This is a genomic window from Streptomyces sp. NPDC002577 (assembly GCF_053594815.1).
In genome coordinates this window covers 282492-397834 of sequence record NZ_JBSFWK010000004.1, presented here as the reverse complement: position 1 = coordinate 397834, position 115343 = coordinate 282492, and the positions used below count along the sequence as shown (strand labels likewise).

Genomic DNA, 115343 nt, shown 5'->3' with positions numbered 1-115343 from the left:
GCGAGGCGGTGAACGCGCGGTTCGGTCTTACTTGTCGGAGATGAGCAGGTCGGCCGGCTTGGGGGCGTTGTCCTTGGTGAGCAGTCCGTACTTCAACAGGCGGTCGATCGCCGTCTGCACCGAGGCCTCGGAGACCGGGACTTCGCCGAACTTCGCGTACCTGGCCTTCTTCAGCAGCGCCTTGTCGGCCTTGATGTAGGTCCCTGCGATCTCCGCCCGCTTCGCCGGGTCTGCGTTGACCGCCTTGTTGGCCTTGATGATCGCCGCCTGAAACGCCTTGACGGTGCGGGGGTTCTGCTGCGCGAACTGCTGCGTGGTGACATAGGCATAGGCCATGTCGCCGCCGGCGGGGGTGTATCCGCTCAGCAGCTTGATGCTCTTGTCGCCGAGTGCTGCCGTTCCGGCAGGCTCAGCCGTGGTGACCACATCGACATTGCCCGCCTTGAGCGCCGACAGTGTGTTGGGCACCTCGACGAACTTGATTTTCGACGAGTCGCCGCCGGCCTCGTCCACCGCGGCTCGGATGTCGACCCAGATCTGGCTGTTGATCTGCGGGACGCCGAACGTCGCGTGCTCGATGTCCTTGATCGACTTGATCTTGCTGTCGGCCCGCACCCAGAAGTTGCCCGTTCCCATCCCGTCCGTGGGCGCGGTGCCTATCGCACCGGGCGCCACGATCACCAGCGGGACTCCCTTCGCCTTGGCGACGGTCGGTACCGTCATGTCCATCAGGGCGAACTGGGCCTTGCCCCCCATCAGCTGCGGCATGGCCTCGGCCGGTGTCGCCACCGTCGCCAGCCTGGCTTTGAGGCCCTCGGCCTTGAAGACGTTGTCGTGCATGGCCGTGTGGGCGCCCAGTGCGTTGAAGCTGGGGAACGTGACCACGCTGATGTCGGAAGTCCCCGCGGAGCCGCCGGCACTGCCTGCTGCGGCATCCGATCCGGAGGAGGAGCCGCAGGCGCCGGTCAGGACGACCGAGGCACAGGCCGCTACGGTCAGCATGGTCCGCCGGGAAATACCCGAAGTGTTCATCGTGTGCGTCCTTGCCCGGGCCTGTGGGACCCGCTCTCGTAGCTTCAGGACGACGACGGGCCGGCGAACCGGCACATCGTCGTGCGTTCCATCAGCGTCACCGCTGGTAGGGCAGCATGTGGCGCGGGACACAAGGTGGCATGGGGTTGTCGTCTGTTGAGGGGTCGCCTCACCATGTGGAATACCGGGGCCACGAACCTTGCACGTTCCGCAGAGTGGGAACGTCGTCCCACGAGGCTGACCCGCTGGGTGTCCTCTCGCCCTCGTGGATAGTCCTCCGCTTCGATGACGAAGCCGAGCGAACGGAGTCCCGATGCCCACTTCCTCGGTTCAGCAGCCCACTCCCGCCGCAGGTCGCGGTCCTTCCCCGCAGAGCCCGGAGTCGCAGGCCGGGTCACGGCACATGACCTCCGTGAGCAAGGCACTCCAGCTGCTCGCCGCCTTCCGCCAGGCCCGCCCCACCCTGGGGGTGACCGAGCTCGCGCGACGCGCGGACATACCGAAGTCGACCGCTTTCCGGCTGCTGGCAGACCTTGAGAACGCCGGCTTCGTCCAGCGCTCGGGTACGCAGTACCGGCTCGGACTCCCCCTTTTCGAGCTGGGCAGCCGTGTCGGCTTCTGCCGGCCGAACGGGCTTCGTGACGTCGCCATGCCGCATCTCAGCGAACTTCGCGTGGAGACGCGGCTGACAGCCCATCTCGCCGTCCTGGAGGGCAGCGAGATCGTCTTCGTCGACAAGGTGCAGGGAGCGAGCCCACTGCACGCCCTCACCATCCCCGGCGCCCGCCACCCTGCCTCGTGCTGCGGTCTCGGAAAGGCCATGCTCGCCTTCACCAGCCCCGCGGCGGTGCGGGGAATCATCGAGGACGGCCTGCCACGGCGTACCCCTCACTCGATCACCGAGCCGGGCCGCTTCCTCCGGGAACTCCAGCAGATCCGTGCAGCAGGGATCGCCCAGGACCACGAGGAGTCGGCACTCGGTCTCGCATGCATCTCCGCACCGGTCGTCATCCACGGACGGGTCGTGGCCGCCGTGTCGTTGTCGGGTCCGACCGGGGAGGTGGGCGGCCGGCGGCTCGCGGTACGTGTCCGCCAAGCCGCCGGACGCATCTCCGAGCAGTACGCCGCAGCCCTCGAGGGTGTTCCGGCCCACGAGCGTGCCTCCTGAGTCCCGAGCACGCCCCGACCTGCCGGCCGAGGGCCGCGCCCACCTGGACACCGGCCCGCGGCAGCCCGCCGTACCGGGCGAAGGCGCAGGGGCGATCAGAGCTTGGTACCGGCCGGGACAGGAAGGCCGAAAAGGTTCAGGCCGTATGCCGCGTAGATCGGCTCGGCCACGTTCGCCGCATGGCCCAGGCCCATGTGGCAGTCGCGCCAGAAACGCTGGATCGCGCTGTCGAGGCGCATCGCCGTTCCGCCCGCACTGGCCACTACCGTGTCGACGGCGTCGACCGCGCGCCGGACCGCGCGCACCTGGTTGCGCCGCACCTCCGCGCGAACCTCGAGGTCGACCGTCCGGTTCGTCTGCACCAACTCCCACAGGCGTTCGATGTCGCTGAGAAAGTGCACCCGGCTGGCCTGGAGGTCCGCGGCGGCAGCACCGAGGGTCGCGAGCTGGTACGGGTCCTGCGCCGCACGGTTGCCGGTCCGCGTCAGGCGGTTCCGGCTGTACGCGATGAAACCGGCGAGTGCTCCCTCGGCCGCGGCGAGGGTGGCGCCGCAGATGGCGCCGTTGAACATCATGTGGAACGGCATCCGGTACAGCGGCACGTCGCCGCGGCCCGCCTGCTCGGCTGCCGCGCCGCTCGAGAGGTCCACAGGATTGATCACCCGGTGGGACGGGACGAACGCATCCTTGATCACGACGTCCTTGCTGCCGGTCCCCTTCAGCCCCACGACCTGCCACGAGTCGTCGATGATCTGATAGTCGGAGCGCGGAAGGATGAAATGCCGATTGGCGTCCGGCCCCGCGACCTCGCCGTCCTGATCGGTGATCATCCCGCCGAGAACGACCCAGTCGCACGCATCCGTGCCCGAGGAGAAGGACCACCGTCCGCTGAATACGTAGCCGCCCTCGACCGGGCGGGCCCGTCCGAACGGGGCGTAGGGCGAAGCCACCCAGGTGTCCGGGTCCGCCCCCCAGATCTCCTGCTGAACCTCCCGGCTGCCGACGGCCAGCTCGAAAGAGTGGATGCCGACCACCCCGGCGACCCAGCCTGCCGAGGCCGAGCGGGAACCGATGCTCAGAACCGCCTTGAAGAAGTCGACCGGTGAAGACTCGAGCCCGCCGAAGTCCTTCGGCTGGAGCATCCGCACGACACCCGCCTCACGGATCTTCTTGGCCGTCTCGTCGGGCATCCGGCCCAGTTCGTCGGCCTCCTCGGCTTGCGCCTCGAAGTATTCGGCCAGTTCCTCGACCCGCTCCAGCACGGTGCTCACGGTCGTTCCTCCTTGCCTGGAAATTTCTCGAAATCAGTTGTTGGCGACGAAGTCCGCCACGATCCGGTTGAACTCGTCGGCGTGCTCGAGCTGCGCCCAATGTCCACAGCGGTTGAAGAGAACGAGGCGGGAGTCCGGGATCAGGCTCACCAGCTTGAGCGCGTGCTCGTAGTGCACGACCCGGTCGTCGCGGCCGTGGAAGATCAGCGCCGGGGCGCTGATGGAGGCCAGCTCGGCGTCGGTCGCCACGCCCCTGCGCGGCTTGCCGAGCCCCGCGACGAAGTTGTCCAGGTGGTCCTGACGGGCCCTGGCGGTGGCCGACCGCTGGTCGACCAGCTCGTCGGTCGCGAACTCGCGGTCGAAGGTCATGATGTCGACGAGCTTGCGCATCATCTCCTGGGACGGATCGCGGTACGCCTGGTGCAGGATCTTCAGCCCCTCGGTGGGCCCGTCGCCTGCGCTGAACAGCTTGGCCCCGCCGGATCCGGAGCCCATGGTGATGAGGTGCGAGACCCGGTCGGGGTGGGTCGCGGCGAACTTCAGCGAGGTCGCCCCACCCATGGAGTTCCCGACGACGGCGGCCTTCTCCAAGCCGAGCGCGTCCAGAAGGCGCACGGCGGCGGTGACGTGGTCGCGGTCCTCGTAGGAGACCGGCGAGGACTTGCCCCAGCCGGGCATGTCCGCGGCGATGACGTGGAACTCCTTGCTGAGGTAGGCCATGTTCGGCCCGAAGTTGCTCCACCCCGTGGCCCCAGGGCCACTGCCGTGCAGCATCAGGATCGGATGCCCCTGACCCGCCTCGTTGTAGTGAATCGCGCCGCTCGCGGTGTCGACCGTGCGGCTCGTGCTCTCCTCGGTCAGTGCGAGTGTCGTGATGCTCATCAGTGATGTCCTCCAGAGTCCTCGGTGCGCGTTCGCCGGCGATTCCCGGGCAACCGGGGTTCTGGGGACTGAGCGTTCAGGACGTCGTTCACTTGATCAAGTGTCGGGTGCCGTCTCGTGGAACACGCTCTTCGAATCAGTCGGCGGCGGTGACGGAGAATCGGCACCATAAGCCCCACCAGAGCGGCCCTGCTCAGCCCCATGACGGCGCCGCATGTGTCCGTCATGGGGCTGGATGCCGTGGAAAAGTCCGGGATACGGCGGCACGATGCGGACACGCACTTCGGGCGTAGCCTGTCCAAATTCGTGAACTTGCTCCACGCCGGCAGGCGTTGACACGACCCGCATCTTCGATCAGTTGACGCTTGTTCAGCGGGTCCGGGGTTCCAGTCCCTGGTCCCGTATGCGGGATCTGCATCGATAGGGAAATCAGCTAGATGATCACGTCCAACGGGGCGTAATACCGTGAGGCCCGGAGGGCTTCGGCGCCGCAGCACCCGCAGCGGGCTACCAGGCCTCGGGCAGGCCCCACCGCCGGTCAGTAGGGCACCGTGTCGCACCAGGTCTGCGCCCAGGCGGAGGCGCCGTACTTGTTGGCCGCTCGTACCGTGACGCAGATCTTGTCGCCGGAGTAGGGGCCCGTGATCGTGTAACTGGTGTTGCCGGTGGAGTAGATGGTGTCGACGTTCTTCTTGGTGTACTGGCTGCCCTCGTTGGTGTAGTGGATGTCATAGCGGGTCGCCCGGGAGATCGACGACCAGCTCACCGTGAGGGGCATGGAGCACGCGCCGAAGCAGGAATTGTTGTACACGACCTTGTAGCTCGTCATGGCAGGCGGCGGAGAGCCGGTGGACGAGCCGCCGGAACTGGAAGAGTCTGCGCCGTCCGAACCCGAGGAGCCGGACGACCTGGAAGACCCCGTGTTGCTTGACCCATTGCGGGTGCCGCTGCCGTCACTGGATGAGCTGTCACCGTCTGATGTCCCCGAACTCCCGTCGCCGGCCGCCTGGGCGCTCTGCTCACCGCCCTTCTTGCCTCCGCCGGAGGGCGAACTGCTCGCCGTGCCGGCCGTGCTGGGCGAGCTGCTGCCGGCGGGAGTCCCACTCGCGCTGCTCCCGGGCGGCAGGGCGTTCGCCCCGGCCCCGCCGTCGTCTTTGACCCAGGGCTGGAGCAGGGCGAATGTGCCGCCACCGACGGTGAGCACGAGGACGATCGGCAGCGCGATGATCGTGCGGCGCCGACGGGGCTTGGGTTCGGGCTCCCGACGCGTCACGCCGTCGGTTCCAGGCGCGGCGCCGTCAGGGACGGCCTCGGGGGACCCGGGCTGCGGCCGCAGCCCGACGGTCGCCCGGTCCGTGGGACCCTCGCGCAGCGGCACCGCGTCGGCGTCGAGCAGCCGTGCCGACCGCTGCGCGATGTGCGCGACGACCTCGGCGGGCAGCCAGGATCCCTTGGTGACCGCCGGCCGGACCCGCTCGGGGTCGGCCAGGAGGGCGTCGACATCCGGCCGTTGATCGGGGTTCTTGTTCAGGCACCGCTCGATGAACGCCCGCAGAGCCGGATGCTCGACACCTGCCAGGTCCGGCTCGTCGTGCGCGATCTGGAACATGACGGCGTGCTGATTGCTCGCGCCCTGCCCGAAGGGCAGCCGCCCCGTCGCCGCGTACGTGAGCACGCACCCGACGGTGAACACATCGCTCCTGGCCCCGGCCTTCTCCCCCCTGATCTGCTCCGGCGACATGAACCCGGGCGACCCGATGACCATCCCCGTACTGGTGAGCAGCGACTCGACGGAGGTCTCCAGGGCACGTGCGATACCGAAGTCGATGATGCGGGTGCCGTCCACGGTCAGCATGACGTTCGACGGCTTCAGGTCACGGTGCACGATCCCGGCGTCGTGGATGTCCTTCAGGGCACGCAGCAGCCCGTCCGCCAGGGCGTGCACGGCCTCGACACCCAGCGGTCCGTGCTGCCGCACCACTTGCTCGAGCGAAAGTCCGGGAACGTACCCAGTGGCGACCCAGGGCAGCTCGGCGTCCGGATCGGCGTCGAGCACGGGCGCTGTGTACCGCTCGCCGACCCTCCTCGCCGCGTCGATCTCCCGCCGGAACCGCGCCCGGAACTGCTGATCGGCGACGTGCTCCTCGTGCACGACCTTCACCGCAACGGTGCGCCCGCTCTCCGACCGTGCGAGGAACACCCGCCCCATACCGCCGGCCCCGAGCCGCCCGAGCAGCCGATACGGCCCGATACGGTCCGGGTCGAAAGCAGTGAGCGGCTTGACGCCGTCGTCGATGTGCCCACCCCGGTCGTCCTGCCCATCCCTATTGGCACTGCTCATGGTGATGTGCTCCCCCTGACCTTCCGCCTGCCACCCGCTGCCAGCTCATCGCTACAACCCGAAGGAGAATAGGTGCAGTTGACGAGCCCGGTGAAGGAGGGCACGTGTGGTGGGTGCGAGACGGTTCTGTGCTGTTGAGTAGGTTACGCGGCTGTGACACGCAGCCGGGCGTATCGAAGTTCCGCAGCGTCGAGACCGCGCCGAAGGCGGCGGCCTGGGCCACTCAACCTCTACGAAGCCCTCGGCGTCACTGTCCGCTACGCATACGCAACGAGGGCCGCGACCGTCAGGTCGAGGCCCTCGCAATTCTTGTCTCTGTATCGACAAGCATTGTGTCCGAGGGGGGACTTGAACCCCCACGCCCGATAAAGGGCACTAGCACCTCAAGCTAGCGCGTCTGCCATTCCGCCACCCGGACCAGGTGTCTGTCGTTCGCGTGGTGTTCCCCGCGGCGACATGGACAACAATACCAAGGTTTCGGAGTGCCTTTCACCTGCGTATCGGTGCGGTGAGCTCGGGATACGTCCGCCAGGGGCCGCACCCCCGGCGGCCTCACGGTGAGTGAGGAGACGGTCACGAATTCGCGCCGCCATGGCTGTGACGGCCGCATCACGCGGTCACAGCCACGGCGGCGTCAGGCGATCACGACACCAGGTGATGGTCCGGTCACGGCATCAAGTGATAGTCCGGGAAGTTCCCCGGCAGCCTCTCTCCGTCCGGCCCCTGTGTCACGGCACGCACCAACAGCTCACCGCCGACGAAGGCACCCCGCCAGGACGCGCCGAAGCCGCCGAACAGCTCCTCGCGGTCGCCGCGCGAGCGCGGCTTGCCCTCGCCGACCTTGAACGCTCGGATCTGGGGTGCCAGACGCTCGTACGTCGCCGGGTCGTCGGTCGACAGGGTGGCGACCAGCGCGCCGTTCGACGCGTTCATCGCCGCCAGCAGCTCGGCCTCCGTGTCGACCAGGACGATGGTGTCGACCGGGCCGAAGGGCTCCGCGTGGTGCAGCGGGGAGGACGGGGGCGGGCCGAGCAGGGTCACCGGCGGGACGTACGCGGAGGTGTCCTGGCCGGGCAGGAAGTGCCCGTCGGCAATCGAGCCGCGGTGCAGCGGCACTGCCCCGCGGTCGATGGCCTCGGTGACCTGGTCGGTCAGCTCCTTCGCCTTCGCGGCGTTGATCAGCGGCCCGAAGTCCAGCTCGGGGAACGGGTCGTCGGGGTGCTCCACGGCGAGCGGGTGGCCGATGCGGACGGTGCGGACGGACGGCAGGTACGCGGCGAGGAACTCGTCGAACAGGCTCCGCTGCACGACGAAGCGCGGATACGCCGTACAGCGCTGCTTGCCGTAGTCGAAGAGCTTCGGGACGACTGCCGACAGCTTGTCCCAGTCGGTGTAGTTCCAGATGCCCCAGGTGTTGAGCCCTTCCTGTTCGAGGATGTGCCGCTTGCCGAGGTCGGCGACGGCCGTGGCCACCGCGGCGCCGGTGTCGCGCCCGCCGACGAAGGAGACGCAGCCGATCTCCGGAGCGCGCACCAGCGCTTCGGAGAGCTCGCCTCCGCTGCCGCTCACAAGGGTGACGGGAATCCCTTCGCGTGCGGCGAGCGCGCAGGCCAGGGTGAGGCAGGAGACGCCGCCGTCGGTCGGGGTCTTGGCGATGACCGCGTTGCCCGCCAGTGCCTGTACCAGCATTGCGTGAACGAGCACGGACATCGGGTAGTTCCAGCTCGCGATGTTGGAGACCGGGCCGTCCAGCGGCGCCCGGCCTTCGAGCATCGGTTCGATACCGTCGACGTACCAGCGGACGCCGTCGATCGCACGGTCGACGTCGGCCTGCGCGAGCCGCCACGGCTTGCCGATCTCCCAGACGAGGAGCAGGGCGAGCAGTTCGCGGTGCTGGGCGAGGGCGTCGAGGGTGGCGGCGACGCGGGCGCGCCGCTCGGCGGGCGCGATGTGCCGCCAGGCCCGGTGCTGGTCCAGGGATGCCCGCACGGCCTCCCCGGCCGTCCGGGCGTCGAGGCGCGGCGGGCCCGCGATGGGGCTCCCGTCGACGGGGCTGGTGGCGGGCAGCGCCCGGCCGTCCGCCTGCCAGGCGGCGCCCCAGAGGTTGAGGACACGGTCGCCCCGGAAGGCCTCGGGGGCAACAGCCAGGCAGCGCTGCCAGGCGTCGTCCCAGGATGTTCCGGACTTGAGGGTGAGGGTGTCGGGGGTGAGGGTGGGTGCCATTCGGTTTCTCCGCTCACGGTGCACAGTCGGGGCGGTGGCATGGCTCGTACGGGCGATCTCCTGCGGATCCCGCGCACATATGTACGTATAGGGGACGGTAGCGAGGTGACGTGGACCCTGATAGAGGCCACGCCATAACTATGAGTGACATCACGCTCACTTTTCGGTTCCGGCTCAGCGTCCGGTCTCGACCGGATCAGCGCTCGGTGTCGAGTCGCGCAAGGACCAGCCGCGCCGTCTCGGTCGGCGTACTGCCCACTGCGACACCCGCCGCCTCCAGCGCCTCCTTCTTCGCCTGCGCGGTGCCGGAGGAACCCGAGACGATCGCTCCCGCGTGCCCCATCGTCTTGCCTTCGGGTGCGGTGAATCCGGCGATGTACGCGACGACCGGCTTGGTGACGTGCTCGCGTACGTACGCGGCCGCCCGCTCTTCCGCGTCGCCGCCGATCTCGCCGATCAGCACGATGAGATCGGTGTCGGGATCGTCCTGGAACGCGGCCAGGCAGTCGATGTGCGTGGTGCCGATGACGGGGTCTCCGCCGATGCCGACGCACGTGGAGAAGCCGATGTCGCGGAGCTCGTACATCAGCTGGTAGGTGAGCGTCCCGGACTTGGACACCAGTCCGATCCGGCCGGGTTTGGTGATGTCGGCGGGGATGATGCCCGCGTTGGACTGCCCGGGAGTGATCAGGCCGGGACAGTTGGGTCCGATGATGCGCGTTCCACGCGCGCGTGCGTACGCGTGGAAGGCCACGGCGTCGTGGACGGGGATGCCCTCGGTGATGACGACGGCGAGTCCGATACCGGCGTCGGCGGCCTCGGTGACGGCCGCCTTGGCGAACGCGGGCGGCACGAAGACGACGGTGACGTCGGCGCCGGTCGCCTCGATCCCTTCGCGTACCGATCCGAAGACGGGGACGGCCCGGTCGTCGAACTCGACGGTGCGGCCGGCCTTGCGCGGGTTGACCCCGCCGACGATGTTCGTGCCGGCCTGGAGCATCCGGCGGGTGTGCTTCATGCCCTCGGCGCCGGTCATGCCCTGGACGAGGACCTTGCTCTCCTGGGTGAGGTAGATGGCCATGTCTCGTCTCCTTCAGCTGCCCGAGATGCTTGCGGTGCCTGCAGTCCTTGCGGTGCCTGCAGTGGCGTTGGCGAGGCCGGCGGCGCGGCGTGCGGCACCGTCCATGGTGGTGGCCTGCTGGACGAGCGGATGGGCGCGCCCGTCGAGGATGGCGCGTCCGCGGACGGCGTTGTTGCCGTCGAGGCGTACGACCAGAGGCTTCGTCAGATGCACGCTGTCGAGGGCCTGGACGATGCCGTCGGCGACCGCGTCGCAGGCGGTGATGCCGCCGAAGACGTTGACGAACACCGACTTCACGGCCGGGTCGGAAAGGATCACGGACAGTCCGTCGGCCATGACCTGCGCCGAAGCGCCGCCGCCGATGTCGAGGAAGTTCGCGGGCCGTGCGCCGCAGCCGGCGACGACGTCGAGGGTCGACATGACGAGGCCCGCGCCGTTGCCGATGATGCCGACCTCCCCGTCGAGCTTGACGTAGTTGAGGCCCTTGGCGGCGGCCGCGGCCTCGAGCGGGTCCTCGTCGTGTGCCGCTTCCTGTGTGCCCCATCGCGACCGGCGGAAGCGGGCGTTGTCGTCGAGGGTGACCTTGCCGTCCAGGGCCAGGATCTGCCCTTGTGCGGTTCGTACGAGGGGGTTGACCTCGACGAGGAGTGCGTCCTCGCGGGTCAGCACCTGCCAGAGCCTGACCAGGACGTCCACCGCCTGCGGGGGCAGTCCCGCGGCTTCGGCGATCTGTGCGGCCTTCGCCGTCGTCACGCCCTCGGCCGGATCGATCGGGATGCGCGCCACTGCCTCGGGCCGCGTTGCCGCGACCTCCTCGATCTCCATGCCGCCCTCGGCGGAGGCGATCGCGAGGAAGCCTCCGGCCGCGCGGTCGAGTACGTACGAGACGTAGAACTCGCTGTCGATGTCGACCGGTTGAGCCAGCATCACCTTGTGCACGGTATGGCCCTTGATGTCCATGCCGAGCATCTGGCGTACCGTCAGTTCGGCGGCGGCCGGGTCGGTTGCGAGCTTCACACCGCCGGCCTTGCCTCGGCCGCCCGTCTTCACCTGGGCCTTGACGACGACGCGGCCGCCGAGGCGGCGTGCGCTCTCGCGTGCCCCTTTGGGCGAGTCCGTGACTTCGGCCTTCGGCACCAAGATGCCGTATTCCTCGAAGAGTTCCCTTGCCTGGTGCTCGTACAGGTCCATCTCGGCTCCTGACTGCCGTGGCCTTTCGGGGAGCAGAACCTGCTGCTCGTATGGCCCTCGACGGGTGTTCGGCTGGTCTTCGGCTGGTCCTCGGCTGGTCCTCGGCTGGTCCTCGAAAAGTGCCGCACGCCCCCTGGACACCACCCACCGGATGCGGGATAACAAGCTTCATACAGTATTCGTCGACTGTATGCAATCTACCGCGACGGCAGTGGGGAGCAGCGCATCCGTGCTCCCGAATCCCCTACGAAGGGACAGGACTTCGCCATGCCCGACGACAACAGCCAGGACCTCATCTCCGGTGGGCATCTGGTCGCCAAGGCACTCAAGGCAGAGGGAGTGGAGGTCATTTACACGCTCTGCGGCGGCCACATCATCGACATCTACGACGGCTGCGTGGACGAAGGCATAGAGGTCGTCGACGTACGTCACGAGCAGGTGGCCGCCCATGCCGCCGACGGTTACGCGCGCATCACCGGGAAGCCCGGCTGTGCCGTCGTCACCGCCGGGCCCGGCACGACGGACGCCGTCACCGGTGTCGCCAACGCCTTCCGCGCGGAGTCCCCCATGCTGCTGATCGGCGGCCAAGGAGCGCACACCCAGCACAAGATGGGGTCGCTGCAGGACCTCCCGCACGTCGACATGATGACGCCCATCACCAAGTTCGCCGCGACCGTGCCGGACACGGCGCGCGCGGCCGACATGGTGTCGATGGCCTTCCGTGAGTGCTACCACGGTGCTCCCGGCCCGTCCTTCCTGGAGATCCCGCGCGATGTGCTCGACGCGAAGGTGCCCCGGGAGAAGGCCCGGGTCCCCAAGGCCGGGCAGTACCGGGCCTCGACCCGCTCGGCCGGCGACCCCGAGGCCGTCGAGAAGCTCGCCGATCTGCTGGTGCACGCCGAGAAGCCGGCGATCCTGCTGGGCAGTCAGGTCTGGACGACCCGCGGGACAGAGGCCGCCATCGAGCTGGTGCGGACCCTCAACATCCCCGCCTATATGAACGGCGCCGGGCGCGGCACCCTGCCGCCGGGCGACCCGCACCACTTCCAGCTGTCACGCCGGTACGCCTTCGCAGGCGCCGACGTCATCGTCATCGTCGGTACCCCCTTCGACTTCCGCATGGGCTACGGCAAGCGGCTCTCCGCGGACGCGACGGTCGTGCAGATCGACCTCGACTACCGGACCGTCGGCAAGAACCGCGACATCGACCTCGGGATCGTGGGCGACGCCGGGCTGATCCTGAAGTCCGTGACGGAGGCCGCGTCCGGCCGCATCAACGGGGGCGCGTCCAAGCGCAAGGAGTGGCTGGACGAGCTGCGGGCCGCCGAGCAGACCGCCCTCGAGAAGCGCCTGCCGAGCCTGAGGTCCGATGCGTCGCCCATCCACCCGTACCGCCTGGTCAGCGAGATCAACGACTTCCTCACCGAGGACTCGATCTACATCGGCGACGGCGGTGACATCGTCACGTTCTCCGGGCAGGTCGTGCAGCCCAAGTCGCCGGGCCACTGGATGGACCCGGGTCCGCTCGGCACCCTCGGCGTCGGTGTCCCGTTCGTCCTCGCGGCCAAGCAGGCGCGGCCCGACAAGGAGGTCGTGGCGCTCTTCGGCGACGGCGCCTTCTCGCTCACCGGCTGGGACTTCGAGACCCTCGTCCGCTACAACCTCCCCTTCGTCGGGATCGTCGGCAACAACTCCTCGATGAACCAGATCCGTTACGGCCAGAAGGCCAAGTACGGCGAGGAGCGCGAGCGCGTCGGCAACACGCTCGGCGACGTCCACTACGACAAGTTCGCCCAGATGCTCGGCGGTTACGGCGAAGAGGTCCGCGACCCCGCCGACATCGGCCCTGCGCTGCGGCGGGCCCGCGAGTCCGGCAAGCCCTCCCTGATCAACGTGTGGGTCGACCCGGACGCGTACGCCCCCGGAACCATGAACCAGACCATGTACAAGTGAGGGGCCTTGCCATGACAGAAGCCGTGACAGAGAAGGCGACCGAGCCCGCCAGGGCTCTCGACGGCATTCGCGTCCTCGACATGACGCACGTCCAGTCCGGGCCCTCGGCCACGCAGCTCCTTGCCTGGCTCGGCGCGGACGTCGTCAAGTTGGAGGCGCCGACCGGCGACATCACGCGCAAGCAGCTGCGCGATCTGCCGGACGTCGACTCGCTCTACTTCACGATGCTCAACTGCAACAAGCGGAGCATCACCCTCAACACCAAGACCGAGCGCGGCAAGGAGATCCTCACCGAGCTGATCCGGCGCTCGGACGTCATGGTCGAGAACTTCGGCCCGGGTGCCGTGGACCGCATGGGGTTCACCTGGGACCGCATCCAGGAGATCAATCCGCGAATCGTCTATGCCTCCATCAAGGGGTTCGGTGACGGCCCGTACACCAACTTCAAGGCGTACGAGGTCGTCGCTCAGGCCATGGGCGGCTCCATGTCGACCACGGGCTTCGAGGACGGGCCGCCGCTCGCGACGGGCGCGCAGATCGGCGACTCGGGCACCGGCATCCACGCCGTGGCCGCGATCCTCGCCGCCCTGTACCAGCGGGTGGGCACGGGGCGCGGGCAGCGCGTGAACGTGGCCATGCAGCATGCGGTGCTGAATCTGTGCCGGGTGAAGCTGCGGGACCAGCAGCGCCTGGCGCACGGGCCGCTGGCTGAATATCCCAACGAGGACTTCGGCGACGAAGTTCCCCGGTCGGGAAACGCGTCCGGCGGCGGCCAGCCGGGCTGGGCGGTCAAGTGCGCGCCGGGTGGTCCGAACGACTACGTGTACGTCATCGTGCAGCCCGTCGGCTGGAAGCCGATCACCGAGCTCATCGGGCGCCCGGAACTCGGGGACGACCCGGAGTGGGCGACGCCGGAGGCGCGGCTGCCCAAGCTGAACAAGATGTTCCAGCTCATCGAGGAGTGGTCGGCCACGCTCCCCAAGTGGGAGGTGCTGGAGAAGCTCAACGCGCACAACATCCCGTGCGGCCCGATCCTGTCCACCAAGGAGATCATCGAGGATGCGTCGCTGGCCGCGAACGAGATGGTCGTCGAGGTCAGCCACCCGGAGCGCGGCAGCTTCACCACCGTCGGCTCTCCGCTCAAGCTCTCCGACTCGCCCGTCGAGGTGGTCAGTTCGCCGCTGCTCGGCGAGCACAACGAAGAGGTCTACATCGGCGAGCTCGGCCTCGGCGACGAGGAGCTGCGCCTGCTCAAGTCGAACGGGGTGATCTGATTGATGGCCGAAGACCGCGTGCTGCGGGTGCGGACGCTCCTCGACGCCGTCCGCGCCGAGGGCCGTACGGCGCTGACCGCGCCCGAGGGCAAGGTGATCGCGGACGCGTACGGGATCGCCGTGCCGGGCGAGGCGCTGGCGACGGACGTCGACGAGGCCGTGGCGTTCGCAGCCCGCTTCGACGGTCCGGTCGTCCTGAAGATCGTCTCGCCGGACATCCTGCACAAGACCGACGCGGGTGGCGTGATCGTCGGTGTGCAGGGCGCGGCGGACGTGCGGGCCGCGTTCTGCAAAATCATCGAGAACGCGCGCGCGTACGCGCCAGCGGCCCGTATCGAGGGTGTGCAGGTGCAGGAGCTGCTGCCGCAGGGCCAGGAGGTCATCGTCGGCGCGGTGACCGATCCGACGTTCGGGAAGGTCGTCGCGTTCGGGCTCGGCGGCGTCCTGGTCGAGGTCCTCAAGGACGTCACGTTCCGGCTCGCGCCGGTCGACGCCGACGAGGCCGTGTCCATGCTGGACTCGATCCGGGCCGCGGAGATCCTCCGCGGTGTGCGCGGCGGGCAGCCCGTCGACCGGTGGGCGATCGCCGAGCAGATCCGCCGCGTATCCCAGCTGGTCACCGACTTCCCGGAGATCGCCGAGGTCGACCTCAACCCGGTGATCGCCACGCCGGAGGGCGCGGTCGCCGCGGACATCCGCGTCATCCTCTCCGAGGGGGAGGTCAAGCAGCGGCGCACCTACACGCGCGCGGAGATGCTCACTTCGATGCGCCGGCTGATGCAGCCCCGCTCGGTCGCCGTGATCGGCGCCTCCAACGAGCAGGGAAAGATCGGCAATTCGGTGATGCGCAACCTCATCGACGGCGGCTTCTCCGGAGAGATCCACCCGGTGAACCCCAAGTCCGATGACATCTTGGGCCGCAAGGCGTACAAGAGTGTCACGGACGTCCCGGGTGAGGTGGATGTGGCGGTCTTCGCGATCCCCGCCAAGTTCGTGGCCGCCGCTCTGGAGGAGGTGGGGCGCAAGGGGATCCCGAATGCCGTGCTGATCCCGTCCGGCTTCGCGGAGACCGGGGAGCACGAGCTGCAGGCCGAGATCGTCGCGATCGGCGAGCGGTACGGCGTGCGACTCCTCGGGCCGAACATCTACGGCTACTACTCGACGTGGCAGGACCTGTGCGCCACGTTCTGCACGCCGTACGACGTCAAGGGCGGGGTGGCGCTGACCTCGCAGTCCGGCGGCATCGGAATGGCCATCCTCGGCTTCGCGCGGGCCACCAAGACGGGTGTGTCGGCGATCGTGGGGCTCGGCAACAAGTCGGACCTCGACGAGGACGACCTGCTCACCTGGTTCGGCGAGGACCCCAACACCCAGTGCATCGCCATGCACCTGGAGGACCTCAAGGACGGCCGCGCCTTCGTGGAGGCCGCCCGCGCGACTGTCCCGAAGAAGCCGGTCGTGGTCCTCAAGGCGGGCCGCACCGCGGCGGGCGCCAAGGCCGCCGGCTCCCACACGGGTGCACTCGCGGGCGACGACGCCGTGTACGACGACATCCTCCGGCAGGCCGGTGTGATCAGGGCGCCCGGCCTCAACGAGATGCTGGAGTACGCGCGTGCGCTGCCGGTGCTGCCGACGCCCAAGGGCGACAACGTCGTGATCATCACGGGCGCGGGCGGCTCGGGCGTGCTGCTGTCCGACGCGGTGACCGACAACGGGCTGAAGCTGATGGAGATCCCGTCCGACCTGGACGAGGCCTTCCGGAAGTTCATCCCGCCCTTCGGCGCCGCGGGCAACCCGGTGGACATCACGGGTGGCGAGCCCCCGTCGACGTACGAGGCGACGATCAGGCTCGGTCTGGAGGACCCGCGGATCCACTCGCTGATCCTGGGCTACTGGCACACCATCGTCACGCCGCCGATGGTCTTCGCGGAGCTCACCGCGCGCGTAATGGCCGAGTTCCGGGAGCGCGGCATCGAGAAGCCGGTCGTGGCGTCGCTCGCGGGTGATGTCGAGGTCGAGGAGGCGTGCGCGTATCTCTTCGAGCGGGGCGTCGTGGCCTACCCGTACACGACGGAGAAGCCGGTGGCCGTGCTCGGCGCCAAGTATCGGTGGGCGCGGGCGGCGGGACGACTGTGACGCGCGGCCGGGCGGTGGGGCTGTCGGGGGGCGGTAGATGAGGTGAACGAGGCAGGGGCCGGCCGGCGGTGCGCGCCGGCCGGCCCCGGGACCCGTGCGCACACGAAAGGCATTGGACAGGGGGCGCTGGCCAGATCTTTCGACGCAAGGGGTGCATACGACATGACAACCACCGACCTCTCGGTGTCCGTCCCCTACAGGGAGGTGACGGACCGCAACGGCCGCGTGTACCGGATCGGCGAGACCGACGTCGACATCATGGGCCGTACACGCAAATGGATGGTCATCCTGCCTTGGGTGGGCATGATGGGCATCAGTTCCGCCGAGTACGCGTTCACGTCGGCGGAGGACACGCTCCACGAGGCGCATCTGTGGAGCAGCGGGCACATCTTCTGGCTGATGGGCGTCTGGGTGTTCTTCCAGGCGGCCGTGGCCTTCCCCGCGGGGCAGTTGCGCGAGAGCGGACGGCTGCCCGCCCGGACGGCGATGCTGCTCGGCGCGCTGGGCACCCTGCTCGGCTATGTGGCACTCGCATATTCGCCGCACGTCATCGTCGCCTATCTCGGCTTCGGCATGTGCAGCGGCATCGGCGCCGGCCTCGTCTACGCGACCTGCGTGAACATGGTCGGCAAGTGGTATCCCGAGCGCAAGGGCGGCAAGACGGGCTTCGTCAACGGCGGTTTCGCGTACGGGTCCGTGCCGTTCGTCTTTCTCTTCACCTCGTACATGGACCTGAGCAACTACCAGGTCGTGCTGACCACCGTCGGCATCGGGCTGTGCATCGTGGTGGCCACGGCCGGCTGGTTCTTCAAGGACCCGCCGAAGAACTGGTGGCCCTCGCACGTCGATCCGCTCAGGGTGACCGACGACCCGAAGATCCGGCGGGCGCTGGAGAAGAACCCGCCGGCGGTCAAGCAGTACACACCCAGGGAGGCCGCCCGCACACCCGTGCTCTGGATGATGTGGTTCTGTCTGCTCTGCACGGCCGGAATCAACATCTTCGGTATCGCGTTCCAGGTGCCCTTCGGCAAGGACATGGGTTTCGCGGGCGGGATCGTGGCCACGGCCATGTCCCTGAAGGCCATCGTCAACGGCACGGGGCGGGGCGTCATCGGCTGGATCTCCGACCGGTACGGACGCCGCAACACGCTCATCATCGTCTGTATCGTGCTGGGCTCCGCCCAGTTCGGCGTGCTGGTCTCGGGCTCCATGGGCAGCATGCCGTTCTTCCTGATCTGCTCCATGATCTCGGGGTTCGGCGGCGGCGCCATCTTCCCGCTGTTCGCCGCAATGACCGCCGACTACTTCGGAGAGAACAACAACGCCACCAACTACGGCATGGTCTACAGCTCGAAGCTGATCTCCGGCCTGCTCGGCTCGGGCATGGGCGCCGTGGTCGTCGGCGCCTGGGACTACGAGGGCGCGTTCGTCATCGCAGGCTCCATCGGTCTCGCCTCGGCCGTCCTCGCGCTGTTCCTGAAGGCACCCGGCAGGCCGCGCGCCCGGCGCATCGCACCCAACCCGCACCCGATCGGCGAGGAGATGGCGTGACATGACGGCAGACCCCGTCACATCGAACGGCGTATCGGCGCGCACCGACGGCACGAACCGGTCGTACCGTGAAGTGACCGACCCTCGCGGCCGCGTCTACCGCATCGGCGAGACGGACCGGGACATCCTCGGCCACTCGCGCAAGTTCATGGTGTATCTGCCGTGGATCGCCATGATGGCCATCAGCGTGTTCGAGTACGCGTACGGCTCGGCCGAGGACACCCTGTCCCACGCACACGGCTGGACGCAGAGCAACACCTTCTGGATCCTCAGCGTCTGGGTCTTCTTCCAGGCCGGCATCGCCTTCCCCGCGGGTTGGCTGCGGGAGAAGGGCATCCTGACGGCCCGCCAGGCCATGTACGTCGGTTCCGGCATGTGCGTCGTCGGCTTCCTCGCCCTGTCGCACCTGAGCAACGTCCTCCTGGCGATCCTGGGATTCGGCGTCATCGGCGGTATCGGTTCCGGCCTGGTCTACGCGACCTGCATCAACATGGTCGGCAAGTGGTTCCCCGAGCGCCGCGGCGCCAAGACCGGCTTCGTCAACGGCGGATTCGCCTACGGCTCGCTGCCGTTCATCTTCATCTTCAACTACGCGTTCGACACCGCGAACTACCACCGGGTGCTGGACCTGATCGGCTGCTACGTGATGACCGTCGTGCTGTCCTGCGCGTTCTTCTTCAAGGATCCACCGAAGAACTGGTGGCCGGCGGACATCGACCCGCTGACGCACGCCGGCAACAGCAAGAGCTCCGCCGGTCTCGCCAAGAACCCTCCCGCGGTGAAGCAGTACACGCCCAAGGAGGCCATCAGAAGCGGCGTGCTCCCCCTGATGTGGATCACTCTCGTCATGACCGCGGGTGTGTCGATCTTCGGTATCTCCTTCCAGGTCGACTTCGCCAAGGAGGTGGGATTCGGTCCGCTGGTGGCGGCGTCGTCGATGGGCATCATGGCGGTCATCAACGGCATCGGCCGGGCCGTGGTGGGCTGGCTGTCCGATCTGTGGGGCCGCAAGCTGACCCTGGTGTTCGTCATCGTGGTCCTGGGACTCGCCCAGTTCGGCGTGATCTGGGCGGGGGACGTCAGGAACGAATGGCTGTTCCTGTTCTTCGCGTTCCTCTCCGGATTCGGCGGCGGCGCCTTCTACCCGATGTTCGCGGCCCTGACCCCGGACTACTTCGGGGAGAACTACAACTCCACCAACTACGGCCTGGTGTACAGCGGCAAACTGATCAGCGGCCTCTTCGGCGGCGGGCTCGGCTCGATGGTGGTCGCGGCCTGGGGCTACAACGGGGCGTACGCGCTGGCCGGCGGGGTCTCGATGGTGGCCGCGGCGATCGCCCTGCTTCTGAGGCAGCCGGGGCGCAGCACGGGAGCCACCCGGACTCCGCAGGCACAACCGGCGGGCTGAGAGGGCCCGTTCGGCACACGGCGACAGATCAGGCGGCCCTCCCCACGCAGCATCGTGGGGAGGGCCGCCTGATCTGTTTCCGGACCAGCGATGCTCGGCTAGCCGCGCTGCTTGCGCAGGCCCGCGAGGTTGTCATAACCGATCTTCGCGTGCCGCAACGACTGCCCCAGGTCGGTGGAGCTCGGGGCGTTGTCCTGCTCGACCATCGGGTTGTGGTAGTTCCTGGCGCCGACGCGCGAGAAGAACGTGGTGTAGTCGATGACGCCGGTACCGAACGGGACCATGTCGTAGCCCATCCCGTTCGTGGTGTTGACGGTGCCGTCCTTGGCGTGGAAAAGCGGGTAGCGCTTGTTGTTGCGGGCGACGAGCCCCGCCGGATCGAAGACGTTCTCCTGCGCCGAGCCGTCGTGGGCCGTGTAGGTGTGGAACTTGTACTGGGCGACGTGCGCCCAGAAGATGTCCATCTCCAGCCAGACGACCTGCGGATCGGTCATCTGGAGGAAGTACTCGAGCTTGCGGATTCCGGAGCTGCGGGTCGGACGGCCCTGGTCGTCCAGCGGGCCTCCGTCGATCAGGAAGCCGTAGGCCGCGTCGTGGTTGTGGGTGTACAGCTTGATGCCCTCGCGGCGGGCGATCTCCCCGAGCGCGTTCCACTTGTCGGCGGCCACGTCCCAGTCGGCCCGGTAGGCGCTGCCTGTGGGGTCGCCGCCGGTGCCCATGTGCGCCATGCCGAGGATGTTGGCGATTTCCAGGTGCTTCTTGAAGGTGTCCAGGTCGGATGTGGTGAGCGGCCAGGAGGGCGGAATGAAGCCGTGGTTGCCCTGCGCCCTGAGACCGTACTCGTCGAGCCAGGAGCGCAGCAGCTTCGCGCCCTCGACCGACTCCAGGCCGGCACCGCCCGGGGCGTTGGCGTGCTGGTTGTATCCAGCGAACTCCACCTGGCGGTAGCCGTATCGCGCGAGCTCCTTGAAGACCTCCCGGAAGCCGGAGGGCAGGTCGGTGGAGAGTGGGTCGCGGCCCGTCGCATCACGGACGGTGTAGAGGATGATTCCGCGCTTGTCGGCGGGCACGAGGACGTCTCCGCCCCGGTCGTCGCCTCTTCCCTGGTCCTGAGTGTCCTGAGCCAGGGCTGGTGCGGCGCCGAAGACGGGCGCGGCTATCGCCGCGGTCGCGGCGGCGGTGCAGGTGCTCAGGAAGCGGCGGCGGCTGACGCCGAGAGCGCGACGCAGGGCGTCGCCGGTTCCGGATTCATCGTTGAACGCGGTCACGGTCACTCTCTTTCGAGTCGGTGTGCGGGTCGGTGTTCGGGGCGGTGTGCGGGTTCGTGTTCGGGTCGGTGCTCGGGTCGAACGGATGCTGATCGCTCTGCCGGCCTTCCGCGTGCCGGACGCGTTGTCAGTGGCGCGTGTTTCACTTTCTGCAGTTGCTCAGTTGCTCGTCATACGAGGCCGGCCAAGGCGAGCAGCAGGGATTTCACATCGGTGGCCGCGATGCGGCCGCCGAAGGCGCGGGGGGTGGAGCACATGATGAGCGGACCTTCGTCGTCGCTCGCGGGGAGGCGGCCGTGGCTGCCTCGAATAGGTGAGGGGTCCAGGGGCACGACCGCCATGCGGTAGCGCATGCCGAGTTTCTTGCGGGCCAGCGCTCCGGCCGCCTTGACCCTGACGTAGGGGTCGAGGGGGTCCATGAAGAGCTCGGCGGGGTCGTAGCCGGGTTTGCGGTGGATCTCGACGAGCTGCGCGAAGTCGGGGGCGCGGTCGTCGTCGAGCCAGTAGTAGTACGTGAACCAGGCGTCCGGCTCGGCGACGGCGACCAGCTCGCCTGCGCGGGGATGGTCGAGGTGGTGTGCCTTCTTGCCCTCGTCGTCGAGGAGCCGGTCGATGCCGGGCAAGTCCTGGAGTGCTGCGCGGGTGGCGTCGAGGTCCTCGGGCCGGCGGACGTATACGTGGGCGAGCTGGTGGTCCGCGACGGCGAAGGCACGCGAGGCCATCGGGTCGAGGTATTCCATGCCGTCCTGGGTGTGTACTTCCAGGAGGCCCGCCCGGCGCAGGGCGCGGTTGATGTCGACGGGGCGGCTGACGCGGGTGATGCCGTACTCGGAGAGGGCTACGACGGTGCGGCCCTGGGCGCGCGCGTCGTCGAGGAGGGGGGCGAGAGCCTGGTCGAGATCGGCGGCGGCCTGGTGTGAGCGGGGATCGTCGGGGCCGTGGCGCTGCAGGTCGTAGTCGAGGTGGGGGAGGTAGCACAGGGTCAGGTCGGGGCGACGGGTGCTGGTGATGTGCCGGGTGGCGTCGATGATCCACTGGCTGGAGACGAGGTCGGCGCCCGGTCCCCAGAAGTGGAAGAGCGGGAAGGTGCCGAATTTCTCGGTGAGTTCGTCGTGCAGGGCCGGGGGCCGGGTGTAGCAGTCGGGTTCCTTGCGGCCGTCTGCGTAGTAGACAGGACGGGGGGTGACGGTGATGTCGGTGTCTGCGCCCATGGCGTACCACCAGCAGATATTGGCGACCGTGTAGCCGGGGTGGGCGCGGCGGGCGGCGTCCCACACTTTGTCTCCGGCGACGAGACCGTTGTGCTGGCGCCACAGCAGTACGTCGCCGAGTTCGCGGAAGTACCACCCGTTGCCGACGATGCCGTGTTCGGCAGGTGTGGTGCCGGTGAGAAAGGTCGACTGGGCCGTGCAGGTGACGGCGGGCAGGACGGTGTCGAGCGCGGCCTGGGAGCCGGCCCGGCCCAGCGCCCTGAGGCGGGGCATGTGCTCGAGGAGGCGAGGGGTGAGACCCACGACGTCGAGGACGAGGAGAGGAGTCGGGCTGGGGCGTTGTTGCCGGGCGTCGGAACCGAGGGGGTGCGTCACGGGAGTTCCTTCAGGCCGAGGTCCGTCAGGAGGTCGCGGGCGAGGGTGAGTTCGGCGGCGATGCCGTCGGCGAGCTGGGCCCGGGTGTGTGGGCGCAGCTCGGGCGGGAGGGTCGCCCAGGTGTAGGTCTCGACTTCGAGGTGGCTGGTCAGTGGGTGCGGGCCGCCGACCAGCCGGGCCAGCGTGTCCTGGAGCACGGGAAGAGTGGAGGTGAGTGGCGCGGCGGGGGCCGCGTGCAGGGGAACGTGGAAGTGGGCGCGCCACGGGGTCTGTTCGGGCAGCCCATCACCGGCGAGGGCCTCGCCGAGGTCGTCGGTGCCGTGCAGTGCGGCGGGGGTGCGGGCGCGGGTCTGGTGGAGGAAGCGGGGTTCGGCGAAGGCGGTGAGGGCTTGCCGTACGTCGGGGAGATGGGGGTGTTCGGCGTGGAGTGCGGCGGAGAGCTGGGATTTGACGATGGGTATGCGGGCTGCTCCGAGCTCGTCCAGCGCAGTGTGCGGGTCTTCGAAGGAGGTGGCGAGATGGCAGGTGTCGACGCAGACACCGATGCGGTCGTGGCCGACCGCGGTGAGGGGCGCGATCGCGTCACCCGTGGTCTCGACGATGCACCCGGGCTCGGGCTCGAGGCCGATGCGGATGGAGCGGCCGGTGAGCTCCTCGAGGGCGTCGAGTCGTTCGGCGAGGGTGCGGAGTGCAGCGTGCGCGGTCTCGGCACGGTGTGTGTCATATGCGGTGCGCCAGGCGATCGGCAGCGTGGAGATGCTGCCCTCGGTGACGTCGTCGGGCAGCAGCTGGGCGAGCAGGCGCGCCAGGTCCGTGGTGTGGCCGAGGCGCTCGGGGTCGGCCCAGTCCGGCTTGTAGACGCGGTACTTGACCTCCGCGGCACCGAATCCTTCATATGGGAAACCGTTGAGGGTGACCACTTCCAGGCCGCGCCGGTCGAGTTCGGTGCGCAGCCCGCGCAGCGCCGCCGGGTCGGTGACCAGAGCCCGGGCGGCGTCCCTGGCAAGCCACAGGCCGATGCCGAGCCGGTCGCGGCCGAGACGCTTGCGGACGGGTTCGCAGTGGTCGCGCAGTTGGGCGAGGACGCCGTGGAGCGTCTCGGCGGGGTGGACGTTGGTGCAGTAGGCAAGGTGGACGGTGGAGCCGTCGGGATGCCGGAACCGCATGGCTCACGCCTCCGTCTTCGGGGTGCCGCGCAGGACGGAGTTGCCTTCGTGGGTGGCGCCGGGGTGCGGGACATCGAGGGTGAGGCGGCCGCTGAGCCCGTAGAAGGCCACGGGGTTGCGCCACAGCACCTGGTCGACTTGGTCCTCGCCGAACCCGGCCTTGAGCAGGGCGTCGCCCACCTTGCGGGTCTTGAGGGGGTCGCTTCTTCCCCAGTCCGCCGCGGAGTTGACGAGTACCTTCTCGGGCCCGTACCGCTCCAGGACCGCGACCATCCGCTCCTCGTCCATCTTGGTGTCGGGATAGACGGAGAAGCCGAGCCAGCAGCCGGCGTCCTTGGCCTCCTTGACGGTGGTCTCGTTGAGGTGGTCGATGAGCACCCGCTCGGGCGGCAGGGCGGACTCGCGGACGACGTCGAGGGTGCGGCGCAGCCCGGCGAGCTTGTCGCGGTGCGGTGTGTGGACGAGGGCCGGCAGCTCGTGGTCGGCGGCGAGCTGGAGCTGGGCGGCGAGTGCGGTGTCCTCGGCGGGCGTCATGGAGTCATAGCCGATCTCACCGACGGCGACCACGTTGTCCTTGACGAGATACCGGGGCAGCACGTCGAGGACGGGCGTGCAGCGAGGGTCGTTCGCCTCCTTGGGGTTGAGGGCGAGGGTGCAGTGGTGGGCGATGCCGTACTGGGCGGCGCGGAAGGGTTCCCAGCCGAGGAGGGAGTCGAAGTAGTCGACGAAGGAGGCCGGCGAGGTGCGGGGCTGGCCCAGCCAGAAGGAGGGCTCGACGACGGCGCGTACGCCCGCCGCGTACATGGCCTCGTAGTCGTCGGTGGTCCGTGACGTCATATGGATGTGGGGGTCGAAGATGCGCATCAGGACTCCTCGCCGGTCGAAGCTGTGGACGGGGCCGAGGGGGCGGTCGAAAGGGCTGAGTGCAAGCGGCCGGCCAGTGACAGGACGCGGTGCAGGTCCTCGGGTAAGGGGCGGCCGGCGGCGGTTCGTTCGTCCGCGTAGTCGTGGAGCATGCGAGCCAGTTCGGCATCGGCTCGGGCGCGCTCCGCCAGGCCGGCCACCGCGTCCACGGAGACACCGGTGAACAGGCACTTGAGGACGGCGTGCCGCCAGTTGTGGGCGTCCAGGTGCTCGGCGGCATACGGGCCCACGGCGGCGGCGACCAGGCGCGTGTCGTTGGTGCGCAGGGCGTCCTCGACGAGCGGCAGGGCCTGGGGGCCGGCGACGAGGTGGGGCAGTGCGTGCAGGACGGCGCGGCGTTCGGCGGCGGCGCCCTGGGCGTAGATGCGGTGGAGAGTGGCAAGGCCGGCACCTGCGGCATGCAGGAGGAGAAGGCGGACGGCGTCGGCGTACTCGGGGCCGCAGCGCCGCCCTGCCTCGGCGAAGCGCAACTCCCACTCGGGGACACCGCCTTGGGGAGCATCGTCATGGTGGGTGGCGGCCTCGGCGAGTGCCTGGTCGAGCCAGGCCCGGGCGCCGCCGTCGAGCGTGGCGTCGAGCCGGGTGTGGAGTGGGTGGGCCGAGTGGGCGGGGTGGTGCGTCACGGCTGGCTCCCTTCCAGTGCGGCCTCGCCGGCCCGCGCGACCGGGGCAGTCCCTGCTGGGCCGGGGCAGGCGCGGCGCAGGAAGTGGAGTGACTCCTCGGCGAGGCGTGGGCCTGCGTGGGAGTGGCGGGGCAGTTCGACGACGGTCAGTCCCTGGTAGCCGGTGGCGGCGAGGGCTTCGAGTACGGGCGGGAAGTCGATCTCCCCGTCCCCGAACGGGAGGTGTTCATGAACGCCGCGGCGCATGTCCTCGATCTGGACGTGCCGCAGCCAGGGTGCGGCGGCCCGGATGCACTCGGCCGGTGGGTCCGGTTCCAGGCATTGGCAGTGGCCGATGTCGAGGGTGAGGCCGAGGGCGTCGGGACTGCCGAGTGCCTGCCGCAGGCGGTGGAAGTCGGCGAGTGTGGCGACGAGGTGGCCGGGCTCGGGTTCGACGGCGAGCGGTATCCCCGCGGCGGTGGCGGCGTCCAGTACGGGGCGGAACGCCTCGGTGAGCCGTTGCCAGGCGAGGTCGTCCGGCGTGTCCGCGGGTGGGACGCCGCTGAAGCAGTGCACCGCGTGCGCACCGAGGTCGGCGGCGATCCGGACGGCGAGTATCAGCAGGCGGGTGCGTGCGGCACGACCGGCCGGGTCCGGGTCGAGGAGGGAGGGGCCGTGCTTGCGGCGCGGGTCGAGCACATACCGGGCGCCGGTTTCGATCGTCACGCCCAGCCCGTGCCGGTCCAGACGGCGCGCCACCTCCTGGGTGCGCGCGGCCAGGCCGGGGGCGAGCGGGTCCAGGTGCATGTGGTCGAGGGTCAGCCCGACACCGTCGTATCCGAGGTCGGCGAGCAGAGCGAGGGCGTCGGCGAGCCGCAGGTCGGTGAGGCCGTTGGTGCCGTAGCCGAAGCGGAGAGTGGTTGGGCTCATGTCACGCTCACCTTCCGTGCGAACGCCCGGGCGGCCGGGGCCAAGGCGGCGGTCAGCAGGGCGCCGCGGAGTCCGCCGCGCCGTGCGGCGAGCGCTGCCTGGAGCGGGATCATGGCTCGGATGCCGCTTCCGACGGCCCGTTGTGTGAGCGGCGGAGACGGGTTGAGGGCGGCGTGGAGAAGGGGGCGGGTGGCGGTTGCGGCATAGGCCGCGCCCAGGGCGCTCTGGAGGGCGGTCGCGCTTCTCGGGGCGGTGCGAGCGGTGCTGCGACCGGCTGTCCACGCCAGCAGCAGCGTCGTCGCCAGCGCCCCGAGCGGTGCCGAGGAGGAACCGCCCTGTGCCTCATGGCGGGACACGGCCGTCACCGCGAGGGTGTGTGCGCCGAGGACCATCGCCGAGGGCAGGGCTGCGCGCCATCGGCCGTCAGGAACGCCGCGGTCTCCTCGGTCACGCGGTCGCAGTGGCGGTACCGTCGCCGCCGCACCCAGGGCCAGGTCCAGGCCCCGGGCCGCCGCCATGGCCGCCGGGCCTGCGGCCGTTCGCTTCAGCCACAGGTCGTAGGCCCAGACCGTGGTGGCCAGCGTCCCGGCGACCGCCAGTGCGGGCCGTCCGGCGCGCGCGGCCAGGGCCAGGCCGGCGACGGTGAGGCCGCCCGCCGCCGCCAGCGCCGCGCCGGGGCTGATGCGGCCGGACGGCAGCGGGCGGTGCGGGCGCTCCACGGCGTCCTCGGCGCGGTCGGCCCAGTCGTTGAGGGCCATGCCCGCCTCGTACAGACACAGGGAGGAACCGATGGCGAGAAGCGTGCGGCGATCGGGCCGGGCGCCGGCCGCGGCGGCGCCGGCGAGGGCGTCGCCCGGCACCGTGAACAGTGCCGGCACACGGAGGAGTTCCGCCCAGGCCAGGGCGACGGCAGCGGGTTGCGGGCTCATCGCGCTCCCCGCAGCCGTCCGGCGAACTCCACCAGCGCCGAGTACTGCTCCGCGAGTGCCGACGGCGAGCCCGGGTCCGGATCCTTGAAGTAGAAACCGAGCTCCGGCAGGGCCCCGGACAGGCCTGTCTCGTGGGCGCGGGCGGTCAGGCGGGCCAGGTCGAGTACGAGGGGTGCCGCGAGGGCGGAGTCGCAGCCCTGCCAGGTGGTCTGGAGCACCATCCGGGAGCCGAGAAAGCCGTCGAAGGCGATGTGGTCCCAGGCGGTCTTCCAGTCGCCGAGGGCCGGTACGTCGTCGATGTGCACCTCGCCTTCGGGGGCGGAGCCGAGGGTGTCGGTGAGGACGCGTTCCTTGCCGGCGTTCTTCGCGGCGGCCGCACCGGGGTCGGCCAGAGCCGCGCCGTCACCGCCGCCCAGCAGATTGGTCCCCGACCAGGCACGTACGGCCAGCGCACGCTGAGCGAACATCGGTCCCAGTACCGACCGCAGCAGCGTCTGCCCTGTCTTGCCGTCGCGTCCCGCGTACGGCAGGCCGGAGCAGGAGGCCGCCGCGCGCAGTGAGGGGTGGTGCAGGCCCGTCGAGGGGGTGAAGTTGACGTACGGACAGCCCGCCTGCAGTGACGCCGCCGCGTACAGGGAGCTGGCGGGCAGACCGGCGCCGGACCCGGTGGCCACCGGCTCCGTCGACGCGACGTTCACCACGACGGCGCGGGCCAGACCGCCCCGGCGTACGAAATCCTGTATGTCGGCTGCGAAGGACTCGACGAGTTCCTCGTCGGAGCGGGTGTCGCCGGGCAGTGGTCCGCCGGTGCGGATCTCCCGGTCGGCCGCGGCCAGTTCGCCGTGCACCGCCGAGGGCAGCCCGTGCGGCAGGACTCCCCCGGCGACCAGCGCCTCGGCGCGCTTGGGCAGAGGGCAGTCCGCGGTGTCGTGCCCGCCGAAGACCAGGGACGTGAGCGGCGGCAGGCCGCAGTCGGCGAAGGGCGCCGTCTCGGTCACCATGCCGGTGGCCGGGTGCAGACCGGCGGCAACGGCGGCACATCCCGCGACGACTGTGGTGGCCACCGAACCGCGCGCTCCGACGAGCCACACGCCGGTACGCGGTCGGGGAGCGGAAGGTTCGGCGGGCATGGACAGCCTCCTTGACGACAAGGACGGGGGCAGTGAGGAGAGAGGCGACACAGGCGGCACAGGTGACCGACCGGCGCAGTGAGGAGAAGTGACGGCGGGCGGAGGTCCGGCGTCCCCCGCCCGCCGCCGTCTAGTCGCCCGTCACGGGCAGTCGACGGAGCTCGTTGCCTGCGCCGAGCTCCTTGATCCGGATGTCGCGGAACGAGACCTGGTCGTCGGCACCGTGGTTCTGGATACCGATGTGACCGTCCTCGAGGCTCCGCGCCGGATCGGTGTTGGTGAAGTCGTTGATCTTCACCCCGTTGAGCCAGACGCGCAGCCGCTCGCCCTGGACGCGGATCTCGTAGGTGTTCCACTCCCCCGGCGGGTTCAGGGCGCGATCCCGCTTCTTGAGGTCGGCGGACTGGAAGCCGTAGACCGAGCCCGTCGTCTTCTCGGGCACGTCGGTGGCGTCGATCTGGATCTCGTAGCCGTTGTTCACGGCCGACCAGGGGTCGTCCGAGGCCGGGAAGCCCACGAAGATCCCCGAGTTGTCGTCCCCGGACGTCTTCCAGTCGAGCTTGAGCGAGTACGACCCGAACTCCCCGGCCGCGTACCAGAGCATGCCCATGCCCCCGGAGGAGGTGAGCGTGCCGTCGTTCAGCTCGAACGATCCGGGTCCCGCCTGCTTCCAGCCGTCCAGGGACGTCTGCGTACCGTCGAAGAGCGGCGTGTGGCCGTTCTCGGGGCGGCAGTCGGCCTGGGCGGAGCCGGTGGCCCAGCGGATGCCGCCGAGCAGGTGCTGCCGGAAGGCGGGATCGGCGTAGGACTCCTTGGTGTGGCCGCCCCCGGTGTAGAAGGCGCGGCCGCCCTCGTAGTCCTGGCACCAGGCGATCGGATGGTCGCCGGCCATCGTGCCGCCGGTGTACGACGACTCGTCGAGCGATGCCAGGACGTGGGCCCGTTCCCGTGGATTGGAGCGGTAGTTGTACCACTCGTCCGTACGGTCCCAGGCCGCCGCCAGATGCGATGTCGCGGGGTGTGCCCGGTCCTCCACATCCACGGTCGCGGGCTGGATCGCGGGGTGCGACTGGAAGTACGCGCCCGCGAGGCCGCCGTAGAAGGGCCAGTCGTACTCGGTGTCCGCGGCGGCGTGGACGCCCACATAGCCGCCGCCGCGCCGGATGTAGTCCTCGAAGGCGGACTGCTGGGCGTCGTCGAGGACGTCCCCGGTCGTCGAGAGGAAGACGACGGCGTCGTACTTCCGCAGGTTCGACGATGCGAACGCCGTGGCGTCCTCGGTGGCGTCCACCGCGAAGCCGTTCGCCGCCCCCAGGTCCCGGACGGCGCCGATGCCGTCGGGGATGGAGTCGTGACGGAAACCGGCGGTCTTGGAGAACACCAGTACCTTCTTGACCGGCACGGTCTTGTCCGTGGTCACGTCCGGCCTCTCCGGGGCCGCGTCCTTCGAGACGGCCGGCCCGGACAGTGCGCCGACGAGCAGGGCGGCACCCGCAGCCGCGGTCACCAGTCGAGTTCGTGCACGCATGTCAGGCCTCCCCTCATTCCGTCGTGAAGGTGAAGTCGTCCACCTCGTACAGGGCATCGCCGCTGCCGCCCTTGAAGACGAGGTAGAGCGCGGTGGTGCCGGCCGGAGCGCCCTTCAGCGCCGCGGTGACGTCCTGGTAGTCCTCCCAGCCGCCGGTGGCCGGGACGGCAGCGGTGCCGAGCAGCTTGCCCTTCACCGAGCCCGCGCGGAGCTCGAGGGTGCCGCCTGCGCCGGCGGAGGCGACCCGTGCGCTGATCTTGGTTGCGTTGGACAGAACGTACGGCTGGAAGGCGATCCAGTCGCCGTTGCTGATGTCTCCGACGGTCTTGGCACCGTGGGCGGTGGTCCGGTTCTGGACCGTGATGCCCTCGGAGGTGCCGAAGTGCTCGGCCTGGCGGTGCCTGGGCTGGAGGACGTTCTGGTCGTGGCCGGTCAGCGCGGCCTGACCGCCGCCACCGCCGTCGGTGTACTCGGCGTCGATGACACCGAAGATGTTGGCGTCCTCGTCATGGCCGCCGTCGGCGCTGGTCTGGAGGGTGCCGGTGCAGCCGTTCGCCGAGGTCAGCGGGTGTCCGTGGCTGTCGTGCCCGAGGATGAAGGAGACCTTCACCTTGGCGCAGTCGATGGTGCCGTCCTCAGGGTCGGTGACCTTCACCTTGAACGGTATGGCGTCACCGAAGCTGAACAGCTGCCCGTCGCCCGGCAGTTCAAGGGTCACCTTCGGGGCCGTGTTGCCGACCACGATCTGCACACTCGCACTGCCGGTGCGTCCGCTCGGGTCCTCGGCCGTCAGCGTCGCCGTGTAGGTGCCGTTCTTCTTGTACGTGTGGGAGGGGTTCGCGGCGGTGGATGCGGCGGAGCCGTCGCCGAAGTCCCAGCTGTAGGTGAGCGTGTCACCGTCGGCGTCGGTCGTGCCGCTGGAGGAGAAGCGGACCTTCAGCGAGGCCTGCCCCGAGGTGCGGTCGGCGGCGGCCTGCGGGGTCGGCGAGTGCCCGTCGGTGGCGTTCTCGATGCGGTACAGGGCCGAGTTCTCGTCACCGCCGAACCAGGAGACGCCGTAGTCCAGGACGTAGAGGGCCCCGTCGGGCCCGAAGGCCATGTCCATCACCTGGGTGCCGGACCACGGGACGTCGTCGATGGACTGCACGGTGCCGTCGGCGTCCGACGAGATGCGCTTGATCCAGCGGCGGCCGAACTCCCCGGCGAAGAAGTCGCCGTCGTACGCCTCGGGGAACTTGACCGGCGAGTCGAGCGTTGCGTCGTAGTGGTAGACGGGTCCGCCCATGGGGGACTCGGAGCCGTCGCCGAACTCGGGCACGGAGGGACCGTTGTAGGGGATCCAGGCGGGCTGGGCCGGGGGCAGGTCGGTGAGGCCGGTGTTGTGCGGGGAGGTGTTCTTGGGGGCATCGCAGTCGAAGGCGTCACCGGACGTCTTGGTGGCGAAGTCGTAGTCGATGTACGCGTCGTTGTCGCCGGTGCAGTAGGGCCAGCCGAAGTTGCCGGGCCCCGTGACCCGGGCGAACTCGACCTGCCCGGCCGGGCCGCGCGCCGGGTCGGCGGCTCCCGCGTCGGGTCCGTAGTCGCCGACGTACAGGATGCCGGTGGCCTTGTCCACGCTGAAGCGGAACGGGTTGCGGAAGCCCATCGCGTAGATCTCGGGCCGCGTCTTGTCCGTGCCGGGCGCGAAGAGGTTGCCGTCGGGGATGGAGTACGAGCCGTCGGCGTTCACCTTGATCCGGAGGATCTTGCCGCGCAGGTCGTTGGTGTTGCCGGCGCTGCGCTGGGCGTCGAAGGCCGGGTTGCGGTCCGCGCGCTCGTCGATGGGCGTGTAGCCGTCCGACTGGAAGGGGTTGGAGTCGTCGCCGGTCGACAGGTACAGGTTGCCGGCCGCGTCGAAGTCGATGTCGCCGCCGACGTGGCAGCAGATGCCGCGAGTGGCCGGGACGTCGAGGATCTTCGTCTCGCTGGCGGTGTCGAGCGTCCCGTCGGTGTTCAGCACGAAGCGGGAGAGCCGGTTGACTCCGTCGAACTTGGCGAAGTCGGCGGCGGTGCCGGTCTCGGGGGCGTCGCCCGCCGGGGTGTCCAGCGGCGGCGCGTAGTAGAGGTAGACGAAGCGGTTGTCGGCGAAGTCCGGGTCGATGCCTACGCCCTGCAGGCCCTCCTCGTCGTGCGAGTACACGTCGAGTTTGCCGGCGAGGCGGGTGTTGCCCGCGGCGTCGGTGATGCGGAGCTCGCCGTCGCGTGAGGTGTGCAGGACCGAGCGGTCCGGGAGCACCGCGAGGGACATGGGCTCGCCCACCTCGGGCTCGCCCCTGGCGAGGGTGACCTGCTGGAAGTCCTCTGCGGCTGCGGCCGCCGAAGCGGTCGTCGACGCGTTCGCCCCGGGGTCGGCGGCGCCCGCCGGCGGTGCGGCGAGGGCGAGTGAGGCGCCGGCGAGGAGCGAGCCGGTGAGGAGTGCGAGTGCCTTGCGGAATCTCAGACGATTGCGGTTTCCGGATGTCCTGAGCACGAAGTGCCTCCATGAAGGGGCCGGTCGTACGTGACGGGTGCGGGATGCCGGGGTGCGCCGTCACCCCGGAGCGATGTGTGTGGCGGATCCGCGTCGCGAACGCGTACGCAGCCAGGTGCGCATGCACGCCTGCCGACAGCCAGTCTGTTGTGTACAACTCAGGCGTCTGTCTCAGGGACGTTAGCCACCTTTGCCCGTGACCGAAACCCCTTGGACACGAGTGGAGTTGCACTTTTTCCTGCAGAAGGACAAACCAGTTTCGGGGCAGGCCGGATGGCCCCGGCGCGGCACATCGCGCGCCGGGGACAGAGAGCCTTTCAGGACCTACCGGCTCTGGTCGCCGCTCCCGAACGCCGCGTCGAAGGACGCGGTCGGCGGCTCGAAGTCGTAGGCCTTCAGGCGCTGCAGGGCCTCGGGTGCACCCTGCAGACGGTCCATGCCCGCGTCCTCCCACTCCACGGAGACGGGCCCCTCGTACCCGATGGAGCGCAGCATCCGGAAGACGTCCTCCCAGGGGACGTCGCCGTGGCCGGCCGACACGAAGTCCCAGCCGCGCCGCGGGTCGCCCCAGGGCAGATGCGAGCCGAGGCGCCCGTTGCGGCCGTCCAGCCGCTTGCGGGCCTCCTTGCAGTCGACGTGGTAGACGCGGTCGCGGAAGTCCCACAGGAAGCCCACGGGGTCCAGGTCCTGCCAGACGAAATGGCTCGGGTCGAAGTTGAGGCCGAACGCCGGGCGCCGGTCGACGGCTTCGAGGGCGCGCTGCGTGGTCCAGTAGTCGTACGCGATCTCGCTGGGATGCACCTCGTGCGCGAACCGCACGCCCTCCGCGTCGAAGACGTCCAGAATCGGGTTCCAGCGCTCGGCGAAGTCCTCGTAGCCGCGCTCGATCATCCGCTCGGGGGCGGGCGGGAACATGGCGACCAGATGCCAGATCGCCGACCCGGTGAAGCCGATGACGGTGTCGACTCCGAACGCGGCCGCGGCTCGTGCCGTGTCGGCCATCTCCGCCGCCGCCCGCCGCCGTACGCCCTCGGCCTCGCCGTGGCCCCAGATGCGCGCGGGCAGGATCGCCTGGTGCCGCTCGTCGATGATCGCATCGCACACGGCCTGGCCGACGAGGTGGTTGGAGACGGCCCAGCACTTGAGGCCGTACTTGTCGAGGAGTTGCCGCCTGGATTTCACGTACGCCGGGTCGGTGAGCGCTTTGTCGACCTCGAAGTGGTCTCCCCAGCAGGCGAGTTCGAGGCCGTCATAGCCGAAGTCGCGGGCGAGCCGGCAGACCTCCTCGAGCGGCAGGTCGGCCCACTGGCCGGTGAACAGTGTGAAGTCGCGGGGCATGAAGGGGCCTCCTAGACCGATGAAGCAGACGAAGCCGGGGGAGCTGGAGCAGCGGACCCGGAATCCGTGGCCGTTGCCGTTGCCGTTGCCGTTGCCGTTGCCGCCGGCAGGACGGGCGTGTACACCGCGTTCTTCGCCGCGCTCTCCTCCACCGCCGCCAGCACACGCTGCACCCGCAGCCCGTCGGCGAAGGAAGGTTGCGGCGCGACGCCCGTGGCGATGGCGGTCACCAGGTCGCGGGCCTGGTGGACGAAGGAGTGCTCGTAGCCGAGTCCGTGGCCCGGCGGCCACCAGGCCTCCAGATACGGATGGTCGGGCTCGGTGACGAGGATGCGGCGGAATCCCGCGCTCACACCCGGCTCGGTGTGGTCGTGGAAGGACAGTTCGTTGAGCCGCTCCAGGTCGAAGGCGAGCGAGCCGCGTTCACCGTTGAGTTCCAGACGCAGTGCGTTCTTGCGGCCGGAGGCGAACCGGGTGGCTTCGAAGGAGGCGAGCGCCCCCGAGGCGAAGCGGCCGGTGAACAGCGCCGCGTCGTCGACCGTCACAGCCCCGAGTCCGCCACCGCCGCTGCCGCCCGCCGCGCTGAGCCCCGAGGACGCCCCGGCCGGCAGCGGCCGCTCCCGAACGAAGGTCTCGGTGAGCGCCGACACCCCGACGAGGGGCTCCCCCGCCAGATGCTGCGCCAGGTCGACGATGTGCGCGCCCAGATCGCCGAGCGCCCCCGATCCCGCGAGTTCCCGCTGCAGCCGCCAGGTGAGCGGGAAGCCCGGATCGACCAGCCAGTCCTGCAGATACGTGACGCGCACGTGCCGCAGCGCGCCCAGTCGGCCCTCGGCGACCATCTTCCGGGCCAGCGCGGTCGCCGGCAGGCGCCGGTAGTTGAAGCCCACCATGGCGACCTGGCCGCGGGCCCACGCCTGCTCGGCGGCCTCGGCCATGGCCTCGGCCTCCTCGACGGTGTTGGCCAGCGGTTTCTCGCACAGCACGTGCTTTCCCGCCGCCAGCGCGGCGATGGCGATCTCCGCATGGCTGTCGCCAGGTGTGCAGATGTCGACGAGATCGACGTCGTCTCGGGCTATCAGGTCGCGCCAGTCGGTCTCGGCGGCCGCCCAGCCGAGCCGGTCGGCCGCGGACCGAACAGCGTCCCTGTCACGCCCGCAGACCGCGGCCAGCTCAGGCCGGCACGGCAGGTCGAAGACGCGCCCGACGGTGCGCCAGCCCTGGGAGTGGGCGGCGCCCATGAACGCGTATCCGACCATGCCCACGCCGAGTCGCTTCTCAGGCTGCTCCGGCTGTCCCATACGGATTTCCTCCTCGTGGTCGACGCTCTGTGGGGGCAGGCGTGCGCATCACTTGAAGCCGGTGGGCATGTACTGGTCGACGTTGTCCTTGTCGACGACGGCCGAGTAGAGGGTGAGGGACGCCGGGATCTCGAACTCGGCCAGGCCCGAAACGCCCTTGGACTGCCCGAGCGCGCGCGCCAGATCGATCGCCGAGGCGGCCATGGTCGGCGGATACAGCACGGTGGCCTTGAGCACGCTGTTGTCGGCCTCGATCGCCTGGAAGGCGGAGAGCGCGCCCGCGCCGCCCACCATCAGGAAGTCGTCGCGGCCCGCCTGCTCGATGGCGCGCAGGGCGCCGACCCCCTGGTCGTCGTCGTGGTTCCACAGGGCGTCGAACTTCGACTGGGCCTGCAGCAACTGCGCCATCTTGGCCTGGCCCGACTCGACGGTGAACTCGGCGGCCTGGCGGGCGACCTTCCTGATGTTCGGGTAGTTCTTCAGCGCGTCGTCGAAGCCCTGGGTGCGCTGCTTGGTCAGCTCCAGGTTGTCGAGTCCGGCGAGCTCCACGACGCGGGCGTTCTTCTTGTCCTTGAGCTTCTCGCCGATGTAGTGCCCGGCGTTCAGGCCCATGCCGTAGTTGTCGCCGCCGATCCAGCAGCGGTACGCCTGCGGGGTGTTGAAGATCCGGTCGAGGTTGACGACGGGGATGCCCGCGCGCATGGCCTTCAGGCCCACCTGTGTGAGGGCCTTGCCGTCTGCCGGGAGGACCACCAGGACGTCGACCTTCTTGTTGATCAGCGTCTCGATCTGGCCGATCTGGGCCGCGGTGTCGTTGGAGCCCTCGGTGATCTCGAGGGTGACGTCCTCGTACTTCTCGGCCCGCTTCTTGGCGTTGTCGTTGATCGCGTTCAGCCAGCCGTGGTCGGCCTGCGGGCCCGCGAAGCCGATGGTGACCTCCTTGCCGGGCTTGTCGTCCGCGACCGGCTGGTCGTTCGCGGCGGACGCCCCGTCTTTGGCGGAGTCTTTGGGTTCGTTGCTGGTGCAGGCGGTGAGGAAGGCACCGGCGGATACGGCGGCGGTGCCGAACAGCAGTCCTCTGCGACTGGTGAGCTCTGGCATGACGGTGATCCCTTTCCTCAGGTCGTGCTCGCGGTACGGCGCTGGACCAGCACGGCGGCGACGATGATCGCGCCCTTGGCGATCTGCTGGACGTCGCTCTGCAGGTTGTTGAGGGCGAAGATGTTGGTGATCGTGGTGAAGATCAGGACGCCGAGGACGGAGCCGGTGATGGTGCCCCGGCCGCCGCTGAGCAGGGTGCCCCCGATGATCGCGGCGGCGATGGCGTCGAGCTCGTAGAGGTTTCCGTTGGTGTTCTGGCCCGAGCCGGACAGGATGATCAGCAGGAACGCCGCGATACCGCAGCACAGCCCGGACAGCAGATAGAGGTAGAGGCGCTGGCGCCGCACGTCGATGCCGGCCAGCCGCGCCGCCTCCGCGTTCCCGCCGACGGCGACGGTGCGCCGGCCGAAGGTGGTGCGGTTCAGCACCAGCCAGCCGACGACGGTGACGGCCGCGAAGACGAGGACCAGCGGCGGAACACCGAGGACGTACGCGTCGCGCTCCCCGAGACCGAGGATCCCGTCGACGGTGACGACCTGTGTCCTGCCATCGGTGATCTGCAGGGCGAGGCCGCGGGCGGAGGCCAGCATGGCGAGCGTCGCGATGAACGGCACCATGCCGCCGTACGCGATGAGCAGCCCGTTCACCAGCCCGCAGCCGACGCCGACGAGCACCGAGGTGAGGAGGATGCCCCCGAAGCCGTACTCCTGGGTGGCGAGCGTCGTGGCCCACACGGAGGCGAGCGCGACGATCGCGCCCACGGACAGGTCGATGCCGCCGGAGGTGATGACGAAGGTCATGCCGACCGTGACGACACCGATGACGGACGACTGGGTGAGGACGAGCTGGAGGTTCCTGGTGTCCAGGAACTCGTCGGGTTTGGTGATGCCGCCGACGACGATGAGCGCGGCCAGCACGCCGAGCAGCGACAGGGTGCGGATGTCGGCACGCGCCCATATGGCACGGAGCGAGCTCGCGCCGTCCGCCGGGGCGGACGTGTGGGCAGGGGTGGAATCGGACCGGGGACGTGCGTCCGGCTGACCCTGCTGCGCCGGAGAGGCGGGCTGCGTCATGACGTCGGACTCCCTTCCGCGGTCACGGGATGTGCGGGGGTCACCGGGCTCACGGAGCTTCCTTCCATCACGAGGTCGAGTACGCGGTGTTCGTCGAGCTCCCGGGCGGGCGCCGTGTGCACGACGCGGCCCTCGCGGAGCACCAGCACACGGTCGGCGAGCCCGAGCACCTCGGGTACTTCGCTGGAGACGAGGAGGACGGCGAGGCCGTCGTCGGCGAGGCGGCGGATGACGGCGTACAGCTCGGCGCGCGCGCCGACGTCGACGCCCCGCGTGGGCTCGTCGAGCAGCAGGACGCGGCAGCCTCGCAGCAGCCAGCGGGCCAGTACGGCCTTCTGCTGGTTGCCGCCGGACAGCGTGCGCACGGGAACCGACGGGTTGTCGGGGCGCAGCGACAGCTCCCGTGTGGCCTGCCGCGCCGCGGCGCGTTCGGCGGACCTGTCCAGCCAACCGCCGCGCGAGAAGCGGGACATGGAGGAGACCGACACGTTGCGGGTGACGGACTCGAGCATCAGCAGGGCCTGGGCCTTGCGCTCCTCGGGGGCGAGCCCGAGTCCGGCGCGCACGGCGGCGCGCACGCTCCCCGGCTTGAGCGGCTTCCCGTCCACCAGCACCCGGCCCGCACTCGCCCTGCGCGCTCCGTAGATCGTCTCCAGGATCTCGGAGCGGCCGGAGCCGACGAGTCCCGCGAGGCCGACGATCTCACCGGGGTGCAGCTCGAGGTCGAGGGGCGCGAACTCGCTGTCGCGGGCCAGGCCTTCGACGGTCAGTACGGGTGCGGGAGCTTGCTCCGCGGTGACGGCCGGCCGGTCCGGGAAGACGTACTCGACGTTGCGGCCGGTCATCATCGCGACGACCTCCCGCGTCGGGGTGGTCTTGGCGGGCAGTCCGACCGCGACGGCCCGGCCGTCCTTGAGGACGGTGACACGGTCGCCGATCGTGCGGATCTCCTCCAGACGGTGGGAGATGTAGACGACGGCGACTCCGTCGGCGGTCAGATCGCGGACGATACGGAAGAGGTTGGCGACCTCGTCGGGGTCCAGGGCGGCCGACGGCTCGTCCATGACGATGAGCCGTACGTCGTGGGAGAGCGCCCGCGCCATCGAGACGATCTGCTGCTGGGCGGCCGAGAGGTCCCCGACGAGCCGGGCCGGGTCGATCTCCGGATGGCCGAGCCGCTTGAGGAGCGCTGCGGCCCGGGCGCGCGCCTCCCGTCCTCGTACGACGAATCCGGCCGTGGTCGGCTCGTGGCCGAGGAAGACGTTCTCGGCCACCGACAGGCCCTCCACCAGGTCGAGTTCCTGGTAGATGGTGGCGATACCGAGGCGCATGGCCGCGATGGGCGAGCGGAGGACGACGTGTTCGGAGCGCCAGGTGATCTCGCCGTCGTCGGGCTGGTGGGCGCCGGCGAGCACCTTGATGAGCGTGGATTTCCCGGCGCCGTTCTGGCCGAGCAGGCAGTGGACCTCGCCGGCCTGGACCTCCAGGTCGACGCCGTCGAGGGCGCGGACGCCCGGGAAGGACTTGGTGATGCCGGACATGGTGAGCAGCGGTGGTTCTGGTGCCATGACAGGTCCCCTCGGCGGGTGCGGCCGGTGAGCGGGTGCGATTCAGGGCGTGTACTGATATGTCGGCTAGCACAGAGCAGAGCTCTGTACTTGTGCTGCCGGTGCCACCACCAGCACTCAGGGTGCTGGTGGTGGTGTTGCGGCTTTGGTGAGGTTGCGTGTGTACGGCTCTGGCGAGGTGGCGTATGTGCTTACCGGTCGCCGGTACGGCTACCGGTCAGGCGGGCGAGAACAAGTGGTCGCTGATGAGCCGGGCCGCGCCGGTGACACCGGCCGCGGGCCCCAACTCGCCCAGGACGATGGGCAGATTGCCGGTCGCAAGGGGCAGCGACTGGCGGTAGACCTGGGTGCGGATGGCGGCGAGCAGCGTGTGGCCGAGCCCGGTCACGCCGCCGCCGATCACCACCAGGCCGGGGTTGAAGAAGCTGACGAGTGAGGCGATGACCTGGCCGGTGCGGTTGCCGCCCTCGCGGATGAGGTCGAGTGCGGTGGCGTCACCCGCGGCGGCCGCGGCGGCGACGTCCGCGGCGGTGAGCCGCCCGGCCGCCTCGAAGCGGGTCGCGAGCTCGGGCGACCGTCCCTGCTGGGCGGCCTCCTCGGCGTCGCGGGCGAGGGCCGCGCCGCTGAAGTGCGCTTCCAGGCAGCCCCGGTTCCCGCAGGCGCAGGGCCGCCCGTCCGGTTCGACCTGGATATGGCCGATGTCGCCGGCGCTGCCCGTCGTACCACGGTGGACCTCGCCGCCGACGACGATGCCGCAGCCGATGCCCGTACCGATCTTGATGCAGAGGAAGTCGCCGACCGAGCGGGCCACTCCCGCGTGCTGCTCCCCCATCGCCATGAGGTTCACGTCGTTGTCGACGAGGACGGGGCAGCCGAGTTCCTGGCTGAGGGCCTCCCGTACGGGAAAGCCGTCCCAGCCGGGCATGATCGGCGGCGCGACCGGCACGCCCTCGGGGAAGCGGACCGGTCCGGGAACGCCGATGCCCGCTCCGTCGAAGCCTTCGGCGAGCCCGGAGGCCTTCAACTTCGCGGCCATGGACAGCACTTGCTCGAAAACGGCGACCGGTCCCTCGCGTACGTCCATGGGCTGGTTGATGTGCCCGAGCACCTCCAGCTCCGCGTTGGTCACGGCGACGTCGATCGACGTGGCGCCGATGTCCACGCCGAGGAAGCGCAGCGCGGGTGCGAGACGGATGTTGTGAGAGCGGCGGCCGCCGCGCGAGGCGGCCAGCCCGTCGGCGACGACGAGACCGGTCTCGAGGAGCCGGTCCACCTCGACCGCGAGCTTGGAGCGGGACAGATCGATCTGATCGCCCAGCTGAGCCCGCGAGTTGGGGCCGCCGTCGCGCAACAGCCGCAGCAGTCGCGCCTGATGTGCGTTCGCGGGCCGAGCCGTCATACGTCTCACGTGCCCCTCCCCGCCTGATCGGCCTGTCTGCGTCTGGCTTTCGAGGGGAACGTAGCAGTGGTTGCCGGGAGGGGGAAGAAGTTGAGCAGGAATCGCCCCTGACTTTCTCCTGCTTCAGGACAAAGCCCTGACCGGGCCGGCTCTACCGTGCCGGGCTCAGGACTTCTCGCGCGCGTGATACGTCTTGCGCGTGTGCTCCGTATGGGCGCGCATGACCTCCGTGGCGCGCTGTTCGTCGCGGGCCGAGATCGCCGCGATCAGGTCGCGATGCTCGATCCAGGACTGCTTGCCGCGCTGCCGGGCGACCGGTGTGTAGTACCAGCGGACGCGCCGGTCGACCTGGCCGGCGAGTTCGGCCAGGACGACGTTGCCCGCCAGCTCCATGACCTTGGCGTGGAAGGCGGCGTTGGTCGCCACCACGAGGTCCACGTCGCCGTCATCGACCGCCTGCTCGCCCGTGGCGCAGAGCTCTTCCAACGCGGTGATCCCCGCGGTGCCCGCGTTGGCGGCGGCCAGCCGCGCGGCCTCGGCCTCGAGCAGCGTGCGCACCGTCAGCAGCTGGTCCGCCTCGTCTTCGGTGGGCTCGTGCACGAATGCGCCCTGTGCGGGACGCAGATCGACCCAGCCCTCGGTGTTGAGGCGCTGCAGTGCCTCGCGCACCGGCTGCCGCGAGACGCCGAGATGCCCGGCCAGCTCGCTCTCGACGAGGTGCTGGCCGGGCTGCAGGGCGCGGGTCGTGATGAGTTCGAGCAGTGCCTCGTAGACCCGGTCCCGCAGAGGGCCCGGACGTTCGAGCCTGGGCACCGCTCCCTGCGGCAGTCCTGTGGACAACATCGCGGTCCCCCTCCTGGGCGGCAGACGAGCCGGTATCAGTCGGCTCCGGACGAGCCGGTATCAAGTGACTCCGGACGAGCCGGTATCAATTGGCTTTCGTCTACAGTCTACTGAGCACAATGGCCAGTGCCAGAGCCAGTTGGACACGTCACACCGCGCTCAGGCCGCCCCGCCCGGGCGGCTCGCCTGCCGCCTCACGGACAGCGGACGACCTGCCCGGCGTACGACAGATTGCCGCCGAAGCCGAAGAGCAGCACGGGGTCGCCGGTGCCGATCTCGCCGCGCTCCACCAGCTTGGACAGGGCGAGCGGAATGCTCGCCGCCGACGTGTTGCCGGAGTCGACGACGTCGCGGGCGACGACCGCGTTCACGGCGCCCAGCTTCTGGGCGAGCGGCTCGATGATCCTCAGGTTCGCCTGGTGCAGCACGACCCCGGCCAGGTCCTCGGGCGTGATCCCCGCACGCTCGCACGCCTTCCGGGCGATGGGCGGGAGCTGCGTGGTGGCCCACCTGTAGACGCTCTGCCCCTCCTGGGCGAAGCGCGGCGGGGTGCCCTCGATGCGTACGGCGTTGCCCATGCCGGGCACGGAGCCCCACAGCACCGGCCCGATGCCGGGCGCCGCATCCGCGGCGTCCGGTGCGCTCGCCTCGACGACGGCGGCCCCCGCGCCGTCGCCGACGAGGACGCAGGTGGTGCGGTCGGTCCAGTCGGTCACGGCGGACATCTTGTCCGCGCCGATGACGAGTGCGCGCTCCGACGCCCCGGCCCGTACGGCGTGGTCGGCCGTGGCGAGCGCGTGCGTGAAGCCCGCGCAGACGACGTTGACGTCCATGGCGGCCGGGGACGGCATGCCGAGGCGTGCCGCGACCCGCGCGGCCATGTTCGGGGAGCGGTTCTCGGCCGTGGAGGTGGCGACGAGCACCAGGTCGATGTCGCCGGGCACCAGGCCCGCGGCGGCCAGGGCCTTGGCACCGGCGTGCGCGGCCAGTTCGTCGACGGGCTCGTCGGGACCGGCGATATGGCGGGTGCGGATGCCCACCCGGGACTTGATCCACTCGTCGCTCGTGTCGACCATGCCCGCCAGGTCCTCGTTGGTGAGCACCTTGTCGGGCTGGTAGTGGCCGACGGCGGCGATGCGTGAGCCGTTCATGGGCGAGCCCCCTCATGAAGGAGATACGGGACTCACCAGTCTGGTAAGCGACTCACGGGTACGAGGTGACGTAAAGCGACAGGATTGGGGCGCCCCACTTGTCGGTTTCCCTCATGCCGTACAGCCACATGCCGTACGGCGCGGGGCGCCCTTCCTCGGATCGGCGGAGGCCGGAGCCTCAGCCGGTGAACAGCTGCGTCGCCTTCTGCACCAGCTCGTAGACCCCGTAGGCGAGCGGCAGGCCCACCCACAGCCAGGCGAAGGCGATCAGTCCGCGGCGGCTCGGACCAGTCGGGCTAGGCGGACTGCTGGTCCCGGACGGTGTCGTCATCGGCGGCCTCCCTCGGGGCGGGAATGTGGTGGCGCGGGTGGACGGGGCGTACGAGCTCGTTGGCGACGAAGCCGACCACGAGCAGGCCGATCATGATGGTCAGCGACAGGCCGTAGAGGCCGGAGCCGTGCTTGCCGGCCTCCTTCTGGCTGTCGGCGACCCAGTTGACGATCAGCGGGCCGAGGACGCCGGCGGTGGACCAGGCGGTGAGCAGCCGGCCGTGGATGGCGCCCACCTGGTACGTCCCGAAGAGGTCCTTCAGATAGGCGGGGACCGTGGCGAAGCCGCCGCCGTAGAAGGAGAGGATGACCAGCGCGCAGACGATGAACAGGGGCTTGGAGGAGTCGCCGAACCGCGCGATCAGCAGGTACATCAGGGCGCCCACGCCCAGGTACAGCCGGTAGATGTTCTTGCGGCCGATGAGGTCCGAGGTGGAGGACCAGCCGATGCGCCCGGCCATGTTGGCAGCCGACAGCAGCGCCACGAATCCGGCCGCCGCCGAGACCGACACCGGCGTGTCCGTGTCCGCGAAGAAGTCGGTGATCATGGGCGCGGCCTTCTCGAGGATGCCGATACCCGCGGTCACGTTCATGCACAGCACGACCCACAGGCACCAGAACTGCGGGGTGCGCACGGCGCTGCGCGCCGAGACCTGGACGCCCTCGATCGGGGACGGTCCGGACGGGGTGGGCCGCGAGTCCGGGCGCGGCACGCGCACGAGCAGCACGCCCAGGGACATGAAGACGGCGTACGTCAGGCCGTGCACGAGGAAGGCGAGCGCGATGCCGGACGAGTCCGCACCGAAGGACTCGAGCATCTGCGCCGACCAAGGCGAGGCGATGAGGGCGCCGCCACCGAAGCCCATGATGGCGATGCCGGTGGCCATGCCGGGCCGGTCCGGGAACCACTTGATCAGCGTGGAGACCGGCGAGATGTAGCCGATGCCGAGGCCTATGCCGCCGACGAAACCGTAGCCGAGAACGATCAGCCAGTACTGCTCGGTGGCGGCGCCGAGCGCGGCGAGCAGGAAGCCGGAAGAGAAGCAGCACAGCGCGACGGTCATCGCCCAGCGCGGCCCGTTGCGCTCCACGAGCGTGCCGCCGAACGCGGCGGACAGGCCCAGCATGACGATGCCGAGCTGGAACGGCAGGGCGCTCTGGGTGCCGCTGAGGCCGAGCGCGGACTCCAGTGGGGGTTTGAAGACGCTCCAGGCGTACGCCTGGCCGATGGAGAGGTGGACCGACAGGGCGGCCGGCGGAACGAGCCAGCGGCTCCAGCCGGTTGGGGCGAGGGGTGGACTCATGATCCCGAACGATATGAAGGCATACGGGACTTGGGAAGCAGTTCGGAAACACGAACCCGTCGACGGTATGCAATGCCTCGCCCAAAGAGCCGTCACAGCCGCTGCGCGAACCCTTGCTGCCCCAAGTTCCATACTGTAGACAATATTTCGTCGACACCGACTGACTGTTCCTCGCTTTCCCTCCGGTTTCCCTCGACCGAACGGAGCGCCCCACAGTGAAAGTCGCAGTTCTCGGCGCCGGTGCGATCGGTGCCTACGTCGGGGCCGCGCTGCATCGCGCAGGCGCCGACGTCCATCTCGTCGCCCGCGGACCGCATCTCGCGGCCATGAGGCAGCACGGAGTGCAGGTGCTCAGCCCGCGCGGCGACTTCACCGCGCGCGCCCACGCCACCGACGACCCGGCCGAGATCGGCCCGGTCGACTTCGTCTTCCTGGGGCTCAAGGCCAACTCGTACGCGGCGTGCGGGCCGCTGGTCGAGCCGCTGCTGCACCAGGACACGGCCGTGATCGCGGCCCAGAACGGCATCCCGTGGTGGTACTTCCACCGGCACGGCGGCCCGCACGACGGGCAGCGCATCGAGAGCGTGGACCCCGACGGCGCGGTCAGTGCGGTGCTCGCGCCCGAACGGGCCGTCGGCTGCGTCGTGTACGCGGCGACCGAACTCGAAGCCCCCGGAGTCGTTCGCCACTTGGAGGGCACCCGGTTCTCCGTCGGCGAGCCCGACCGCTCGGTGTCCGCGCGCTGCCTGGCCTTCAGCGAGGCGATGCAGAGGGGCGGCCTCAAATGCCCGGTCGAGCCCGACGTGCGGGGCGACATCTGGGTCAAGCTGCTCGGCAACATCTCCTTCAACCCGATCAGCGCGCTCGCCCGCGCCACCATGCGCCAGATGTGCCTGCACGGCGGCACCCGCCGGGTCATCGAGATCATGATGGCCGAGACGCTCGCGGTCGCCGAGGCCCTGGGCTGCCGGCCGGGCGTCTCCATCGAGCGGCGCCTTGCGGGCGCGGAGCGCGTCGGCGACCACCGCACCTCCACTCTCCAGGACCTGGAGCGCGGCAAACCGCTCGAACTCGACGTGCTGCTCGCGGCCGTCGTGGAGCTGGCGCAGATCACCGATGTGCCCGTGCCGACGCTCCGAACCGTCCACGCCATCTCGGACCTGCTGGCCGACCGCATGAGGAGCGCGGCATGAGCGACAGGGCACCCAAGAAGAGGAACCGCACGCCCAAGACGTACACCCGTCTCACCCACCCCCTCGTCCGCGACTCCCGGGACGAGCCGTTCCGCCGCGCCACCTGGGACGAGGCGCTGACCCGCGCCGCCGACGGACTGCGGGCCGCGCAGGGCGCCTTCGGGATGTTCTCGTGCGCCCGCGCGACCAACGAGATGAACTACGTGGCGCAGAAGTTCGCGCGGGTCGTGATGGGCACGAACAACGTCGACTCCTGCAACCGCACGTGCCACGCGCCGAGCGTCGCCGGGCTCTCGGCCGCGTTCGGCTCGGGCGGCGGCACGTCGTCGTACGAGGAGATCGAGCACACCGATCTGATCGTGATGTGGGGCTCCAACGCCCGCTTCGCGCACCCGATCTTCTTCCAGCACGTGCTGAAGGGCATCAGGAACGGCGCCCGGATGTACGCGGTCGATCCGCGGCGGACGAGCACCGCCGAGTGGGCGGAGAGCTGGCTCGGCCTGAACGTCGGCACGGACATCCCGATGGCGCACGCGATCGGCCGCGAGATCATCCACGCCGGCCTCGCGAACCACGCGTTCATCGAGCGGGCGACGACGGGGTTCGAGGAGTACAAGCAGCTCGTCGAACCATGGACGCTGTCGCTCGCAGAGAAGGTGACGGGCGTACCGGCGGCCGCGATACGGGAGCTGGCGCACGCGTACGCCCGGGCCGAGCGGGCCCAGCTGTGCTGGACGCTGGGCATCACGGAGCACCACAACGGCACCGACAACGTCCGGGCGCTCATCAACCTGTCGCTGCTCACGGGGCACGTGGGCCGGTACGGCTCGGGGCTGCAGCCGCTGCGCGGGCAGAACAACGTGCAGGGCGGCGGCGACATGGGCGCGATCCCCAACCGCCTGCCCGGTTTCCAGGACATCCTCGACGCGGACGTCCGGCTGAAGTTCGCATCGGCGTGGGACACCGTGATCCAGCCGCACTACGGACTGAACCTGACGGAGATGTTCGAGGCCATGGAGGAGGGCTCGCTCAGGGCCGTCTACTGCATCGGCGAGAACCCTGCGCAGTCGGAGGCGGACAGCGAGCAGGCGGTGCGGCGGCTGAGTGCGCTGGACTTCCTCGTCGTGCAGGACATCTTCCTGACGAAGACGGCGGAGCTGGCCCATGTCGTCCTCCCGGCCACCGCGGGCTGGGCCGAGACGGACGGCACGACGACCAACAGCGAGCGCCGTGTACAGCGCGTTCGCAAGGCGATCGACCCGCCCGGCGAGGCCCGCGAGGACATCGACATCATCTGCGACCTCGCCGCGCGGCTCGGCCACGACTGGAAGTACGCGGACGCGGAGTCGGTCTGGAACGAGCTGCGGTCGGTGTCCCCGGACCACTACGGCATGACGTACGAGCGGCTGGAGGAGCACCAGGGCATCCAGTGGCCGTGCCCCGACACGGACCGGCTCGAACCGACCTACCTGCACAGCCGGTTGTGGGACCCCGACCCCGCGCGGCGCGGCCCGCTCGCACCCTTCGGGCTGGTCCAGCACGACCCGCCGGTGGACCTCACCGACGAGGAGTTCCCGATCCGCCTGACGACCGGGCGGCGCCTCGACTCGTACAACACCGGTGTGCAGAGCGGCGGTTTCGCCTCTCCGCTGCGGCGCGGCGAGTACGTGGAGCTGTGCCCGGAGGACGCGGAGCGGTACGGGGTCGTGGTGGGCGAGGAGGTCCGGGTGTCGTCGCGGCGGGGGTCCGTCGTGGCGCCCGTGTGGGTCGACACCGGGCTGCGTCCCGGGCTCGCCTTCATGACCATGCACTTTCCCGACGAGGTGGACACCAATCAGCTGACGATCGAGGCCAACTGCCCGATCGCGGGCACGGCGGAGTTCAAGGCGTCGGCGATCCGCATCGAGAAGCTGGCCGAGAAGTCACTTGAGACGTCACCCGTCACAGCCGTGAGGAGCTGAGACAGGCATGGATCTGCACTTCGGCGACAGCAAGCCGACCGATGAGGAGCGGGCCGCGGTCGACGCGCTGCTCGGCCCGCCCGAGTCGGCGTGGGAGGGCGCCGACGACCGCACCGACGCCGACCTGAGGTGGGCGCGCGGGGGCCGCGAGGCGCGGGAGCGGCGCGATCTGCTGTTGCCGGGGCTGCACGCGGTCAACGACCGCGTGGGGTGGATCAGTGAGGGCGCCCTCGACTATCTGTGCCGACGGCTCACGGTGCCGCCGGCGGAGGCGTACGGGGTCGCCACGTTCTACTCGATGTTCTCGGTGCGTCCGCGGCCGGCAACTGTGCTGCACGTGTGTACGGATCTGGCGTGTGCGGCCGCGGGGGCGGCGGAGGTGTGCGCCGGGGTCGAAGCGCGGTTGGGGGTGGGCAGCGGGGTCTCGGTGGAGCGGAGCCCGTGTCTGGGGTTGTGTGAGCGGGCGCCGGCGGCGTTGGTGGTGCGGGCGGGGGCGCCTGCGAAAGATTCAGCCCCTCCGGCGTTTGAGGAGCGGGGGTCCGGGGGCCCCGGCGCGGTCTGGGGCGGAGCCCCGGTTTCGGGAAGGGGCGGGGTGGGGGAATCCTCCTATGCGACCGCCGTCGTCGCCCCGGCCACCGTAGGCGCCACCGTGACCGCGGCCACCACCCCGGACGCCGCCCCCACCGAACCCCCCGCCGCCATGGCCGTCCCCCAGGCCGGCCAAAACGGCCTGGTCCTCCTCCGCCGCACAGGCGTAGTAGACCCCACCTCGCTGGACGACTACCGCGCCCACGGCGGCTACGAGGCGCTACGCCGAGCCTTCGCCATCGGCCCGGCAGGCGTGATCCGCGAAGTCACCGACGCGGGCCTCGTAGGCCGAGGCGGCGCCGCCTTCCCCACCGGCGTCAAGTGGAGGGCCACCGCCTCCCAGCCCGACCACCCCCACTACCTCGTCTGCAACGCCGACGAATCAGAGCCCGGCACCTTCAAGGACCGGGTGATCATGGAGGGCGACCCGTACGCCCTCATCGAGGCCATGACGATCGCGGGATACGCGGTAGGCGCACACAAGGGCTACCTGTACCTGCGCGGCGAGTACCCGCGCGCCCTGCGCAGGCTGACCCACGCCATCACGCAGGCACGCGCGCGTGGCCTCCTCGGCGACGACGTGCTCGGCCAGGGCTACGCCTTCGACATCGAGATCCGCCGCGGCGCGGGCGCGTACATCTGCGGTGAGGAAACGGCCCTGTTCAACTCGATCGAGGGCTACCGGGGAGAGCCCCGCTCGAAGCCCCCGTTCCCCGTCGAGAAGGGCCTGTTCGGCAAGCCGACGGCCGCGAACAACGTGGAGACGCTGGTGAACGTCCTGCCGATCCTCACGTTGGGCGCCCAGGCGTACGCCGCGATCGGCACGGAGAAGTCGACGGGCCCCAAGCTGTTCTGCGTCTCGGGGAGCGTCGCCCGCCCCGGCATCTACGAGCTGCCGTTCGGCGCCACGCTCGGCGACCTCCTCGACCTCGCGGGCAAGCCGGACAACCTCCGGGCGGTACTGCTGGGCGGCGCCGCGGGCGGCTTCGTACGCCCCGACGAGCTGGACATCCCGCTCACGTTCGAAGGGACCCGCGAGGCCGGTACGACGCTCGGCTCCGGAGTCGTCCTGGCACTGGACGACACCGTGCCGCTCCCGCGCATCCTCCTCCGCATCGCCGAGTTCTTCCGCGACGAGTCGTGCGGCCAGTGCGTGCCGTGCCGGGTGGGCACCGTCCGCCAGGAGGAGGCGCTGCACCGGATCACGGAGCGCACCGGTACCGCGGCGGCCGACGACATCGCGCTGCTGCGCGAGGTGGGCCGCGCCATGCGGGACGCCTCGATCTGCGGTCTCGGCCAGACCGCCTGGAACGCCGTGGAGTCGGCGATCGACCGCCTGGGAGCGTACGAATGACCGCCGCGGAATCCGCCATCGGCCGCCTTGGGGCCCGCACGCCCGGGGGCCTGCACATGACGACCACCGACTGCCTGGGGGCGTACACATGACCGCCATACCACTGGGCCCGCCGCGCCGCCTTGTCGAGTTCACGCTGGACGGGCAGGAGGCCAGGGTCCCCGAGGGCTCGACGATCCTCGACGCGTGCCGGGCGGCGGGCAAGGACATTCCGACCCTCTGCCAGGGCGACACGCTCACCCCGAAGAACGCGTGCCGCGTGTGCGTGGTCGAGGTGGAGGGCGCCCGCACCCTCGCCCCGGCCTGCTCGCGCAAGGCCGAGCCGGGCATGGAGGTGCGCACCGACACCGAACGCGCCCGCCACAGCCGCAAGATCGTCCTCGAACTCCTCGCCTCCTCGGTCGACTTGTCGACCACACCGAAGGTCGCCGGGTGGATCAAGGAGTACGAGGCGAAGCCGGACCGCTTCGGCCCGGACGCGGCACGCCTCAACGAGGAACCGAAGATCGACAACGATCTGTACGTGCGCGACTACGACAAGTGCATCCTCTGCTACAAGTGCGTCGACGCCTGCGGCGACCAGTGGCAGAACACCTTCGCGATCTCCGTCGCGGGCCGCGGCTTCGACGCCCGTATCGCCGTGGAGAACGACGCGCCGCTGACCGACTCGGCGTGTGTGTACTGCGGCAACTGCATCGAGGTGTGCCCCACGGGAGCCCTGTCGTTCAAGTCGGAGTTCGACATGCGGGCAGCAGGTACCTGGGACGAGTCGGCCCAGACCGAGACGACGACCGTCTGCGCGTACTGCGGAGTGGGCTGCAACCTCACGTTGCACGTGCAGGACAATGAGATCGTGAAGGTAACGTCGCCGCACGACAACCCGGTGACCCACGGCAACCTCTGTATCAAGGGCCGCTTCGGCTACCAGCACGTGCAGAACCGGGACTGATCGAGACATGGGGCTTGAGACATGGGACGCGTCACCGAACGACGGCGGGTGATACGGATCCGGGACGGGGCCGTGAGCACCCGCCCGGACACACTCGTCGCCGAGGAACCCCTCGAGATCCGGCTGAACGGCAAGCCCCTCGCCATCACCATGCGCACCCCGGGCGACGACTTCGCGCTCGCGGCGGGCTTCCTGGTGAGCGAGGGGGTGCTGGGCACGGCGGCCGAGCTGCAGAACATCGTCTACTGCGCGGGGGCCACGGCGGACGGCTCGAACACGTACAACGTGGTCGACGTGAAGCTGGCGCCGGGCGTGCCCGTCCCGGACATCACCCTTGAACGCAACGTCTACACCACCTCCTCGTGCGGCCTGTGCGGCAAGGCCAGCCTGGACGCGGTGCGGACCACCGCCCGCTGGCCCATCGACGACACAGGCGACGGCAGCGCTCCCCCGGTCCGGCTCGAACCCGAGCTGCTCGCGAGCCTCCCCGACCGGCTGCGCGCCGCTCAGCGGGTCTTCGACCGGACCGGGGGCCTGCACGCGGCGGCACTGTTCACGGAGGACGGGGAGCTGCTCGACATACGCGAGGACGTGGGCCGCCACAACGCGGTCGACAAGCTGGTCGGGCGCGCCCTGCAGAACGACGGCCTGCCCCTGTCCCGCACGATCCTGCTGGTCTCCGGCCGGGCCTCGTTCGAGCTCGCCCAGAAGGCCGTGATGGCCGGCATCCCGGTCCTGGCCGCGGTCTCCGCCCCGTCCTCGCTCGCCGTCGACCTCGCCGCCGAGACGGGCCTGACCCTGGTCGGCTTCCTGCGGGGCGCCTCCATGAACGTGTACGCGGGTGAGCACCGCATCGCCCTGCGGGCCGCGGCCGCCCAGGGCTGACCGGCTCCCCGCTGCACGGCGGCGGGGCCCCGGCCGACGGGGAGCGCCCCCTGCGCCGGCCGGGCCCTGCCTCACCGGCGCCGAGCCACGTGACGGCGCTCGCCTTGAAAGGGCCCGTTTACGGCGGTCCAGTGTCCGGGTCGACGACAGTCAGCGGCAGGAGGCCGACCTCGCCGTAGTGCCGCAAGGCGTGGATGGACAGGCCACTGAGAAGCGCGAGGCTGCCGATACTCAGAAGGTTGTCGTTGCTCGCTCGAACAGCGTCGGGTTTCGGGTTGCCCGAGAGTCAACCGCCGCCGGTCGCCCGCGCCCGCGAAAGGGCCCGACCGGTCCGCCCGCCGGGAAGTGTCACCGTCCCGGGTCTGCCATCCGGCTCACGACGACTCGCGCACCACAAGCTGCGTAGGCAGAACAACGTGCTGACGCGGCGCTTCGGAATCGCTGATCTCTTCCAGGAGGAGGTGGGCGATGGTGCTGCCGATCTCCTCGACGGGCTGGCGCACGCTGGTGAGGGGCGGATTGCTGTGGCGGGCGATGATGGAGTCGTCGAAGCCGACCACGGCCACGTCGTCCGGGATGCCGCGTCCGGCCCGGCGCAGTTCCAGCATGGCGCCGACGGCCATGACGTCGGACGCCACGAACACGGCGTCGAGGTCCGGGGCCTGTTCGAGAAGTGAACGCATGGCGATCCCGCCTCCCTCCTCGGTGAAGTCGCCCGTGGCCACGAGCTCATCCCCGGCCGGACGACCCGCTTCCGTAAGGGCCTCGCGCCAGCCCTGAAGCCTGCTGCGAGCCACGTCCATGTCCAGCGGCCCGGCGATCGTGGCCACCTTCGAGCGTCCGCCTGACAGCAGGTGCCGCACGGCTGCAGCAGCCCCGCCCGTGTTGTCCGAGTGGACGTGGGTCAGCGACTCGCTGGGGCCCCGGCGACCGGCCAGCACGGTGGGCAGGCCCAGGTCCTCGAGGAGCCCCGGCAGGGGATCGTGCTCGTGCACGGACACCAGGAGCACACCGTCCACGCGGCGCTCCGCGACCGATTCGGTGAGCTGGTCGCGTTCCTGCTGGTCACGGACGAGCACGAGCTGCAGCTGCGTCCTGGTCTCGGCGAGCGCGGCGCTGACACCGCGGATGACCGCCGAGAAGTACGGTTCCGAGCCGAGGCGGCTCTCCGACTCGGGTATGACCAGGGCCACCGAGTTGGTCTTGCTCGTCACGAGGCCTCGGGCCACGGAGTTGGGTACGTACTGGAGCTCGGCGATGGCGGCCAGTACCGCGGCCCTGGCCTTCTCGCTGACGAGTTCGGAGCCGTTGATGACTCGTGAAACGGTGGTCCGACCGACCCCGGCTCGCGCGGCCACGGTCTTGATCGTCGGCCGCTGCCTTCCCCCCATGGCTCCTCCCTCGCCGCCGTGCCGTGGGGACGGCGTTCAGCTGGGCATTGTGCCAGACGGGGTGGCGGGGATCCGTCACCTTGGCGGCGATGCTCAGCCTACATCTCCTGAAAGAAAGTCAGTTCACCTCCTTGACACAGGTGTTGGGGGCGACGACGCTTCGGGAAACTTGGTGGGTACGTTCCCATCCACGATTGGGAACGTACCCAGTAGACAAATCGGGCCGCTGAGCGGGCCGTACGGCTGGTAGTTCCGGCGCGTCGACGCCGCCGCTAGGAGGACGGAATGAGCAGGCTCCGCAAGCAGTTACGTACAAGAATCGTTGGGGCAGTCTCGGCTGTGACGGTCCTGGGCATGGTCGTGGGCTGCGGTGGGGGCAGCGACACGGGGACCGGCGGGGGCCGGAAGGACGGCAAGGTCACCATCACCATGGGGCTCTTCGGCGTCATGGGCTTCAAGGAGACCGGCCTCCTCGAGAAATACATGAAGCTGCACCCGGACGTCGTCATCAAGGCGGACGTCGCCGGTGACGAGCAGACCTACTACACCGCCCTGCAGACGCACCTGGCCGCCGGCAGTGGTCTGAAGGACATCCAGGGCATAGAGATCGGCCGTGCCAAGGAACTGGTCGACACGCAGAAGGACAAGTTCGTCGACTTCTCGGACGTCGCCGGAACCGACCACTTCCTACCCTGGAAGCTCAGCCAGGTCACCGCACCGGACAAGAAGGTGATCGGGCTCGGCACGGACATCGGCCCGATGGCGGTCTGCTACCGCAAGGACTTCTTCGAGGAGGCAGGACTGCCCACCGACCGCGGCGAGGTCGCGAAGCTCTGGGAGGACGGCTGGTCGCAGTACGTCGAGGCGGGCAAGCGCTTCAAGAAGAACACGAAGAGCAAGGTCGCCTTCATGGACAGCTCCAGCGGCCTGTTCAACGCCATGATCTACGGCAGTTCGGAGCAGTTCTACGACAAGAGCGGCGAGCTCGTCTACGCGAAGAACCCGGTGGTGAAGGATGCCTGGGGCCTGGCGTCCGATGCGGCCACGTCCGGGCTGACCGCCAAGCTCCGGCAGTTCCAGCCCGGTTGGGACCCCGGCCTCGCCAACAGCACGTTCGCCAGCACGGTGTGCCCCGCCTGGATGCTCGGCCACATCAGCGAGAAGGCCGGGCCGAAGAACAAGGGCAAGTGGGACGTGGCCAAAGCACCACAGGGCGCCAACTGGGGCGGATCGTTCCTCGGCGTCATGGAGCAGAGTCCGGTCAAGAAGGAGGCGAAGGAACTCGTCGCCTGGCTCACGGCTCCCGAGCAGCAGGCCTACATCTTCGAGAAGATCGGCAACTTCCCGTCGTCCGAGGCCGCGTTGAAGATGCCCGAAGTTGCCGACGCGAAGTCCGACTACTTCAGCGGGGCGCCCATCGGCGAGATTTTCGGCGATGCGGCCAAGGAGATCCCCGACGAGCAGGTGCTCGGCCGCAAGGACGGCACCATCAAGGACATCTTCTCGCAGGGACTGACGCTGATCGAGGCGCAGAACAAGAGCCCGGAAGAGGCCTGGAAGACCTCTGACGAACGCATCAAGAAGGCTGCCGGCTGAGCGTTCCGCCCCTTCGCCGCAGGCGCCCGGCGACGCGCATCCCGCGTGGCCGCCGGGCCCTCGGCCCCACCCGCTTCGAAGGAAGGATGCCTTCCGGTGGCCACCTCCACCTCGACGCCCCAGGGCGGTGCCCTCGGTACCGCTCCCCCGGCCGGGAACCGCGCGAGCGGGGACCGCCAGGGTCGGCGGAACCTGCTGCACCGCCTCGACCTGCGTGGCGCGCCGTACGCGTTCGTCGCCCCGTTCTTCGTGGTCTTCGCAGCCTTCAGTTTCTACCCGCTGATCTACACGTCCTGGATCTCGCTCCATCACGTCGAAATGTCGTCGATGAACCTGATGGAGTGGGTCGCCTTCGACAACTACACGGCCCTGTGGCACGACGACCGTTTCTGGAACGCGCTGGCCAACACCGTCACCATCGGTGTGATCTCAACCGTTCCGCAGCTGATGATGGCCCTGGGCCTGGCCCATCTGCTCAACTACAAGCTGCGTGGTTCGACGTTCTTCCGCGTCGCGGCCCTGACTCCGTACGCGACGTCGGTCGGGGCCGCCGCCCTCGTGTTCACGATGCTCTTCGAGCGCGACTTCGGCATGATCAACTGGCTGCTGAGCCTGGTCGGCGTGGACCACGTCGACTGGGAGAACAACAAGTGGGCCGCGCAGACGGCGATCTCCACCATCGTGATCTGGCGCTGGACCGGCTACAACGCCCTGCTGTACCTCGCGGCCATGCAGGCCGTGCCGCGGGACCGCTACGAGGCGGCCGCCATCGACGGCGCCTCCCGTTGGCAGCAGTTCCTCAAGGTCACCGTGCCGGGTATCCGCTCGACCATCGTCTTCACCATCGTGCTGTCGACGATCGGCGCAACACAGCTCTTCGGTGAGCCGCTGATCTTCGGCCAGGGTCCCAACGGCATCACGGGCGGCGCGGACAACCAGTACCAGACGCTGGGTCTGCTGCTGTACGAGGAGGGCTGGAAGAACTACCAGATGGGACGGGCCGCCACCGTCGCCTGGGCCATGTTCCTGCTGCTCATCCTCGTCTTCGTCGTCCAGCAAGTCCTCAAGCGCGTCCTGTCGCGCAGGTCCTGACCAGGAGCCCTCCATGACCACTGACAGCATCCGGGTCCGGACGGCGGACGCACACCTCGGCACCGCCCCCGACGGCACGCCGTCCGGCCGACGCCTCCCACGTCTGTCACTGCGCCAGCGGGCCGGCCGCCAGCACCACGCGGGGCCCGTCACCTACGTGCTGCTCGGCCTGGCCGCGCTGTTCTCCCTCTTCCCGCTCTACTGGACGATGGTGGCGGCGTCGAGCGACAACACACGCGTGACGCAGACGCCCCCGCCCTTCCTGCCCGGCCCACATCTGTTCGAGAACCTGGGCAAGGCCTGGCAGGACGCAGCACTCGGCAAGGCCATGGTCAACAGCCTCATCGTGGCCGGGGTCATCGCCCTGTCCACCGTGCTGTTCGCCACGCTGGCCGGGTTCGCCTTCGCCAAGCTGCGCTTCAAGGGGCGCAACATCCTGCTGATGCTGGTGATCGGGACGATGATGATCCCGCCCCAACTCGGTGTCGTTCCGTTGTTCATGATGATGGCGGAGCTGGGGTGGGGGCAGAAGCTGCCCGCCGTCATCTTCCCCACACTCGTCAGCGCGGTCGGCGTGTTCTTCATGCGGCAGTACCTCTCCGAAGCCCTGCCCGACGAACTGGTCGAGGCGGGGCGCGTGGACGGCGCGCACTCGCTGCGCATCTTCTGGAGCATCGTGCTGCCCGTGGCGCGGCCGGCCATGGCCGTACTGTTCATGATCACGTTCGTGCACGCGTGGAACGACTTCTTCTGGCCGTTCATCGTGCTGGACATGAGCAACCCGACGGTCCCCGTCGCCCTCACGCAGCTCAGCGCGGGCTACGTTCGCGACCAGTCGCTGATCATGGCCGGTGCCCTGCTCGGCACCTTGCCCCTCCTCGCCATGTTCGTCGTCTTCGGGCGGCAGATCGTCGGCGGGATCATGCAGGGCGCGGTCAAGGGCTGAGCCCGTCCGAATCGCCGCGGACGCCCTCCGATCCACGCGTCTCGCCTCCCTAACACTCCACCTCAACCGGAAGGACCTCCGTGACCACCGAAACCCGACGTGCCGCGCCCGCCCCGCGGAACGCCGCCGCCCGTACGTTTCCCCTGGGGTTCACCTGGGGTACGGCGACCGCCGCGTACCAGATCGAGGGTGCCGCCGCCGAGGACGGCCGCACCCCCTCCATCTGGGACACCTACTCCCACACTCCGGGCAGGGTTCGCAACGGAGACACCGGCGACGTGGCCTGCAACCACTACCACCGCTGGCGCGAGGACGTCCGGATCATGGCCGACCTCGGCGTGAGCGCCTACCGCTTCTCGCTGTCCTGGTCGCGCGTGCAGCCGACCGGCCGCGGCCCCGCGGTCCAAAAGGGCCTCGACTTCTACCGTCGGCTGACCGACGCCCTGCTCGAGAAGGGCATCCAGCCGGTGGTCACCCTCTACCACTGGGACCTGCCACAGGAGTTGGAGGACGCAGGCGGCTGGCCGGAGCGGGTCACCGCCGACCGGTTCGCCGAGTACGCCTCCCTGGCCGCGCGGGCGCTCGGGGACAGGGTCAGGACCTGGACGACCCTCAACGAGCCCTGGTGCAGCGCCTTCCTCGGATACGCGTCGGGCGTGCACGCACCCGGACGCACCGATCCGGTGGCGGCTCTGCGTGCGGCGCACCATCTCAACCTCGCGCATGGCAAGGCGGTTCAGGCGCTGCGCGCGGAGCTCCCCGCCACCGCACAGACGTCTATCACCCTCAATCTCCACCACGTCCGCTCCCTCATCGACGGCGCGGAGGACAAGGAGGCGGCCCGCCGCATCGACGCGCTGGGCAACCGGATCTTCACCGGTCCGCAGCTGGAAGGCCGTTACCCGGAGGACCTCCTGCAGGACACCGCCCGCCTCACCGACTGGTCCTTCGTGCACGACGGAGACACCGCCCAGATCCACCAGCCGCTGGACTTCCTGGGCGTCAACTACTACACACCCACCCTCGTGTCGGCCGCGACCGGCGAGGGCAGCCACGGTGCCGACGGCCACGGGCGCAGCGACCACAGCCCCTGGCCCGGCGCCGACGACGTGGCCTTCCACCGCCCGCCGGGTGACACGACGACGATGGGCTGGGCGGTGGACCCCAGTGGTCTGTACGACCTGCTGCTGCGGCTGAAGGCCGACTTCCCCGCACTCCCGCTGATGATCACCGAGAACGGCGCGGCCTTCGACGACTACGTCGACCCGACGGGTCGCGTCGTCGACCCGGACCGTATCGCGTATCTGCGGGGCCACCTCACGGCCGTGCACCGGGCGATCGAGGCGGGCGTCGACGTCCGCGGCTACTTCCTGTGGTCCCTGCTGGACAATTTCGAGTGGGGCTACGGCTACAGCAAGCGGTTCGGCGCCGTCTACGTCGACTACCCGACCGGGAAGCGCATTCCCAAGGCAAGCGCCAAGTGGTACGCCGACGTGGCCCGCTCGGGAAGGCTGGAGGCCGCGGACGACGACGCCCGGTGACGGGGTTCCGGGCCGCCTACCGGGCGGACGCTCCCGTCAGCTGCGGCGCCCGGATGGCCTGAGGCGGCCGGGCAGCGGGCCCCAGACGACGACTGCACCCGCGTAGCAGGCGTGAACGGGGCGGTTGGTCCATGACCGCCGCCCCGAGGTCCTCCGAGGGCCGCCTCCGCATCAGCGCCGCACGCCCCGGCGCACCGAGTGCGCGGCAGACTCGGCACCTGCCTGCGATCCGGCCCGCTCGGCGCTTGGTTCGCGGCGTGTGTGCTGCCGCGGCCCCGGTGGGCGAGGCGCACCCCTTACGCAGGGGACGTCCCGGTTACGCGGGCGGCACCCCGGGTTCGGCGTACGGCGTCCCAGACACTCCGTACCCCCACCCTTCAGCGATCTCCACGAGCCGCTCCGGCAACCCGGAGCAGTCCGTCGCAGTCCGGGCCTCCTGAATCCGCCCGGACCGGATCTTCTCGCTCCAGTCGCCGATGTGCGGCCGGAAGTCGCCGTGGTCCTTCGAGCCGTAGTCGAGCATCGCCTGCTCCCACTCGATCCCGAGGTAGGTACATATGCGGCGGGTCTCCCGCTCGGGGTCGGCGGTGAGGTCCTCGTACGCGACCGTGACGCCGTCGAGCGCCTCCTGCGCCTCCTCCAGGCGCTCGGCGTACTGCAACACCTCGGCGTGGATCGCGTCCCGGTCGGGGTCCTGGCGGCGGGCGGTCAGCGACTCCACGACGGCTGCCGGATGGCGGACCAGAAAGATGTAGCGGGCCTGAGGCCAGGCACGGAGAAGCCGGGGCCACATGAGGGTGTTGGCCGGGGTCTTGTCGACGATGAGGTCCTTGCCGCTGCGCTCGAGCGCGTGGCCCAGCACACGATCCCAGAGCATGTGCTCCAACTCCTCGCGGTCCAGACCCAGTTCGCGCATGGCGGTGACCGTGAAGTCGCGGTCCTGGCGGACGTGGAGGGTGCGCAGGTGCATCTCGTGCGGCGCCCGGATCCGAGAGTGGCTGTTGAGCAGGACCCGCAGCAGCGTGGAGCCGGACCGGACGGAGGAGAGCAGGAACACCGGGGACTCGACGAGGCGGCGCGCGCGTTCCACCGGCGGACCGTCGGGACCGGAATCAGGCTGGGCGGGAATCCCGTCGAGAGGCTGCTCCTGCGCCGGCCTGGGAGCCGGCGGCTTGCCGGCCGGCGGCTTGAGCGCCTCGCCGAGCAGTCTGCCTCTGCGCCGCAGCCCCTTGCGTACGGCGTCCCAACGGGGGTCCTGCACGATGGTGCCACCTTTCCCTGATCGTGATCCTTCGGCCCCTGGCCCACTGCAGCCTCAGCCGTCCCCCCGTCTGGGACACCTCATTGGGTCGAAGAGAATTCCTGGTTAATCACAGGCAAATCGGAGACGGCGCATCGTGCACACAGTCAGCAGGGCCCAGGGCCCGCCGCGTGCATTGGCAATTCCCCTGACGCACGGTTCTTGTGGGCCCGAAGGGCCCCAAGTAGCTTTTATAGGGCGCACGTTGGACGTGGGATGTCCAGATGTCCGAATGACGTGAAGGGCAGGTCGCTCCATGCCGTCATATGTCCGTGCACGCCCCAGAACCTCCACATCCCCCACAGCGAGCAGAACCCCCAGAACACTGAGAGCGCGCAGACCGCTCCGTGCCCTCGTCACCGCCCTGGCGGCCCTGACCCTCGCCGCGCTTCCCGCACCGGGATACGCGCAGGCCGGCTCGGCGGATGCGGTGCCCCAGACCACGGGGAGCTTCGAGCAGCAGGTGCTCTTCAAAGCCTCACAGGACCCCGGCTACGCGTGTTTCCGGATACCCGCCATCGTGAAGACGACGAAGGGAACCCTGGTCGCCTTCGCCGAGGGCCGGGTCAACGACTGCAGCGACGCCGGCGACATCGACCTCGTGGTCAAGCGCTCCACCGACGGCGGCCGCACCTGGGGCCCGTTACAGGTGGTCAACGAGGGCGCGGGCGACACCCACGGCAATCCGGCGCCCATCGTGGACCGCAAAACCGGCCGGATCGTCCTCGCCGAGACGTACAACACGGGCCGCACGGACGGCCACAACTGCTCCGTGCCCTGCGACCGCACGCCGCACATGCAGTACAGCGACGACGACGGCCTCACGTGGTCGGCACCGCGCGACCTGAGCGACGAGATCCTGCCGGCCGACTGGAACTCCTGGTACGCGACCGGACCGGTGCACGGCATCCAGCTGACCCACGGCAAGCACGCGGGCCGTCTGGTCTTCGGCGTCAACGCCGAGACGTGGAACGGCAGCCGTGTCACCGCCAACCACGCCGCCCTCATGGCCAGCGACGACGGCGGCGACCACTGGAGGATCGGCGCGAAGGACACATGGCCGATCGCCGACGACGGCACGTTCAGGCAGAAGCCCTCCGAGATGACGCTCACCGAGCGAGCGGACGGCACGATCTACGTCAGCGGCCGCGAACAGGACGGCACCGACCTCGGCCACCGCACGCACGCTGTCAGCCGCGACGGCGGCGACAGCTTCGCCACGCCGCTCCGCGACATCCCCGACCTCTACACCCCGCAGGTGCAGGGCTCGACGCTGCGGCTCGGCGACCGGATGCTGCTCGCCTGCCCCGGCGACCCGGACCGCCGCCGGACCATGATGATCCGCTCCTCCTACGACGGCGGCCGCACCTGGGACAGCGTCGACCGCGGCACGGTCGTGACCACCGACTGGTCCGGCTACTCGGACATGGTGCGGATCGACGACAGCACAGTGGGCCTGATGTACGAGGGCGGAGCGGTCGACGCGCGCGACGAGATCCGCTTCGCCCGGTTCACCGAGGACTGGCTGCAGCCTCGCCGCGGACCCGACCCGACCACCGCCGACCTGGCACCGGGCGCGCACCGCGCAGCCGTGCTCGGAGGCGCGGAAGAGACGCAGGGCCGGTTCGGCGGCGCGATCAGCTTCGACGGCACGGACGACGCCGTACGACTCCCCTACCGCGACAGCCTTCCGCTCGGCGCCAGGGACTTCACCGCGTCCCTGTGGTTCCGCTACACCGCCACCGGCGGCGAGCAGCCGCTGCTGTGGATGGGCGGGGTCGGCACGACGCAGCCGCAGGTGTGGCTGCGCGGTGAGCCCGCGTCCAACCGCATCACCGGCCTGATCACCACGCGCGATGGCGCCGCGGCCCCGACGTCCGCGTCCGTGCGCACCACAGGCGCGTACAACGACGGCCAGTGGCACCATCTGGCGCTGCGCCGCGGCGGAGGGCAGCTGACTCTGTTCATCGACGGTACGCAGATCAGCACCGCGGACATACCGGGCTCCGTCAGCCGCAACTCCCCCTTCGGCGTGCACATCGGCCAGAAGCTCGACAGCCGGGCGTACTTCACCGGGGCGATCGACGACGTACGCGTCTACGACCGGGCGTTGAGCGACGCGGAGCTGGACGGGCTGGGCACTGCCGACTCCCCGATCAGCCAGGAATCCCAGGACACGGTCCTGTGGCTGCCCATGGACAGGATCAGCGGCGATCACTGACGATCGGAGGCGATCGCTGACGATCGGAGGCGATCGCTGACGATCAGAGGCGACCCCTGACGTCCGGACGTCAGCCGGAACGTGTCGCCGTACCGGCCGCGGTTCGTCGAGCCGCGGCCGGCGGCGGAGTCGTGGTGGGTGCCGCCTCCGGGTCCCTGGCGCGGCGGCCCGCGATCACGGCGCAGACCATGAGCTGCATCTGGTGGAAGAGCATCAGCGGCAGCACGGCCAGCGAGGCGTGCGCGCCGAACAGCACGCTCGCCATGGGAAGCCCGGAGGCGAGGGACTTCTTGGAGCCGGCGAACTGGATCGCGATCCGGTCGGCCCGGTCGAAGCCCAGCCGCTTGCTGCCGTACCAGGTGAGCGCGAGCATCACCGCGAGCAGCACGGCTTCCACACCGAGCAGCGCGGCGAGCCTGAGCGGGGTCACCTGGTGCCAGATGCCCTGCACCATGCCCTCGCTGAAGGCCGTGTAGACGACGAGCAGGATCGAGGCACGGTCCACCTTGCCGAGGACCTTCTTGTGCCGCGCGACGAAACCTCCGATCCACGGGCGCAGGAGCTGCCCGGCCAGGAACGGCACCAGCAGCTGCAGCACGATGTTCACCAGCGAGTCCGCCGAGAACCCGCCGCCCGTGCTGCCGAGGAGCACTGCCGCGAGCAGCGGCGTCAGGACGATTCCGGCGAGCGAGGAGAAGGACCCCGCGCAGATCGCGGCAGGCACGTTGCCGCGCGCGACCGAGGTGAAGGCGATCGACGACTGGACCGTCGACGGGACGAGCGTGAGAAAGAGGAAGCCGCTGTAGAGGGCGGGCGTCAGCACATACGGGACGAGCCCCCTGGCCGCGACTCCGAGCACCGGGAAGACGACGAACGTGCAGGCCAGGATCGTGAGGTGGAGCCGCCAGTGGCGCAGTCCGTCGAGCGCCTCGCGGGTGGACAACCGCACGCCGTAGAGGAAGAACAGCAGCGCCACGGCGGCCGCGGAGGCGCCCGATGCGACATCGGCGGCGGTGCCCCGCGCGGGGAGGAGAGCGGCGACGGCCACCGTCCCGAGCAACGCCAGGATGTACGGGTCGATCGGCAGCCGGCTCGGCCACTGCAGGCGTTTCACGGTGCTCCATGTTCCTCGGGGTGCGGGACGTGCCCTCTCCATCATCCTCTTGATCAGCGTGATCGGGAATCCGCTATACCGCTCTGACCGTCATCACGAATCGCGATGAGCCCGCGCTAGGCTGGGCCCTGTGTACGACCCGTCCCAGCTGCGTACGTTCCTGGCGGTGGCGCAGACGTTGAGCTTCACACAGGCCGCCCGCCGGCTCGGGCTGCGCCAGTCCACGGTGAGCCAGCACGTGCGGCGGCTCGAGGACGCCACGGGCCGGCAGTTGTTCAGCCGGGACACCCACTCCGTGGAGCTGACCGAGGACGGCGAGGCGATGCTCGGTTTCGCGCGCCGCATCCTGGAGGTCCACGAGCAGGCGTCGGCGTTCTTCACCGGCACTCGGCTGCGCGGCCGGCTGCGCTTCGGCGCCTCCGAGGACTTCGTCCTCACCCGGCTCCCGGAGATCCTGGAGTCCTTCCGCCACGACCATCCGGAAGTCGATCTGGAACTGACGGTCGAGCTGTCCGGCACGCTGCACGAGCAGCTCGCCGCCGGAAAACTCGACCTCGTGCTCGCCAAGCGGCGCCCGGAGGACCCCCGCGGCGAGACCGTCCGGCACGACAAACTCGTATGGATCGGGTCGGAACGGCTGCGCCTCGACCCGGACCGGCCGGTGCCGCTCATCGTGTACCCGCCACCGGGCATCACCCGCGCCCTGGCTCTGGAGGCGCTGGAGCGGCAGGGCCGCGCCTGGCGCGTCGTCTGCACGAGCGGCAGCCTCAACGGCCTGATCGCGGCGGCCCGCGCCGGTCTCGGCGTGATGGCCCACTCGCGGGGCCTGATCCCGCCGGGGCTGGTCCGCGTCCCGGACCGGGCGGGCCTGCCGGAGCTCGGCGAGGTCGACTTCGTCCTGGTCCACGGCCGGCGCCGGGCATCCGCGCACGCCGCGGCGGACGCGCTGGCGGCGGCGATCCTGACGGGCGGCGACCGGCTGAGCGGAGGCAGACGCTAGAGGCGGACGCCTGAGGCGGCACCGCGGCACCGTGCGGGGCACTTCAGGAACCGCCCACGCGCGTAGCAAGTCTGTACAGATTCAGTGGAGATTACGGCGCCGAAACTTACTGATCCGTAAGTATTCTGTCCCGACCCTTCCCCTTGTGGTCGCATTTTGACGCCTGACCAGTGCATATGCCGGGCCCGGGGGAAGCCGAACCCTCTCCCGCCGCGGCGCCGTGTGAGGTACCGTCACCGCGCTGTGCGGAGCATTACAAGGAGCACCATTGCGCGAGTTCACCACCCCTCCGTTGGCGCTGCCGCCGGCGGTGGGCGGCCTGGCCGACGCCGTGTTCGACCATGCCGTCGAGGACCCGCTGCGCATCGCCCTGGGCCGCAAGGGAGATGACGGGCAGTGGCGCGACGTGACCTCCGCCGAGTTCCGCGACGAGGTCCTCGCGCTCGCCAAGGGACTGCTGGCACAGGGCGTGCGGTTCGGGGACCGCGTCGCGATCATGTCCCGTACGCGCTACGAGTGGACGCTCTTCGACTTCGCACTGTGGACGATCGGTGCCCAGGTCGTGCCCGTCTATCCCACGTCCTCCGCCGAGCAGGTCTTCTGGATGATGCACGACGCCCAGGTGACCGCCGCCATGGTCGAGCACGAGGACCACGCCATGACGATCGGCTCGGTCATAGACCGGCTGCCGCAGCTGCGGCGCCTGTGGCAGCTCGACGAGGACGCGGTGCAGGAGCTGTACGAGGCGGGCGCGCACATCGACGACGACGTGGTGCACCGGCACCGGGCGGCGGTCACCCCGGAGTCCACCGCGACGATCATCTACACCTCGGGCACCACCGGCCGCCCCAAGGGCTGTGTGATCACCCACGGCAACTTCATGTTCGAGGCGGACACGGTGATCGAGCGCTTCGAGCCGGTGTTCCACTCCAAGCGCGGTGATGAGGCGGTCACTCTGCTGTTCCTGCCGCTCGCGCATGTCTTCGGCCGCATGGTGGAGGTCGCGGCGATCCGCGGGCGGGTCAAGCTCGGGCATCAGCCGCAGCTCAACGCGGCCGCTCTGCTGCCCGATCTGGCCGCGTTCAGGCCCACGTTCATCCTGGCCGTGCCGTACATCTTCGAGAAGGTCTTCAACGCGGCCCGGCGCAAGGCCGAGAAGGACGGCAGAGCGGGGGCGTTCGACAAGGCGGTCGACGTCGCCGTGCGGTACGCGGACGCCGTGGAGGCCAAGGCCTTCGGCACCGGCTCGGGCCCGTCCGCGGCCCTGCGCATGCAGCACCAGCTCTTCGACAAGCTCGTCTACTCCAAGGTGCGCGACGCGATGGGCGGCCGGGTGCGGCACGCGATGTCCGGCGGCTCGGGGATGGACCGGCGCCTCGGACTGTTCTTCGCGGGCGCAGGCGTGCTCATCTACGAGGGGTACGGGCTGACGGAGTCCACGGCGGCCGCGACCGCCAACCCGCCCGAGCGCACCCGCTACGGCACGGTCGGACTGCCCATTCCGGGAACGACCGTGCACATCGCGGACGACGGCGAGGTATGGCTGTACGGCGGCCAGATCTTCCAGGCCTATCTGAACGACCCGAAGGCCACCGACGCGACCCTGCACGACGGGTGGCTGGCCACCGGCGACCTGGGCGCGCTCGACGAGGACGGCTACCTCACGATCACCGGCCGCAAGAAGGAGATCCTGGTGACCTCCGGCGGCAAGAGCGTGTCGCCGGCCGTCCTGGAGGAGCGCGTCCGCGACCATCCGCTGATCGCGCAGTGCATCCTCGTCGGCAACGACCGCCCGTACATCGCAGCCCTCGTCACCCTGGACGGGGAAGCCGTGGAGCACTGGCTGCAGATGCGCGGCAAGCCGGCCCTGAAACCGGCCGAGCTGGTGCGCGACCCCGATCTGGAGACCGAGGTGCGCCGGGCGGTGGTGGCCGCCAACACGCTCGTTTCGCAGGCGGAGTCGATCCGCACCTTCCGGATACTGGCCCACCAGTTCACCGAGGAGCACGGTCTGCTCACCCCCTCGCTGAAGCTGAAGCGGAAGGCGATCGAGCAGACGTACCAGACCGAGGTCGAGGCCCTGTACCAGGCGTGAACCGGGGCTTCGGCGCCGCGCTCTTCCCCCGACAACTCCTGTGAGGGGCCGGACCGTCACTTCTGGCGGTTCATCAATTACCGATGCGTCAGTTATTGACGGCTCGTCAGGTCGCACACAGAATTTCGGTCACTCTGACGAGGAGGGACCCGACGTGTTGCGACCCACCCACACCCTCGCCGCAGTGGCCGTGCCGAGCCCAAGGGGCGGACGGAGTCCTTCGGGTGCGGGGCGCTGGTGCAGCTCAGAGACGGCAGGTACGTGGCGCTCCAGGGTGCAGTCGGACCGGCTAGCGGAGGCGTACCTGGGCATCGCGGCGCCCGGGCAGGAGCCCCAGACGCAGGCCGGACCGACGTCCAGTCCGCAGGTGTCGCCGACGCGAGGGGTCGGGAACTGCTGCCGGTGTGCTGAGCAGCATTGAGTCTTGGTGAGTAAGAGTGAGCACCGGCCGGGCCGGGCTGGTCGTCTGGCCATGGTCTGGACACTCGCTTCCGCGGTGCATGTCCTGGGACCCCGGAGGCGAACAGAGTTTCTTTGATCGAATACGTGACCTTTTCTCGCGGTGGTCGTTGAACGCTGTGACGGGATCGCTGGGCCGGGGGGTGGACGGAGTGCGGGAGCTGTCTGCGCCCTTCGTGGTGCCGGGGCCTGCCGGGGTGGCCGTCCGGGACCGGCTGCGCGTGACAGACCTGGACGTGGCCGTGCTGCGTGAGGTCGGCGCCTTCCTCGGCTCACTGGCCGCCGGTGATCTCGCCGACCGCTGCCGCCAGGGTCCGGAGCACGACGCCGCAGTCTGGGCGGTGCGCAAGCGGGAACTGACGGGCCGGTCGTCATCGCGCTGGGCGGGCAGTATCACCAAGGCCACCCATGACCAGTGGGCGCTGGCCCGGCGCGCACAGGCTGCGCATATCGCCTGGCTGCGCGGGCAGATCACGCAGATCGAGGCCCGGCTGGCCAGGCCGCTCGGCGCCAAGGCCGACAAGCGCAAGGGGCAACCGAAAGGCTATGCCTCGCGGCGCGAGTGGCACGCCAAGTCCCGCCGCCTGCACACCCTCCAAGACCGGCTGGCCAGTATGGAGGCGGACGGGGCTGCGGGCCGCGTTCGCGCGGTGCGCGGCGGGAAGGGTCTGGCCCGCACCCGCCACCACCTGGCTCAGGCCGGGCTGAGCAAGCAGGCGTGGCGGGAGCGGTGGGAGGCCGCCCGGATGTTCCTGGCCGCGGACGGGGAGTCGGGCAAACGCTTCGGTAACGAGACCATCCGCATCACCGACACCGGACAGATCTCCATCAAACTCCCCCTTGCGCTGGCCCATTTGGCCAACGCACCGTACGGCCGGTACGTGCTGGATGCGGTTGTCGCGTTCAGGCATCGGGCGAGGAGTGGCTCGAGAGGATCTCAGCCAACCGTGCGGTGGCGTACCGCATCCACCACGACGTGCTGCGCGGCCGCTGGTACGTGACGGCGTCCTGGCAGCGCGCCGCCGTACCCGTCCTGCCGCTTCAGGCCGCTCTGGCGCGGGGCACGGTCGGGGTCGACATGAACGACGACCACCTGGCCGCCTGGCACCTCGACCAACACGGTAACCCTGTCGGCGAGCCGCAGCGCTTCTTCTACGACCTGTCGGGCAGCGCCGCCCACCGGGACGCACAGATCCGGCACGCGCTCACCCGGCTGCTGAACTACGCCCGCCGCTGCGGCGTGGCCGCGATCGCCATCGAAGACCTCGCCTTCGCCGACAGCAAGACCCGGGAGAAGCACGGCCGCAACAAGCGGTTCCGCCGCTTGATCTCCCGTTTCCCGACCGCGAAGCTCAAGGCGCGGCTGGTGTCGATGGCCGCCGAGCAGGACGTGGCGATCGTCGCAGTCGACCCTGCCTACACCAGCCGATGGGGTGCCCAGCACTGGCAGAAACCACTGGCCACCCCACGACGACACACAACCCGGCACGATGCCGCGAGCATCGCGATCGGGCGACGCGCCCTCGGGCACCCGATCCGGCGACGGACGGCACCGCCCCCACCGCACCAGAGCGATGCGGTGGGGCATCGGACTGTTCAGGTCCGACCGGACACCCCAGGGCGTAAGGAACCCTGCCCGCCTGCCACGGACCGCGCACTGAGAGTGCCGTCGCCGAGCAGGACGCGAAAGCGGGGAACCAGCCGGGCATCCAACACCGTTCGGGACGCCCGCAGTGACCAGGCGTGGGTCCAAGACCCACTCCTGCTCACTTACCGGCACGGCATGCGCCGCACGTTCCAGCGGCAGCAGCTGTTCGGTCAGCTGACCGTCGCCGACAATCTGCTGGTCGCGCAGGAGTGGCGCGGCGGCGGGGGCGGACCGGCCGCCGATCTGGTGGGGGCGCCGACCCGGCGTAAGCACGAGGCGGCACGGAGGCGACGTGCGGCCGCGGTGCTGCGCTCCTGCGGGCTCGACGAACTGACCGGGTCGTACGCGGGCGGCCTGCCCGTCGGCCAGGCACGGATGGTGGAGCTGGCTCGCGCCGTCGCCGATCCGCCCCGGGTGCTGCTCCTCGACGAGCCCGCGTCGGGCATGGCGGCGGACGAGCGGCGTCACCTGGCCTCGGTGATCCGCCGACTCGCCGGCGACGAAGGCTGCGCGGTCCTCCTCGTCGAGCACAATGTCGCCTTTGTGATGGAGCTGTGCACCCGGGTCGTCGTCCTCGACCTGGGCTCCGTACTGGCGGAGGGCAGCGCCGCGGACGTCAGGGCGGACCCGGCCGTACGCGACGCGTATCTCGGTGCTTCGGCACAGTGACCTGCCACCGGTGAGCACTGCCGATCCGTCCGGCCCGTCGATACCCGGTCGGTGGTCCGAACCGGAGCGATAGGATCGGAAGGGCCCTGAACCAGGAATGCACCGCCGTCCGTGATCGTTGACGATGGACGTACCACCCGACGACAAAGGATCGAGAGCTCGTGAGCAGCAAGGTCCCCCCGATCATCCTCAACAACGGCATCGAGATGCCGCAGCTGGGCTTCGGTGTCTGGCAGGTGCCGGACGACGAGGCCGAGCGGGCCGTCGCCACGGCGCTTCAGACCGGGTACCGCAGCATCGACACCGCCGCGATCTACGGCAATGAGGAGGGCACCGGCAAGGCGATCGCCGGCTCCGGCATCGCGCGCAAGGACCTCTTCGTCACCACCAAACTCTGGAACAGCGACCAGGGATACGACTCGACGCTGCGCGCCTTCGACGTCTCCCTCGAGAAGCTCGGGCTCGACTATGTCGACCTGTATCTGATCCACTGGCCGCTGCCCGCCCGGGACCAGTACATCGACACGTACAAGGCCTTCGAGAAGCTCCTGGCCGACGGCCGCGTCAAGTCGATCGGCACGTCCAACTTCCTGCCGGAGCACCTGGAGCGGCTGATCGACGCGACGTCCGTGATCCCGGCCGTCAACCAGATCGAGCTGCACCCGCACCTGCAGCAGCTGGCGGCGCGCGAGTACCACGCGGAGCAGGGCATCGCCACGGAGGCCTGGTCGCCGCTGGGCCAGGGCAAGGGCCTCCTCGAGGTCCCGGCGATCATCGCGATCGCCCAGAAGCACGGCCGTACGCCCGCGCAGATCGTGCTGCGCTGGCACATCCAGCTCGGCAACGTGGTGATCCCCAAGTCCGTGACGCCGTCGCGGATCAAGGAGAACATCGAGGTCTACGACTTCGAGCTGGACGTGGAGGACCTCGCCGCGATCAGCGCCCTGAACGAGGAGCGCCGGCTGGGCCCGGACCCGGCGACGTTCGACTACTCCTGATTCTCCTCGGTGAGCGAACAGCGGCGTGGCCGCCCGGGAAGCCGGGCGGCCACGCCGTTGTGACGTCCGTCGGCCCGGCGGATCAGCGCAGATAGGGCCAGGTCACCGTCAGGGTCGGGTAGGAGTAGATGTAGACCGTGCCGTTGGGCTGAAGGTGGGCTCCCGGGGCCAGGTTGTCCCCGATCCACGTGTACCGCGCCCCCCGATAGGGGAAGGCACGGGCCCGCAGCGGTCGTGGTCCCCAGCCCCCGACGCCCGAGCCGAGCCTCACCGACCGCACGCACCAGTCGTCCGCGCCCTCCTTGCGGAGCTCGACGGCGGAGGTCAGGTCCCAGCCGTCGGGCAGGGCAGGAAGGTCGAACACCTCGCGGCTGCCCCGCTCGAAGTCGCCGCCCAGCACCTGCCAGTCCGTGGTCAGGCCGTTGTAGCTGTGGAGCCGGACGGACACTTCGTCGTCGGTGCCGGCGCCGCCGACATTGCAGGTGCTGATGCTGAGATCGCCGAACAGGTCGGACTTCGCCGTGGCCGCCGAGGCCGACGGGACGGCCGGAGCGCCCAGGGCTGCCAGCGTCGCGATCACCGTCGCAGCCGTACGGATCTTCATGGGACTCGACTCCTCACGCCGGAAACGGATCGGATGCGAGGCCGAGCATCAAGGCCCACCATGCGGTGGGTGTGACAGCGCGCCCCGGGGATCCGCTGCTCGGTCCCGTGAATTCAGCCGGACGGTGGTCCGGGCTCCGGCGCCGCTGGTCCTGTCGGGTTCCTGTTGCGTTGTTGCAGTTCGGGGCCCTGGCTGAGTACGCCTCCGGGGTGGACGGAGCAAGCCTCCGGGGCCCGGAGGCGGGAGGTGGCCGCCGGGCCCCGGAGGTGGTTCGAGGTGGTTCCGTGGTCCGCCGGTGCCGGCCGTGCGAGCCGGCACCGGCGGACCTGGCGTCACAGCGCCGGGTACGCGTTCTTCATGAGCTCCTGGAACTGGGCGGAGAACCAGTGTCCGGATAGCGGCGCGTCAGGCAGCGCACCGGACAGGTTGTTGCCGTTGCGGGCGTTGCCGGTGTACGTCGGGTCGCACATGCGGTCGAAGCCCTTGCCCTCGTCGTTGTCGATGGCCGAGCTCGAACCGTCGGACTCCCCCGGCGGCTTCATCCACACGTAGGCGTCGATACCGGACGCGGGCGAGGCCTGCGGGCGTTCGCCGAGGCCCGCACCGGACTGGTTGCACCAGTTGCCGACGTGGATGCGGCGGTCGTAGCGGCCGCCGTCCACGTAGGTGTCGACGCTGGTCGTGGCGCCCGCTGCGGTGGGCCGGTTCGCACCGCCCCAGCCGTTGCGGGAGGTGTCGATCAGCATGCCGATGTTGGAGTTGAAGCCGACGGAGACGAGCTCCTCGCGGAAGGCCTGTGCGAAGGACTGCTCGTCCACGTACCGGTTCCAGTCGACCCACTTGGACTCGCGGACCGACTTGCCGCCCACCGTGTCGTTGATGGAGAAGTTCTCCTCCTTCAGCGCGCTGTAGTTGGCGGTGTTGGTGATGAAGCCGGCGACGTCGTCGACCGAAGCGCCCTCGGAGGTCGCGGCCTGCAGGATGGTCTCGGCCGAGGAGGCGAAGTTGTCGTCCCAGCCGATCCAGCCGTGGTGTCCGGCGTCCACGTAGTTGTAGACGTTGGGGATGGCACCGAGCTGGGCGAGCGCGTAGCCGACGCCCTTGATGTAGTTGCCGTTGGACTTCATCGTGTCGCACGCGGGCGTGGCGGTGGCACGGCTGCCGGTGTTGGTGACGAGGTTCGGCAGCGAGTCGATCTCGATCGTGGTGACGATGCGCAGATCGGCGTACTTGGAGTCGGAGAGGATGTCCGCGATCGGGTCGATGAAGTCCGACTTGTACCGGTCGATGTCGTCCGGGCCGAGCTCGCCGTTGGAGGCCAGGGCCGCACAGTCACGTCCGGGCAGGTCGTAGACGACGAGCTGGACGACCATGTTGTCGGAGCCCTTCTGCTCCAGCGCCGCGTCCAGGTGGTCGCGCAGGCTCATGCCGCCGTTGACGCCGTCGATGGCGGCCATCCGGTCGAGCCAGACACCGGTGGGCTGGTCGGAGATCCGGTCGCCGCCCGGCTCGGCGGCGGCCTTCGCGGACCACTCGGGGTTCACGTACACCTTGGCGCCGTCGTACGGGTTGTCCACGCGGTCACCCGGGTCCGTGGGCGGGTCGGTCGGGTCGGTGGGCGGGTCCGTGGGATCCGTGGTGCCGCCGTCGTCGACGTTGCAGGTGACGCCGTCGAGCGTGAACGTGGTCGGCAGGGCGTTGGTGCCGCTGTAGGAGGCGTTGAAGCCGAAGCTGACCGTACCGCCGGTCGCCAGCGAGCCGTTGTAACTCTCGTTCTTGGCCGTGACGGCGGAACCGCTCTGGCTGAGCTGGGCGTTCCAGCCGTTGGTGATCTTCTGGTTGCCGGCGAACGTCCACCCCAGGGACCACGACGTCTTGGCGGAGCCGAGGTTGGTGACCGTGACGGCGGTGGTGAAGCCGGTGTCCCACTGGTTCTGCACCGTGTAGTCGACGGTGCAGGGGGTGGCGGCCGCGGCGGGGTCCGCCAGCGTCAGGGCGCTGCCCGTGGCCCCTGCGACCAGGGCGAGTGCGGCCAGCAATGACGTCCTTGTGGATGTTCTTGTGCGACTCATGTGCGGGTTTCCTTTATCCGTCGAGGGAGCGCAGGTGATCGCGCAGCCCGATGCCGTACGACGTCGGAGTGCCGTCGTAGTTGCTGATGAGGGACGGGCCGGAGGAGCAGTCCCAGGTGTTCCAGGTCCAGCCCAGGTAGGACAGATCACGGTCGTCGAACCACTGCATGACGCTGTCGATGAACGAGTGCGAGCAGGTGTTCTCGCCGATCTCGCCCGCGACGAGCGGGACCTCGGCGGCGACCGGAGCCAGTGTTGAGCTCCAGCAGCTTTCGTTGGAGCAGGTGTTGAAGTTGTAGACGTGCCAGGCGGCGGCGAGATTGCCCGCCGGGTCGTCCGGCTTGTACGTCAGCCACTGGCTGAGATCGTTGGAGTAGGCGAGACCGCCCGCCAGGATCAGGTTGGTGGCGCCCGCGTCCCGCACGGCGTCGACCAGATCCTGCATTCCCGCGACCTCGTAGCCGATGCCGGAGCAGGTGCCGCCGTCACGCCAGCAGGTCCAGGCCTGCTCGGTGGTGGACGTGGCACGGTCCGGGTACGGCTCGTTGAAAAGGTCGAAGACGACGGCCTTGTCGTCCTTGAAGGTGTTCGCCACCGACGCCCAGAATGACGGCGAGTACTGCATGTCGGGCATCGGCTTCTGGCAGCTGGCGTGCACGTCGGAGCAGCCGGCCGAGTTACCGGTGTACTGGCCGTACGACCAGTGCAGTTCCACCACCGGCGTCATACCGTGCGCCTCGACGCGTGCCACCAGCTCCTTCACGGCGTTGATGTAGTTGGCGCCCGCGTACTCGGCTTGGATGTTGTCCAGGCCGAGCCAGCACTCCTCGTTGAGCGGTATGCGGACTGTGTTCACGTTCCAGTCGGCGACCGCCTGGATGGAGGCGTCGTCGACCGGGCCGTCCCAGATACCGCGGCCCTGGACGCACATGAACTCCCCGCCGGAGCGGTTGACTCCGAGCAGGCGGCGGGTCGCGCCGTTCGCATCGACGAGCTTGTTGCCGGAGACCTTGAGGGCGGGTGGCCCGTCCTCCGGGTCCGGCGTATCGGTCGGCGGATCCGTCGGCTCCGTGGGTTCCGGATCTGGCTCGGACTCCACGTTGCAGGTGGTGCCGTTCAGTTTGAACGTGGTGGGTGCGGTGTAGCCACCCGACGACGAGCCGATGAAGCCGGCGCTGGTGCTCGCACCCGTGCCGAGCGAACCGTTGTAGCTCTCGTTCGTCGCCGTGACGGTCGTGCCCGACTGGGACCACTTGGCGTTCCAGCCCTGCGTGACCTTCTGGCCGTCGGCGAAGTCGAAGGCGAGCTCCCAACTGCTCACCGACGGACCGTTGTTGGTGATGGTGACAGCCGCCTGGAAGCCGCTGTCCCACTGCCCCACGGTCTCGTAATCGACCGTACAGACAGGTTCGGCTCCCGACGCCGTCACCACCGGTGCCACCGCGGTGCCCACCAAGGCCAGGCCGGCCGAGACGAGCCACGCGGTTAGGCGCGGGGGGTGTCGCATGAGCGACTCCTTACAGATCGGGCGCGTTCATGACAAACACGCCGACTGATGGAACCGCTCCCACTGGCGGTTAAGAAGCTAGCGCCAAGTGGCGGTAAAAACCAGGGGAGTTAGTTTCTTCATCCATCGAAACGGTTCGACTCTTCAAGAACCTTGACCCCTCAGTCCCCTCTCATCAATATGGGAGCGCTCCCACTGGTTCAAAGCTTGTTGCTCCACCCCCCCCCTTTTTCCGAGCCGCTAGGAGAAACCAGCACATGCACCAGAAAAGGAGACGCCGCGCCGCGCGGCGATTGTGGACCGCCGTGGTGGCGGCTCTCGCAATCCCCGCGACGACGCTGGCAACCGGGCAGGGCACCGCACAGGCGGCGGCCGTGCAGTGCAGCGTCGACTACAAGACGAACGACTGGGGCTCCGGCTTCACCGCCGAGCTGACGGTCACCAACCGCGGGTCCGAGGCGATCGACGGCTGGACCCTGACGTACGACTACACGGGTGACCAGAAGCTGAGCAACGGCTGGAGCGGGATCTGGTCGCAGTCCGGCAAGACGATCACCGTCAAGAACGAGAGCTACAACGGGACGATCGCCGCCGGGGCCGCCATCTCCACCGGTGGCCAGTTCACCTACAGCGGCACCAACGCCGCGCCGACCAGCTTCGCGATCAACGGGACCACGTGTGCCGGCGCGCACCAGCCGCCGATCACCGTGCTGACCAGCCCGGAGGCGGGCGCGGTCTACAGCCAGGGCGACACCGTGCCGATGGCCGCGACCGCCGCGGGCGCCGACGGCGCCACCATCTCGAAGATCGAGTTCTACGACGACACCACGCTGCTCGGCACTGACACGTCCGCGCCGTACACGTTCGACGCGGACGGCCTGGACGCGGGCAGCCACTCCCTTTACGCCAAGGCGTACGACAGCCTCGGCGCCACCGGGGAGTCCACGCCGGTGGGCATCACGGTCGCCGAGGGACCGGCCGTCGTCGTCTCACCCACCCAACTGGGCGTCCAGCAGGGCAAGACCGGGACCTTCGACGTGAAGCTGTCGACCCAGCCGTCCTCGAACGTGACGGTGGCGGTGGAGCGCACGTCGGGCAACTCGGGCCTGTCGGTCAGCGACGGTGCGAGCCTCACCTTCACACCGTCGAACTGGAGCACGGCGCAGAAGGTGACGATCAGCGCCGACTCGTCCGGCACGGGCGCGGCGACGTTCACGGCGTCGGCTTCCGGCCACACCAAGGCCGAGGTCACCGTGACCCAGCTGGCCGCGAGCAGCGACTACGACGTCCGCTTCCTCGACCTCTACGGGAAGATCACCGACCCGTCGAGCGGCTACTTCTCGCCGGAGGGCATCCCCTACCACTCGGTCGAGACCCTGATCGTCGAGGCGCCGGACTACGGCCACGAGACGACCTCTGAGGCGTACAGCTACCTGATCTGGCTGCAGGCGATGTACGGCAAGGTCACCGGCGACTGGACCAAGTTCAACGGCGCGTGGGACATCATGGAGAAGTACATGATCCCCACGCACGCCGACCAGTCGACGAACTCCTTCTACAACGCCTCCAAGCCGGCCACCTATGCGCCCGAGGGGGACACCCCGTCGGAGTACCCGGCGAAGCTCGACTCCTCGGTCACGGCGGGTTCCGACCCGATCGCGGCAGAGCTGAAGAGCGCGTACGGCACGGACGACATCTACGGCATGCACTGGATCCAGGACGTGGACAACGTCTACGGATACGGCAACTCGCCCGGTAAGTGCGAGGCCGGTCCGTCCGACACGGGACCGTCCTACATCAACACCTTCCAGCGCGGCCCGCAGGAGTCCGTGTGGGAGACCGTCACTCACCCGACCTGCGACAACTTCACCTACGGCGGCACGAACGGTTACCTGGACCTGTTCACGGGTGACTCCTCGTACGCCAAGCAGTGGAAGTTCACCGACGCCCCCGACGCCGACGCGCGTGCCGTGCAGGCCGCGTACTGGGCCGACCTGTGGGCCAAGGAGCAGGGCAAGAGCAGCGACGTGTCGGCGACCGTCGGCAAGGCCGCCAAGATGGGCGACTACCTGCGCTACGCCATGTACGACAAGTACTTCAAGAAGATCGGCGACTGCGTAGGCCCGTCCACCTGTGCCGCGGGCACCGGAAAGAACAGCTCGCACTACCTGATGTCCTGGTACTACGCCTGGGGTGGCGCCACCGACAGCTCGGCCGGCTGGGCCTGGCGCATCGGCTCGAGCCACGCGCACGGCGGCTACCAGAACCCGATGGCGGCCTACGCGCTGAGCTCGACCACCGACCTGAAGCCGAAGTCGGCGACCGGCCAGGCCGACTGGGCGACCAGCCTCGACCGGCAGCTGGAGTTCTACCAGTGGCTGCAGTCCGACGAGGGTGCCATCGCGGGTGGCGCGACCAACAGCTGGCAGGGCCGTTACGCGACCCCGCCGTCCGGTACGCCCACCTTCTACGGCATGTACTACGACGAGAAGCCCGTCTACCACGACCCGCCGTCCAACCAGTGGTTCGGCTTCCAGGCGTGGTCGATGGAGCGGGTCGCCGAGTACTACCAGCAGACGGGTGACGCGGACGCCAAGAAGGTCCTCGACAAGTGGGTCGACTGGGCGCTGTCGGAGACGACCGTGAACCCGGACGGTACCTACCAGATCCCCTCCACGCTGCAGTGGTCGGGTGCCCCGGAGACCTGGAACGCGTCGAGCCCCGCTGAGAACAGCAACCTTCACGTCACCGTCGCGGACTACACCAACGACGTCGGTGTGGCGGCCGCGTACGCCAAGACCCTGTCGTACTACGCCGCCAAGTCCGGTGACACGGAGGCGAAGACGACGGCGAAGGCGCTGCTCGACGGCATGTGGGACAACTACCAGGACGACCTCGGCATCGCCGTCCCGGAGACCCGCGCCGACTACAACCGCTTCGACGACTCCGTGTACGTCCCGAGCGGCTGGACCGGCACCATGCCGAACGGCGACACGATCAACTCGTCGTCGACCTTCCTCTCGATCCGCTCCTTCTACAAGGACGACCCGGCCTGGTCGAAGATCGAGAGCTACCTGGCGGGCGGTGCCGCGCCCACCTTCACGTATCACCGGTTCTGGGCCCAGGCGGACATCGCACTCGCCATGGGCTCGTATGCGGAGCTCTTCGAATAGTCCCCCGCTGCTCCGTGTACACCCGCCGGGCGGGCCCCAGCTTCCCGGGGTCCGCCCGGTCTCGGTCTTCCCTTCCCTCTTCCTCCCCCATGCTCCCCGCTCTTCGGAGAGGACATCACTGTGCGAAGAACGCGCATACTCACGGCCGCGCTCGCCCTGGCGGCCGGCCTGCTCTCGGGCACCCCGCCCGTGGTCGCGGCGGCGAGCGCCGACGACACCGTGACGATCGCCGCCGACACCTACACCTGGAACAACGCCCGCATCGACGGGGGCGGCTTCGTCCCCGGCATCATCTTCAACCGCACCGAGAAGAACCTCGCCTACGCCCGTACGGACATCGGCGGCGCCTACCGCTGGGACGAGTCCACCAAGACGTGGACCCCGCTCCTCGACTCGGTCGGCTGGGACGACTGGGGTCACACCGGCGTGGTGAGCCTCGCGTCCGACTCAGTCGATCCCGACAAGGTGTACGCGGCCGTCGGCACGTACACCAACGACTGGGACCCGGGCAAGGGCGCCGTGCTGCGGTCGTCCGACCGCGGCGCGAGCTGGCAGAAGGCCGATCTGCCGTTCAAGCTGGGCGGCAACATGCCGGGCCGCGGTATGGGCGAGCGCCTGGCCATCGACCCGCACGACGACAGCGTCCTCTACCTCGGTGCACCCAGCGGCAAGGGCCTGTGGCGCTCCACCGACTCGGGCGCCACCTGGTCGCAGGTCACGAGCTTCCCCAACGTCGGCAACTACCAGCAGGATCCGACCGACACCAGCGGCTACGCCAACGACAACCAGGGCATCGTCTGGGTCACCTTCGACGAGTCGACAGGCTCGGGCACCTCGAAGACCCAGACCATCTACGTCGGGGTCGCCGACAAGGACAACGCCGTCTACCGCTCCACGGACGGCGGCTCCACCTGGTCCCGCCTCGCCGGCCAGCCGACCGGCCACCTCGCCCACAAGGGCGTCCTCGACGCCGAGAACGGCTACCTCTACCTCGCCTACAGCGACACGGGCGGCCCGTACGACGGCGGAAAGGGCCAGGTGTGGCGGTACGCCACGGCCACCGGCGAGTGGAAGAACATCAGCCCGGTCGCGGAGGCCGACACGTACTACGGCTTCAGCGGCCTGACCATCGACCGGCAGAACCCGGGCACGGTCATGGTCACCGGCTACAGCTCCTGGTGGCCGGACACGCAGATCTTCCGCTCGACCGACAGCGGCGGTACGTGGACGCGGGCGTGGGACTACACCTCGTATCCCAATCGTGAGAACCGCTACACGATGGACGTGTCGTCGTCCCCCTGGCTGACCTGGGGCGCGAACCCGTCTGCGCCCGAACAGACGCCGAAGCTCGGGTGGATGACGGAGTCCCTGGAGATCGACCCGTTCAACTCCGACCGCATGATGTACGGAACGGGCGCGACGCTCTACGGCACCGAGAACCTCGGCCAGTGGGACAGCGGCGGGAAGATCACCATCAAGCCGATGGTGGAGGGCCTCGAGGAGACCGCGGTCAACGACATCGCCTCTCCGCCGTCCGGCGCCCCGCTGCTCAGCGCACTGGGCGACATCGGCGGCTTCCGGCACACGGACCTCACCAAGGTGCCGTCGATGATGTACACCTCGCCGAACTTCACGTCGACCACGAGCCTGGACTTCGCCGAGTCGAGCCCCAACACGGTGGTCCGCGTCGGCAACGTCGACTCGGGGGCGCACGTTGCCTTCTCGACGGACAACGGCTCCAACTGGTTCGCGGGGCAGGACCCTTCGGGCGTCACCGGTGGTGGCACGGTCGCGGCGGCCGCGGACGGCAGCCGCTTCGTGTGGAGCCCGGAGGGCACCGGCGTGCAGACCACGTCCGGGTACGGCTCGTCGTGGACCGCGTCGTCGGGCATCCCGGCGGGCGCGACCGTCGAGGCGGACCGCGTCGATCCGAAGACCTTCTACGGCTTCAAGTCCGGCAAGTTCTACGTCAGTACGGACGGAGGCGTCTCGTTCAGCGAGAAGTCGTCGACCGGACTGCCGGCCGACGGTAGCGCCCGCTTCAAGGCGGTGCCCGGCGAGGAAGGCGACATCTGGCTGGCCGGCGGCTCGGCCAACGGCACGTACGGTCTGTGGCACTCGACGGACGCGGGCGCCACGTTCACCAAGTTGTCGAACGTCGAGCAGGCCGACACCATCGGCTTCGGCAAGGCCGCACCCGACGCCTCGTACCAGACGCTCTACACCAGCGCGAAGATCGGCGGAGTGCGCGGCATCTTCCGGTCCACGGACGAGGGCGCGAGCTGGGTCCGCATCAACGACGACGCGCACCAGTGGGGCTGGACGGGCGCTGCGATCACGGGTGATCCGCGGGTCTACGGGCGGGTGTACGTGTCGACCAACGGTCGCGGCATCATCTACGGCGACACGTCGGACACCGGCGGCGGCGAGACCGACCCCGGGGACGGCAGCGGTGACGACGGCGGTGGCGACACCGACCCGCCCGCCACTGGCGCCTGCACGGTGACGTACAAGATCACCAATGAGTGGTCGGGCGGCTTCCAGGCGGACGTCACGCTGACGAACACCGGGGACCAGGCCTGGTCCGGCTGGTCGCTCGGCTGGTCCTTCGCCGACGGCCAGAAGGTCAGTCAGATGTGGAACGCGTCGTACACGCAGGACGGTTCCGCGGTGACGGTGAAGAACGTGGACTGGAACGCGAACGTGGCGTCGGGCGCGTCGGTCGCGTTCGGATTCACAGGGAGTTCGTCCGGCACGAACGGGAAGCCGGCGACGTTCAAGGTCGGAGAGGAGGAGTGCACGGTCAACTGACGCTCGATTGATGCTCGACTGAAGTCTCCCCGCACAGACGGAGGGCGCGTGCATGGGCACGCGCCCTCCGGTGCGCCCTCCGCCGTGGGTCTCGGGCGGGCCCCTTGCCCGTATTGGCGTGACTATCCACCCATTTGACTGTTACGTCAGTTATGGAAGCTTCACGTTCGGGCAGACGGGCCGCCATCGGCACCGTCGTGTCTCTCCTGCTCCTCGCTCTCACGGCGCTGGCCGGCCCCACAGCCACCGCCGGCAGTCAGTCGCCGCCCTCGGCGGACCCTGCGGCGATCCGCGAGTGGAACGCCATCGCGACCGACACCATCAGCGCAAACCTCACCCCCACCCGCCCCTCCGGGCAGGCGGTCATCTGGCACGGGTTCGTCTCGGTCGCCGTCTACAACGCCGTGGTCGGCATCGAGGGCGACTACGCCCCGTACAAATGGCTGGCGCGCGGGCCCTCCACCGCATCACCCGAGGCGGCCGCCGTCACCGCCGCGCACCGCGTGCTGGTCACCTACTTCCCCGCCTCGAAGGCCACGCTCGACGCCGCCTACACCGACTCCCTCGCCAGGATCCCCGACGGCACCGCGAAGCGGCAGGGCGTGGCCTTCGGGGAGCGTGCCGCGGACCACGTCATCGAGCTGCGCGAGAACGACGGCCGGTTCGAGCCGGTGGAGTTCACCACGCCGCCCGCGCCCGGCGTCTGGCGGCCCACTCCACCCGCCCACCTGCCCTTCATCGACACCTGGCTCGGCAGACTGCGCCCGCTGCTGCTCACGTCCCCGTCGCAGTTCCGGCCCGGTGCGCCGCCCGCCCTGTCCTCGGCCCGCTATGCCGAGGACGTGAACGAGGTGAGGACCATGGGGGCGCGGACGGGCTCGCTCCGTACGCCGCAACAGACCGAGACCGCCCTGTTCTTCGGGGGCAGTCTGGTGGTGCCGCTCCAGGAGGCGTTCCGGGACTACACCGCCCGGCACCACCTGGGCATCGCCGAGACTGCACGGCTTTTCGCCGCGGCGAACGCGGCGGCAACGGACGCCGTCATCACCTCGTGGGACGCCAAGCTGCACTACGGCTTCTGGCGGCCGATCACCGCCATCCAGCTGGCCGACACCGACGGCAACCCCGCGACCGAGGCCGACCCGCAGTGGCAGCCCCTCCTCGTCACGCCACCCCACCCGGACTACATCAGCGGCCACACCACGGTCACCGGCGCCGTGACCAGGACCCTGACCGGCATCCTCGGCACCTCACACCTCGACCTCAACATGTCATCCGAGGCCACCCGCACCACACGCCATTACGAATTCGCCGACCAGCTCAACAGGGACATGGTCGACGCCCGCGTCTGGGCCGGAATCCATTTCCGCACGGCGGACATCGCCGGGTGCCAGGCCGGCGACCGCATCGGCGCCTGGACGCTCACGCACTACTTCCAGCGGCTGCACTCGGCACGCTCTGTCGCAGCACCCGCGCTCAGTCGCTCTTCGGGGGCTTGTCCGAAGCCACATGGTTCGCGATCGACGCCAGGAGATCGGTACTGAATTCTGGGCGGTGTCACTGGCTCTGTTCCGCGTTTTGAGCCGGCCTGGTACCCGAAGAAGACGGTATCCGCCGTGGCCGAGGGAGTGGCGGCACTGGCCGCGGCCGTCGCGCCCCGGGTTCGGAAGCTCTGCTCGCAAACGTCGCGTTTCCGGACGACGGCCCGGTGCGCGGCGTTCGAGGATGCCGGGCTCCCGTAACTGTCCTGCGCTCCGGGGAGGTTGGCGCCCGCCATAGACGCGGACAAGGATCGGTCGGTAGCCCCGCGTAGCAGGTGCGGACGGCTCGGTTGACCCATTACCCTGGAAATGTCTGGATGCGCGACCCGCATCTGGCGGGTCGCATGAGGATCCGCGCATGTATGAAATGGGGTCGATGCCATGACTCTTCATTCGCATAAGGACGCATCAGGGAAGGCGCGCAGAGGCCGCTGCGGCACCGGATTGTTGGTGGCAGCTACAGTCGTGGGGGTTGTTTCCACGCTCGGCGCAGGGTACGGGAGTGGTCCCGCTGAGCAGGCAGCCGGTCAGCAGACGCACTGGGCAGCGACTGCGGCGGTGCCCACCATTTCCGTCAACACCCCAAAGGTTCCGTCCGCTGTACAGAATGTGAATATAAGCAACTTCGCCTTCTCGCCGTCGACGCTAACCGTCAGCCGGGGCACCACGGTTACCTGGACCAACTACGACTCGACTCCGCACTCGGTGAAGAGCAACGGTCACGGTCGCGGTCAGCTGCACTCGGGGAGGTTGAGCCAGGGAGAGTCCTACAGCTTCCAGTTCAATTCGCCCGGAACCTACAGCTACCACTGCTGCTTCCACCCCTCCATGGTCGCCACGGTCATAGTGAAGTAAAGCAACGACTGCGACCCTGATCAGTCATCCGCGACTTCCGGCACCTGGAGACATCCCTTCGCCGAAAATCTCATCCGCCCAGGTGGGAACTGGTGTGCCGGGTGTCGCGGATGATCGTCCGCGGTCGCTTGTACCGGAGGCCCAAAGTGTTCGTTGACGAGGGCCGCGCGTGGCGGGACACCGCCACCCGCTACGCCCTGCTTCCCCTGCGTGTCTTCCTGGGCGTCACTTTGATCTACGCGGGCTTGGACAAGCTCACCAACAGCGCCTTTCTGCACGCCTCCGGCGCCGGTTCCATCGGCGAGGTGATGCACAGCGTGCGCGACACGTCGGCGATCCCGGCCCTGGTCGACCTGGCGCTGAAGAACCCCGTCGGCTTCGGCTACGCCATCGCCTTCGGTGAACTCGCCGTCGGCATCGGCACGCTCCTCGGTCTGCTGGCCCGCCTTGCCGCGCTTGGCGGCGTGCTGATCTCACTGAGCCTGTGGCTGACCGTGAGCTGGACCACCAGCCCCTACTACTACGGCAACGACCTCGCCTACCTGATGGCCTGGATCCCTCTGGTCCTCGCCGGAGCCCCGGTGCTGTCCCTGGACGCCGCCCTGCGCGCCCGACGCCGCCAACGCACCGTCTGAGTCGGCCGTTCACCAGGCGACAGGCATGCAGGAAGGCCCCCGCAGCACCATGCCCTTCTTCCACTCCACAGCGTCGGCGTCCGGCTCGATCCTCAGCACGGGGAAGCGGCTCAGCAGGGTGTCCAGTGCGATCTCGATTTCCACCGTAGCCAAGTGGGCGCCGAGACAGGTGTGCGCGCCGTGGCCGAAGCCGAGGTGGGGGTTGGGAGTACGGGTGAGATCCAGCGTGTACGGATCGGGGAAGACTCGGGGGTCGTGGTTGGCGGCGTGCAGGGAAATCAGGACCGGGTCGCCGGCCTTCACGGTGTGCCCGCCCAGGAGGACGTCCTCGGTCGCGTAGCGAGGGAAGAGCGCGCCCGCGTTTCCGCTGGGGATGTACCGGAGGAGTTCATCGACAGCGCACGGCATGCGCTGGGGGCGCTGCCTCAGAAACGTGAGTTGCTCGGGATGGGTGAGAAGAACGTAGAAGGAGTCGGGGATCTGATTGGCCAGGGTCTCGTAGCCGGCGACGAGCAGGATCACGGCAAGGTGGAGAAGTTCGTCTTCCGTGAGGCGATCTTCGTTATCTCGAGCCTGAATCATGGCGCTGAGGAGATCGTCGGCAGGTTTTTCGCGCCGCTCGGCAATCAATGCGGCCATGTAGTCGACGAGGCGTGCGATGCGCTGCCCGGTCTCTTCTTCGGGCAGACAGGAGGCGGTCACAAAAGCCGCGGCCCAGCTTCTGAATTCGTGGCGGTCCTCATAGGGCACGCCGAGGAGTTCGCAGATGACAGCGATGGAAAAGGGCAGAGAGAAGTCCTCTACGAGATCAGCGGGCGGGCCACACTGGGTCATGTCAGCGACGATTTCATCGGCGATCCTCTGGATGCCCGGTCGGAGCTGCTGCGCCCGGCGAGAGGTGAAGGCGCGAGCGACCAGCCTTCGCAACCGAGTCAGTTCGGGTGGATCCATTCCCATGAGACTGCGCTCTTCGCTCAGCTGCCGTGGTCGAATTCGGGGCTCGTCACGACCTCGGCCGACGGCCAGGCTGAACCGCGGATCAGTCAAGACCGTCCGTACGTCCCGGTAACCGACAGCGAGCCAGGACTGCTCCCCGTAGGGCATCTGGACCCTGCACACGGGCTCTGTCTCCTGGAGTTTGAGGTACAGCGGATCCAGGTCGAGCCGATGCGGTTCGCTGAAGGGGTAGGCACGTGCCGCGGCAGCGCAAGGGGCGGCGGTTGCCGGTGCGGAGCCGATGGCCGTTGGGTGGTTCGCAGAAGAGGCCACGGTGCAACTCCAGGGTTTCGAGGTTCGGAGCGGCGTCGCGCGCATGGGCGGCAAACGAACAGTGACCCTGCAGCCTGGCGGCGCCGAATATCGGCATTGCGGCCATCAGCGCCATCCTATTGGAGGCATTCCAGACAATCTAGAACATTCGACCGGTCGATTCGGTGGCGTTCCAGCACCCCGGAGGATTGCCGGATCGCTCAACGCGAAGACGGGGCACCTTGCAGCGGCCCTCCACGTCTGATTACGTACCCTTTGTGACCAATATCGCACCCTTTGTGTCCATTGGTGCCCGCCACCCCTCGAGGGCCGCATACGACGACCAGAGAGATCTCGGGCCTGCACTGCCCTTCCCGATCGGCTGGTTCTGTCTGGGCCTCGCCCGTGAACTGCCTCGTGGTGGCGTTCTGACGCGCCGGCTCATGGACCAGGACTGCGTCCTGTACCGCACCCTCGACGGCGTCGCACGGGCGGTGGAGGCCCACTGCCCGCATCTGGGCGCCCACCTCGGTCACGGCGGCAAGGTCGTCGGTCAGCTGCTGGTGTGCCCCTTCCACCGGCTCGGCTTCGACCCTGATGGAGCGTGCGTCTCGTCGCCCAGCGGATCGCCGCCGCGTGCCCGGCTCGGCCACCTGCCGCTGCGGGAGCTCAACGGGCTCCTGCTGGTCTGGTCCGGACCCGCCGGCACGCAGCCCTCGTGGGAGCCACCTGCCCTGCCGGGCTGGGCGAGACCGACGGCGCTGTGGAAGCGCGAGGTGACCGCGCACGTCCAGGACGTCTTCGAAAACTCCTTCGACTGCCGGCATGCCTCCGAACTGCACGGGCTGAGCATGCGGCCGGTGGCACCACCCGAGGCGGACGGCCCGCTGATGCGCGTCCGCGTGCGCATCCATCCCGCAAAGGGACGTCTTCTGCCCAGGCTGGACAGTGTCCTGGCCCACCAGACGATCACGATGGCCGGGCTGGGCCTGCACACCACCGAGGTCATCGTCGACCGCCTCGGTCTGACCACATACCTGTGGACCCTGCCCACCCCCGTCAGCCCCACCCGGACCCTCCTGCGCTTCGCGACCTCGGCCGCCGTGACCGACACCACGAGGCTGCCCGGTGGGACAAGCCCGCTTCTGCGGACTGCTGCGTCCAGGGCTGCGGCACGCATCCTGCTGGGCACCGCCATCAAGTACGCATACGAAGACATCAGGATCTGGGCTCACAAGCGGTACCGGCCCCACCCGAGCCTCGCCTCCGACGAGCAGGCGATCGGGCAGTTTCGGCACTGGGCCCGCCAGTTCTATCCCACGTCTTGAAGACACTGTCCGCCCTGTGCGACATCTTCGAGTGCACGCCGCACGACCTGGTGATCCGCGGCACCAGGGGGGCTCGAGGCCAGAAACTTCGGACATGGGGATTCACGAAGTGCATACGCTTTTGGTGACCTATGGGTCCCGCGGAGACGTCGAACCGATGGCGGGACTCGCGGTGGCGCTACAGGCGCGCGGCGCCGAGGCGCGGGTGTGCGCGCCGCCGGACGAGGAGTTCGCGGAGCTGCTGGACGGTGCCGGTGTGCCGCTGGTGCCCTTCGGGCCGTCGGTGCGCTCGTGGGTGAGCGGTGCGAAGGCGGCGGATCCGTTCCAGGTCGCGGGCGAGTTGATCGCCGTGCACTTCGACACGATCGCCGCGGCGGCCGAGGGATGTGACGCGCTGGTGGCGACCGGCATAATGCCGGTCGGTGTGCGGTCGGTGACCGAGAAACTGGGCATCCGCTACGTGTTCGCGTGTTTCCAGCCGATCGTACTGCCGTCGCCGCACTACCCGCCGCCGCGGCCGGGCCCGCCGCTTCCACCGGACGTGACCGACAACCGGGTGCTGTGGGATCGGGACGCCCAGAAGGCGAACGCGCTGTACGGCGAGACGCTCAACAGCCACCGGGCGTCGATCGGCCTGCCGCCGGTGGACAACGTCCGTGACCATGTCTTCACCGACCGGCCGTGGTTGGCGTCCGACCCGGTCCTGGCGCCGTGTCAGGAGCTGACGGACCTCGACGTGGTGCAGACCGGCGCGTGGATTCTGCCGGACGAACGCCCGCTTCCGGACGAGCTGGTGGCGTTCCTTGAGGCCGGCGCACCGCCGGTGTACGTGGGCTTCGGCAGCATGGTCATGCGCGGCTCGGCGGACGTCGCCCGGGTGGCCATCGAAGCGGTGCGCGCGCAGGGCCGCCGGGTGCTCGTCGGGCGCGGCTGGGCCGACCTGGCCCTGATCGACGACCGGGACGACTGCTTCGTCGTCGGCGAGGTCAACCATCAGTCGCTGTTCCGGCGGGTGGCCGCCGTCGTCCACCACGGCGGCGGGGGCACGACCACGACGGCCGCCGTGGCGGGCTCGCCCCAGGTGGTGGTGGCGCAGATCGGGGACCAGCCGTACTGGGCCGGCCGGGTGGCCGAGCTGAGCATCGGCGCGGCACACGACGGTCCGACTCCGACCGTCGAGTCCCTTTCGGCCGCGCTCGAGACGGCCCTGACCCCCGAGACCCGCGCACGAGCGGCCGCCGTGGCCGGCACGATCCGCACCGACGGGGCGTCGGTAGCAGCGCAGCTGCTGCTCGACGCGGCCGGCTGAGCGGGACCGTCTCCATCGGAGGAGGCGGCACTCTCCCGCTCCCCCTCGGCGTCGGCTGCGACACCTGACAGCGCAAGCGCCCACCCCGATGTGGGGTGGGCGCAAGGCGGGACGTCTCGCGATTCGGGGCCGTATCCCCAGCTCAGGGCGTGGTGATGGACGGTCGCGGTGCCGTCGCCATGCCGTTGCCGATGAAGAAGCTCGGGTGCGGCGGCTGGTTGTACGCGGTGTTCTGCCATGCGAGGCCCGTGCGGTACATCGTGTCGTGGAGCAGTGTGGTGATCTTCGTACTGGTCTCGATCGGTGTGGAGTAGATCCGCAGTGCGGTGTTGTCGCTGGTCGGCCAGACGACCTCCTCGCGCCAGTCGCCGAGGATGTCACCGGACAGGGACGGTGTCGCCTTGGTGCCGTTGTTGGAGTGGACGGAGGAGCCCGTCAGCAGACGGGTGTCGGACGACGTGCCGTACTTGTCGATGTGGGTGCCGTCGAGGAGTTCGCGGGTGGTGTCGCCGTCCCACCAGGACAGGAAGTTCACCGAGGACGGCTCGCGGCCCTTCGTGGCGCCGGCCTCGTCGCGGATGTACGAGTCGGAGGCGGACCACATCTCGGCGCCGTCGTTGCCCGCGTAGATGTCTCCCGCGACACCGCGGCCGTTGTCGCAGCAGGAATCGAGCTGCCAGCGGATGGCTCCGTTCGCCGGGTTGATGTAGAGCTCGGCGGGCTGGGAGCTCGACTCGGACACCTTGAAGTACTCCAGGCCCGACGTGGAGGGGTCGAAGTCGCCCAGGTGCTGGGCGTCGCCGTGCCCGGTCTTCGTCGTCCACAGGCCCCAGCCGTTGTCGTCGACGGCCATCGCTCCGTAGACGATCTCGTCCTTGCCGTCGTTGTCGACGTCACCGATGGACAGGCTGTGCGAGCCCTGCCCGTCGAAGCCCTTGCCGGTGTTCGTGGAGGAGTTGGTGTCGAAGGTCCAGCGGCGGGTGAAGGCGCCGTTCCGCCAGTCCCAGGCCGCGATGACCGTACGGGTGTAGTAGCCGCGGGCCATGATGAGGGACGGGCGGGCGCCGTCCAGATAGGCCGTTCCCGCGAGGAACCGGTCCACGCGGTTGCCGTAGCTGTCGCCCCAGGACGACACCGTGCCGCGGGCCGGGACGTAGTCGACGGTGCCCATCGCGGCGCCCGTCGATCCGTTGAACATGGTCAGGTACTCGGGCCCGGACAGGATGTAACCACTGGAGTTGCGGTAGTCGGCGCTCGCGCTGCCGATGGTGGTGCCCTGGCCGTCGACCGTCCCGTCGGCCGTCTTCATGGCGACCTCGGCCTTGCCGTCGCCGTCGTAGTCGTACACCTGGAACTGGGTGTAGTGCGCGCCCGAGCGGATGTTCTTGCCCAGGTCGATGCGCCACAGGCGGGTGCCGTCCAGCTTGATGCCGTCGATGATGGTGTTGCCGGTGTAGCCGGACTGCGAGTTGTCCTTGGCGTTGGTGGGCTGCCACTTCAGGACGAAGTCCAGGGCGCCGTCGCCGTCGAGGTCGCCGACGGAGGCGTCGTTGGCCTCGTAGGTGTAGGCCACGCCGTCCGGTGTCGTGCCGCCCGCGGGTGGTGTGATCGGCACGTCCTTGTAGCCGCCGCGGAACTGGATGGCGTGCACCGAGTCGCCCTGCTCGACGCCGTTCACGATCGCGCGGACCGTGTAGTCGGCCGAGTCGGGCGCGCCGGAGTGGAAGAAGTTCGTGGAGCCGGTGATCGGTGACGAGTTGACCTTCGTACCGGCCCGGTAGACGTTGAACGACACATCGTCCGGGTCGGTGCCCAGCCAGCGCCAGGTCACGAGGTTGCCGCTGTCGGTGTGGACGCTGACGACGCCCCGGTCCAGCTTCTCGGCCTGCCGGGCCGTCGCCGCGGAAGACGTGCCCGACAGCGCGGTGAGCCCGGCGGCCGCCATCGCACCGGCCACGACGGCCGTGAGGAGAACGCGGGCGCGTAAGACGCGGCGTCTGCGGTGGTGCGGATACGCGTTCAGTTGCTCGTGTGGGTGCTCGGTTGGCACGGTTTCCTCCCGAGGGAAACGGATGGGTTCCGGTCCCTCAGTTGCCGCTCGGTGCACGGGAGTTGCCGCTGCCGGTGGGGAATTCCAGGAAATCCCGAGGCCCTCAGGCGTCGCGGCGAAACGCCCTGAGCCGGTACACGGGTTCCGCGCGCGGGGTGTCCGGGTCCGGCAGCGCCTCGACGCGTTCCGCGAGGGCGGTGCCGCCCGTCGCGTACACCCTGCCGCGCCGGATGTCGTGGGCGAGGCGGCGCGGAGTACGGCCCTGGCCGTGGCCCCGGAAGCGGGCCTCGCCGCACGGGCGCAGGCCGTGTGCGGCGGCGTACTCGGTGATGCGGGCGGACGCGTCGGCGGCGACTGCCGAGCGGTGCGGCGCGACGAGTGCGTCGAGGTCGCTGCCCGTCTCGTGTGCGGCATTCTTGTCGACGGTCGTCACGAAGACCCCGCCCGGCCGCAGCACACGTGCGGCCTCGGCGACCACGGGCGCCGCGTCCGGCAGCAGGTGCAGCAGCCAGACGGCGGTGACCGCGTCGAACGAACTGTCGGCGAACGGGAGCCGGCGGCTGTCGCCGAGCACCACGGCGCCGTCCAGACGCCGCGCGGCCACGCTCAGCATGCCGGGTGAGATGTCGACACCCAGCGCCCGCAGCCCGGCCCGCGTCAGCCTGCTGGTCACCAGGCCGGTGCCGCACGCCACATCGAGCAGGGTGCGGGAGGCGGCGGGGACGAGTCCGAGGACGGCCTCGGCAGCGGCCTGCGCCCTCGGTTCGCCCCCGCGCGTATCGTCGTAGACCGCGGCTTCCTTGTCGTAGTCGAGCACTCCGCCCCCCTGTCTCCGCGCCACTCAGCGGATGCCGTGCCCCGCCGCCAGCTCCTCCACCTTGTGCGCCAGCTTGAAGTCGAGTTCGGTGACGGCGCCGCCCACGCTGTGGGTGTTCACGGTAAGGGAGACCGTGTTGTAGCCGAGAGTGAGGTCCGAGTGGTGGTCGAGCGCGTCCTGGACCTGCGCGATGTGCACGACCAGCGCGGTGGCCGCGAAATGGGATCCGAGCCGGTACGAGCGGGCGAGGCGGTCGCCGTCGAGCGACCAGCCGGGCAGCTCGGTGAGCCGGTCCTCGATGTCCTTCTGCGACAGCGGCTCGAGGGTCATGGCCACGCTCCTTCCGTACAACGACGTACGACCACATATACCTCGTACCACTGCGTGACGACGTACACGCCTGGATGCCCGCATGCCCGCATGCCTGCATGCCTGCATGCCTGCATGCCTGACGGTGGTCCTCGTGTCCAGGCGACGGTCAGCCGCGGGGCGCGTACATGATCACGGCCATGCCGGCAAGGCAGATCAGCGCGCCGGTGACGTCGAACCGGTCGGGGCGGTAGCCGTCGGCGATCATGCCCCAGGCGATCGAGCCGGCGACGAAGATGCCGCCGTACGCGGCCAGGATGCGGCCGAAGTTCGCGTCGCTCTGGAAGGTGGCCACCACGCCGTACAGGCCGAGGGCGATGACGCCGGCGCCGATCCAGATCCAGCCGCGGTGTTCACGGACGCCCTGCCAGACCAGCCAGGCACCCCCGATCTCGAAGAGGGCGGCGACGACGAACAGGGCGATGGAGCGGGCGACGAGCACGGCGGCAGGTGGTCTTTCCGGCGAGAGCGAACAGTGGTGAACACCAGCACGGTAACCCGTACGGACGCAGTGAGCAGGTGGCCGTCCCGCACCGCGCCTACGTTTCGAGACATGGTCCACCAAGGGAGCTCACGGTGACACAGACCACTGGGACCCCCGCCGAACCGGGTGCGGTGCTCCTGCGTACGGGGAAGTTCTTCCGGCACGGGACTCCGGCCCCTGATCTGCACAGTGTGCAGATCAAAGGCGGCAGGCAGGGGGACGCCTTCTACCGGGACCGGTGGAGCCACGACAAGGTCGTGAACTCGACGCACGGTGTGAACTGCACGGGCTCGTGCCGCTGGAAGGTGTACGTCAAGGACGGCATCATCACGTGGGAGACCCAGCAGACCGACTATCCGTCGGTGGGGCCGGACCGCCCCGAGTACGAGCCGCGCGGCTGCCCCCGGGGTGCGGCCTTCTCCTGGTACACGTATTCGCCAACGCGCGTGCGCTACCCGTACCTCCGGGGCGTGCTCCTCGAGATGTACCGGGAGGCCAAACAGCGGCTGAAGGACCCGGTGCTGGCGTGGGCGGACATCCAGGGCGACCCGGAGCGGCGGCGCAGGTACCAGCGGGCGCGCGGCAAGGGCGGCATGGTGCGGGCCACCTGGGACGAGGCCGTGGAGATCGTGGCGGCGGCGCACGTCCACACCATCAAGACGTACGGCCCGGACCGGATCGCGGGGTTCTCGCCCATCCCCGCGATGTCGATGGTGTCGCACGCGGCCGGGGCCCGTTTCATGGGCCTGATCGGCGCGCCGATGCTGTCCTTCTACGACTGGTACGCGGACCTGCCGGTCGCCTCGCCGCAGGTGTTCGGCGACCAGACCGACGTACCGGAGTCGGGTGACTGGTGGGACGCGGCGTATCTGATGATGTGGGGCTCGAACGTGCCCGTCACGCGGACGCCCGACGCACACTGGATGGCCGAGGCCCGCTACCGCGGCCAGAAGGTCGTGGTCGTCTCGCCGGACTACGCGGACAACGCCAAGTTCGCCGACGAGTGGCTGCATCCGCATCCCGGCACCGACGGGGCGCTCGCGCTGGCGATGGGCCATGTGGTCCTCAAGGAGTTCTTCGTCGACCGCGAGACGCCGTTCTTCGCGGACTACGTACGGAAGTTCACGGATCTGCCGTTCCTGGTCACGCTCACCGAACGGGACGGGGCGTACGTGCCGTCGAAGTTCCTGCGCGCCGCCGATCTCGACCAGGCCGGGGAGGGCGCGGAGTGGAAGACCGTCGTCCTGGACGCGGCCACCGGGCAGCCCGCCGTCCCGAACGGCTCGCTCGGCTTCCGCTGGACGGACTCGGGCAAGGGCCGCTGGAACCTGGATCTGGGCGACATCAGCCCGCGACTGACCCTGTACGGCACGTTCGGCGCGCTGCCGGTCGAGGTGCTGCTGCCGCGTTTCGACACGGAGGGCGGTGAGCACGGGCAGGGTCGCGGCGAGGTCCTGCGCCGCGGCGTCCCGGCCGCCCGAATCGGCGGGGCGGGAGGTGTCCTGGTCACCACGGTCTTCGATCTGCTGCTCGCGCAGTACGGGGTCGGTCGGCCGGGTCTTCCGGGTGACTGGCCGTCGTCGTACGAGGACGCGGACGCGCCCGGCACCCCGGCCTGGCAGGAAGTGCACACCTCGGTTCCCGCCGCCCAGGCGGTACGGATCGCCCGTGAGTTCGCGCGGACCGCCGAGAAGTCGCGGGGCCGCTGCATGATCCTCATGGGCGCCGGAACGAACCACTGGTTCCACTCGGAGACGATCTACCGCACCTTTCTCGCGCTGCTGCAGCTCACCGGCTGCCAGGGCCGCAACGGCGGCGGCTGGGCGCACTACGTCGGCCAGGAGAAGTGCCGTCCGTTCACCGGCTGGGCCACACTCGCGGGCTCACTCGACTGGCAACGGCCGCCGCGGCAGATGATCGGCGCCGCGTACTGGTTCCTGCACACCGACCAGTGGCGCTACGACAGGTTCGCAGCCGATGTGCACGCGTCGCCACTGGGCAGCGGGCAGTTCGCGGGCATGACGGGCGTCGACTGCCTGGCGCTGTCCGCGCGCTCCGGCTGGATGCCGTCGTACCCGACGTTCGACCGCAATCCGCTCGACCTGGGCGACGCCTTCGGCGACCCGGTCGCGCAGGTCGTGGCGCAGCTCAGAACCGGTGAACTGAAGTTCGCGGTCGAGGACCCGGATGCGCCGCAGAACTGGCCGCGCGTGCTGACCCTGTGGCGCGCCAATCTGCTCGGGTCGTCGGCCAAGGGCGCGGAGTACTTCACCAAGCACCTGCTGGGCACGCACTCGTCGCTGCGGGCCGAGGAGGCCGCAGAGGGCGAACGGCCGAGGGACGTGACCTGGCGGGACGAGGCACCCGAGGGAAAGCTGGACCTCCTGCTCTCGCTCGACTTCCGGCAGACCTCGTCCACACTCCTGTCGGACGTCGTGCTGCCCGCCGCGACCTGGTACGAGAAGCACGACCTGTCGACCACGGACATGCACCCCTACGTGCACGCCTTCTCGCCGGCCGTGGACCCGCCGTGGCAGGCCCGCACCGACTTCGACACCTTCCACGCGCTGGCCCGCAGGCTCAGTGAGCTCGCGGTGGGCCATCTCGGTGTCCGCCGGGACGTCGTCGCGACCGCGCTGCAGCACGACACTCCGGGCGAGACCGCGCAGCCCGGCGGCGTCGTCCTGGACTGGAAGCGGGGCGAGTGCGATCCCGAGCCCGGCAGGACCCTGCCGAACCTCGCCGTCGTCGAGCGCGACTACACGGCGATCGGCGCCAAGTTCGCCGCGCTGGGCCCGCTGGTGGAGAACCTGGGACTGCCCGTCAAGGGCATCGCCCTGCGGCCCGACCAGGAGGTGGAGGAGCTCAAGGGCCGCAACGGTGTCGTACGCGGTGGGCCCGCCGACGGGCGCCCGGCGCTGGACACGGCCGTGAAGGCGGCGAACACCATCCTGGCGCTGTCCGGTACGACCAACGGGCGCCTGGCCACCCAGGGTTTCCACACCCTGGAGGCGCGCACCGGGCAGGAGATGGCGCATCTGGCGGCCGAGCACGAGGGCAAGCGCATCTCGTACGCGGACACGCAGGCCGCGCCGGTGCCGGTGATCACCTCGCCGGAGTGGTCGGGAAGCGAGTCCGGTGGCCGCCGCTACACCGCGTTCACGCTCAACACCGAGCATCTGAAGCCCTGGCACACGCTCACCGGGCGGCAGCACTTCTTCCTCGATCACGACTGGATCCACGAGCTGGGCGAGGCACTGCCCGTCTACCGGCCGCCGCTGGACATGAACCGGCTGTTCGGCGAGCCGCGGCTGGGTCCCGACGGCCAGCGTGAGGTGACGGTCCGTTACCTGACGCCGCACAACAAGTGGTCGATCCACTCCGAGTACCAGGACAACCTGTTCATGCTGTCGCTCTCCCGCGGCGGCCAGAACATCTGGATGTCCCCGCAGGACGCGGACGCGATCGGCGTCCGGGACGACGACTGGATCGAGGCCGTCAACCGCAACGGCGTGGTCGTGGCCCGCGCGGTCGTCTCGCACAAGATGCCGCCGGGCACGGTCTACATGCACCACGCCCAAGAACGCACCGTGAGCGTCCCGAAGACCGAGACGACCGGCAAGCGCGGCGGCATCCACAACTCCCTGACCCGCGTGCTCCTCAAGCCGTCGCACCTCATCGGCGGGTACGCGCAGCTGTCGTGGGGGTTCAACTACCTGGGCCCGACGGGCAACCAGCGCGACGAGGTGACGGTCATCCGCCGCCGCTCGCAGGAGGTGGAGTACTGACATGCGCCCGATGGCCCAGATCGCGATGGTCATGAACCTCGACAAGTGCATCGGCTGCCACACCTGCTCGGTGACCTGCAAACAGGCGTGGACCAACCGCACCGGCATGGAGTACGTCTGGTTCAACAACGTCGAGACCCGCCCGGGACAGGGCTATCCGCGCCGGTACGAGGACCAGGAGCGGTGGCGCGGCGGCTGGGAGCTGAACAAGCGGGGCGCGCTCAAGCTCAAGGGCGGCGGCCGGTTCCGCAAACTCGCGGGGATCTTCTCCAACCCCGTGCTGCCGGAGATCAAGGACTACTACGAGCCCTGGACGTACGACTACCAGAACCTCACCGACGCGCCGCTCGGCGACGACTTCCCCGTCGCGCAGCCGCTGTCGCAGATCACCGGCAAACCGATGAAGATCGAGTGGTCGTCGAACTGGGACGACAGTCTCGCGGGCGCACCCGAGCACGGGAACCTCGACCCGATCGTCGCCAAGGTCCGTGAACAGGCCGCGGAGAAGGTCAGGTTTTCGTTCGAGCAGACGTTCATGTTCTTCCTGCCGCGGATCTGCGAGCACTGCCTGAACCCGTCGTGCGTGGCGTCCTGCCCGTCGGGCGCCATGTACAAGCGGGCCGAGGACGGCATCGTGCTGGTCGACCAGGACCACTGCCGCGGCTGGCGCATGTGCGTCACCGGCTGCCCGTACAAGAAGGTGTACTTCAACCACCGCACCGGCAAGGCCGAGAAGTGCACGTTCTGCTATCCGCGCGTGGAGGTGGGCCTGCCGACGGTCTGCTCGGAGACCTGCGTGGGGCGGCTGCGCTATCTCGGCGTGATGCTGTACGACGCGGACAAGGTGACCGCGGCCGCCTCCGTGAAGGACGACAAGGCGCTGTACGAGGCCCAGCTGGGGGTGTTCCTCGATCCTCACGACCCGGGTGTGCAGCGGGCGGCCGAGGAGGCCGGAATCCCGTACGACTGGATGGAGGCGGCGCGCCGCTCCCCCGTGCACGCCCTCATCAGCAAGTACAGGGTCGCCCTGCCGCTGCATCCCGAGTACCGCACGATGCCGATGGTCTGGTACATCCCGCCGCTGTCGCCGATCGTGGACGCGCTGGCGGAGACGGGCTTCGACGGTGAGGAGGCGGGCAACCTCTTCGGCGCCATCGACACGCTCCGCATCCCGCTCGAGTATCTGGCGGAGCTGTTCACCGCGGGCGATGTGGGTCCTGTACGGGCGTCGCTGGAGAAGCTCGCGGCCATGCGCTCGCACATGCGGGCGATCAACCTCGGGGATCAGCCGGGCCCTTCCATCGCCTCGTCGGTCGGCATGGACGCGCAGACCATCGAGGAGATGTACCGGCTGCTCGCCATCGCCAAGTACGAAGAGCGCTACGTCATCCCGACCGCTGCGGTCGGCGAAGCGGCCCGCCTGGAGGAGACGGCGCTGCCGGACTCCTGCAGCCTCGACTACGAGGGCGGCCCCGGCATGGGCGGCGACGGTCCTTTCGGCCAGGACTCCGGGCGCAAACACCTGCCGCTGGTCTCCGTGGAGAACTTCCACGTACTGAAAAAGCGGCAGAAGGCCGACGAGGAGAGCGAATTGAAGGAGCAGCCACCGTGACCTCCCCCGCCGTGCTGTACCAGGCCGCCGCGCACTGCCTGGGCTATCCCGACGACGAGTTCCGCGAGCGGCTGCCGCTGCTGCGGGCCGCCGCCCCCGAGCTGGGCGGCTTCCTCGACCACGCGGAGGCGGAGGCCCCCGCGGACCTCGCCGCGCACTACGTCCAGGTCTTCGACTTCAAGAACCGGCACAGCCTGTACCTGAGCTGGTGGCGGGACGGTGACACGCGACGGCGCGGCATGTCGCTGGTCCGCTTCAAGGAGACCTATCGGGCGTACGGCCTGGAGTTCACCGGCGAGGAGCTGCCTGACTTCCTGCCGGTGGTACTGGAGTTCTCGGCACAGGCCGGGCCGGCGCTGCTCGAGGAGCACCGCGCAGGGCTTGAGCTGCTGCGGCTCGCCCTCACGGACTTCGGCACGCCGTACGCGCGCGTGCTGGGCGCGGTGTGCGCCACCCTGCCGGGCCCGTCCCCGAAGGACCGGGCCGAGGCGCTGGCACTGGCCCGGTCGGGCCCGCCGCACGAGGAAGTGGGCCTGGAGCCCTTCGGAGCCGGCCGACAGTGAGAGTTGAGTACGAGTTTTTTCACGGGAGAGCGTTCTTGACTTGCTCCCCCTCGTAAACGAGTGGGATTCCTACGGCTCGCGCCGTGGGGTTTTCTGCTTCGTCGCCGACTGCCCGCCCGGAGTTCTCCGTTGAGGTCTTACACCAGCTCCACAGACAGACACCGCCAGCCCGGCGGCCAGAAGGTTCTTCGCCGCGTTCACGTCCCGGTCATGGGTCGTACCACAGCTGTCGCACGTCCAGGTACGGACGTTCAGCGGCATCTTGTCAGCCAAGGTGCCGCAGGCGGAGCACAGCTTGGACGAGGGGAAGAAGCGGTCCACCGCGATCACTTCCCGCCCGTACCAGGCCGCCTTGTACTCCAGCATGCTCCGGAACTGTGCCCACGCCGCGTCACTGATGGCACGGGCCAGGCTCCGGTTCTTGACCATGTTGCGCACGGTCAGGTCCTCGATCACGAGCGTTTGGTTTTCGCGCACGAGTCGAGTGGTCAGCTTGTGCAACGCGTCGCGTCGCCGGTCGGTGATGCGGGCGTGGATGCGGGCGACCTTGAGCCGGGCCTTGGCCCGGTTCGCCCCGTCACCCTTGGCCTTCCGGGACAGCTCCCGCTGGGCCCTCGCCAAAAGCGCGCGATCGCGTCGCTCGTGCCTCGGGTTGGCGATCTTCTCCCCGGTCGACAAGGTCAGCAGATGATCCAGACCCACGTCGATACCGACCGCCGTATCCGTGGCCGGGAGCGGCTGCACCCCGGGGTCCTCACACAGCATCGACACGAACCAGCGCCCCGCGCTGTCCTGCGACACGGTCACCGTGGACGGTGTGGCCCTCTCGGGGAGCGGCCGGGACCACACGATGTCCAGCGGTTCCGCCATCTTCGCCAGCGTCAGTTTCCCGTCCCGGAAGCGGAACGCGGACGTGGTGTACTCCGCGCTCCTACGGGACTTTTTCCGCGACTTGAAACGCGGGTACTTGGCCTGTTTGCCGAAGAAATTGGCGAACGCGACCTGCAGGTGCCGCAGCGCCTGCTGGAGCGGGACCGACGACACCTCGCCCAGGTAGGCCAGCTCCTCGGTCTTCTTCCACGCCGTCAACATCGCCGAAGTGGCGTTGTAGTTGACCCGCTCCTGCCGCGCCCACGCCTCAGTGCGGGCGGCGAGCGCCAGGTTGTAGACCTTCCTCACACAGCCGAACGTGCGCGACAGCTCGGCTGCCTGCACATCGGTCGGGTAGAAGCGGTACTTGAACGCCCGCTTCACGTGAGTGGCCACACCTCACAAACTATCACGTCAAATTGTGGGCTGTTGCCGGTAGTTGGTGGCAGACGGCGATCCGCCATGGCGGCGAATCGTCCTTCCCTGCCCTGCTCCTCAGGAGTCCGTTTCCTCCCCCGCCTCAAGGCAGGGGCATCCACGAAGGAATCCAGATGAAGACACTGCTGTGGGGGGTCCTTCCGTACATCGCCTTCGTGCTGCTTGTCGCGGGCACGATCTGGCGGTTCCGCTACGACAAGTTCGGCTGGACCACTCGCTCGTCGCAGATCTACGAGTCGAAGCTGCTCAACATCGCGTCACCGGTGTTCCACTACGGCATGCTCTTCGTGCTCGTGGGCCACCTGGTGGGCCTGTTCGTGCCGGAGTCGTGGACGGACGGCATCGGCCTCAACGAGCACACGTACCACCTCCTCTCGCTGTACGGCGGGACGGCGGCCGGCGTGCTGGCCCTGGCCGGCATCGCGCTGCTCCTGTACCGGCGGCGCACCAAGGCCCCGGTGTTCCGCGCCACGACCGCCAACGACAAGCTGATGTACCTGGTGCTGCTGGCCGCGATCGTGCTCGGCATGGTCGCCAAGCTGATGCACGTCACCGGCGACGGCTACAACTACCGGACGACCATCGCTCCTTGGGCACGCAGCCTGTTCACCCTCCAGCCCAAGACGGACCTCATGGCGGGCGTGCCGGTGATGTACCAGATCCACGCGGTGGTGGGCATGGTCCTCATCGCCATGGTGCCCTTCACCCGCCTCGTCCACATGTTCAGCGCCCCGGTGCAGTACCTGTTCCGGCCGTACGTGGTGTATCGCACGCGTGATCCGGAGCAGCTGGGTGCCCGGCCGGAGAGACGGGGGTGGGAGCGGACGAAGGTGTAGCGAACGGCGGCAAGACGGCGGCAACCTTTCCGGCCGTGACGGCGACTCCTGGACGACCAGCACCGAACGTCCGGGAGACGCACCTCATGGCACGACGTACGAGACACCGCTCCACCGGCCGCAGAAAGCGGCTCGCCCTCACCGTGGCGGGCACGGCAGTGGCCGCACTCGCGGTCTACGCGACGGCGTCGGCGGCGGGCACCGGCACCAACTCCAGTACGAGCACCAGCACCAGCACTGGCAGCACGAGCACCAGCACTGGCACTGGCAGCACCGGCACGAGCACGACCGCTGCCGCCGCCCGCAGCATCCCCGAGCGGATCACCACGACCTCAGTCTCGCTCCCGGCCACGTTGCGTTACCTCTCCGCGGGCTACAACAACACCAAGGAGTGGACCCGGGTCACCACCGCCGTCGCTCCCGACGGCACGCGTCGCGTCGCCTGGCCCGCGTCCGACGGCATCCACGTCACCACCCTCACCGCCGCGGGGAAACGTTCCGGCAAGGACACGATCGTCAAGGGCGCCAAGGAAGTCGGCGGTCTGGTCGCCCACAACAACGGCTTCGCGCTGCTCACCCGCGTCCCCGACACCAACAAGTGGGGCGACACGGCCGCGGCGCTCATCCGCTACAAGAACGGCACTCGCGCCTTCACGAAGAAGCTGACCGGAACGGCCAGCCACGACACCTCCCCGGTGCTGGACGGGCAATTGAAGTGGAACGGCTCGAAGTACGGCGCGTACTTCGTGGTCCATGGAGCGGGCGGCTTCGCCGACGGCCACTACGGCGACAAGCTCACGTACGTCAGCTCCAGCGGCAGCAAGCTGAGCGGCGGCTGGGACTGGGGCTGCAGCCACAACGAGGGCATCGCCCTGTTCCCCGAGAAGACCGGGGCCTTCACCTCTCTCTGCCACGACGACTGGCGTTCCGGCCTGATGGTCTCGACGGGCATCGCAGCCCCGGACAACGCGCCCGTCGTGCAGCGCGAGCAGTGCTGGGCGGGCTACTGCGGCGGTACGTACGCGGGCCGCACCGGCGAGATCGTGAAGAACACGACGACCGGCCGCTATGTCACGGCGTACGCCTCGCGCGGCGCCGCCTCCGCGAAGAAGAACCCCGACGACTCCAGCGGGCGCGGCTGGACGGTCACCCCGAAGTGGAAGACCCATCAGGTGACGGTGGCCTTCCTGAAGAACCGCTCGACGGTCTCCGGCAAGCCGATCCACCTCACGTCCGCCCCCGGCACCGAACACGTCAACGTGCACATAGCCCCGTACGGGAAGAGCAAGCTGCTGCTCTCCTGGGAGTCGCTGAAGAACGCCAAGTGCGCCAATGGCACCTGCACCGGGACCTTCACCGGTACGCATCTGCGGCTGATCGACTGGAGCGGGAATTTCCTGACGGCCGACAAGACGGTCAAGGCGAGGATCGCGGGCGATATCGCCGTACTCCCGGACGGTGATCTGACCTGGGCCTACGCGGCCGTCACGCCCAGCTACAGCACTCCGCTCGCGGGTGCCTCACCGACCGTGTCCACGCTGACGGTGGCCCGCCTCGACATCGGCTGAGCCCCCCATAGCCCACCCCCCACACACACCGGTGTGCGCGGCGGCACCCAGCCGCCGCGCACACTCGGGCACGGGCCGGTTCCCGCTCGGCTCAGGCCGCGCCGCCCTTCGAGTCCCTGTCCTCGTCGACGATCTCCGCGTCGACCACGTCCTCATCCGCCTTGGGCTCCTCGGTACCGGTGCCGGTACCCGTGCCGCTCTCACCGCCGGAGGCGGTGGCGGACCCGGCCTGCGCCTGCGTGTACATCGCCTGCCCCATCTTCTGGCTGACGGTGGCCAGCTTCTCGACGCCCGCGCGCAGCGCCGCCGTGTCCTCGCCACCGCCCTCCAGCAGCCCCTTCAGCTCGGTGACCGCCGCCTCCACCTCCGACTTCGTGTCGCCCGGGATCCGCTCCCCGTTCTCGGCGAGGAACCGCTCGGTCTGGTAGACGAGCTGCTCCGCCTGGTTGCGGGTCTCGGCGGCCTCACGGCGCCGGCGGTCCTCGTCGGCGTACTGCTCGGCCTCGCGCATCATGCGGTCGATGTCGTCCTTGGGGAGCGCCGAGCCGCCCGTGACGGTCATCTTCTGCTCACGGCCCGTCGCGAGGTCCTTCGCCGAGACGTGCATGATCCCGTTGGCGTCGATGTCGAAGGTGACCTCGATCTGCGGGACGCCGCGCGGCGCGGGCGGCAGCCCGGTGAGGTCGAAGACGCCGAGCTTCTTGTTGTACGCGGCGATCTCCCGTTCGCCCTGGTAGACCTGGATTCCGACGGACGGCTGGTTGTCGGTGGCCGTCGTGAAGATCTCCGAACGCTTGGTGGGGATCGTCGTGTTGCGTTCGATGAGCTTCGTCATGATGCCGCCCTTGGTCTCGATGCCGAGGGACAGCGGCGTCACGTCGAGCAGCAGGACGTCCTTGACGTCGCCGCGGAGCACGCCGGCCTGGAGCGTGGCGCCGACGGCGACCACCTCGTCCGGGTTGACGCCCTTGTGCGGGTCCTTGCCGGTGAGCTGCCTGACCAGGTCGGTGACGGCGGGCATACGCGTCGAGCCGCCGACCAGGATCACATGGTCGATCGCGGAGACCTCGATGCCGGCGTCCTTGACGGCCTGGTGGAAGGGGGTCTTGCAGCGGTCGAGGAGATCCCCCGTCAGCTCCTGGAACTGGGCGCGTGTCAGCTTCTCGTCGAGGTGCAGCGGGCCCTCCGGAGAAGCGGTGATGTAGGGCAGGTTGACGGTCGTCTCGGTCGACGAGGAGAGCTCGATCTTCGCCCGCTCCGCTGCCTCGCGCAGCCGCTGCAGGGCCATCTTGTCCTTCGCGAGATCGAGGCCGTACGCGTTCTTGAACTGCTTGACGAGATGCTCGACGATCCGCTGGTCCCAGTCGTCACCGCCGAGATGCGTGTCGCCGTTGGTGGCCTTCACCTCGATGACGCCGTCGCCGATGTCGAGGAGCGATACGTCGAAGGTGCCGCCGCCCAGGTCGAAGACGAGGACGGTCTGCTCCTCGCCGCGGTCGAGGCCGTAGGCGAGCGCCGCGGCCGTCGGTTCGTTGATGATGCGCAGCACCTTGAGCCCGGCGATCTCGCCGGCCTCCTTGGTGGCCTGGCGCTGGGCGTCGTCGAAGTACGCGGGGACGGTGATCACCGCGTCGGTGACGTTCTCGCCCAGGTACGACTCGGCGTCCCGCTTCAGTTTCTGCAGGACGCGTGCGGAGAGCTCCTGTGCGGTGTAGCGGGTGCCGTCCACGGAGCCCTCTTCGGGGAAGCGCCAGTGGGCGTCACCCATGTGCCGTTTGACGGAGCGTGCGGTGCGGTCCACGTTGGTGACCGCCTGCCGCTTGGCCACCTCCCCGACGAGGACGTCGCCGTTCTTGGCGAAGGCGACGACCGAGGGAGTGGTACGCGCGCCTTCGGCGTTGGGGATGACGGTGGGTTCACCGCCTTCCAGGACGGCCACCACCGAGTTCGTCGTACCGAGGTCGATTCCGACCGCACGTGACATCTCCGTCCCCTTCCGCCGAACCCGGGGTCCCGGGGGTTTTCCTCTCTCAGCTCAAAACTTGAGTGCCCACTTGTCAATCCCTGGGGTCCGGAGGCGGCCGTCCGTGCCGCCGTCCGGTCGAAGCCGTACGGCGGCACGGGCGATGCGGAGTCAATGGTCGGTGTTCAGCCGACGAGCTTCGCGTCCAGCGTGATCGTCGTGCCGGCCAGCGCCTGGCTCACCGGGCAGTTCTTCTTGGCGTCCTCGGCGGCCGAGACGAACGCGGCCTCGTCGATGCCGGGCACCTGGCCCTCGACGGTCAGATGGATACCGGTGATGCCCGTACCCGGCTGGAAGGTGACGTCCGCCGAGGTGGTGAGCCGGGTCGGCGGGGTGCCGGCGCCCGCCAGGCCGTGGGACAGCGCCATGGAGAAGCAGCTGGAGTGGGCGGCGGCGATCAGCTCCTCGGGGCTGGTCTTGCCGTTCGCCTTCTCGGCCCGGGACGGCCAGGACACCGGCTGCTCGCCGATGCCGGAGGAGTCGAAGGTGACGACGCCGCTGCCCTCGAGCAGGTTGCCTTCCCAGACGGTGTGTGCGGAGCGCGTGGTTGCCACGATGTATCCCTTCAGTGAGGTCCCGTGTCGAGTCCGGGTTCCGTAACCACCATCCGATCACAAGCAGGCCCGGCGCACCCGCAAGAACGGGGCTCAGGCCTCTTCTGCCCGTACGGCTTCCTCGTCGTCCCGTACCGCGTCCCGTACCGCCTCGAGTCCGCCCACCGGAACCTGGGGCCCGTCGCCGTCCCCCAGCCAGCGCCGGAAGACCTTGTGCAGCTGTTCGGCGCCGACCAGCTCCTGGCCGTCGTCGACCGGCGCGGAGAGTGCGTACGGCGACAGCAGGAAGGGCTGGCCCTGGGCGCCGCCGAGCCCGCCGTGCGAGCCGATCTGCTCCTCGAAGGCGTGGACCTGGCCCTCCTCGGGGTCGCACCAGGAGTTGACCATGATGTCGGCGGCGCGCGGGAAGGAGTGGGTGCGGCGTACGGCGTCGGCGGCGCCGGGACCGAAGGCCGCGAGCGGCCCGGGGTTCCCGTCCAGCTCCTCCAGGGGGATCTCGGCGCCGTGCGCGCCGAGCACCAGCCCGCCGCGCTCCTCGCTGTCGACGAGCAGGAAGCCGATGCCCGGGTGGTTGGCGAGCGTCGACAGCAGCGCGGGATGGCGCCGGTCGATCTCCTCGCGCGTCATGCGATGCGGGACGTCCGGGAAGGAGATGAGCCCCAGGTTGCCGGACGCGAGGACGACGGGTCCCGAACGGCGGGACGGGCGGTGCTGCCCCTCGTCCTCCTCGACGGGCCGGTTCAGCGCGGCACGGACCGCGGCCCGCGCCTCGGCCCCGCTGCGCGTGTGCTCGACGCGGCGCCGCACGGGCAGCCCGCACCCGGCCCTGACCAGGTCGGCGAGGGTGAGGCCATAGCGGCCGAGGAAGGTCTCGCCGGGGCTCTGCCCGTGGTCGGAGAGCACCACGATGCGGTACGGCCGTGGGGCGTGCTCGGCGACCTTCGCGATCAGCGCGAGGGACCGGTCGAGCCGCTGGAGCACCTTCCCGGCGTCGCGGCTGCGCGGCCCGGAGTGGTGCGCCACCTCGTCGTACGCCACCAGGTCGGCGTACACGGCGCGGCGGCCGACGAGCATGTCGCCGATGACCGCGGCGACCACGACGTCCCGCTCGACGACCGTCGCGAACGCCCGGACGAACGGATACAGGCCGCCGCGTGAGACACGCGGCCGCCGCTTCGTGAGCAGGGCGTGCGTCGACTGGCCGATCTCGCGGCAGACCTCCGCGACGAACGACATGGCGGTACGGACGGCATTGGCGGGATCGGAGAAGTACGCGAAGTAGCCGGCGCGGGAGCGGTTCTCCCGGCCCCGGCGCGCGGAGACCGACAGGACGAGGGCGAGCTGGTCGGCGCCGCCGCTGAACAGATTGCCGCGGCTGGCGCCGTCGAGCGTGAGCAGACCTCCGTCGCCGGTGTGCGCGATGGCGCGGCGCTGGAGTTCGGCGGCGCTGCTGGGACGGTTGCAGACCATGACCTCGCGGCTGTCCTTCTCGTACCAGCGGAAGGCCGGGATGTCGTGGTTGGTGCCGTGCAGGATGCCGAGCTGGCTGGCGCCGGTCTGGCTGGACCAGTCGGTACGCCAGGGGGTGAGCCGGTGGGTCGGTTCGGCGGCCGGGACCCCGCCGTCCCCCGGCGGGCCCTTCGCAAGCCATGCGGCGACGGTGGGCATGAGGCCCTTGCCGACGGCGTCGAGGAGCACGTCGTGGCCGACGCCGTCGAGCTGGATGAAGACGGTGCCGGGCGTGGCCGGGCAGGATCCGGCGAGGGCCCGCCTGCGCCGGCGGTCGGCGAGCCGGTAGAGCCTGCGGCGGTACGCGTCGTCGTCACGGACGGCGAGCGCGGTGCCCGTCGCGGACGCCACCGCGGACATCACCGCGGCCACCACGACGGCGGTCTCGGGGGCGACCTCGCCGCGGCCGGCCGGGTTCAGCTGCATCGCGACCAGCAGCAGCGAGCCGTTGAGGAAGAAGACGAGCAGCCCGAGGACCAGGGCGGGCACCAGCAGCAGCGCTCTGACGAGCAGCGGCCACACCAGGACCGACAGCAGACCGAACGCACCTGCGCCGAGCGCCGCCGTGATCGCGATACGGGTGGCGCTGTCGCCGTCGGAGGACTGCAGCCGGAAGTCGGGCAGGATCCCCGCGAGCACCAGCATGGTGACGGTGCTGACCGCCCACACGGCGATCACGCGCCACGAGGCGCTGCCGACCCTCCGCCACCGCCAGTCCGCCACGCCCTGCTTCACCTCACGTCGCGGCCCGCCCCGGACGGACGGACCATGTCCGGCGTCCAGCCTTTCACAGGCGGGGTGGGGGGTCGTCCGGCGACGGGCTCGGGGACGGGTCCGAGGATCTCCGAGCTGGGACGAGTACGGCGGTCGAGCCGCTCAGCAGCCGTCGTACCCCGCCGTAGGCATCGACAGCCGGCGGTGGATCCGCGCCTTCATCTCCGTGTCGTACGCCGGTTCGGCCAGCCCCGCCGTCTCGAGGCGCACCCCGCGCCGCGCGCACTCGGCCGTGAACTCGTCCACGGACCGCAGGGCGCGCTCCAGCACGCGGCGGCTCGGTGCGACGAAGAGGTCCACCACGCCCGCGTCGACGTCCGCCCACAGCACTCGGTGGTCGGGACGCAGGGCGTGCACGACCAGCTCCCGTGTGACGACGTACCCCTGCTCGGCGGCCCAGCGGGCACACATCGCGTGCTGGCTGCGCGAGTCCACCAGGAACGGGTCCGCGTCCAGCTCCTCGAGAGGCGTCAGGCTGGCGATCGCCGTCACACGCACGGGGTGTCCGCGTTCGACGGCACTCCCGGCGTCCTCCATGGTGTCCCCCTCACCCCTGGTCTGGTCCGCTGACCCTACCGCTGCCCGTAGGCTCGAGGGGAGTTACCTGAAGGAGGAACGCGTGCCGGTGGAGATCACCTGGTGGGGTCACGCCACCTGCACCGTCGAGGACTCGGGCACCCGCGTGCTCACCGACCCGCTGTTCGCGCGGCGCCTGGCGCATCTGCGGCGCCGTCGCGGCGCGCTGCCGTCCGCCGAGGCATCGGTCGCCGATGTGGTGCTCGTCTCGCATCTGCACGCCGACCATCTGCACCTCCCGTCGCTCGCCCGGCTCGCCCCAGGTGCCCGGCTGCTGGTGCCGCGCGGCGCGCTACGGGCCGTCCCCGGCCTGCGGAAGCTGACCCACCTGCATCTGACGGAGGTCCGGCCCGGGGACGAGACGGTGATCGGAGAGCTCGTCGTACGCACCGTGCCCGCACTGCACGACGGGCGACGGCTGCCGTTCGGACGGCAGCGCTCCCCCGCCCTCGGCTATGTGATCGACGGCGAGGCGCGAACGTACTTCGCCGGGGACACCGGGCTGTTCGACGACATGGCCAAGGAGGTGGGCGACGTCGACGTGGCGCTGCTGCCCGTGGGCGGCTGGGGCCCGTATCTCGGCCACGGTCATCTGGACGCGGGCCGCGCGGCCGAGGCGCTCGCCCGGCTCGGCGCCGGGAGCGCGGTGCCCGTGCACTACGGGACGTACTGGCCGATCGGCATGGACGCGGTACGGCCGCACGAGTTCCACGCGCCGGGCGACGAGTTCGTACGGCTGGCCGCGGCGCGGGCGCCGGAGGTGGCGGTGCACCTGCTCGGGCACGGGGAGAGCGTGCGGCCGGGAGCGACGCCCTCCGGTGCCTCCCCGGAGACGCCGTCCGAGGGACCGGAGGGCAGGACGAGGCCGGAGGGCAGGACACGGTGAGCCACGTGTTCCACGGCTCGCTCGCACTCGCGTACGCGGCTCATCTGCCACTGGCCGCGGCTGCCGCGTCGACGGTGCCGCCCGAGTCCACGCAGCAGGCGGTCGGATACCCCTCGCTGTTCCTTCTGGTGCTGATCGGCGCGCTGGTGCCCGTCGTGCCGACCGGGGCGCTGGTCAGTTCGGCGGCGGTGGTGGCGTTCCACCAGACGTCGCCCTTCTCGCTGCTGCTGGTCTTCGTCGTGGCGTCGCTGGCCGCGTTCCTCGGCGATGTGGCGCTGTACTGGCTGGGGCAGCGCGGGATGCGGTCGAAGAACGGGTCGCGGTGGCTGGAGGCGATCCGCAACCGCGCGCCCGAGGACCGGCTGGCCCAGGCGCAGCAGAAACTCGACGACCACGGGGTGATGGTGCTCGTCCTGTCGCGGCTGGTGCCCGCGGGCCGGCTGCCGGTGATGCTGGCCTGTCTGCTCGCGGAGATGCCGCTGCGCCGGTTCGCGCGCGGCGATGTGCCGGCGTGCCTCGCGTGGGCGGCGACGTACCAGGTCATCGGCATTCTGGGCGGCTCCCTGTTCCCGGAGCCGTGGCAGGGTGTCGTGGCGGCGGTGGCGCTGACGCTGCTGATCAGCGCGGTGCCGTCGGTGTGGCGGCGCCTGCGCAGAACGCCGGCCCGACCCTGACCCTGGCCCCTGACCGACCGGCTGTCCGGCCGGAGCGCTGGGGTCACGCCTCGACGGGCCGCAGGGCTGCCCCCTCGAGAACCCGCGACCCGCCGACCGGCAGGTCCCAGAGGTCCTCGCGCGGAAGGCCCGCCTTCTCCCAGGCGGTCCGGACCCGCATCAGCGGCTCCATGACGGGTTCGGCCGAGAGCATGAATGTCGCCCAGTGCATGGGCGCCATGCGCCGCGCGCCGAGATCCCGCGCCGCCTGAACCGCTTCCTCCGGATTGCAGTGGACGTCCCGGAGCCACCACCGGGGGTCGTACGCACCGATCGGCAGCAGTGCGACGTCGATGCCCGGGTAGCGGTGGCCGATGCGCGAGAACCAGTGGCCGTAGCCGGTGTCCCCGGCGAAGTAGACGCGCTGCCCGGCCGGATCGGTGAGGACCCAGCCGCCCCAGAGCGAGCGGCAGGTGTCGTTGAGGCGGCGCTTGGACCAGTGGTGGGCCGGGACGAAGTCGAACCGCACTCCGCCGGTCTCAGCGGCCTCCCACCAGTCGAGCTCGGTGACCCGCGTGAAGCGCCGCCGCCGGAACCAGCGGGCGAGCCCCGCCGGCACGAAGAGCGGGGTGTCGCGCGGAAGGCGGGCGATGGTGGGGGCGTCGAGATGGTCGTAGTGATTGTGACTGATGACGACCGCGTCGACGGGCGGCAGGGCGTCCCAGGCGACGCCCACCGGCGTGATACGGGCCGGGGTGCCGAGGATCTTGCGGGACCAGACGGGGTCGGTGAGCACGGTGAGCCCGCCGATACGGATCACCCAGCTGGCGTGCCCGGCCCAGGTGAGGGCGACGGTGCCGGCGTCCACGACGGGCAGCGGCCCCGGCTCGAACGGCAGCCGCGGAATGTCGGCAAGCCCTGCGGGCCGGGGCCGGAGGGCTCCTTCCCGGGCGAACCGCGCAATCGCCTTGATCCCGGGCAGGGGCGCGGTCAGCCGGTCCAGGAAGGGCCTCGGCCAGAGACGGATCTCGCCGAGGGGGCGGGGCGGGGGGAGGACGACGGGGGGACGGCTGAGGACCGCGGTCGCGTCGAGGGAGACAGACCGGACGAACCTGTCGGCCTCGGCTCCCTCCGGGGCGGAGGGCCGTCCGTGCGTGCCGGCCCCTTCGTGAACGGGCGCCCGTCCGAGCGCGTCGGCCCCGTGGGAAGCGGGCCCACCGATCGCCCCGGCCTCAGCGCGGACGAGGGGCCGTCCGGGCGCTTCAGCACTCCCGTGTGCCGCGGACCGACCGGACACGTCAGCGCCGTCCCGGCCGGCAGGCCCTCCGCGTCTGTCGGCCCCGTCACGGGCGGCGGCCGGTCCAGGCGCGTCGGCCCAGTCGTGAGCATCGGCCCGTCCGGGCGCGTCGCCCTCATGGGAAGCGGACGCACCGATGACCCCGGCGGAGTGACCCCCGTGAGCAGCGGGCGCGGGTCGGCCAGGTGCGTCCGGCCCGCCGGACGAGTCGGGGGCCGCCGGCTCGTCGCGGGCCGCCTGCTGGGCGGCCGCGGCGGATTCGGCAGATGCATCGGGCCTGGCTAATGCCTCGCGCTCGGACGCGCGCGGGCCGGCGGACCTTCCCGGATCGGTGCCCGCCCCGGTGGAGCGGCGTTCCGACGGTTCGTCGGACTGCATCGTCGACCGGTGGTCCTGCGTCATCGAGGCGGCTCCCATCGCTGTGCGTCGGCGCGGAGATCGTCCAGTACCGATCCGAACATGCTCAACGCACGCTCCACAGACGGCAATTCCAGGGGGTCCGATGCCGTGAGCGACTCGGCCCGCTCCTTTTCCGTGGCCCCGAGGAGCGGCCCTGTGGACAGCCGTACGCGCAACTCGCCGATGTGGTCGCCGAAGCGGTGGCCGCCCGGCACGGGCAGGTCGAGGCGCCGGGTGAGGAAGTCCTCGAGTTCCTGCGCGTCGCTGACACCGCGCTCGGCGAGAGCGGACCGCAACGGGCCGAGGTCGGCGTAGAGATGGCGCCCGGCCTGCGGAGGCAGCGCCAGTCCGCCCGCCGCAAGCACGGCCTGATGCACGGCGGCGGCCACGCGCGCGTGCACCCGCACCTCCGCGGCCAGCCGCGCCGTGACCACCTCGGGTTCACCGAGGGCGTACGCCGCGGCCGCAGCGGTCGGCGTGGCAACGCGGGCTCCGATCGCGGTGAGCACGTCGAGCACCCGGTTCCGCAGGTCCGAGCCGCCCTCCGTGGCGGGAAAGCGGGCGATGGCGGCGGGCCAGCCGGTGGGCAGCAGCGCCCCGGAGAGGTCGCACAGGACGGTGACATGCCCCGGCAGCATGTCGGCCGGGCTCACGACGACGGTCTCGTGCGGCCGGTGCACCGTGTCGCGCCACGTCTCGTCGCTGACGATGTGCAGGCCCTCGCCCGCGGCGGCCTCGACGGTCTCGTGGAGCACCTCCGGCGGCGGCACGGTGGCCGTGGGGTCGTCCGCGACGCCGAGCACGAGCACCCGCGGGTTGCCGCCTTCGGCGCGGACCCGGCGTACGGTCTCCAGGAGCGCGTACGGATCGGGGATGCCGCCGCATTCGGCGGGTGTCGGCACGTGGAACACCGATCTGCCGAGCAGTCGCGCCGTCGGCGCCCACCAGGCGGGGCAGGGGCGCGGCAGGAACACGTCGCCGGCGAGTGCGCCGGTCAGCGCGAGGAGCAGCGCCGGAGCGCCGGGCGCCGCGGCGACATGGCCCGGCCCACAGGACAGGCCGCGGCGCTCCCAGTAGCCGCCGACGGCGTCGAGGAGTGCGGGTCCACCGCCGGACGGTTCCGCGTGGGCTGCGCCCGCCGCCGCGGCCAGCACCGCGGAGAGCTCGGGCAGCACCGGCAGACCCTGCTCGGGAATCGGCGGGCCGTACCGGACGGGGCCGTGTCCCCCTGGGGCCGTCCGCCTCCGCCGCATGTACTACCTCCGCGCAGTCACGTGTCGCTTCCCGTGCCCGTCACCGTTCGGTCTCTGTTCCCACCGTCGTCCGTACGGCCCTTGTGACGCCTGTTCCGGCGTAGAACCCGACGCCTATCCGTCCCGTCCTGTTCCGTACCGTTCCGTCCAGTCCCGCGGGCTCCTCATGGCCTCTCCGTACCCAGCGTCCCCCTGATCCATTTCCGCGGCGCGCGCGGCCGGCCGTCACACGCGGGCCCGCCCGGCCGACCGTGACCGACCCGGCCGCCCGACGGCAGTCGTGACCATCAGCAGTCCTCGGCCTCTTCTCTGCGGTACGCCTTGTAGACGCCGGCAGCCATCGCGCCCGCGATCAGAACGCCGCCGCTGATCATCGCCGCGGGGGATCCGGCGAAGCTGCCGCCGTCGCCGGCGTGCACACCGTGCGTCATGTTCGAGTCGGTGTCGGTGTCGGTGTCAGCACCGTCCGCGACGGTGATGGACGAGGACCACTGTTTACCGCCCGGGCAGTTGCCGTCGACGCCCCAGTCGGAGGAATCGCCGGACCCGCCGGACCCGCCTGGGAAGGATGCCGCCGACGGGATACGGGCGATCCCGTGATACGCGGCGGCCGCGACGGCGTCGTCGCCGGGCACGCGGCGCAACTGGACCTCGCCCTCCTCGAAGGCCTGCGACGTCGCTGTGATGGTGTCGGGTGGTGTTCCTCCGCCCGGCCGGCAGGAGACGGAGATGGTGACCGATCCACCCGGCGCCACCCGCTGCGGGCTGACCTCCACGGCCGAGTTCCCACGTTCGCCCTGCTCCGAGTGGTCGTCCGACGCCGATTCGCCGACCGGGTCCTCGGCGTCGGCAGGATCCCTCTCGCCGCCGGGATCCCTCGTCGCCGCAGAGTCCCTCCCACCGGCAGGTTCCTCCGGCGTCGCGGGTTGCCTCTCGCCGGACGGCTCCTCAGGAGCGCCGGAGTCCTGCCGACTCCCGGCGTCCTGCCGACCGTCGGCGTCCTCGCGACCGTCCGCTTCCTGCCGACCAGCATCGGCGTCCGTCCGTCCGTCGGCCTGCTGGCGTCCCTCCGTGTCGTTGCGGCCGATCTCGCCGGACGGCTCCTCGGCAGCGCCGGAGTCCTGCCGGCTCCCGGCGTCCTGCCGGCCGTCCGCTTCCTGCCGACCACCATCGCCGTCCGTCCGCCCGTCGGCTTCCTGCCGTCCCTCCGTGCTGCTCTCGTACCCGCCCGGGTCCTGGGACTCGTCCAGACCCTCGCGCTGACCGGCGCGGTCGCCCTTCTCCAGCCTCTCGGAATCGCCCGCACCGCCCCTCTCGCCCGAGCTCTCGTGCCCGCCTCCCCGGCTCGCGTCCTCGTCCCGGCCCCGGGCATCCCCCGACCCCGCCCGCTTCCCCTCCCCGCTCTCCAACTGCCCCTGACGACGGGGCCCCTTCGCCCCGTCACCGTCCTTCGAACCCCCGTCATACGCCGCCCCGGGACCCACGCCGCCCACCCCATACGCCTCCACGGCCACCGCATGGGCGAGGGGCGCGGTGCCGGTCACGGCGGCCGACGCCAGGACGGTGGCGGCGAGAGCGCGGGCAGTACGCATGAGCGGGCTCCTTCGGCCGGCGTCGCGGCAGGCACGGCGTGTCCGTGCCCCGCACCCCATCACAGCCCGTCCACCGGCGATGCGCGCGCGGCCGTGCCCCATTCGCGCTACCCGCGAAGCCAGCCGTGTGACACGGCCGGGCCGCGCGGCAGGCCCTAGGCCAGCGACACCAGTTTCTTCTCGAGTCCCCGGCCGCGGGTGTCCACGAGGCCCGACGCCACATCGGAGAGTTTGCGGTTGGTGCCCTGGGAGATCCGCTTGAGGATCGCGAAGGCCTCGTCGGCGTCGCAGCCCAGCACGTGCATGACGATGCCGCAGGCCTGGTCGACCAGGGGACGCGCACGCAGAGCGGCACCGAGATGGTCGACCTCCGTGAGCGCCGCCCGGTAGGAGCGGTCGCGTACGAGGCAGGTGGCGGCGAAGTCGCCGAGTGCCTTGGCGGGCCCGTGCGCGACCCCTTCCAGGGCGCCGGGCCGGAAGCTGTACAGGCTCAGCGTGACGGTGAGATGGGGGCGCCGGAAGGGCAGCGTGACACAGGCGCGCACACCGGAGTCGAGGGCCACCGCGCGGTACTCCGGCCACCGCCGTTCGTTCAGCAGGTCCTCGGCCCCGACCGGCTCACCGCGCTCCTCCGCCGCCGGTATCGGCCCCTCGCCGGAGCGCAGCTGTACCGAGACGAGCCCCGCCAGATCGGGATGGGTCACCGCGGCGGGCCGCTCGGAGCCGCCGTCGGACACCGTCGTACCGGCACCGCAGCAGGCGGCGGTGCAGCGAGCCGCCTGTTCCGCGAGCTCTGAGAGCCTCCGCCCGGGAAGGGCGGATTCAGGGGACTCCGGTCCGAGGAATTCGGATTCCGGCATGCTGTGGACCTCCTCCGCGGCGTCGGCTCTCTTCTGCTGTCCTGTGCTGCTGTGTTCTTGCTGTCTTGTACTGGTGTGGTCTCGCAGTCGTGTGCTGTGCTCTCTTGCCACCGCTGACCGGCTCATGGTGCTGCTGCCCGGACGAACCATCGAAAAACACAGGGCCGGGATCTCCGTCGCCTTCCCTGGACGCGGGCTCGACGGGATACGTTCGTCGCATGGCTCAGACGAACGAATTCGGTGAGGAGCTCGCAGATTTCGTACGCCGCGTCGCGGAGCTGAAGGCGGCCCGCTCCGTCCCGAGGGACGAGCTGTCCCCGGTTCTCGACGCGGCCATTTTCGAGCTGGACCATGTCGCCGACCAGCTGTGGCCTTGGTACGAGCGGCTCGCCTCCGGTGGTCCCGGTGGTGCTGCGCCGGGCGGCCTTCCGTCCAACGACCGTCAGGAACAGCAGTTGCTGCGTGCGCTCTTCCAGCGGTTGCCGCTGCCGGTGGCGCTGGTGGACCGGGAGACGGTCGTACGCCGGCTGAACTTCGCGGCGACGGAGTTCACGGGTGTCCGCGCGGGGTACGCGACCGGCCGCCCGCTCACCGGATTCCTCGCGCACGCCGACCGGGCCGCGTTCCGGTCCCAGGCGGCGGCCGTGGCGCGCGGAGACGGGGACCGGAGCCTGACCGTCCATCTGCAGCAGCGTCCTTCCGCGCCGGTCCGTGCGACGCTCACCGCGCTGCGGCCGACCTCGGAACCGCGTACCGCGGTCCTCGTCGTACTGCAGCCCGCTGCCGGCGGCCGGCCGGCCATGACCGCGGGCTCGCCGGGCTCGGGCACGGTGCCCGATCTCGCCGAGACGACGCGGCACACGGCACTGATGGATCTGGTGGACGCCATGGCCACGTCCTTGCTGTCCGCGCCGCCCGGCGACCGGTCCGAGGCCCTGGAGCGGGCGGGCCGGGTCCTGCACGGACGGTTCGCCGACTGGGTGGTGGCCGACGCGGGCGGCGCGGCGCATCTGACGCGTACGACGGTGCTCGGCCCTCCCGGCGCGGACATCGCATCCGTCGCGGACCAGGATCCCGCCGCGTGCCCCCTCGTCGTCGAGGCGGCACGCGGCGGGACGGCCCTGCAGGTGCGGCCGGCGGATCCGGAGGCGTTCGGCCGGGACACGACGGGCGCCCCCGTGCTCGTACGCGCGGATGTGACATCGCTCCTGTGCGTCCCGCTCACCGCGGGCACGGGCGGGGCGGGGCAGGGAGTCCTCACGCTCTTCAGGACCGGTGCCCGGCTGGCGTTCTCCCTGGCCGAGGCGAAGGCGATCGACATGATGTCGCGCCACATCGCGCTCTCGATGCGCCGTCCTGCGCCGTCCCGGCCGACGCCCGCGACGGACGTCGCCGACGGGGACAGCAGGCGGCTGGGCCGCGGCTAGGCCGGCCTAGGCCGCCTCGCTCAGGACCTGGTCGCGCATCTTCTCGCAGCAGCGGCTGATCAGCCGGGACACGTGCATCTGTGAGATGCCGAGCTGTTCGGCGATGCGGCTCTGCGTCATGTCGCCGAAGAACCGCATGTAGAGGATCGTGCGCTCACGCTCGGGCAGTTGCTGCAGACGCGGCTTGACGGCCTCGCGGTCGATGACCACGTCGAGGGCGGGATCCGGCGCGCCGAGCGCGTCGCGCAGCGCGTATCCGTCCTCGCTGCCCGGCAGTTCGGCGTCCAGGGAGAGCGCGGTGAAGCTCTCCAGCGCCTCCAGTCCGACCAGCACGTCCTCGTCGCTCATATGGGCGTGCTCGGCGATCTCGGCGACGGTGGGCATCCGTCCGGAGACGGACTGCGACAGGTCCTGGCAGGCGAAGCGGACCCGGTTGCGCAGGTCCTGGACGCGGCGCGGCACGTGCAGGGTCCACATGTGGTCGCGGAAGTGCCTCTTGATCTCACCGGTGACGGTGGGCACGGCATAGCTCTCGAACGCGGAGCCGCGTGCCGGATCGTACCGGTCGACCGCCTTGACGAGCCCCAGCGCGGCGACCTGGCGCAGATCCTCCAGGGACTCGCCACGGCCGCGGAACCGTCCGGCGAGCCGTTCCGACATGGGGAGCCACGCCTCGACGATCTCCTGGCGCAGTGCGTCGCGCTCGGGCCCGTCGGGCAGTTCGGCGAGCTTGCGGAAGGCCTCTGTGGTGTCGGGTGCGTCGTCGTGCGGGTGCTGCTTCTTCGCTTGTGCCTGTCGCATGGTGCGTCGCGCTCCCTAAAGGTGCGTGCCTGCGATGTCGACGGTCACCGTGGGAGAGCATTCGAGCCGCGCCGGACACAGCCGGGGCGAGTGATCACCGTTCCTGATCACCGTTCTCCCACGGACGTGCCTCCGGTCCGAAGCACTGACCTGCGCCTGCCCCTACGCGAAGGACGCAAACACCGGGTCCGCCATCGATGTACCGGCAGGCCGAGGATTCCGCGGGGCGCCGTGGTGACCCGGTGCCGTGGTCTCACCGTCCGTTCGGGCTGCCCGTGGACGGCGCGAACCTCGCGCCCGGGGCGAGAAGCCCGGGGACATGGAGGCGACGGGCGCGTCGGTCCTCAAGGGCGACGCCGGCCGCCAGGCCCGCGGACCGGCGGCGGCTCGCAGCGTGTCACGGCTTCAGGGGCGCGGCCACGGACGCCCTTCCAGGCGTTCGATGTCGCTGTTGAAGCGGTTGAGGAAGCCGGCAAAGGTGGCCACCTCCTCGGGTGTCCAGTGGGCCAGCACCATCTCGAGCCCGCTGATGTTCTCGGCGCGGTCGCTCTTCAGGCGGCGTTCGCCCTCCGCGGTGATGCTGAACTTGCGGGCGATGCCGCCGTCGGGGTCGGGGATGCGCTCGACGACGCCGGCGCGCAGCATGGCGGCGGTCTGCCGGTTGAGAGTCGAGGTGTCCAGGCCGAAGGCGTCCCGGAGCTGGCCGATGGACATCGGCCCGTCGATCTGTATCCGGCTGAGCAGGACGTAGGCGCTGCGGTCGAGCTTGCCGCCCGAGCTTCGCGCGCGCGGGTTGAACAAATGCGCATGCCGCCCCAGCAGCATGGCTTCGAACTCGACCAGGTGGGTGGGCTTGTCCACGTTCCGCTTCCTCCAGTTCCCGGCCGGCCCCAGGGGTCATCTCGCGCAGGTAGGTCCCCGAAGTCTCCCGCGGACAATTCTCCCGCAACATGCACGATACATGGAACTTGCATAATGCACATGATGTGTACGATGCACATCGTTGGCATACACAAGCAACACATGAGCAAGGAGAACCAGTGGAGGAGTCCAAGCCCGAGGCCCGTTCCGGCGGTGTCGTCGGCGTACTCGCCTTCGCGGGCATCGTGGCTGCGATCATGCAGACCCTGGTGGTGCCGCTGATCGGCGAGTTGCCGAGCCTGCTCGACACCACCGCCTCGAACGCGTCCTGGGTGGTCACGGCCACGCTGCTGTCGGCGGCGGTGGCGACCCCGGTCGCCGGGCGTCTCGGTGACATGTACGGCAAGCGGAGCATGCTGCTGGTCTCGGTGGTGCCGCTCGTCGTCGGCTCGATCGTCTGCGCACTGGCGTCCTCGGTGACCCCGATGATCGTCGGACGCGGTCTGCAGGGCCTGGGCATGGGCGTGGTGCCCCTGGGCGTCAGCCTGCTGCGCGACGTCGTGCCGCAGGAACGGCTGGGTTCCTCCATCGCGGTGATGAGCGCGTCGATGGGTGTGGGCGGTGCGCTCGGCCTGCCGTTCGCCGCGGCGGTCGCCGAGAACACCAGCTGGCGGGTGCTGTTCTGGGTCGCCGCCGCGCTGAGCCTCGTGATCGGCGTCCTGATCGTCCTGCTGGTGCCCGCGGGCCGTACCGGCGTCGCTTCGGGCCGCTTCGACGCGCTGGGAGCGGCCGGCCTGGGCGCCGGCCTGATCTGCCTGCTGCTGGCCGTGTCCAAGGGCTCCGACTGGGGCTGGGGAAGCGGTACCACGCTCGGGCTGTTCGCCGCCGCGGTCGTCGTGCTGCTGGTCTG

Annotated in this window: 86 protein-coding genes, 1 tRNA gene and 1 pseudogene (1 of these 88 only partly in view); 37 read left to right on the top strand and 51 right to left on the bottom strand. The window is 69.8% G+C overall.

Going from position 1 to position 115343, the window contains the following annotated elements; genetic code table 11:
* Positions 1 to 27 precede the first annotated feature (27 nt).
* Complete coding sequence (locus ACWD4J_RS09295) at positions 28 to 1032, bottom strand: ABC transporter substrate-binding protein (RefSeq protein ID WP_451394684.1); 1005 nt, start codon at positions 1030 to 1032, stop codon at positions 28 to 30.
* Positions 1033 to 1444: 412 nt separating this feature from the next.
* Between ACWD4J_RS09295 and ACWD4J_RS09290 the strand changes: the two genes are divergently transcribed.
* The gene (locus ACWD4J_RS09290) at positions 1445 to 2200 is read left to right on the top strand and encodes an IclR family transcriptional regulator (protein WP_451394683.1); all 756 of its coding nucleotides are present in this window, start codon (positions 1445 to 1447) and stop codon (positions 2198 to 2200) included.
* Positions 2201 to 2295: 95 nt separating this feature from the next.
* Here ACWD4J_RS09290 and ACWD4J_RS09285 read toward each other — a convergent pair whose 3' ends face one another.
* The 7 genes from ACWD4J_RS09285 to sucC form a co-directional block, all read right to left on the bottom strand.
* Positions 2296 to 3471, bottom strand: coding sequence for an acyl-CoA dehydrogenase family protein (locus ACWD4J_RS09285; RefSeq protein ID WP_451394682.1), 1176 nt, complete (start codon positions 3469 to 3471; stop codon positions 2296 to 2298).
* A 33-nt stretch (positions 3472 to 3504) separates the two neighbouring features.
* Entirely contained in the window at positions 3505 to 4353 is an 849-nt protein-coding gene (locus ACWD4J_RS09280; protein WP_451394681.1) for an alpha/beta fold hydrolase, read from the bottom strand.
* Positions 4354 to 4891: 538 nt separating this feature from the next.
* Complete coding sequence (locus ACWD4J_RS09275; RefSeq protein ID WP_451394680.1) at positions 4892 to 6694, bottom strand: protein kinase domain-containing protein; 1803 nt, start codon at positions 6692 to 6694, stop codon at positions 4892 to 4894.
* A gap of 333 nt (positions 6695 to 7027) precedes the next feature.
* Positions 7028 to 7112 (bottom strand) — tRNA-Leu (locus ACWD4J_RS09270).
* Positions 7113 to 7360: 248 nt separating this feature from the next.
* The gene (locus ACWD4J_RS09265; RefSeq protein ID WP_451394679.1) at positions 7361 to 8917 is read right to left on the bottom strand and encodes an aldehyde dehydrogenase family protein; all 1557 of its coding nucleotides are present in this window, start codon (positions 8915 to 8917) and stop codon (positions 7361 to 7363) included.
* Positions 8918 to 9113: 196 nt separating this feature from the next.
* Positions 9114 to 9998: a succinate--CoA ligase subunit alpha gene (gene sucD, locus ACWD4J_RS09260; protein WP_451394678.1), complete on the bottom strand. Its 885-nt coding sequence runs from the start codon at positions 9996 to 9998 to the stop codon at positions 9114 to 9116.
* Between the two features lie 12 nt (positions 9999 to 10010).
* Positions 10011 to 11189 (bottom strand): ADP-forming succinate--CoA ligase subunit beta, encoded by a 1179-nt coding sequence (sucC, locus tag ACWD4J_RS09255; protein ID WP_451394677.1) that lies wholly within the window; start codon positions 11187 to 11189, stop codon positions 10011 to 10013.
* Positions 11190 to 11456: 267 nt separating this feature from the next.
* Here sucC and ACWD4J_RS09250 point away from each other — a divergent pair, with 267 nt between their 5' ends.
* The 5 genes from ACWD4J_RS09250 (at position 11457) to ACWD4J_RS09230 (ending at position 19511) form a co-directional block, all read left to right on the top strand.
* Positions 11457 to 13142, top strand: coding sequence for a thiamine pyrophosphate-binding protein (locus tag ACWD4J_RS09250; RefSeq protein ID WP_451394676.1), 1686 nt, complete (start codon positions 11457 to 11459; stop codon positions 13140 to 13142).
* 11 nt (positions 13143 to 13153) lie between these two features.
* Positions 13154 to 14416, top strand: a complete 1263-nt coding sequence (gene frc / locus ACWD4J_RS09245) for a formyl-CoA transferase (protein ID WP_451394675.1) — start codon at positions 13154 to 13156, stop codon at positions 14414 to 14416.
* Positions 14417 to 14419: 3 nt separating this feature from the next.
* Positions 14420 to 16552: an acetate--CoA ligase family protein gene (locus tag ACWD4J_RS09240; RefSeq protein ID WP_451394674.1), complete on the top strand. Its 2133-nt coding sequence runs from the start codon at positions 14420 to 14422 to the stop codon at positions 16550 to 16552.
* 162 nt (positions 16553 to 16714) lie between these two features.
* Positions 16715 to 18103 (top strand): OFA family MFS transporter, encoded by a 1389-nt coding sequence (locus ACWD4J_RS09235; RefSeq protein WP_451394673.1) that lies wholly within the window; start codon positions 16715 to 16717, stop codon positions 18101 to 18103.
* Position 18104: 1 nt separating this feature from the next.
* The gene (locus ACWD4J_RS09230) at positions 18105 to 19511 is read left to right on the top strand and encodes an OFA family MFS transporter (RefSeq protein ID WP_451394672.1); all 1407 of its coding nucleotides are present in this window, start codon (positions 18105 to 18107) and stop codon (positions 19509 to 19511) included.
* Between the two features lie 98 nt (positions 19512 to 19609).
* Here ACWD4J_RS09230 and ACWD4J_RS09225 read toward each other — a convergent pair whose 3' ends face one another.
* The 20 genes from ACWD4J_RS09225 to ACWD4J_RS09130 all read right to left on the bottom strand — a co-directional run bounded on the left by ACWD4J_RS09225 (position 19610) and on the right by ACWD4J_RS09130 (position 43490).
* Positions 19610 to 20779 (bottom strand): sugar phosphate isomerase/epimerase family protein, encoded by a 1170-nt coding sequence (locus ACWD4J_RS09225; protein ID WP_451394671.1) that lies wholly within the window; start codon positions 20777 to 20779, stop codon positions 19610 to 19612.
* Positions 20780 to 20949: 170 nt separating this feature from the next.
* Positions 20950 to 22365: an alkaline phosphatase family protein gene (locus tag ACWD4J_RS09220; RefSeq protein WP_451394670.1), complete on the bottom strand. Its 1416-nt coding sequence runs from the start codon at positions 22363 to 22365 to the stop codon at positions 20950 to 20952.
* Positions 22362 to 23531, bottom strand: a complete 1170-nt coding sequence (gene eboE, locus ACWD4J_RS09215) for a metabolite traffic protein EboE (RefSeq protein ID WP_451394669.1) — start codon at positions 23529 to 23531, stop codon at positions 22362 to 22364. The genes ACWD4J_RS09220 and eboE overlap by 4 nt, the downstream gene beginning before the upstream one ends.
* 3 nt (positions 23532 to 23534) lie before the next feature.
* A complete protein-coding gene (locus ACWD4J_RS09210; protein WP_451394668.1) occupies positions 23535 to 24395 on the bottom strand; it encodes a TatD family hydrolase in 861 nt (286 codons plus the stop codon).
* On the bottom strand, positions 24395 to 25078 hold the full coding sequence (locus tag ACWD4J_RS09205) for an EboA domain-containing protein (RefSeq protein WP_451394667.1): 684 nt from the start codon (positions 25076 to 25078) through the stop codon (positions 24395 to 24397). The genes ACWD4J_RS09210 and ACWD4J_RS09205 overlap by 1 nt, the downstream gene beginning before the upstream one ends.
* On the bottom strand, positions 25075 to 25986 hold the full coding sequence (locus tag ACWD4J_RS09200; RefSeq protein ID WP_451394666.1) for a sugar phosphate isomerase/epimerase family protein: 912 nt from the start codon (positions 25984 to 25986) through the stop codon (positions 25075 to 25077). Before ACWD4J_RS09200 ends, ACWD4J_RS09205 begins: the two co-directional genes overlap by 4 nt.
* Positions 25983 to 26915, bottom strand: a complete 933-nt coding sequence (locus tag ACWD4J_RS09195) for an SCO3242 family prenyltransferase (protein ID WP_451394665.1) — start codon at positions 26913 to 26915, stop codon at positions 25983 to 25985. Before ACWD4J_RS09195 ends, ACWD4J_RS09200 begins: the two co-directional genes overlap by 4 nt.
* Positions 26912 to 28045: an inositol-3-phosphate synthase gene (locus ACWD4J_RS09190; protein WP_451394664.1), complete on the bottom strand. Its 1134-nt coding sequence runs from the start codon at positions 28043 to 28045 to the stop codon at positions 26912 to 26914. The genes ACWD4J_RS09195 and ACWD4J_RS09190 overlap by 4 nt, the downstream gene beginning before the upstream one ends.
* 130 nt (positions 28046 to 28175) lie before the next feature.
* On the bottom strand, positions 28176 to 29573 hold the full coding sequence (locus ACWD4J_RS09185) for a ThuA domain-containing protein (RefSeq protein WP_451394663.1): 1398 nt from the start codon (positions 29571 to 29573) through the stop codon (positions 28176 to 28178).
* A 13-nt stretch (positions 29574 to 29586) separates the two neighbouring features.
* Positions 29587 to 32082 carry a PQQ-dependent sugar dehydrogenase gene (locus ACWD4J_RS09180; protein WP_451394662.1) on the bottom strand — a complete coding sequence of 832 codons (2496 nt, stop codon included), beginning with the start codon at positions 32080 to 32082 and terminating at the stop codon, positions 29587 to 29589.
* A gap of 324 nt (positions 32083 to 32406) precedes the next feature.
* Positions 32407 to 33420 (bottom strand): sugar phosphate isomerase/epimerase family protein, encoded by a 1014-nt coding sequence (locus ACWD4J_RS09175; RefSeq protein ID WP_451394661.1) that lies wholly within the window; start codon positions 33418 to 33420, stop codon positions 32407 to 32409.
* 11 nt (positions 33421 to 33431) lie between these two features.
* Positions 33432 to 34721: a Gfo/Idh/MocA family protein gene (locus ACWD4J_RS09170; RefSeq protein WP_451394660.1), complete on the bottom strand. Its 1290-nt coding sequence runs from the start codon at positions 34719 to 34721 to the stop codon at positions 33432 to 33434.
* A 48-nt stretch (positions 34722 to 34769) separates the two neighbouring features.
* A complete protein-coding gene (locus ACWD4J_RS09165; RefSeq protein ID WP_451394659.1) occupies positions 34770 to 35822 on the bottom strand; it encodes a substrate-binding domain-containing protein in 1053 nt (350 codons plus the stop codon).
* A gap of 17 nt (positions 35823 to 35839) precedes the next feature.
* Positions 35840 to 36895 carry an ABC transporter permease gene (locus ACWD4J_RS09160; protein ID WP_451394658.1) on the bottom strand — a complete coding sequence of 352 codons (1056 nt, stop codon included), beginning with the start codon at positions 36893 to 36895 and terminating at the stop codon, positions 35840 to 35842.
* Positions 36892 to 38463, bottom strand: coding sequence for a sugar ABC transporter ATP-binding protein (locus ACWD4J_RS09155; protein ID WP_451394657.1), 1572 nt, complete (start codon positions 38461 to 38463; stop codon positions 36892 to 36894). Before ACWD4J_RS09155 ends, ACWD4J_RS09160 begins: the two co-directional genes overlap by 4 nt.
* A 217-nt stretch (positions 38464 to 38680) precedes the next feature.
* Entirely contained in the window at positions 38681 to 39862 is a 1182-nt protein-coding gene (locus ACWD4J_RS09150; protein ID WP_451394729.1) for an ROK family protein, read from the bottom strand.
* Between the two features lie 165 nt (positions 39863 to 40027).
* Positions 40028 to 40705, bottom strand: a complete 678-nt coding sequence (locus tag ACWD4J_RS09145; RefSeq protein WP_451394656.1) for a GntR family transcriptional regulator — start codon at positions 40703 to 40705, stop codon at positions 40028 to 40030.
* A gap of 194 nt (positions 40706 to 40899) precedes the next feature.
* Entirely contained in the window at positions 40900 to 41856 is a 957-nt protein-coding gene (locus ACWD4J_RS09140) for a beta-ketoacyl-ACP synthase III (RefSeq protein ID WP_451394655.1), read from the bottom strand.
* A 178-nt stretch (positions 41857 to 42034) separates the two neighbouring features.
* Positions 42035 to 42187, bottom strand: coding sequence for an MFS transporter small subunit (locus tag ACWD4J_RS09135; RefSeq protein WP_451394654.1), 153 nt, complete (start codon positions 42185 to 42187; stop codon positions 42035 to 42037).
* Positions 42153 to 43490 carry an OFA family MFS transporter gene (locus ACWD4J_RS09130; protein ID WP_451394653.1) on the bottom strand — a complete coding sequence of 446 codons (1338 nt, stop codon included), beginning with the start codon at positions 43488 to 43490 and terminating at the stop codon, positions 42153 to 42155. The genes ACWD4J_RS09135 and ACWD4J_RS09130 overlap by 35 nt, the downstream gene beginning before the upstream one ends.
* Positions 43491 to 43705: 215 nt before the next feature.
* Here ACWD4J_RS09130 and ACWD4J_RS09125 point away from each other — a divergent pair, with 215 nt between their 5' ends.
* The 5 genes from ACWD4J_RS09125 to fdhD all read left to right on the top strand — a co-directional run bounded on the left by ACWD4J_RS09125 (position 43706) and on the right by fdhD (position 50420).
* Positions 43706 to 44683: a 2-dehydropantoate 2-reductase gene (locus tag ACWD4J_RS09125; RefSeq protein ID WP_451394652.1), complete on the top strand. Its 978-nt coding sequence runs from the start codon at positions 43706 to 43708 to the stop codon at positions 44681 to 44683.
* Positions 44680 to 46644 carry a molybdopterin oxidoreductase family protein gene (locus tag ACWD4J_RS09120; RefSeq protein ID WP_451394651.1) on the top strand — a complete coding sequence of 655 codons (1965 nt, stop codon included), beginning with the start codon at positions 44680 to 44682 and terminating at the stop codon, positions 46642 to 46644. Before ACWD4J_RS09125 ends, ACWD4J_RS09120 begins: the two co-directional genes overlap by 4 nt.
* A gap of 7 nt (positions 46645 to 46651) precedes the next feature.
* The gene (locus tag ACWD4J_RS09115; RefSeq protein WP_451394650.1) at positions 46652 to 48586 is read left to right on the top strand and encodes an NAD(P)H-dependent oxidoreductase subunit E; all 1935 of its coding nucleotides are present in this window, start codon (positions 46652 to 46654) and stop codon (positions 48584 to 48586) included.
* An 88-nt stretch (positions 48587 to 48674) separates the two neighbouring features.
* On the top strand, positions 48675 to 49535 hold the full coding sequence (locus tag ACWD4J_RS09110; RefSeq protein ID WP_451394649.1) for a 2Fe-2S iron-sulfur cluster-binding protein: 861 nt from the start codon (positions 48675 to 48677) through the stop codon (positions 49533 to 49535).
* Between the two features lie 21 nt (positions 49536 to 49556).
* Positions 49557 to 50420 (top strand): formate dehydrogenase accessory sulfurtransferase FdhD, encoded by an 864-nt coding sequence (gene fdhD / locus ACWD4J_RS09105; RefSeq protein WP_451394648.1) that lies wholly within the window; start codon positions 49557 to 49559, stop codon positions 50418 to 50420.
* Between the two features lie 118 nt (positions 50421 to 50538).
* Here the strand turns inward: fdhD and ACWD4J_RS09100 are convergent, their stop codons facing one another.
* Together ACWD4J_RS09100 and ACWD4J_RS09095 are read right to left on the bottom strand one after the other, a co-directional pair.
* A complete protein-coding gene (locus ACWD4J_RS09100; protein WP_451394728.1) occupies positions 50539 to 50649 on the bottom strand; it encodes a hypothetical protein in 111 nt (36 codons plus the stop codon).
* Positions 50650 to 50794: 145 nt separating this feature from the next.
* On the bottom strand, positions 50795 to 51811 hold the full coding sequence (locus tag ACWD4J_RS09095; RefSeq protein ID WP_451394647.1) for a LacI family DNA-binding transcriptional regulator: 1017 nt from the start codon (positions 51809 to 51811) through the stop codon (positions 50795 to 50797).
* A gap of 285 nt (positions 51812 to 52096) precedes the next feature.
* On the opposite strand from ACWD4J_RS09095, the gene ACWD4J_RS09090 reads away from it, so the two are divergent.
* From ACWD4J_RS09090 to ACWD4J_RS09075, 4 genes are all read left to right on the top strand, one after another.
* Positions 52097 to 53407, top strand: coding sequence for an ABC transporter substrate-binding protein (locus ACWD4J_RS09090; RefSeq protein WP_451394646.1), 1311 nt, complete (start codon positions 52097 to 52099; stop codon positions 53405 to 53407).
* A gap of 96 nt (positions 53408 to 53503) precedes the next feature.
* The gene (locus ACWD4J_RS09085) at positions 53504 to 54499 is read left to right on the top strand and encodes a carbohydrate ABC transporter permease (RefSeq protein WP_451394645.1); all 996 of its coding nucleotides are present in this window, start codon (positions 53504 to 53506) and stop codon (positions 54497 to 54499) included.
* Between the two features lie 13 nt (positions 54500 to 54512).
* Positions 54513 to 55445: a carbohydrate ABC transporter permease gene (locus ACWD4J_RS09080; RefSeq protein WP_451394644.1), complete on the top strand. Its 933-nt coding sequence runs from the start codon at positions 54513 to 54515 to the stop codon at positions 55443 to 55445.
* Between the two features lie 80 nt (positions 55446 to 55525).
* Positions 55526 to 56986: a GH1 family beta-glucosidase gene (locus ACWD4J_RS09075; RefSeq protein WP_451394643.1), complete on the top strand. Its 1461-nt coding sequence runs from the start codon at positions 55526 to 55528 to the stop codon at positions 56984 to 56986.
* 316 nt (positions 56987 to 57302) lie between these two features.
* Here ACWD4J_RS09075 and ACWD4J_RS09070 read toward each other — a convergent pair whose 3' ends face one another.
* Positions 57303 to 58247: a sulfotransferase family protein gene (locus tag ACWD4J_RS09070; protein WP_451394642.1), complete on the bottom strand. Its 945-nt coding sequence runs from the start codon at positions 58245 to 58247 to the stop codon at positions 57303 to 57305.
* Positions 58248 to 58542: 295 nt separating this feature from the next.
* On the opposite strand from ACWD4J_RS09070, the gene ACWD4J_RS09065 reads away from it, so the two are divergent.
* Positions 58543 to 60507, top strand: coding sequence for an exo-alpha-sialidase (locus ACWD4J_RS09065; protein ID WP_451394641.1), 1965 nt, complete (start codon positions 58543 to 58545; stop codon positions 60505 to 60507).
* A gap of 70 nt (positions 60508 to 60577) precedes the next feature.
* Here the strand turns inward: ACWD4J_RS09065 and ACWD4J_RS09060 are convergent, their stop codons facing one another.
* Complete coding sequence (locus tag ACWD4J_RS09060; RefSeq protein WP_451394640.1) at positions 60578 to 61621, bottom strand: bile acid:sodium symporter family protein; 1044 nt, start codon at positions 61619 to 61621, stop codon at positions 60578 to 60580.
* Between the two features lie 130 nt (positions 61622 to 61751).
* Between ACWD4J_RS09060 and ACWD4J_RS09055 the strand changes: the two genes are divergently transcribed.
* The 5 genes and pseudogenes from ACWD4J_RS09055 (at position 61752) to ACWD4J_RS09035 (ending at position 68490) form a co-directional block, all read left to right on the top strand.
* Complete coding sequence (locus ACWD4J_RS09055) at positions 61752 to 62621, top strand: LysR substrate-binding domain-containing protein (protein ID WP_451394639.1); 870 nt, start codon at positions 61752 to 61754, stop codon at positions 62619 to 62621.
* Positions 62622 to 62889: 268 nt separating this feature from the next.
* Entirely contained in the window at positions 62890 to 64716 is a 1827-nt protein-coding gene (locus tag ACWD4J_RS09050) for an AMP-dependent synthetase/ligase (protein WP_451394638.1), read from the top strand.
* Between the two features lie 602 nt (positions 64717 to 65318).
* Positions 65319 to 66946: pseudogene (locus tag ACWD4J_RS09045) on the top strand (IS200/IS605 family accessory protein TnpB-related protein); the annotation flags it as partial.
* A 12-nt stretch (positions 66947 to 66958) separates the two neighbouring features.
* On the top strand, positions 66959 to 67492 hold the full coding sequence (locus tag ACWD4J_RS09040; RefSeq protein WP_451394727.1) for an ABC transporter ATP-binding protein C-terminal domain-containing protein: 534 nt from the start codon (positions 66959 to 66961) through the stop codon (positions 67490 to 67492).
* 161 nt (positions 67493 to 67653) lie between these two features.
* Positions 67654 to 68490, top strand: a complete 837-nt coding sequence (locus ACWD4J_RS09035) for an aldo/keto reductase (protein WP_451394637.1) — start codon at positions 67654 to 67656, stop codon at positions 68488 to 68490.
* 82 nt (positions 68491 to 68572) lie between these two features.
* Here ACWD4J_RS09035 and ACWD4J_RS09030 read toward each other — a convergent pair whose 3' ends face one another.
* The 3 genes from ACWD4J_RS09030 to ACWD4J_RS09020 form a co-directional block, all read right to left on the bottom strand.
* Entirely contained in the window at positions 68573 to 69094 is a 522-nt protein-coding gene (locus ACWD4J_RS09030; protein ID WP_451394636.1) for a PLAT/LH2 domain-containing protein, read from the bottom strand.
* A gap of 332 nt (positions 69095 to 69426) precedes the next feature.
* Entirely contained in the window at positions 69427 to 71166 is a 1740-nt protein-coding gene (locus tag ACWD4J_RS09025; protein WP_451394635.1) for a glycoside hydrolase family 6 protein, read from the bottom strand.
* A gap of 13 nt (positions 71167 to 71179) precedes the next feature.
* Positions 71180 to 72673, bottom strand: a complete 1494-nt coding sequence (locus ACWD4J_RS09020) for a cellulase family glycosylhydrolase (protein WP_451394634.1) — start codon at positions 72671 to 72673, stop codon at positions 71180 to 71182.
* 257 nt (positions 72674 to 72930) lie between these two features.
* Here ACWD4J_RS09020 and ACWD4J_RS09015 point away from each other — a divergent pair, with 257 nt between their 5' ends.
* The 5 genes from ACWD4J_RS09015 to ACWD4J_RS08995 all read left to right on the top strand — a co-directional run bounded on the left by ACWD4J_RS09015 (position 72931) and on the right by ACWD4J_RS08995 (position 81688).
* Complete coding sequence (locus ACWD4J_RS09015) at positions 72931 to 75846, top strand: glycoside hydrolase family 48 protein (protein WP_451394633.1); 2916 nt, start codon at positions 72931 to 72933, stop codon at positions 75844 to 75846.
* A gap of 120 nt (positions 75847 to 75966) precedes the next feature.
* On the top strand, positions 75967 to 78657 hold the full coding sequence (locus tag ACWD4J_RS09010; RefSeq protein WP_451394632.1) for a cellulose binding domain-containing protein: 2691 nt from the start codon (positions 75967 to 75969) through the stop codon (positions 78655 to 78657).
* A 152-nt stretch (positions 78658 to 78809) separates the two neighbouring features.
* Entirely contained in the window at positions 78810 to 80201 is a 1392-nt protein-coding gene (locus ACWD4J_RS09005; protein WP_451394631.1) for a vanadium-dependent haloperoxidase, read from the top strand.
* 378 nt (positions 80202 to 80579) lie between these two features.
* The gene (locus tag ACWD4J_RS09000) at positions 80580 to 81053 is read left to right on the top strand and encodes a cupredoxin domain-containing protein (RefSeq protein WP_451394630.1); all 474 of its coding nucleotides are present in this window, start codon (positions 80580 to 80582) and stop codon (positions 81051 to 81053) included.
* A gap of 146 nt (positions 81054 to 81199) precedes the next feature.
* Positions 81200 to 81688 carry a TQO small subunit DoxD gene (locus ACWD4J_RS08995; RefSeq protein ID WP_451394629.1) on the top strand — a complete coding sequence of 163 codons (489 nt, stop codon included), beginning with the start codon at positions 81200 to 81202 and terminating at the stop codon, positions 81686 to 81688.
* 9 nt (positions 81689 to 81697) lie between these two features.
* On the opposite strand, the gene ACWD4J_RS08990 is transcribed toward ACWD4J_RS08995, so the two are convergent.
* Positions 81698 to 83002 (bottom strand): cytochrome P450, encoded by a 1305-nt coding sequence (locus tag ACWD4J_RS08990; RefSeq protein WP_451394628.1) that lies wholly within the window; start codon positions 83000 to 83002, stop codon positions 81698 to 81700.
* A gap of 212 nt (positions 83003 to 83214) precedes the next feature.
* Between ACWD4J_RS08990 and ACWD4J_RS08985 the strand changes: the two genes are divergently transcribed.
* Positions 83215 to 84264, top strand: a complete 1050-nt coding sequence (locus tag ACWD4J_RS08985) for a Rieske 2Fe-2S domain-containing protein (protein ID WP_451394627.1) — start codon at positions 83215 to 83217, stop codon at positions 84262 to 84264.
* A 94-nt stretch (positions 84265 to 84358) separates the two neighbouring features.
* Positions 84359 to 85573, top strand: coding sequence for a glycosyltransferase (locus tag ACWD4J_RS08980; protein WP_451394626.1), 1215 nt, complete (start codon positions 84359 to 84361; stop codon positions 85571 to 85573).
* Between the two features lie 142 nt (positions 85574 to 85715).
* Here ACWD4J_RS08980 and ACWD4J_RS08975 read toward each other — a convergent pair whose 3' ends face one another.
* From ACWD4J_RS08975 to ACWD4J_RS08960, 4 genes are all read right to left on the bottom strand, one after another.
* Positions 85716 to 87530, bottom strand: a complete 1815-nt coding sequence (locus ACWD4J_RS08975) for a rhamnogalacturonan lyase (protein ID WP_451394726.1) — start codon at positions 87528 to 87530, stop codon at positions 85716 to 85718.
* Positions 87531 to 87726: 196 nt separating this feature from the next.
* Complete coding sequence (locus ACWD4J_RS08970) at positions 87727 to 88440, bottom strand: class I SAM-dependent methyltransferase (protein WP_451394625.1); 714 nt, start codon at positions 88438 to 88440, stop codon at positions 87727 to 87729.
* A gap of 24 nt (positions 88441 to 88464) precedes the next feature.
* Entirely contained in the window at positions 88465 to 88770 is a 306-nt protein-coding gene (locus ACWD4J_RS08965) for a 4a-hydroxytetrahydrobiopterin dehydratase (RefSeq protein ID WP_451394624.1), read from the bottom strand.
* A gap of 148 nt (positions 88771 to 88918) precedes the next feature.
* Positions 88919 to 89251: a YnfA family protein gene (locus ACWD4J_RS08960; RefSeq protein WP_451394623.1), complete on the bottom strand. Its 333-nt coding sequence runs from the start codon at positions 89249 to 89251 to the stop codon at positions 88919 to 88921.
* Positions 89252 to 89385: 134 nt separating this feature from the next.
* Between ACWD4J_RS08960 and ACWD4J_RS08955 the strand changes: the two genes are divergently transcribed.
* From ACWD4J_RS08955 to narJ, 3 genes are read left to right on the top strand one after another with little or no spacing between them, the layout of a single operon-like run.
* Positions 89386 to 93081 (top strand): nitrate reductase subunit alpha, encoded by a 3696-nt coding sequence (locus ACWD4J_RS08955; RefSeq protein ID WP_451394622.1) that lies wholly within the window; start codon positions 89386 to 89388, stop codon positions 93079 to 93081.
* Position 93082: 1 nt separating this feature from the next.
* Positions 93083 to 94693 (top strand): nitrate reductase subunit beta, encoded by a 1611-nt coding sequence (gene narH / locus ACWD4J_RS08950; protein ID WP_451394621.1) that lies wholly within the window; start codon positions 93083 to 93085, stop codon positions 94691 to 94693.
* Positions 94690 to 95256, top strand: coding sequence for a nitrate reductase molybdenum cofactor assembly chaperone (narJ, locus tag ACWD4J_RS08945; RefSeq protein ID WP_451394620.1), 567 nt, complete (start codon positions 94690 to 94692; stop codon positions 95254 to 95256). The genes narH and narJ overlap by 4 nt, the downstream gene beginning before the upstream one ends.
* A 69-nt stretch (positions 95257 to 95325) precedes the next feature.
* On the opposite strand, the gene ACWD4J_RS08940 is transcribed toward narJ, so the two are convergent.
* Positions 95326 to 96522: an RNA-guided endonuclease InsQ/TnpB family protein gene (locus tag ACWD4J_RS08940; protein WP_451394619.1), complete on the bottom strand. Its 1197-nt coding sequence runs from the start codon at positions 96520 to 96522 to the stop codon at positions 95326 to 95328.
* Positions 96523 to 96677: 155 nt separating this feature from the next.
* Between ACWD4J_RS08940 and narI the strand changes: the two genes are divergently transcribed.
* Together narI and ACWD4J_RS08930 are read left to right on the top strand one after the other, a co-directional pair.
* Positions 96678 to 97400, top strand: coding sequence for a respiratory nitrate reductase subunit gamma (gene narI / locus ACWD4J_RS08935; protein WP_451394618.1), 723 nt, complete (start codon positions 96678 to 96680; stop codon positions 97398 to 97400).
* 86 nt (positions 97401 to 97486) lie between these two features.
* Positions 97487 to 98968 (top strand): hypothetical protein, encoded by a 1482-nt coding sequence (locus ACWD4J_RS08930; protein ID WP_451394617.1) that lies wholly within the window; start codon positions 97487 to 97489, stop codon positions 98966 to 98968.
* A gap of 91 nt (positions 98969 to 99059) precedes the next feature.
* Here the strand turns inward: ACWD4J_RS08930 and dnaK are convergent, their stop codons facing one another.
* The 4 genes from dnaK to ACWD4J_RS08910 form a co-directional block, all read right to left on the bottom strand.
* The gene (dnaK, locus tag ACWD4J_RS08925; RefSeq protein ID WP_451394616.1) at positions 99060 to 100952 is read right to left on the bottom strand and encodes a molecular chaperone DnaK; all 1893 of its coding nucleotides are present in this window, start codon (positions 100950 to 100952) and stop codon (positions 99060 to 99062) included.
* A 164-nt stretch (positions 100953 to 101116) separates the two neighbouring features.
* Complete coding sequence (locus ACWD4J_RS08920) at positions 101117 to 101545, bottom strand: OsmC family protein (RefSeq protein ID WP_451394615.1); 429 nt, start codon at positions 101543 to 101545, stop codon at positions 101117 to 101119.
* A gap of 93 nt (positions 101546 to 101638) precedes the next feature.
* Positions 101639 to 103777, bottom strand: a complete 2139-nt coding sequence (locus tag ACWD4J_RS08915; protein WP_451394614.1) for a phage holin family protein — start codon at positions 103775 to 103777, stop codon at positions 101639 to 101641.
* Positions 103778 to 103930: 153 nt separating this feature from the next.
* Complete coding sequence (locus ACWD4J_RS08910; protein WP_451394613.1) at positions 103931 to 104365, bottom strand: hypothetical protein; 435 nt, start codon at positions 104363 to 104365, stop codon at positions 103931 to 103933.
* 82 nt (positions 104366 to 104447) lie between these two features.
* On the opposite strand from ACWD4J_RS08910, the gene ACWD4J_RS08905 reads away from it, so the two are divergent.
* The gene (locus ACWD4J_RS08905; RefSeq protein WP_451394612.1) at positions 104448 to 105290 is read left to right on the top strand and encodes an MBL fold metallo-hydrolase; all 843 of its coding nucleotides are present in this window, start codon (positions 104448 to 104450) and stop codon (positions 105288 to 105290) included.
* A gap of 50 nt (positions 105291 to 105340) precedes the next feature.
* Complete coding sequence (locus tag ACWD4J_RS08900; protein ID WP_451394725.1) at positions 105341 to 105964, top strand: DedA family protein; 624 nt, start codon at positions 105341 to 105343, stop codon at positions 105962 to 105964.
* Positions 105965 to 106007: 43 nt separating this feature from the next.
* Here ACWD4J_RS08900 and ACWD4J_RS08895 read toward each other — a convergent pair whose 3' ends face one another.
* The 4 genes from ACWD4J_RS08895 to ACWD4J_RS08880 form a co-directional block, all read right to left on the bottom strand.
* Positions 106008 to 107240 (bottom strand): MBL fold metallo-hydrolase, encoded by a 1233-nt coding sequence (locus ACWD4J_RS08895; protein ID WP_451394611.1) that lies wholly within the window; start codon positions 107238 to 107240, stop codon positions 106008 to 106010.
* Positions 107241 to 107638: 398 nt separating this feature from the next.
* A complete protein-coding gene (locus ACWD4J_RS08890; RefSeq protein ID WP_451394610.1) occupies positions 107639 to 108892 on the bottom strand; it encodes an aminotransferase class I/II-fold pyridoxal phosphate-dependent enzyme in 1254 nt (417 codons plus the stop codon).
* A gap of 287 nt (positions 108893 to 109179) precedes the next feature.
* On the bottom strand, positions 109180 to 110484 hold the full coding sequence (locus ACWD4J_RS08885; protein ID WP_451394609.1) for a hypothetical protein: 1305 nt from the start codon (positions 110482 to 110484) through the stop codon (positions 109180 to 109182).
* Positions 110485 to 110639: 155 nt separating this feature from the next.
* The gene (locus ACWD4J_RS08880; protein ID WP_451394608.1) at positions 110640 to 111344 is read right to left on the bottom strand and encodes an ANTAR domain-containing response regulator; all 705 of its coding nucleotides are present in this window, start codon (positions 111342 to 111344) and stop codon (positions 110640 to 110642) included.
* Between the two features lie 218 nt (positions 111345 to 111562).
* Here ACWD4J_RS08880 and ACWD4J_RS08875 point away from each other — a divergent pair, with 218 nt between their 5' ends.
* Positions 111563 to 112771 (top strand): PAS domain-containing protein, encoded by a 1209-nt coding sequence (locus ACWD4J_RS08875; protein ID WP_451394607.1) that lies wholly within the window; start codon positions 111563 to 111565, stop codon positions 112769 to 112771.
* Between the two features lie 6 nt (positions 112772 to 112777).
* On the opposite strand, the gene ACWD4J_RS08870 is transcribed toward ACWD4J_RS08875, so the two are convergent.
* Both ACWD4J_RS08870 and ACWD4J_RS08865 read right to left on the bottom strand, forming a co-directional pair.
* Complete coding sequence (locus tag ACWD4J_RS08870; protein ID WP_451394606.1) at positions 112778 to 113572, bottom strand: RNA polymerase sigma factor SigF; 795 nt, start codon at positions 113570 to 113572, stop codon at positions 112778 to 112780.
* 405 nt (positions 113573 to 113977) lie between these two features.
* Complete coding sequence (locus ACWD4J_RS08865; protein WP_451394605.1) at positions 113978 to 114433, bottom strand: MarR family winged helix-turn-helix transcriptional regulator; 456 nt, start codon at positions 114431 to 114433, stop codon at positions 113978 to 113980.
* 179 nt (positions 114434 to 114612) lie between these two features.
* Between ACWD4J_RS08865 and ACWD4J_RS08860 the strand changes: the two genes are divergently transcribed.
* A protein-coding gene (locus ACWD4J_RS08860) for an MFS transporter (protein ID WP_451394604.1) crosses the window boundary here: on the top strand, positions 114613 to 115343 show its 5' portion. The gene runs 718 nt beyond the window's last position; the window shows 731 of its 1449 coding nt (coding positions 1-731); its start codon is at positions 114613 to 114615; its stop codon lies off the right edge, out of view.

Excerpts from the sequence above, each read along its gene's own strand:
- ACWD4J_RS09295 (WP_451394684.1), bottom strand. The coding sequence starts at position 1,032 with ATGAACACTTCGGGTATTTCCCGGCGGACCATGCTGACCGTAGCGGCC.
- ACWD4J_RS09280 (WP_451394681.1), bottom strand. The coding sequence starts at position 4,353 with ATGAGCATCACGACACTCGCACTGACCGAGGAGAGCACGAGCCGCACG.
- ACWD4J_RS09275 (WP_451394680.1), bottom strand. The coding sequence starts at position 6,694 with ATGAGCAGTGCCAATAGGGATGGGCAGGACGACCGGGGTGGGCACATC.
- ACWD4J_RS09265 (WP_451394679.1), bottom strand. The coding sequence starts at position 8,917 with ATGGCACCCACCCTCACCCCCGACACCCTCACCCTCAAGTCCGGAACA.
- sucD (WP_451394678.1), bottom strand. The coding sequence starts at position 9,998 with ATGGCCATCTACCTCACCCAGGAGAGCAAGGTCCTCGTCCAGGGCATG.
- sucC (WP_451394677.1), bottom strand. The coding sequence starts at position 11,189 with ATGGACCTGTACGAGCACCAGGCAAGGGAACTCTTCGAGGAATACGGC.
- ACWD4J_RS09250 (WP_451394676.1), top strand. The coding sequence starts at position 11,457 with ATGCCCGACGACAACAGCCAGGACCTCATCTCCGGTGGGCATCTGGTC.
- frc (WP_451394675.1), top strand. The coding sequence starts at position 13,154 with ATGACAGAAGCCGTGACAGAGAAGGCGACCGAGCCCGCCAGGGCTCTC.
- ACWD4J_RS09240 (WP_451394674.1), top strand. The coding sequence starts at position 14,420 with ATGGCCGAAGACCGCGTGCTGCGGGTGCGGACGCTCCTCGACGCCGTC.
- ACWD4J_RS09235 (WP_451394673.1), top strand. The coding sequence starts at position 16,715 with ATGACAACCACCGACCTCTCGGTGTCCGTCCCCTACAGGGAGGTGACG.
- ACWD4J_RS09230 (WP_451394672.1), top strand. The coding sequence starts at position 18,105 with ATGACGGCAGACCCCGTCACATCGAACGGCGTATCGGCGCGCACCGAC.
- eboE (WP_451394669.1), bottom strand. The coding sequence starts at position 23,531 with ATGCGGTTCCGGCATCCCGACGGCTCCACCGTCCACCTTGCCTACTGC.
- ACWD4J_RS09210 (WP_451394668.1), bottom strand. The coding sequence starts at position 24,395 with ATGCGCATCTTCGACCCCCACATCCATATGACGTCACGGACCACCGAC.
- ACWD4J_RS09200 (WP_451394666.1), bottom strand. The coding sequence starts at position 25,986 with ATGAGCCCAACCACTCTCCGCTTCGGCTACGGCACCAACGGCCTCACC.
- ACWD4J_RS09195 (WP_451394665.1), bottom strand. The coding sequence starts at position 26,915 with ATGAGCCCGCAACCCGCTGCCGTCGCCCTGGCCTGGGCGGAACTCCTC.
- ACWD4J_RS09190 (WP_451394664.1), bottom strand. The coding sequence starts at position 28,045 with ATGCCCGCCGAACCTTCCGCTCCCCGACCGCGTACCGGCGTGTGGCTC.
- ACWD4J_RS09185 (WP_451394663.1), bottom strand. The coding sequence starts at position 29,573 with ATGCGTGCACGAACTCGACTGGTGACCGCGGCTGCGGGTGCCGCCCTG.
- ACWD4J_RS09175 (WP_451394661.1), bottom strand. The coding sequence starts at position 33,420 with ATGCCCCGCGACTTCACACTGTTCACCGGCCAGTGGGCCGACCTGCCG.
- ACWD4J_RS09170 (WP_451394660.1), bottom strand. The coding sequence starts at position 34,721 with ATGGGACAGCCGGAGCAGCCTGAGAAGCGACTCGGCGTGGGCATGGTC.
- ACWD4J_RS09165 (WP_451394659.1), bottom strand. The coding sequence starts at position 35,822 with ATGCCAGAGCTCACCAGTCGCAGAGGACTGCTGTTCGGCACCGCCGCC.
- ACWD4J_RS09160 (WP_451394658.1), bottom strand. The coding sequence starts at position 36,895 with ATGACGCAGCCCGCCTCTCCGGCGCAGCAGGGTCAGCCGGACGCACGT.
- ACWD4J_RS09155 (WP_451394657.1), bottom strand. The coding sequence starts at position 38,463 with ATGGCACCAGAACCACCGCTGCTCACCATGTCCGGCATCACCAAGTCC.
- ACWD4J_RS09150 (WP_451394729.1), bottom strand. The coding sequence starts at position 39,862 with ATGACGGCTCGGCCCGCGAACGCACATCAGGCGCGACTGCTGCGGCTG.
- ACWD4J_RS09145 (WP_451394656.1), bottom strand. The coding sequence starts at position 40,705 with ATGTTGTCCACAGGACTGCCGCAGGGAGCGGTGCCCAGGCTCGAACGT.
- ACWD4J_RS09140 (WP_451394655.1), bottom strand. The coding sequence starts at position 41,856 with ATGAACGGCTCACGCATCGCCGCCGTCGGCCACTACCAGCCCGACAAG.
- ACWD4J_RS09135 (WP_451394654.1), bottom strand. The coding sequence starts at position 42,187 with ATGACGACACCGTCCGGGACCAGCAGTCCGCCTAGCCCGACTGGTCCG.
- ACWD4J_RS09130 (WP_451394653.1), bottom strand. The coding sequence starts at position 43,490 with ATGAGTCCACCCCTCGCCCCAACCGGCTGGAGCCGCTGGCTCGTTCCG.
- ACWD4J_RS09120 (WP_451394651.1), top strand. The coding sequence starts at position 44,680 with ATGAGCGACAGGGCACCCAAGAAGAGGAACCGCACGCCCAAGACGTAC.
- ACWD4J_RS09115 (WP_451394650.1), top strand. The coding sequence starts at position 46,652 with ATGGATCTGCACTTCGGCGACAGCAAGCCGACCGATGAGGAGCGGGCC.
- ACWD4J_RS09110 (WP_451394649.1), top strand. The coding sequence starts at position 48,675 with ATGACCGCCATACCACTGGGCCCGCCGCGCCGCCTTGTCGAGTTCACG.
- fdhD (WP_451394648.1), top strand. The coding sequence starts at position 49,557 with ATGGGACGCGTCACCGAACGACGGCGGGTGATACGGATCCGGGACGGG.
- ACWD4J_RS09095 (WP_451394647.1), bottom strand. The coding sequence starts at position 51,811 with ATGGGGGGAAGGCAGCGGCCGACGATCAAGACCGTGGCCGCGCGAGCC.
- ACWD4J_RS09090 (WP_451394646.1), top strand. The coding sequence starts at position 52,097 with ATGAGCAGGCTCCGCAAGCAGTTACGTACAAGAATCGTTGGGGCAGTC.
- ACWD4J_RS09080 (WP_451394644.1), top strand. The coding sequence starts at position 54,513 with ATGACCACTGACAGCATCCGGGTCCGGACGGCGGACGCACACCTCGGC.
- ACWD4J_RS09065 (WP_451394641.1), top strand. The coding sequence starts at position 58,543 with ATGCCGTCATATGTCCGTGCACGCCCCAGAACCTCCACATCCCCCACA.
- ACWD4J_RS09040 (WP_451394727.1), top strand. The coding sequence starts at position 66,959 with ATGCGCCGCACGTTCCAGCGGCAGCAGCTGTTCGGTCAGCTGACCGTC.
- ACWD4J_RS09030 (WP_451394636.1), bottom strand. The coding sequence starts at position 69,094 with ATGAAGATCCGTACGGCTGCGACGGTGATCGCGACGCTGGCAGCCCTG.
- ACWD4J_RS09025 (WP_451394635.1), bottom strand. The coding sequence starts at position 71,166 with ATGAGTCGCACAAGAACATCCACAAGGACGTCATTGCTGGCCGCACTC.
- ACWD4J_RS09020 (WP_451394634.1), bottom strand. The coding sequence starts at position 72,673 with ATGCGACACCCCCCGCGCCTAACCGCGTGGCTCGTCTCGGCCGGCCTG.
- ACWD4J_RS09015 (WP_451394633.1), top strand. The coding sequence starts at position 72,931 with ATGCACCAGAAAAGGAGACGCCGCGCCGCGCGGCGATTGTGGACCGCC.
- ACWD4J_RS09005 (WP_451394631.1), top strand. The coding sequence starts at position 78,810 with ATGGAAGCTTCACGTTCGGGCAGACGGGCCGCCATCGGCACCGTCGTG.
- ACWD4J_RS09000 (WP_451394630.1), top strand. The coding sequence starts at position 80,580 with ATGACTCTTCATTCGCATAAGGACGCATCAGGGAAGGCGCGCAGAGGC.
- ACWD4J_RS08990 (WP_451394628.1), bottom strand. The coding sequence starts at position 83,002 with ATGCGCGCGACGCCGCTCCGAACCTCGAAACCCTGGAGTTGCACCGTG.
- ACWD4J_RS08980 (WP_451394626.1), top strand. The coding sequence starts at position 84,359 with ATGGGGATTCACGAAGTGCATACGCTTTTGGTGACCTATGGGTCCCGC.
- ACWD4J_RS08965 (WP_451394624.1), bottom strand. The coding sequence starts at position 88,770 with ATGACCCTCGAGCCGCTGTCGCAGAAGGACATCGAGGACCGGCTCACC.
- narH (WP_451394621.1), top strand. The coding sequence starts at position 93,083 with ATGCGCCCGATGGCCCAGATCGCGATGGTCATGAACCTCGACAAGTGC.
- narI (WP_451394618.1), top strand. The coding sequence starts at position 96,678 with ATGAAGACACTGCTGTGGGGGGTCCTTCCGTACATCGCCTTCGTGCTG.
- ACWD4J_RS08930 (WP_451394617.1), top strand. The coding sequence starts at position 97,487 with ATGGCACGACGTACGAGACACCGCTCCACCGGCCGCAGAAAGCGGCTC.
- dnaK (WP_451394616.1), bottom strand. The coding sequence starts at position 100,952 with ATGTCACGTGCGGTCGGAATCGACCTCGGTACGACGAACTCGGTGGTG.
- ACWD4J_RS08910 (WP_451394613.1), bottom strand. The coding sequence starts at position 104,365 with ATGGAGGACGCCGGGAGTGCCGTCGAACGCGGACACCCCGTGCGTGTG.
- ACWD4J_RS08890 (WP_451394610.1), bottom strand. The coding sequence starts at position 108,892 with ATGCGGCGGAGGCGGACGGCCCCAGGGGGACACGGCCCCGTCCGGTAC.
- ACWD4J_RS08885 (WP_451394609.1), bottom strand. The coding sequence starts at position 110,484 with ATGCGTACTGCCCGCGCTCTCGCCGCCACCGTCCTGGCGTCGGCCGCC.
- ACWD4J_RS08880 (WP_451394608.1), bottom strand. The coding sequence starts at position 111,344 with ATGCCGGAATCCGAATTCCTCGGACCGGAGTCCCCTGAATCCGCCCTT.
- ACWD4J_RS08875 (WP_451394607.1), top strand. The coding sequence starts at position 111,563 with ATGGCTCAGACGAACGAATTCGGTGAGGAGCTCGCAGATTTCGTACGC.
- ACWD4J_RS08870 (WP_451394606.1), bottom strand. The coding sequence starts at position 113,572 with ATGCGACAGGCACAAGCGAAGAAGCAGCACCCGCACGACGACGCACCC.